88 protein-coding genes and 1 riboswitch (2 of these 89 only partly in view) are annotated in these 115,343 nt (G+C 56.3%); of the genes, 18 read left to right on the plus strand and 70 right to left on the minus strand.

Features of this window, described 5'->3' with window-relative positions; all coding sequences use genetic code 11:
* Window positions 1-220 carry the final stretch of an aldose epimerase family protein gene (locus tag J4772_RS30225; RefSeq protein WP_209072738.1) on the plus strand. The gene continues 656 nt to the left of window position 1, outside the view, so the window shows 220 of its 876 coding nt (coding positions 657-876); the start codon falls outside the window, past its left edge; it ends in the stop codon at window positions 218-220.
* A 237-nt stretch (window positions 221-457) separates the two neighbouring features.
* On the opposite strand, the gene J4772_RS30230 is transcribed toward J4772_RS30225, so the two are convergent.
* From J4772_RS30230 to J4772_RS30285, 12 genes are all read right to left on the minus strand, one after another.
* The gene (locus J4772_RS30230; protein ID WP_209072739.1) at window positions 458-1,360 is read right to left on the minus strand and encodes a TetR/AcrR family transcriptional regulator; all 903 of its coding nucleotides are present in this window, start codon (window positions 1,358-1,360) and stop codon (window positions 458-460) included.
* 35 nt (window positions 1,361-1,395) lie between these two features.
* On the minus strand, window positions 1,396-4,578 hold the full coding sequence (locus J4772_RS30235; protein ID WP_209072740.1) for an efflux RND transporter permease subunit: 3,183 nt from the start codon (window positions 4,576-4,578) through the stop codon (window positions 1,396-1,398).
* 278 nt (window positions 4,579-4,856) lie between these two features.
* The gene (locus tag J4772_RS30240; RefSeq protein ID WP_209072741.1) at window positions 4,857-6,395 is read right to left on the minus strand and encodes a response regulator; all 1,539 of its coding nucleotides are present in this window, start codon (window positions 6,393-6,395) and stop codon (window positions 4,857-4,859) included.
* Window positions 6,370-8,271, minus strand: coding sequence for a sensor histidine kinase (locus tag J4772_RS30245; RefSeq protein WP_209072742.1), 1,902 nt, complete (start codon window positions 8,269-8,271; stop codon window positions 6,370-6,372). The genes J4772_RS30240 and J4772_RS30245 overlap by 26 nt, the downstream gene beginning before the upstream one ends.
* Before the next feature lie 114 nt (window positions 8,272-8,385).
* A complete protein-coding gene (locus tag J4772_RS30250) occupies window positions 8,386-10,092 on the minus strand; it encodes a type 2 periplasmic-binding domain-containing protein (protein ID WP_371822779.1) in 1,707 nt (568 codons plus the stop codon).
* Window positions 10,093-10,160: 68 nt separating this feature from the next.
* Window positions 10,161-11,051, minus strand: coding sequence for a carbohydrate ABC transporter permease (locus J4772_RS30255; protein ID WP_116065118.1), 891 nt, complete (start codon window positions 11,049-11,051; stop codon window positions 10,161-10,163).
* Window positions 11,052-11,069: 18 nt separating this feature from the next.
* Complete coding sequence (locus J4772_RS30260) at window positions 11,070-12,002, minus strand: ABC transporter permease (RefSeq protein ID WP_247741245.1); 933 nt, start codon at window positions 12,000-12,002, stop codon at window positions 11,070-11,072.
* A gap of 459 nt (window positions 12,003-12,461) precedes the next feature.
* Window positions 12,462-14,222, minus strand: coding sequence for a cache domain-containing sensor histidine kinase (locus J4772_RS30265; protein WP_247740893.1), 1,761 nt, complete (start codon window positions 14,220-14,222; stop codon window positions 12,462-12,464).
* Between the two features lie 15 nt (window positions 14,223-14,237).
* Entirely contained in the window at window positions 14,238-15,815 is a 1,578-nt protein-coding gene (locus J4772_RS30270) for a response regulator (RefSeq protein ID WP_209072745.1), read from the minus strand.
* A gap of 68 nt (window positions 15,816-15,883) precedes the next feature.
* Window positions 15,884-17,554: an extracellular solute-binding protein gene (locus J4772_RS30275; protein WP_209072746.1), complete on the minus strand. Its 1,671-nt coding sequence runs from the start codon at window positions 17,552-17,554 to the stop codon at window positions 15,884-15,886.
* A gap of 149 nt (window positions 17,555-17,703) precedes the next feature.
* Complete coding sequence (locus J4772_RS30280; protein ID WP_209072747.1) at window positions 17,704-18,648, minus strand: DoxX family membrane protein; 945 nt, start codon at window positions 18,646-18,648, stop codon at window positions 17,704-17,706.
* Between the two features lie 457 nt (window positions 18,649-19,105).
* Window positions 19,106-20,608, minus strand: coding sequence for an MDR family MFS transporter (locus J4772_RS30285; protein WP_209072748.1), 1,503 nt, complete (start codon window positions 20,606-20,608; stop codon window positions 19,106-19,108).
* A 225-nt stretch (window positions 20,609-20,833) separates the two neighbouring features.
* Here J4772_RS30285 and J4772_RS30290 point away from each other — a divergent pair, with 225 nt between their 5' ends.
* Window positions 20,834-21,460 carry a TetR/AcrR family transcriptional regulator gene (locus J4772_RS30290; RefSeq protein ID WP_209072749.1) on the plus strand — a complete coding sequence of 209 codons (627 nt, stop codon included), beginning with the start codon at window positions 20,834-20,836 and terminating at the stop codon, window positions 21,458-21,460.
* A gap of 77 nt (window positions 21,461-21,537) precedes the next feature.
* Here J4772_RS30290 and J4772_RS30295 read toward each other — a convergent pair whose 3' ends face one another.
* Together J4772_RS30295 and J4772_RS30300 are read right to left on the minus strand one after the other, a co-directional pair.
* Window positions 21,538-22,197, minus strand: coding sequence for a phosphatase PAP2 family protein (locus tag J4772_RS30295; RefSeq protein WP_116065125.1), 660 nt, complete (start codon window positions 22,195-22,197; stop codon window positions 21,538-21,540).
* A gap of 38 nt (window positions 22,198-22,235) precedes the next feature.
* Window positions 22,236-24,086, minus strand: coding sequence for an LTA synthase family protein (locus J4772_RS30300; protein ID WP_209072750.1), 1,851 nt, complete (start codon window positions 24,084-24,086; stop codon window positions 22,236-22,238).
* A 145-nt stretch (window positions 24,087-24,231) separates the two neighbouring features.
* Between J4772_RS30300 and J4772_RS30305 the strand changes: the two genes are divergently transcribed.
* Window positions 24,232-24,528 (plus strand): hypothetical protein, encoded by a 297-nt coding sequence (locus J4772_RS30305; protein ID WP_116065127.1) that lies wholly within the window; start codon window positions 24,232-24,234, stop codon window positions 24,526-24,528.
* Here the strand turns inward: J4772_RS30305 and lplT are convergent.
* Window positions 24,509-25,720 carry a lysophospholipid transporter LplT gene (gene lplT / locus J4772_RS30310; protein ID WP_209072751.1) on the minus strand — a complete coding sequence of 404 codons (1,212 nt, stop codon included), beginning with the start codon at window positions 25,718-25,720 and terminating at the stop codon, window positions 24,509-24,511. The two genes, J4772_RS30305 and lplT, sit on opposite strands and share 20 nt — an antisense overlap.
* A gap of 435 nt (window positions 25,721-26,155) precedes the next feature.
* Between lplT and J4772_RS30315 the strand changes: the two genes are divergently transcribed.
* On the plus strand, window positions 26,156-27,385 hold the full coding sequence (locus J4772_RS30315) for an S-layer homology domain-containing protein (RefSeq protein WP_209072752.1): 1,230 nt from the start codon (window positions 26,156-26,158) through the stop codon (window positions 27,383-27,385).
* Between the two features lie 648 nt (window positions 27,386-28,033).
* On the opposite strand, the gene J4772_RS30320 is transcribed toward J4772_RS30315, so the two are convergent.
* Window positions 28,034-28,234 carry a cold-shock protein gene (locus J4772_RS30320; RefSeq protein ID WP_094043234.1) on the minus strand — a complete coding sequence of 67 codons (201 nt, stop codon included), beginning with the start codon at window positions 28,232-28,234 and terminating at the stop codon, window positions 28,034-28,036.
* Between the two features lie 217 nt (window positions 28,235-28,451).
* Window positions 28,452-29,243, minus strand: coding sequence for an SDR family oxidoreductase (locus J4772_RS30325; RefSeq protein ID WP_371822780.1), 792 nt, complete (start codon window positions 29,241-29,243; stop codon window positions 28,452-28,454).
* 140 nt (window positions 29,244-29,383) lie between these two features.
* On the opposite strand from J4772_RS30325, the gene J4772_RS30330 reads away from it, so the two are divergent.
* A complete protein-coding gene (locus tag J4772_RS30330; protein WP_209072753.1) occupies window positions 29,384-31,429 on the plus strand; it encodes a molybdopterin-containing oxidoreductase family protein in 2,046 nt (681 codons plus the stop codon).
* On the opposite strand, the gene J4772_RS30335 is transcribed toward J4772_RS30330, so the two are convergent.
* Entirely contained in the window at window positions 31,424-32,413 is a 990-nt protein-coding gene (locus tag J4772_RS30335) for an oxidoreductase (RefSeq protein WP_116065132.1), read from the minus strand. The two genes, J4772_RS30330 and J4772_RS30335, sit on opposite strands and share 6 nt — an antisense overlap.
* A gap of 79 nt (window positions 32,414-32,492) precedes the next feature.
* Window positions 32,493-33,593 carry an acyl-CoA dehydrogenase family protein gene (locus tag J4772_RS30340; RefSeq protein WP_209072754.1) on the minus strand — a complete coding sequence of 367 codons (1,101 nt, stop codon included), beginning with the start codon at window positions 33,591-33,593 and terminating at the stop codon, window positions 32,493-32,495.
* Between the two features lie 125 nt (window positions 33,594-33,718).
* Between J4772_RS30340 and J4772_RS30345 the strand changes: the two genes are divergently transcribed.
* Together J4772_RS30345 and J4772_RS30350 are read left to right on the plus strand one after the other, a co-directional pair.
* A complete protein-coding gene (locus J4772_RS30345; RefSeq protein ID WP_209072755.1) occupies window positions 33,719-34,816 on the plus strand; it encodes a carbohydrate kinase in 1,098 nt (365 codons plus the stop codon).
* Window positions 34,817-34,824: 8 nt separating this feature from the next.
* A complete protein-coding gene (locus tag J4772_RS30350; RefSeq protein ID WP_209077533.1) occupies window positions 34,825-35,733 on the plus strand; it encodes a pseudouridine-5'-phosphate glycosidase in 909 nt (302 codons plus the stop codon).
* An 85-nt stretch (window positions 35,734-35,818) separates the two neighbouring features.
* Here J4772_RS30350 and infC read toward each other — a convergent pair whose 3' ends face one another.
* From infC to J4772_RS30410, 12 genes are all read right to left on the minus strand, one after another.
* Window positions 35,819-36,310, minus strand: coding sequence for a translation initiation factor IF-3 (gene infC, locus J4772_RS30355; RefSeq protein WP_116065134.1), 492 nt, complete (start codon window positions 36,308-36,310; stop codon window positions 35,819-35,821).
* 18 nt (window positions 36,311-36,328) lie between these two features.
* Window positions 36,329-37,120 (minus strand): energy-coupling factor transporter transmembrane component T family protein, encoded by a 792-nt coding sequence (locus J4772_RS30360; RefSeq protein ID WP_209072756.1) that lies wholly within the window; start codon window positions 37,118-37,120, stop codon window positions 36,329-36,331.
* Window positions 37,074-38,558, minus strand: a complete 1,485-nt coding sequence (locus J4772_RS30365; protein WP_209072757.1) for an ABC transporter ATP-binding protein — start codon at window positions 38,556-38,558, stop codon at window positions 37,074-37,076. Before J4772_RS30365 ends, J4772_RS30360 begins: the two co-directional genes overlap by 47 nt.
* Entirely contained in the window at window positions 38,555-39,205 is a 651-nt protein-coding gene (locus J4772_RS30370) for an ECF transporter S component (RefSeq protein ID WP_209072758.1), read from the minus strand. The genes J4772_RS30365 and J4772_RS30370 overlap by 4 nt, the downstream gene beginning before the upstream one ends.
* A gap of 166 nt (window positions 39,206-39,371) precedes the next feature.
* A riboswitch (TPP riboswitch) is annotated at window positions 39,372-39,482 on the minus strand.
* Window positions 39,461-39,853 (minus strand): type II toxin-antitoxin system RelE/ParE family toxin, encoded by a 393-nt coding sequence (locus J4772_RS30375; RefSeq protein ID WP_209072759.1) that lies wholly within the window; start codon window positions 39,851-39,853, stop codon window positions 39,461-39,463. Its footprint overlaps the riboswitch before it by 22 nt.
* The gene (locus J4772_RS30380) at window positions 39,831-40,109 is read right to left on the minus strand and encodes a type II toxin-antitoxin system Phd/YefM family antitoxin (protein ID WP_209072760.1); all 279 of its coding nucleotides are present in this window, start codon (window positions 40,107-40,109) and stop codon (window positions 39,831-39,833) included. The genes J4772_RS30375 and J4772_RS30380 overlap by 23 nt, the downstream gene beginning before the upstream one ends.
* 390 nt (window positions 40,110-40,499) lie before the next feature.
* Entirely contained in the window at window positions 40,500-41,183 is a 684-nt protein-coding gene (locus tag J4772_RS30385; protein ID WP_209072761.1) for a YdeI/OmpD-associated family protein, read from the minus strand.
* A 66-nt stretch (window positions 41,184-41,249) separates the two neighbouring features.
* Window positions 41,250-42,779 (minus strand): alpha-L-arabinofuranosidase C-terminal domain-containing protein, encoded by a 1,530-nt coding sequence (locus tag J4772_RS30390; protein ID WP_209072762.1) that lies wholly within the window; start codon window positions 42,777-42,779, stop codon window positions 41,250-41,252.
* 14 nt (window positions 42,780-42,793) lie between these two features.
* Window positions 42,794-44,290 carry an FAD-dependent oxidoreductase gene (locus J4772_RS30395; protein ID WP_209072763.1) on the minus strand — a complete coding sequence of 499 codons (1,497 nt, stop codon included), beginning with the start codon at window positions 44,288-44,290 and terminating at the stop codon, window positions 42,794-42,796.
* Window positions 44,291-44,323: 33 nt separating this feature from the next.
* Window positions 44,324-45,844, minus strand: coding sequence for an extracellular solute-binding protein (locus J4772_RS30400; RefSeq protein ID WP_116065141.1), 1,521 nt, complete (start codon window positions 45,842-45,844; stop codon window positions 44,324-44,326).
* Between the two features lie 61 nt (window positions 45,845-45,905).
* Window positions 45,906-46,781, minus strand: a complete 876-nt coding sequence (locus J4772_RS30405; RefSeq protein WP_209072764.1) for a carbohydrate ABC transporter permease — start codon at window positions 46,779-46,781, stop codon at window positions 45,906-45,908.
* Window positions 46,782-46,809: 28 nt separating this feature from the next.
* Window positions 46,810-47,799: an ABC transporter permease gene (locus J4772_RS30410; protein WP_246017024.1), complete on the minus strand. Its 990-nt coding sequence runs from the start codon at window positions 47,797-47,799 to the stop codon at window positions 46,810-46,812.
* 280 nt (window positions 47,800-48,079) lie between these two features.
* Here J4772_RS30410 and J4772_RS30415 point away from each other — a divergent pair, with 280 nt between their 5' ends.
* Window positions 48,080-49,699 (plus strand): response regulator transcription factor, encoded by a 1,620-nt coding sequence (locus tag J4772_RS30415; RefSeq protein WP_209072765.1) that lies wholly within the window; start codon window positions 48,080-48,082, stop codon window positions 49,697-49,699.
* A complete protein-coding gene (locus tag J4772_RS30420) occupies window positions 49,696-51,501 on the plus strand; it encodes a cache domain-containing sensor histidine kinase (RefSeq protein ID WP_209072766.1) in 1,806 nt (601 codons plus the stop codon). The genes J4772_RS30415 and J4772_RS30420 overlap by 4 nt, the downstream gene beginning before the upstream one ends.
* Window positions 51,502-51,640: 139 nt before the next feature.
* Here J4772_RS30420 and J4772_RS30425 read toward each other — a convergent pair whose 3' ends face one another.
* The 6 genes from J4772_RS30425 to J4772_RS30450 all read right to left on the minus strand — a co-directional run bounded on the left by J4772_RS30425 (window position 51,641) and on the right by J4772_RS30450 (window position 61,810).
* On the minus strand, window positions 51,641-52,063 hold the full coding sequence (locus J4772_RS30425; RefSeq protein WP_209072767.1) for a PaaI family thioesterase: 423 nt from the start codon (window positions 52,061-52,063) through the stop codon (window positions 51,641-51,643).
* Window positions 52,064-52,083: 20 nt separating this feature from the next.
* Window positions 52,084-53,763, minus strand: coding sequence for a long-chain-fatty-acid--CoA ligase (locus J4772_RS30430; RefSeq protein WP_209072768.1), 1,680 nt, complete (start codon window positions 53,761-53,763; stop codon window positions 52,084-52,086).
* Window positions 53,764-53,793: 30 nt separating this feature from the next.
* Window positions 53,794-55,578, minus strand: coding sequence for an acyl-CoA dehydrogenase family protein (locus tag J4772_RS30435; protein WP_209072769.1), 1,785 nt, complete (start codon window positions 55,576-55,578; stop codon window positions 53,794-53,796).
* A gap of 174 nt (window positions 55,579-55,752) precedes the next feature.
* Window positions 55,753-56,937, minus strand: a complete 1,185-nt coding sequence (locus J4772_RS30440) for an acetyl-CoA C-acetyltransferase (RefSeq protein WP_209072770.1) — start codon at window positions 56,935-56,937, stop codon at window positions 55,753-55,755.
* Window positions 56,938-57,218: 281 nt separating this feature from the next.
* A complete protein-coding gene (locus J4772_RS30445; RefSeq protein WP_209072771.1) occupies window positions 57,219-59,618 on the minus strand; it encodes a 3-hydroxyacyl-CoA dehydrogenase/enoyl-CoA hydratase family protein in 2,400 nt (799 codons plus the stop codon).
* Between the two features lie 5 nt (window positions 59,619-59,623).
* The gene (locus tag J4772_RS30450) at window positions 59,624-61,810 is read right to left on the minus strand and encodes a (Fe-S)-binding protein (RefSeq protein ID WP_209072772.1); all 2,187 of its coding nucleotides are present in this window, start codon (window positions 61,808-61,810) and stop codon (window positions 59,624-59,626) included.
* A gap of 110 nt (window positions 61,811-61,920) precedes the next feature.
* Between J4772_RS30450 and J4772_RS30455 the strand changes: the two genes are divergently transcribed.
* From J4772_RS30455 to J4772_RS30465, 3 genes are all read left to right on the plus strand, one after another.
* Window positions 61,921-62,505, plus strand: coding sequence for a fatty acid metabolism transcriptional regulator FadR (locus tag J4772_RS30455; RefSeq protein WP_209072773.1), 585 nt, complete (start codon window positions 61,921-61,923; stop codon window positions 62,503-62,505).
* Window positions 62,506-62,630: 125 nt separating this feature from the next.
* Window positions 62,631-63,407 carry an electron transfer flavoprotein subunit beta/FixA family protein gene (locus J4772_RS30460; RefSeq protein ID WP_209072774.1) on the plus strand — a complete coding sequence of 259 codons (777 nt, stop codon included), beginning with the start codon at window positions 62,631-62,633 and terminating at the stop codon, window positions 63,405-63,407.
* Between the two features lie 147 nt (window positions 63,408-63,554).
* Complete coding sequence (locus J4772_RS30465) at window positions 63,555-64,538, plus strand: electron transfer flavoprotein subunit alpha/FixB family protein (RefSeq protein ID WP_209072775.1); 984 nt, start codon at window positions 63,555-63,557, stop codon at window positions 64,536-64,538.
* A gap of 145 nt (window positions 64,539-64,683) precedes the next feature.
* Here the strand turns inward: J4772_RS30465 and J4772_RS30470 are convergent, their stop codons facing one another.
* The 4 genes from J4772_RS30470 to J4772_RS30485 all read right to left on the minus strand — a co-directional run bounded on the left by J4772_RS30470 (window position 64,684) and on the right by J4772_RS30485 (window position 67,513).
* Window positions 64,684-65,571: a helix-turn-helix transcriptional regulator gene (locus J4772_RS30470; protein WP_209072776.1), complete on the minus strand. Its 888-nt coding sequence runs from the start codon at window positions 65,569-65,571 to the stop codon at window positions 64,684-64,686.
* Between the two features lie 56 nt (window positions 65,572-65,627).
* The gene (locus J4772_RS30475) at window positions 65,628-66,374 is read right to left on the minus strand and encodes a phytanoyl-CoA dioxygenase family protein (protein ID WP_247740895.1); all 747 of its coding nucleotides are present in this window, start codon (window positions 66,372-66,374) and stop codon (window positions 65,628-65,630) included.
* Between the two features lie 216 nt (window positions 66,375-66,590).
* Complete coding sequence (locus J4772_RS30480; RefSeq protein ID WP_209072777.1) at window positions 66,591-67,154, minus strand: winged helix-turn-helix transcriptional regulator; 564 nt, start codon at window positions 67,152-67,154, stop codon at window positions 66,591-66,593.
* On the minus strand, window positions 67,151-67,513 hold the full coding sequence (locus tag J4772_RS30485; protein WP_209072778.1) for a VOC family protein: 363 nt from the start codon (window positions 67,511-67,513) through the stop codon (window positions 67,151-67,153). Before J4772_RS30485 ends, J4772_RS30480 begins: the two co-directional genes overlap by 4 nt.
* 197 nt (window positions 67,514-67,710) lie before the next feature.
* Between J4772_RS30485 and J4772_RS30490 the strand changes: the two genes are divergently transcribed.
* Complete coding sequence (locus J4772_RS30490) at window positions 67,711-68,337, plus strand: hypothetical protein (RefSeq protein ID WP_209072779.1); 627 nt, start codon at window positions 67,711-67,713, stop codon at window positions 68,335-68,337.
* Between the two features lie 79 nt (window positions 68,338-68,416).
* On the opposite strand, the gene J4772_RS30495 is transcribed toward J4772_RS30490, so the two are convergent.
* The 3 genes from J4772_RS30495 to J4772_RS30505 form a co-directional block, all read right to left on the minus strand.
* On the minus strand, window positions 68,417-70,072 hold the full coding sequence (locus J4772_RS30495) for a thiamine pyrophosphate-binding protein (RefSeq protein ID WP_209072780.1): 1,656 nt from the start codon (window positions 70,070-70,072) through the stop codon (window positions 68,417-68,419).
* Window positions 70,073-72,871 carry a bifunctional diguanylate cyclase/phosphodiesterase gene (locus tag J4772_RS30500; protein WP_209072781.1) on the minus strand — a complete coding sequence of 933 codons (2,799 nt, stop codon included), beginning with the start codon at window positions 72,869-72,871 and terminating at the stop codon, window positions 70,073-70,075.
* A gap of 183 nt (window positions 72,872-73,054) precedes the next feature.
* On the minus strand, window positions 73,055-75,349 hold the full coding sequence (locus J4772_RS30505) for a type IA DNA topoisomerase (RefSeq protein WP_209077538.1): 2,295 nt from the start codon (window positions 75,347-75,349) through the stop codon (window positions 73,055-73,057).
* Window positions 75,350-75,508: 159 nt separating this feature from the next.
* Between J4772_RS30505 and J4772_RS30510 the strand changes: the two genes are divergently transcribed.
* The gene (locus tag J4772_RS30510) at window positions 75,509-76,744 is read left to right on the plus strand and encodes a hypothetical protein (RefSeq protein ID WP_209072782.1); all 1,236 of its coding nucleotides are present in this window, start codon (window positions 75,509-75,511) and stop codon (window positions 76,742-76,744) included.
* A 157-nt stretch (window positions 76,745-76,901) separates the two neighbouring features.
* Here the strand turns inward: J4772_RS30510 and J4772_RS30515 are convergent, their stop codons facing one another.
* From J4772_RS30515 to J4772_RS30605, 19 genes are all read right to left on the minus strand, one after another.
* Window positions 76,902-78,998 carry an alpha-L-rhamnosidase-related protein gene (locus tag J4772_RS30515; RefSeq protein WP_209072783.1) on the minus strand — a complete coding sequence of 699 codons (2,097 nt, stop codon included), beginning with the start codon at window positions 78,996-78,998 and terminating at the stop codon, window positions 76,902-76,904.
* A gap of 34 nt (window positions 78,999-79,032) precedes the next feature.
* Entirely contained in the window at window positions 79,033-82,188 is a 3,156-nt protein-coding gene (locus tag J4772_RS30520; protein WP_209072784.1) for an alpha-L-rhamnosidase, read from the minus strand.
* Window positions 82,189-82,212: 24 nt separating this feature from the next.
* Complete coding sequence (locus J4772_RS30525) at window positions 82,213-83,199, minus strand: sugar phosphate isomerase/epimerase family protein (RefSeq protein WP_116065760.1); 987 nt, start codon at window positions 83,197-83,199, stop codon at window positions 82,213-82,215.
* 34 nt (window positions 83,200-83,233) lie between these two features.
* Complete coding sequence (locus J4772_RS30530) at window positions 83,234-84,121, minus strand: carbohydrate ABC transporter permease (protein WP_116065759.1); 888 nt, start codon at window positions 84,119-84,121, stop codon at window positions 83,234-83,236.
* 16 nt (window positions 84,122-84,137) lie between these two features.
* Complete coding sequence (locus tag J4772_RS30535; RefSeq protein ID WP_246017152.1) at window positions 84,138-85,034, minus strand: ABC transporter permease; 897 nt, start codon at window positions 85,032-85,034, stop codon at window positions 84,138-84,140.
* Window positions 85,035-85,107: 73 nt separating this feature from the next.
* Complete coding sequence (locus tag J4772_RS30540) at window positions 85,108-86,820, minus strand: extracellular solute-binding protein (RefSeq protein ID WP_209072785.1); 1,713 nt, start codon at window positions 86,818-86,820, stop codon at window positions 85,108-85,110.
* Between the two features lie 160 nt (window positions 86,821-86,980).
* The gene (locus tag J4772_RS30545; protein ID WP_209072786.1) at window positions 86,981-88,624 is read right to left on the minus strand and encodes a response regulator; all 1,644 of its coding nucleotides are present in this window, start codon (window positions 88,622-88,624) and stop codon (window positions 86,981-86,983) included.
* Between the two features lie 6 nt (window positions 88,625-88,630).
* Window positions 88,631-90,394: a sensor histidine kinase gene (locus J4772_RS30550; RefSeq protein ID WP_209072787.1), complete on the minus strand. Its 1,764-nt coding sequence runs from the start codon at window positions 90,392-90,394 to the stop codon at window positions 88,631-88,633.
* 748 nt (window positions 90,395-91,142) lie between these two features.
* Window positions 91,143-92,027, minus strand: coding sequence for a polyamine aminopropyltransferase (speE, locus tag J4772_RS30555; protein WP_209072788.1), 885 nt, complete (start codon window positions 92,025-92,027; stop codon window positions 91,143-91,145).
* Between the two features lie 71 nt (window positions 92,028-92,098).
* Window positions 92,099-92,917, minus strand: a complete 819-nt coding sequence (locus J4772_RS30560; protein ID WP_209072789.1) for a metallophosphoesterase — start codon at window positions 92,915-92,917, stop codon at window positions 92,099-92,101.
* Window positions 92,914-93,894: an ABC transporter ATP-binding protein gene (locus J4772_RS30565; protein ID WP_209072790.1), complete on the minus strand. Its 981-nt coding sequence runs from the start codon at window positions 93,892-93,894 to the stop codon at window positions 92,914-92,916. Before J4772_RS30565 ends, J4772_RS30560 begins: the two co-directional genes overlap by 4 nt.
* On the minus strand, window positions 93,891-94,874 hold the full coding sequence (locus J4772_RS30570; RefSeq protein ID WP_209072791.1) for an ABC transporter ATP-binding protein: 984 nt from the start codon (window positions 94,872-94,874) through the stop codon (window positions 93,891-93,893). Before J4772_RS30570 ends, J4772_RS30565 begins: the two co-directional genes overlap by 4 nt.
* Before the next feature lie 15 nt (window positions 94,875-94,889).
* On the minus strand, window positions 94,890-95,708 hold the full coding sequence (locus J4772_RS30575) for an ABC transporter permease (RefSeq protein ID WP_116065924.1): 819 nt from the start codon (window positions 95,706-95,708) through the stop codon (window positions 94,890-94,892).
* Between the two features lie 5 nt (window positions 95,709-95,713).
* Window positions 95,714-96,658, minus strand: coding sequence for an ABC transporter permease (locus J4772_RS30580; protein ID WP_209072792.1), 945 nt, complete (start codon window positions 96,656-96,658; stop codon window positions 95,714-95,716).
* A 14-nt stretch (window positions 96,659-96,672) separates the two neighbouring features.
* The gene (locus J4772_RS30585) at window positions 96,673-98,280 is read right to left on the minus strand and encodes an ABC transporter substrate-binding protein (RefSeq protein ID WP_209072793.1); all 1,608 of its coding nucleotides are present in this window, start codon (window positions 98,278-98,280) and stop codon (window positions 96,673-96,675) included.
* Between the two features lie 19 nt (window positions 98,281-98,299).
* Window positions 98,300-99,034 carry an MBL fold metallo-hydrolase gene (locus J4772_RS30590; RefSeq protein WP_209072794.1) on the minus strand — a complete coding sequence of 245 codons (735 nt, stop codon included), beginning with the start codon at window positions 99,032-99,034 and terminating at the stop codon, window positions 98,300-98,302.
* A 22-nt stretch (window positions 99,035-99,056) separates the two neighbouring features.
* Window positions 99,057-99,917: a MurR/RpiR family transcriptional regulator gene (locus tag J4772_RS30595; RefSeq protein WP_209072795.1), complete on the minus strand. Its 861-nt coding sequence runs from the start codon at window positions 99,915-99,917 to the stop codon at window positions 99,057-99,059.
* Window positions 99,918-99,929: 12 nt separating this feature from the next.
* Window positions 99,930-100,646 carry an HAD family hydrolase gene (locus J4772_RS30600; RefSeq protein WP_209072796.1) on the minus strand — a complete coding sequence of 239 codons (717 nt, stop codon included), beginning with the start codon at window positions 100,644-100,646 and terminating at the stop codon, window positions 99,930-99,932.
* A 401-nt stretch (window positions 100,647-101,047) separates the two neighbouring features.
* Window positions 101,048-102,544 (minus strand): M14 family metallopeptidase, encoded by a 1,497-nt coding sequence (locus J4772_RS30605; RefSeq protein WP_209072797.1) that lies wholly within the window; start codon window positions 102,542-102,544, stop codon window positions 101,048-101,050.
* Between the two features lie 145 nt (window positions 102,545-102,689).
* Here J4772_RS30605 and J4772_RS30610 point away from each other — a divergent pair, with 145 nt between their 5' ends.
* A complete protein-coding gene (locus J4772_RS30610) occupies window positions 102,690-103,370 on the plus strand; it encodes an SOS response-associated peptidase (RefSeq protein ID WP_209072798.1) in 681 nt (226 codons plus the stop codon).
* Between the two features lie 511 nt (window positions 103,371-103,881).
* On the opposite strand, the gene J4772_RS30615 is transcribed toward J4772_RS30610, so the two are convergent.
* On the minus strand, window positions 103,882-104,670 hold the full coding sequence (locus J4772_RS30615; protein ID WP_209072799.1) for an SDR family oxidoreductase: 789 nt from the start codon (window positions 104,668-104,670) through the stop codon (window positions 103,882-103,884).
* A 38-nt stretch (window positions 104,671-104,708) separates the two neighbouring features.
* Window positions 104,709-105,482: a dioxygenase family protein gene (locus tag J4772_RS30620; RefSeq protein WP_209072800.1), complete on the minus strand. Its 774-nt coding sequence runs from the start codon at window positions 105,480-105,482 to the stop codon at window positions 104,709-104,711.
* 379 nt (window positions 105,483-105,861) lie between these two features.
* Between J4772_RS30620 and J4772_RS30625 the strand changes: the two genes are divergently transcribed.
* Both J4772_RS30625 and J4772_RS30630 read left to right on the plus strand, forming a co-directional pair.
* A complete protein-coding gene (locus J4772_RS30625; RefSeq protein ID WP_209072801.1) occupies window positions 105,862-106,683 on the plus strand; it encodes a hypothetical protein in 822 nt (273 codons plus the stop codon).
* A gap of 88 nt (window positions 106,684-106,771) precedes the next feature.
* A complete protein-coding gene (locus J4772_RS30630) occupies window positions 106,772-106,987 on the plus strand; it encodes a hypothetical protein (RefSeq protein WP_116065384.1) in 216 nt (71 codons plus the stop codon).
* Window positions 106,988-107,038: 51 nt separating this feature from the next.
* Here J4772_RS30630 and J4772_RS30635 read toward each other — a convergent pair whose 3' ends face one another.
* Window positions 107,039-110,140 (minus strand): choice-of-anchor A family protein, encoded by a 3,102-nt coding sequence (locus tag J4772_RS30635; protein ID WP_209072802.1) that lies wholly within the window; start codon window positions 110,138-110,140, stop codon window positions 107,039-107,041.
* 137 nt (window positions 110,141-110,277) lie between these two features.
* Here J4772_RS30635 and J4772_RS30640 point away from each other — a divergent pair, with 137 nt between their 5' ends.
* The gene (locus J4772_RS30640; protein ID WP_209072803.1) at window positions 110,278-110,808 is read left to right on the plus strand and encodes a L,D-transpeptidase; all 531 of its coding nucleotides are present in this window, start codon (window positions 110,278-110,280) and stop codon (window positions 110,806-110,808) included.
* A 2-nt stretch (window positions 110,809-110,810) separates the two neighbouring features.
* On the opposite strand, the gene J4772_RS30645 is transcribed toward J4772_RS30640, so the two are convergent.
* From J4772_RS30645 to J4772_RS30660, 4 genes are all read right to left on the minus strand, one after another.
* A complete protein-coding gene (locus J4772_RS30645) occupies window positions 110,811-111,062 on the minus strand; it encodes a DUF6953 family protein (protein WP_116065381.1) in 252 nt (83 codons plus the stop codon).
* A gap of 15 nt (window positions 111,063-111,077) precedes the next feature.
* Window positions 111,078-112,196, minus strand: coding sequence for a hypothetical protein (locus J4772_RS30650; RefSeq protein WP_209072804.1), 1,119 nt, complete (start codon window positions 112,194-112,196; stop codon window positions 111,078-111,080).
* Between the two features lie 135 nt (window positions 112,197-112,331).
* Window positions 112,332-114,173 (minus strand): ABC transporter ATP-binding protein, encoded by a 1,842-nt coding sequence (locus J4772_RS30655; protein WP_209072805.1) that lies wholly within the window; start codon window positions 114,171-114,173, stop codon window positions 112,332-112,334.
* A protein-coding gene (locus tag J4772_RS30660) for an ABC transporter ATP-binding protein (RefSeq protein ID WP_209072806.1) crosses the window boundary here: on the minus strand, window positions 114,154-115,343 show its 3' portion. 562 nt of this gene lie beyond the right edge of the window; 1,190 of the gene's 1,752 nt are visible here — the last part of the coding sequence; its start codon lies beyond the right edge, outside the window; its stop codon occupies window positions 114,154-114,156. The genes J4772_RS30655 and J4772_RS30660 overlap by 20 nt, the downstream gene beginning before the upstream one ends.

The raw sequence follows: 115,343 nt of genomic DNA on the forward strand, positions 1-115,343 counted from the left end.
GCCGGAGATCGTTTTCCCGCTCGCTCAGGGACGCAGCGTTCGCTTAAGCTACAGCGAGCAGTTCCGTTACGTCGTGCTGTGGTCGGTGGAAGGCAAGCCGTTCGTCTGCGTAGAGCCTTGGACCGCGCTGAACGAAGCGCTCAACCATAAGAAGGAGCTGCTCATGGTCGCTCCGGGCGACACTTTGGAGCTCGCTTTGAATTTTGCGTTGGAAGCTTGAATGCCTCATGTGAAAGAGGCTGCCCCATAAGCAGAGTTGTTTGAGATGATCGATAGACAAAGAAAGGGGTATGTACCTCCTGTAGATGCCTCATACGCTCCTGAAATGACCTTATAACGGGTTTCCCCATTCCCATTTCAGGAGCGTATAGCATCGGAAGGAGGTACATACCCCTCGAACCTTTATCATCGATTATCTTTCACAGCAACTTGAAGAGCTTATGGGACAGCCTCTCACCTACGCATTCGTACCGCCGATCAAGCTGTCCAGCCGACCAAGCGTCTCCCCCGCATCGCTCGGCCCATACTCCTTAAGCAAAGCCAGCATTCCTCTCACCAGCAGACGATGGCCTGTAGACGGTTTCTCGACGATCTCCTTCAGCAGGGTCAGAGCTTCCATTAGATCGCGCTGCGTATCCTCGCCGCGCTCGGAGGCCGTCGCGACAATTCGGCCTTCTATCTGGGTCAGCAAAAACAACTCCTCGGTGACGACCTCCTCCGTTAATCCGGCCAAGCTCCGCAGCTTGGCAAGATCCATCGGAGGCAGCATCGGCACCTCCCCCGAACGGAACAGCCCGTTCATCATATCGTCGAGCCGCCGCAAAATATACCGGCTTAACTGCCGTCCGTCGAACACCTGCTCCTCGAAGAGCAGCTGCTCGAAATACTGAGCCCACATTCCCGATACCAGCGCGGACGCATCCGCCAGATAGGGGGTAACCTGCTCGCCGTAGATCGCCATCATGTGCGAAACGTGCCAGAGCTGCGATCTCGCGCGAAGTCGGAAGATCATTCCCTGAATTTGCGGATGAAGACCGGTAAACGGCTCCTTGATCAGCATTTTCATAAAATCCAGCTGCTCGAGGACGAAGCGGTATTGGCGTTCAAGCTGGGAGGCAAACTTCTCCCGGGGAGGGAGAAGCGTGTCCCCGGGCTTGTCTCTCATTTCCGCGAACAACATTTCTCCGTAATACTCGATAACCGAGATGAGAAGATCGTCCTTGGACTTGAAGTAGAAGTAGATGGAGCCTTTAGCCATGCCAAGCTCGTCGACAATTTCCTGGATCGAGGTTGCGTTAAATCCTTTGCGGGCAAAGCAATGGATCGCCGCCTCAAGAATCAACTTCTTTTTATCCTGCACGACTGTCTACCCTTTCTTTCGACGACGGCCAACCGTTAAGCATTTGCGTTTTTCGATTTCCGTCTCATTTTCATCAGCAGCTCGTAAATAATCGGAACGATCAGCAGTGTAAGCAGCGTAGAGCTGATCAGACCGCCGATAACCGTTACGCCGAGCCCTTTGGAAATGATGCCAGCGCTCTCGAAGCCAAACGCCAGAGGCAGCAGCGCACCGATCGTCGCCAGCGCGGTCATCAGAATCGGACGCAGACGAGTTCCGCCCGCTTCAAGCAGCGCTTCCCGAGTAGACATTCCCTCGCGCTCCTTGTGAATAACGCGGTCGATCAATACAATCGCGTTCGTGACGACGATACCGATCAACATTAGGGCACCCATCAGCGCCGATACGCTTAGCGTTTCGCCTGTCAGGTACAGCGCCACCAGACCGCCGATAATCGCAAACGGCAGCGAGAACATGATCGCGAACGGAGCAAGACCGCCTCCGAACGTAAGCACAAGCGCCAGATACACGATGGCGATAGCAGCAACCATAGCCAGGCCGAGCTGGGTAAACGTTTCATTGATTTGCTCGGTAACGCCGCCGAATTGCACCTCAATGCCGGAAGGAAGCTCCAGCTTGTCGACCTTGGCCTGCAAATCGCTTGAGACTTTGGCGACATCCGACTCCTTAATGTTGCCGGTCACGTTAACGACCATTTTGCCATTCTGTCTGGCTATCGAGTTCGGCGATGTGCCCTCTTCGACCGTAGCCACTTCCCCGATCGTCACTTCCATTCCGAGCGGCGAACGCAGCTTCTTGGCCAGAATGTCTTCTACGCTCTTGTATTCCGCTTGCTCAACGGCAACATAGACGTTGTAGCGTTTGCCGTCTTCTTCGATTTGCGTCAGCACTGGACGAACGCGTTGAGGGCTAAGCTCCATCGCGATCTGGCCAGGTACGAGCCCGTAGCGGCTCAGCTTCTCCTGATCGGCGACAAACGTATACTGCTCATAAGTCTTGGACAGGCTGGTTTTCACTTTCTCGAAGGAATTATCGGCTTTCATCAGATCGGCGATCTGATTCGCCACCGGAGCGATCTGGTCAAGAGAATCGCCGAATACGCTCAGGCTGAACTGGCTGCCTCCGAATCCTCCGGTTTGATCCATCTCGGCCCATTCTCCTGTCGGAACCGCTTTGCGCAGCTCCTCGATAAGCGCCGACTTCTTGTCTGCGAAATCCTTCGTGTCGCTTTTGTATTGCAGGAAGAACAATCCGGACTTGGACGGTCCCGGCTGCAGCGGATTTTCTCCGCCTACCGAGTACTGCACGCTGGTCACTTCCGACTGGTCCATAATGACTTTCTCGGCGACCAACGCCTTCTGCTCTACATCCTCGATCCGATCTCCCGGATCCGGACTGTACGTGACCATAGCATACTTGTCTTCCTGATCCGGCAGGAAGCTCGCGCCGATCAGAGGGACAAGGAACAGACTTCCGACCAGCAGCGCAAAAGAAATGACGAGCGTAATGATTTTATGGTTCAAGGCGGAGGACAGCAAGCGGCGATAGCCTTGAGCCAGTTTACCGTTATTTTCTTCGTGGTCGTGGCCTTTGCCTTCCTTAACGCCTTTCTTGAACATCTGATGCGCAAGCATCGGCACGACCGTGATCGCCACGAGCAGCGAAGCCAGCAGCGCGAACACAATCGTTAATGCGAACGGAAGGAAAATTTGGCCGACCATGCCGCTAACCAGTCCGAGCGGCAAGAATACGGCGATCGTGACGATCGTCGAGGACATGATCGGAAGGAACATCTCCATCGTCGCCGCCTTGACCAGCTCGCTGCCCTTCAGCTTCTCGCCCTTGAGCGACATCCGACGGTAAATATTCTCGATAACGACAATCGAGTCGTCGACGACCCGGCCAATCGCGACGGTCATCGCTCCGAGCGTCATAATGTTCAACGTAATATCGAACTGCTTCAGGAACAATACCGCGATAATAAGCGACAGCGGAATCGACACGATCGAAATCAGCGTCGTGCGAATGTTCCTCAAGAAGAGTAGGATTACGATTACCGCGAACAACGCCCCGAATAAGGCTTTGCTGAGCATCGTCTCGACGGATTCCTCGATCGGTTTGCCTTGATCCAGCATGATGTCGATTTTAAGATCCGTAAATTTCTCTTTCAGCTTATCCGCTTCCGCTTTAACTCCGTTTACCACTTCGACCGTATTGGCGTCATTCGCCTTTACGACCTGAATACCGATGGACTCAGCGCCGTTCGTGCGCGAGATGGATTCGGCCTTGCCCATAACCTCGATATCGGCAATGTCTCCGAGCAGTACGGTCGGCAATCCCGCGTTCGGCATCGATGCCGCTCCGCCCGCATTGTCCGCGCCCGAAGCTGTGCCGCCTGCGCCTTCCGCGCCCGGAGCCGATGCGCCGCTTCCCCCCGGTACGGCTTGTCCAGCGCCTCCCGGCGCTCCTGCCGCGGAAGGAATAACCGGGATCGCAACCTTCTTCAGATCGTCGATCGTCGTAATTCGGCCGTCCACGACAACCGTTTTCTGCGTTTGGTCAAATTGGAACAGCCCTAGCGGAGCCTTCAAAGCCGAGCCCTGAACGATCCCTTTGACCGTATCTTCCGTCAAGCCCAGCTCGGCGAGCTTCGCCTGATTGAATTTTAGCGAGACTTCCTTCACAAACTGACCGGCGATTTGCACGGAGGCTACGCCCGGAACGCCTTCCAGCGCCGGCTCCACTTCCTCCGATACGATTCTCGTCAGCTCTTCGAGATCGCCTTGACCCGATGCGCTCAAGGAAATGACCGGGAACGAGTTGAACGAGAATTTGGAGATGTTCGGCGCCTGCACGCCTTCCGGCAGTTTAACGTCCGATGCCGCTTCCCTCAACTGGGCGACCGCTTGATCCATATCTTGACCGAAATCGTATTCGATGAAAATCGACGATACGTTCTCCATCGATGTCGAGGTTATGTTTTTGACGCCTTCCGTATTTTGAAACCTTTTCTCAAGCGGTTCCGTAACATCTTGTACGACCGTATCCGGAGCTGCCCCCGGAGCCACCGTCGTCACGCTAAGGAACGGAAGGCTTAAGTTAGGCAAGCTTTCCTGCTTCATCGTCATCCCGGAATACAAACCCGCTACAACGACGATGATCGTGATCATCCATAACGCAAATTTGTTCTTTAGAGAAAATCCGATAACACTCTTCATATGTCCTCTTCCTCCTCCAATCTCTCTGTTCAAAATTTTATCGAACGACTGGTCGAAAGTCAAATGGATATTGTGGCAATATTGCATATATATCAATGTTTTATTCACAAAACGATTGGTCAATCACCATTGAACACGCATTCAAAAACCGAGGATCGTTTGCGCTCGACCTCTAGTATTCCCCGCTTGCCACCATTTCGAGTAACAACACAATGCGTGCATAAAAAAGGATACATAAGCCCGCGAAAAGCGGGTTATGTATCCCTTCCAGCTGAAGATTAGACGCGTTGACGGTATTCTAGCGGGGTAACGCCGACGGTTTCCCGGAACACACGGTTAAAATGCTTCGTGTTGTCGAACCCGGCCCGCTCGCCAATGTCCATCACCTTTAACTCCGTAGTTGCCAGCAGCTCCTTCGCTTTCTCAATGCGTATATTTTTCAAATATTGAACAAAGCTGACGCCGACGAAATCTTTAAACGCCTGACTGAAGTATGTATAGTTCAGCGATACATAGTTGGACACCATCGTCATGTTAAGGTCTTTGGCATAATTGGCATGAATATATTCCAGTGCCCGATCCATATCCTTCCGGTCAACGTGGATCGATCTAAGATGACGGATAAAGTCGTTTAAGCCAAACAGCAGGTTTTGCACGCAGTGGATGTAATCCTGAATATGCGCAAAATTGTAAAGGCTGCCGGCCATCTTATACATCTTGATAATTTCGATCGAAGCTTCCCCGTAAGTGCGGAACACCTGATCGAATATCGTTTCGTTCAATAGGCGGCCTACCTCTTCGAAGTAGCCGATGTCCGCGCGGGCTAGCGCATCCGCCGCAAACAGCTCCTGAAGCAGCGCCTTCATCTCTTTGTCGCGATCCGTCCCCATCATGTTGGCCAATCGTTGGATCGAGCCGGCCGGAACCGGGTAATCCCGCTCCCGAAGCGCCAATTGCTCGTATCGGATCAGCGCATCCCCGGATCGGCCCAGCAACAGCCGATATTTCAGGGCTTGCCGCGCTTCGTCGTATTTAATTCTTAGCTGGCCCAACCCGTCGCCTTTACAGCTGAGCCCCGCAAAGAAAGTTCCGGAGACGCTCGAAGCCGAGGAAAGCTCTTGAATCATCCCGGTCAGCAGTTCCTCTCGCACAGCCAGAACAACAAGCCTCTCCCCCTTGTCTTCCAAGTAAAGATACGGCTCGTCTTTGCCGAAAGCAGTCAAATACTCCATCCCTTTGATCACATTGCGCTGATGTCCCGACGTATCCAGAATGCCCACCAGGTAACCCGACTCAAAATCCTGAAGACCGGCTTCGCTTGCCAGCGCTGCCACTTCCTCCGAGCTTAGCTCGGGCGCCGACCAGATGTGCCTCAGCGAATTGATCTGCATCCCGCTGCGGTATTTGTCGGTCTCTCCTAATCGCCCGCGAAGTTCATCCCGCTCCAGCAGCTCGGAGTTGGCTTTGCCCAGCGCAGCGAACAGATCGTCGCGAACGATTGGCTTCAACAAATATTCTTTGACCTTATGCTTAATCGCTTCTTTGGCATATTGAAAATCGTCGTATCCGCTCAAGATCAGCAGCACCGGCGGGTTTCCCAGCTCCGCCATTCTTCGAATCAGCTCGATCCCATCCATATGCGGCATTCGAATATCGGTCAGCAAAATATCCGCCGGCTCCCGTTCATGCTCCTCCAAGGCTTGCCGACCGTCGGCCGCCAAACTAATCGAATAGGTGCCGGGATACTCCCGTTCTATCATCGCCTTAAGCCCAAGACGGATATTTTTTTCGTCATCCGCGATCAGCAGCTTCCGCATTGGCCGTCAATCCTCCGTTCAAAATCAAGCATGGAATGCGAAGCGTAACGCGTGTGCAGACACCAGGCTCTCCGTCAATCCGCAGCCCGTATTCCCTGCCGAAATGCATCTGAAGCCGACTATGCACGTTCGCCAGTCCGATCCCGTTACCCTTGCTTGCGTAATCCTTCGTCTCTCCCTCGGCAGTCCCCCGCTCGATGCGCGAATTCAGCTCCCGTACTCGCTCCGGGGCGATGCCGACACCGTCGTCGACAATCGAGATTAGCATCGCATCGGCCTCCTGCGCCGCATGGATTTGAATGGTCAATTTGGAGTCTCCCAGCCCGTGTTTAATCGCATTCTCGACTACGGGCTGAAGCGACATTTTGAGCAGCTCCAGGTTCAAGTACGACTCGGGAATATCCGTTACCAGAGTAATCCGATCGTCGAAGCGAATATTCGCGATACTTACGTAATTGCCGATATGAGTAAGTTCATCTCTGAGACGGACATATTCGCTGGTCCAGCGCATATTGTAGCGCATCATCCCGCCCAAAGAAGTGAGCGCATTGGAAATCTCTCTCTGATCGTTGATTTCCGCCATCATCTTGATGTTTTCCAGCGTATTGTACAGAAAATGCGAGTCGATCTGATTCTTCAGCGTAGCCAGCTCCGCTTCTTTGGCGGCGGCCTGCTTGTTGACCGCGTCGGCGATCAGCTCGTTGATTTTGCGCAGCATTTTGCGAAAATGGTGGGCCAGGTCGCCAACCTCGCCTCCGCCCCGGATATCCAGATCGATGCCGAAATCGCCTTGGCGCACCCTCTTCATAGAGTCGGTTAGCACATGCAGCTTTTTAAGAATAATGGAGTTTAAATAGTAAGTAGAAATAGCCAGAATGGCGAGCAACACGACATTGGCCCAAATAATCCGGTTGCGGGCGTCGTTAATGCCATCATATACGGGTTTAAGCGATGCCACCTTCAGCATATAGGCTTCTAGGGGCTGAATATAAGAATAGACGCCCAAATACGGCACTCCGCGCACAGTAAACTTAAAACTGCCTTTCTCCTTCCCGCTCGACTTTAGCAACTCGAACTGCTTTCTCAAGGCTTCATCCTCTAACCCGTTCCGTTCCAAAAACGGATTCGCCGGATTGCGAATAATGTCCCAATTCCGATCGACCATAATCATCTGGGATTGTTCGTCCTGAAGCGGGCTGAATGTATTCGGAAAAGCGTTCGTAAGCAGCATATCGATCTGCAGTATGCCGACATGCGTGCCTTGCGGATACTGAATCTCCCGATAGAGCGACAATTTCGGGTTAAAATCCTCCTCCAGACCAGGCCGACTGCGAATTAACTCCCGGGTGGAGCGGCTGAACATCCACACATTCTGCTCGTTAGCTTCCATCACCATCTTGTACCATGCATCTTCGCGAATTCGACTTTCGTGATACAGAACGGGCAGCATTTCGTTTGTCGCCGGGTTGCTTGCATAAATGCGAATTCGTTCGATGCTTGGGTTGTTATACTGAATCCATACAATATTTTGCAGACTCGTCCAGTTCAGCTCGATCATCAGGTCCCACACGCTAAACAAATTAGGGTCCATCAAGTACTCTTTGACCTTCCGATCGACCAAAGCCCGCTCCGCTGCTCGCTTCATCGTCTCCATATTATTTTTTAGGTTGATCTGCTCGATCTCCAGCGAATATTCGTGATTTTTCTTAAGCTCCTCTACCGCATTTCCCGTCTGCCCTTTGAAAATGTACATCGATATCAGCAAGCTCGGCAGCAGCATAATCAAAATGTATGCAACAAGAAGCCTCTTCTGCAAAGTAAGCTGTTCCAGACGGAACGTAATTCTTTCCCATTTTCGCTTCCAGTAGCGCAGCATCCTCGTCACATCACTTTCACGGCATCGTGCACTTATTCTATCACGAGCGGCCGTTTTTGCATCCGGAAATGTCCGAAAAACCCAGCATGACTGGGTTTTTCGGAGCCGCTATTGCTATTTCAGAAATTCTGCAAGCTTCTTCACGTTTTCCTCGTACTTCGTCTGACGATAAGCCATCAGGTCGGCGAAACCGGATTTGTCGCGCTTGGCGATAAAGTCGTTAAACGTCTGGTCGAAGTCCGCTTCCGATTTGGCCAGCAGCAGCTTCGGCAGCGCCTTGCCCCATTCCGTGGCAATTTTCTTGGCGTTGATGCCTTCCTTGGATGTGGCAGGAGGGTTGATCAAGTCGTACTGGGAATAGCTTTCCGTCTTGCCCTTCGTCCAATCTTCCAGTTGCTTAAACGGCTCGACCGCAGGCGGCTGCCATTGCAGTTGCATATTCGTGTCCATCAGCATCCAGAACGTGTGCGAAGCGCCGTATTGCTTATCGAATGCGGAACGGTCCGTGTTCATCAGGTTCAGCGCTTCCGGCTTGAACTGGTCTTTGCCGTCGATCGTGTCGTAGGATACGCCTTTCTCGCCGAGATACATATCCTTCTGGCCTTCCTCGCTGATCAGATAGCTCAGGAACTTGATGGCGCGCTCCTTGTCCTTAACGTTCTTGGAAATCAGCGTTACCGTCCAGCCGGAGATTGCAGGTCCGGCAAGCGTCGGCGCATCCAGATTCGTATTCGCCGGGCCGTCAACCGCGATGTAGACGGAGTTCGGGTCGTTGGCGTACAGTACGTTCTGCTGCGCGGCAAAGTCAGTGCGTTGGTACAACATTGCGAAGTAGCGTCCTTGTGCGATTTTCTCTTCCATCTGTGCGCGCTTGTCGACGAATACGTCTTTGGAGATCAGACCCTCTTGGTTTGCTTGACGGAACGTCTTCAACCAGCGAACGAATTCCGGATCGGTCAGACGGTCGTACAGCTTGCCTTCTTTTTCCCTTGGCAGCGCCAGGTAGTGAGACAAGTAGGACGAATCTTGACCAACGTCGAAGAACGAGTAGTTGCCGTCCTCGCCGAACTCGTGGAAGCCGATCGGAATAAGCGGTTGGCCGTTCACTTCCGGGAATTTCTCCTTGGCCAGCTTCAAAGCGTTAATGAAGCCTTCCGGCGTCCGCATGTCCGGGCTGCCAATTGCTTCGTACATATCTTTGCGAACGACGAACGTTTGGTTCGACGTAAACTGCGTGCCGAAATTTTTGAAATCCGCCGGAGACGAAGACGCATTCGGATACACATACGTTTTGCCGTCCGGCTGTGCGTACCAGCTCAGCTTCGCGCCGTCGGCGACTTTGAAGAAGTACGGATCGTATTGATCGGCGAGATCGGTGAGCGATTCGACAAGGCCGCCCTCGACCATCTTCTTAACGCCTTCCTCCCACCAGCCGAGCGTAATGAAATCAGGCAGTTGGTTTGCCGCGATCATGGCATTCAGTTTCTCGTTCTCATTGCCGGCCGGGACGACCAGATTCAGACTGACGCCCGTTTTCTTCGTAATGTACTGCGACGTTGGATCAACGCCCCATTTGTTCGGAAACCAGGCGAAGTTCAAATACCAGTCGAAAGTAATCGGCGACGTGTCGGACTTCCAGCCTGCCTCGTCCGCAGCCGGCTGCTCCGCACTGGCGCTCGGGCTTTCCGCGCTTGAAGCGGAGGGTTGGCTGGCAGACGCGCTCGGACTGCTGCTCGCCTCCGGCTTGTTGTTGCCGCCCGAACAAGCGACGAGCGTACTCATAAGCGCTGCGACCATCGTTAAACTTAGCCACTTTTTCATCGTCATACCCCTTTGTTCGATAATGTATGAGATTCCCTCACGGGAAAGTAAAACCTTTAATAGGAAGTTCACCCCTTCAAAGAACCGATCATCAATCCCTTGACGAAGTAGCGCTGAAGGAACGGGTACGCGACGATGATCGGAACGGTCGTAATAACCATGGTTGCCAGCTTGATCGACTGCGAGGTGACGGTTCGGTTGATTGCGCCTCCGGTCGCTCCGACAATCTGGTTGGAACTGGACTGCGCGATAACCCGGTACAGGAAAGTCTGAATCGGCTGCAAATATTCGCTGTTTGTATAGAGAACCCCGACAAAGTAGTCATTCCATTGCCAGACGCCGTGAAACAAGGCGATCGTAGCGACGACGGGCAGCGACACCGGAAGCACGATGCGCACGAAGATCGAGAAATCGTTGGCCCCGTCGATCTTGGCCGCCTCCTCCAGCCCGTCCGGAATTTCCCGGAAGAATGTCAGGAAAATAATCAGATCGAAGAAACTGAACATCGCCGGGTAGATGTACATCCCGAACGTATCGAGAAGCCCGAGATCCCGCATCCACAAGTAGTTGGGAATGAGCGGAGCGCTGAAGAACAGCGTGACCGTTCCCATTACCATATAAAGCTTGCGGAACATTAGCTCCTTACGGGAAAGAGCGTAGGCGACCATCGCGGTAAAGAAAACGTGTATTACCGTTCCGATCAGCGTCTTGGATACTGTAATGCCCATGGCGGTCATAATGCCCGCGTTGGAGAAGACGATCTCGTAATTTTCCAGACTGAACTGGCGCGGAATCCAGTAGATCAGACCGCCTGTCATCGCATCCGTGCCGTCGTTAAACGAATTGACGAGCACGTACCAGATCGGATACATCGTCACGAAACAGATGATCAGCATCCCAACAACGTTCAGGCGGTCGAACCACAATTCTCCGCGTGTTCTACGGTCGCTCGTAAACATGATGTCTCACCGCCTTGACTAGAATAGGGAAGATTGATTCATTCTCCTCGAGAAGGAATTTGCAAGAAGCAGCAGGAAGAGAGCAATGAGGCCTTTGACCAACCCTACCGCGGCAGAATACGAGAACCGCCCTTGCTTGATGCCGATTTCATAGACATAGATGTCGATAACGCTGCTCATGCTTTCGTTCACCTGGTTTTTTAGCACGAGAATTTGATCGAAGTTGGAATTCAGAATGCTGCCGACGGACAAAATGAACAGAATCGAAATCGTGCCCTTAATGCTCGGTAGCGTGACGTACCACATTCTTTGGAACCTGCTGGCTCCGTCGATCGTGGCCGCTTCGTACAGCTCCGGCGAGATGCTCGCGATGGCGGCGATATAGATGATAGCCGACCACCCAAACTCCTTCCATATATCCGACGCAATGACGATTCCCCAGAAATATTTAGGCTCGCTCAGATAGAAAACTGGCTCCTTAATCAATCCCAACCCCATCAGCAAGTCGTTGACGACGCCAACATCGGCGAGCCACGAGATCAGGATGCCTCCGAGAATAACCCAAGACAGGAAGTGCGGCAAGTACGTAATCGTCTGCACGATCCGGTTAAATCTCAGGGAGCGAAGCTCGTTCAAAAATAGGGCGAACACGATCGGAATCGGAAAACCGATAATCAGCTTCAGCAAGCTGATTCCGAGCGTATTACGGATCACCTGAAGCATCATGTCGTCCTCGAAGATCGACTTGAAATGCTCCCAGCCGACCCATGGCGCGTTCTTGATGTCTCCGATGCCGATATACTGCTTAAATGCGATCACAATGCCGTACATCGGCGCGTAATGGAACAGGAGCATCCAAGCAACGCCGAGCAGCGCCATGACCTGCAAATACCGCTGGCCGTAAAATTTCCGCAGCAGACTCGTCCTTCTTCTGTTGTCAGGCTTCCGCATGGGGACTTGAACTTCCGCGTTAGCTTCCATAACGGCCACATCTCCTTGTAAGGTCGTTCAAAAAGTCCGGTTTTGATCACGAAGCACCCTTATACTCTCGCTTGTAAACACTTTCTTCCACGAGTATAAACAGTTCCCAGCGAAAGCATAAGGCTTCAAATTTCGTTAAAGGTTGCATTTTTTCAGGTAGGGCGTGTATGCATACTCCGAGGATAGTAGATTTTGCCGAATTTTCTTTCCATGCAAGGAACTTTTGTGAAGGCGTACCGGGGGTACGTCAAGCAAAAGTGACGATGCAGGGGGCGAAAAGGCGGTGAAAGATACCTCTGAGTGGGTTTGCATACACGCCCTAGGGAGAATAAACGCATCGGTGCCGCTAAACGCCAAAAGAGCATGTCCCTTCCGGTATAAGAAGGAGCATGCCCTTTCGTTTGCCGATGGCTATTCGGTTGCCTGGCTCTAGGAAGCGTTCAATCCGCTCGTTCCCTTCGCCTGGATTTTGCGTTTCTTGGCCGGAATGCGCATCAGAACCGTCGTGCCGACGCCTCGCCGACTAAAGATGGAGACGCCGTACTCCGGACCGTATTGCAGCTTAATGCGCTGATCGATATTGCGGATGCCGTAGCCGGTCTCGCTCTCGCTCTCGTTTACGGGATTGAGAATCTCCTCGATCTTCCGCATCGGCATCCCCATTCCGTCGTCGATGATCCGGTAATGGATTTCATCCTCTTCCTTGCGCGCGACGATCCGAATATGGATGCGATCTCCCGACCAGGCGTGCTTAAGCACATTCTCTATGAACGGTTGTAAAATAATCTTGATCGTCTCATAAGACCACACAGCCGCATCGACGTCGAACAGCACCTCCAGACGACCGCCATATTTGACCTTCTGAATGTCCAAATAGGCGTTGGCCTGCTCGATCTCGGAAGAGATCGGAATAAGCGTCCGTCCGGAATTAAGCGTCAGGCGATAAAACTTCCCGAGCTGGACGACCATCTTCTGCAGCTTCTCGTTCTCACCGAATTTGGCCAGGCGATTGATGGAGGATAGCGTATTGTACAGAAAATGCGGATTGATCTGCATTTGCAGCATTTCCAGCTCCGCTTCCTTCTTCTGCAGTTGAGCCAAATACACCTTGTTGATTAGCGCCCCGACATCCTCGCCCATTCCGTTCAAGGCTGTGGCTATCTGCGAAAACTCATCCTTGCCCCGGTACGCGATCCGCTTGTGCAAATCTCCTTCCCGGAACGCGTTAAGCACCGATACGAACTTGGTGATCCGCTTGGAGAAGTACCGGGAAATAAACACGCCGGCGAAGGTGAACAGGAAGAAGCAGAGCACGCAGATCCCAATGATGAACGTGGTGACCTTCTTCGCTTCCTGCGCGATAATCGTCACCGGGACGCGTGCGACAATCGTCCAGCCCTGACGCATTTTCTCCTTAATCTCAATGTAGCGATTGTCCTCCACCTCGACTCCGGCCCCCGCCTCGGACTCGCCAGAGGCGTACATCACCTTGCCCGAAGAGTCTATGACGGTCAGCACGCTGCCTTCCCCGAGCTTCTCGAAGTCGACGCTCTCGAACAGCTCCTTTAAGGGTACGCTAAACCGCATCATCCCGAGTTCTTCCACCTTCAACGGATTCAACGTATCGACGAGCCGTCGAATCAGGGAGATGCCCTCTTCCTCCGCATCCTCCTCCACTTGCATCCACACCATCGTCAAACCGTACTTCTCATCCGGAAAATCGGTATACCAAGCCTTGTCCTTAATACGTTTCATATGATAAATGTTATACGTCTGTTTCGGGTAAACCTCGTGTACCGTTTCATTATGCAGATAAATGTTCAAACGTTGGTTAAAACCGATCGATTTGGCTGCGTTCTCCAGCTTCGGGATAATGATTTGCCGCATCCGGTAATCGTTTTCCTTGCCGCGCTCCTTGCGACGCAAATATTCCACGAGATTGTAATCATCGTACAGGAGGGAGGAGATACGGGTCAGATCGTCGGTCTTATACGCGACATTATCCCTGATCTGCAGAACAGTCCCTTGAATGTTCATCCGGGTCTGCTTGCGCATCGACGAATCGTACATGGAATTGGAGACGTATCCGTTCACCGAGACGAGAATCACGATAAAGATCATATACGAGATCATCAGCTTGTATCCGATCGGAATATAGCCGAGTCTCTTTCTTGGCTTCGAACTGAGCATCGGCGGCGACCTCCATCATTGCTCCCGTTTGCGGTATTCGAGCGGCGTCATACCGAATCTGTCCTTGAACTGCCTGCTGAAATACGGCAGATAACGATAGCCCACCTGGTCGGCCACCTCGTAAATTTTGATGCCCGGCTCCTTGAGCAGCTCGCACGCACGCTCCATTCTTAACTGCACGAGCAGTTCGTTAAAGGTTTGCCCGGACTTCTCCTTGATCAGAAAACCGAAATAACTCGGCGAGAACGGGAAATGCTTCGCGAAATCCTTCAGCGTAATATTCTCGCTCATCCGTTCCTTGATCATCTGAACGACGCTGCGCATGAACCTGCTGTTCGCGGAGTTGTTCTTCTGGTGCAGCTTCTCCGATATTTCGTAAACGCGGTGGATAAGCCAAGTGCGAATGTCGTTCACGGTTTCGAAATGCATCAACACGTCCAAATTATGCAGCTCGATATCGAGCAGCTCGAACAGATTCTCGTTCGCCTGGCTGAGCCGCTGTTCCAGGTTCCAGACGATATAGTTGGACAGATTGAGCACCGTGAACCTGGAGCCCAGGCTCGACAGCGAATGGAACAGATTCTCGAATTCGTCGTAGATGCGAACGAGATTGTACTCCTGCATCGCCTTGAACAGCGCTTCCATACGAGAATCCAGCGTTCGGGCATCCAACATCTCGGGCTCGCGACGAACTTCTTCGTACTTGATAACCGTCCCTTTGCCCAGAAACATCTTGCCCTCCACCGCTTCAACCGCCTGCCGGTACGACGCTTGAAGCTCGGCCAGCGCGTTCACCGGCTCGCCGGCGCCGGTCGTTACGGAAATCGGCAGCCGCCTTCCAATCGATTCATATACCGACCGAATCCTCTTATCGAAACCGTCCTCCTCCAGCACCAGCGCGATTCTGGTCGTGCTCAGCTTGCAGTAGGGGGCGCTCCCCGCTCCCTTGAGCTCGGCATTGACCTGCTCCAGAAAGATTCGCGAAGTTTCCAACAGAGCGTTCGAAGACTCCGCATACTCCCACGCCAGCTTATCCATTTCCATGACGGCCACGCGCGCAGGCCAGACCAGCTTGTCGAGTCCGTATGCGGCCAATTGCTTCGTCCAATCCCCGCCGGCCTCCCCGACATCCCCTTCGAACAGACTTACGAGCAGGTTGCTCTTGGCGATCGGAATCATTCTTTGATAAGACTCCTCGACCTCCCGCTGTTTGCCGGCCTCCTCCAGATCATGCTTTACTTTCTTCAAGGTTGCGACCAACTCGGCGTCCTCCATCGGCTTCAGCACGTAATTGTACGCCTTCAGCGACAAAGCTTGCTGCACGTAGCTGAACTCCTGGTACCCGCTGACAAAAATAACGCGAAGATCCGGCGACGACTCCAGCGCCGATCTGGCTAGTTCCAGCCCCGACATATAGGGCATATTGACATCGCTTACGAGAATATCGATTGGGCGGCTCTCGATGATTTCTTTGGCGGACAAGGCATTGTTGGCGGCTCCGGCCACCTCCATCCCGAGCTCCTCCCAAGGGATAAATCTCTGCATTCCTTCGAGGTCCAGTTCCTCATCATCCACCAGCAGAACTTGATACATAAGCGCGCTCCCTTCATCGTTCGTCATCCCTTACATTCCGATAGGGATGACCTTGCCGGCTTCATCGCTTACTCTCCTTCAAGCTTGCGCAAATTCTCATGCCATTTGTCCGTAATATATAGAAGATAAGTTTGAAATCCGTTCTCCATCGACTGTTCATGCGCATTATCGAGAATTTTTTCCACCTCTGAGTCCGATAAGGCAAACACGGAATCAGCCCGGGCCTTCAGCCAAATTTCCCTGACTTTCCGATGAATGTCCCCCTCTTTCGTATCGGGCATCGGATGGAGGTTGATAAACGGGGTGGCGTCTCCTTGGGAATTCCATGTAATCTTCTTCTGCCAATACGTGGCCCAATTCTGCTTTTCCTCCGGGAGCGCCTCTTCAAATTTGATCTTCGTCTGGTCAAGAAATTTCGTATTGCCGACCCAGATCATATCTCCGGATACGGATTGAATTTTGGCGAGCCCTTCCGGGTCTTCGCTGTATTTGGTCGTAAAGTTGGGCGTTTCGCCGTCCTCCTTAAATCCGTCCCAATATCCGTCCGGCCCCGGAGGTCCCCACAATTGCACGGATGACCCTTCCGGGCCCGTCATCCAGTCCAGCATCGCGAAGATAGCCTCGGGATTCGCCGCGCTTGTCGTAATCGCGGACACGTTCCAGCCGAGCACATTGTACGTTCCCGGATAAATCTTGCTTTTGTCCAGCCCGCTCCGGTAGATCGGTTCGATAAAAAAATAACCGTTATCGGGATCGTTGGCGGAAAGCTCCGTATGAGCCGGCATCGCCAGCTTCACCGGATCGGCGCCGGCATACACCGCCACGCGACCATTCATCAGCTTCTCGGCAACCTGATCCTCCGTCTGGGTGAACGCGTTCTGCGTCATCAGTCCCTCCCTCATCAGCCTGGCGGCATACTTGACGGACTCGCGAAAACCTTTGTCCTTGTAGATCGAAGTCATTTGGTCGCTGTCCACGTCTACAACCGCATAATAGCGGGTGAAGCTGAAATTATCCTCCTTAAAAGCTGAGAACAATTGGTCGATGCCGTGCCCCTCCTGGGCCAGCCCCGATTCGAACGGCACGACGTCCGGGTACCTCTCCTTCACCCGCTGCAAGTACAAATACAGATCGTCCGTCGTTTCCAACTGCGGCGAGCCTAGCTCCATATAAATTTTCTTATTGACCACATACCCCGCATTGCCATACGCTCGATCCGAATAGTAGTTGGGAAAATAGTAGATTTTGCCGTCTGGCGAGCGCAGCAGGTTCAACACTTTCGAGCCCGCCCACGTCCGCAGATTCGGATATTTCTCGATGTAATCGTCCAACGGCACGAGCAAGCCGGCCTGACGAAGCCGATCCAGATCGACGTCTCGCTGACCCCAGATCAAATCCGGAAGCTTCCTGCCTGCGATCATCTTCTGCAGCTTCGATGGGCTGTTCCCTTCCACGCTGATCGGCTGGATATGGATTTTCTTGTTCTCCATAATCCATTTCGAGGAAGGATCTCCCCCCCACTTCGGCATATTGTAGTAGCTGTAATGGGCGTAGAAGGATACGTTAAGCGGCTCCTTCCCGAGCTCGTACACGTCGTTTCGGTTCCACTCGACCGACGGCGGTTCCACTAGCTCCGAGGGCTCGGATGAATTCGGCGGCTCGGATACGAGCTGCGTATCGCAAGCCGCCAACGAAAGAGTAAGCAGCAACACCCCGGTCTTCCGAACAAACTTCCACATACCGTTTCCCCCTTAAATAGCGGCATATGTATGGGGAAGGATTTTCCCCCTGAGATTACCTGCTATTCTATAGCATAACAGAAATAGAGGTGCTCTCGAGGGGGTAAATTCCATCCTCGAGGGCACCTCTTCTCTACTTTAAAGCCGATTTAAGCGAATCTGTAATATAGCAGCACGAACGTTGCCAGCACGAGCAAAAAATTGAGCGCCACGAACACGATTCTTTCGAGCTTGGTCTTATGCATTTCTACAGGAGGCTTATAGAAGCTGACCCCCTCGATAATAAACAGCAACAGTACGATGTGAATCATAAAATGGCCGACGATTTCAACGTAGCCGAACAGCATCGTCGTCATAATGAAGATCAGCGTCAGCACGATCGACAGCAGCCGGTTCAAAATACCGACGACAAGCAAGTAGCCGACGACAAATTCGATGAATGCGGCCAATACGACGAACACCGCCGGGTCGAAACCAAAAGTCGGCACATGGTGGTTCTCGATAATGTCTAGACTCATCGTCGGATAAATCCATTTCTCGACCGCCACCCAGCACAAGGACAGCCCCGTACCCAAATAAAGCAGCGGAAAAGACCACTTCTGCAGCGGCGTGCGGTAGAACCCAATCGCGGCCGCGATCGCCAAGTAAAAACCGTAATCGAGCATATGGAACAAGCCGTACTCGGCCACGTAGTAGATGTACAATCCGATCAGGATAGCGGAAGCAAGCTTACTTGGCAGATGATGCGGAATCAGCAGAAGCGCAATTGTCGCCCAGGCCGCCACCTTCACCGCCCCTTCCGGAGAAGCGAATTCGGGAGCGAACAAGCCTCCCTCCAGAAGCGTCCACAGCAGAGCTGCCGCCGTGCCGTACTGTAATATAGAAAAGGACCACGGCCTCAGCTTCTCGGCCCCTTGATCCAGCTTGCCAAGTGCGGAAACTTTCATAATCGAAGGCAGCAGCTGCGTCAGCGCGGCCAGCAGCAGAGCCACCGCCAGCGCCGTCCCCGCAAATACGGGAGACAGGACATTGTCCAACGTTTCCTTAACCGGAGCGATGTCTGTAAACCATTTCACGTGCGCATAATTAATCATCGATCGCATTCTCCTAACGGGATCGCCCCAAAGCTGCTCGCCAACAAATTTGACATTTGTTAACCATTATAATATAATACATATTTGTAGAAGTTGTAACCCTCTGATTTTCTGCGTAATGGGAATTTTCCTCCGTTTACCCACACACACACATTCCTTTATTTCATCTTTAAGTTAAGACGGCTGCTGGAAGGAAGCACGGATTCTCACTGGCGCGGTCAAGGAACCGCAAGAACGGTAGAGAGGTAGGGCTATCGTTGTTTTCGTGAATGTGAATCAGAATGTCGCGCGGTTGCGCTTCAATATTAAAGACGGCGAATTCGCCGTCTTTGTCCATTTTCAGGGTGGAAAACCTGAGCATAATAAAGAGGCTGCCCTCCAAGCGCTGCGAGTTGTCGCAGGAGCGAACGCTCCTATGGCAATCGGCATGGGGGCAGCCTTGTTCAGTTGTAGCGTATTAGTGTCCGACGATAATCGGAACTTCCACGTTGTCCGCGGAATGGCCTTCCTGCTTTTTCGGCTTACGAAGCAGCAAACCTAGAGCAGCGCCCGACACGGCTACAAAAATAAGAATAAAGAATGTGTGCCCGAAGGCGTCGGCGAAGATCGGCAGATCCGGAGCCGGCTTCTGCTGCGCCACCATCAAGTCTTGCATTCTCGTCGTCGAGATTGTCGTGAGCACGGCAACCGCGAACGACATCATCACCTGCTGCGCCGCATTCGTCAAGGACGTTACGCGGCCGACAAGATTCAGCGGAGCGGATTGAATCAGATGCGTATTAAGCGGCATCATGAACATCCCCATCCCCGCGCCGAGCAAGCCCAGCGGCAGCATGATGGCCAGCTTGCCGTCATCGGCCGAGATGTTGGACAGCAGGAAAGCTGCGAACGTCGTGAGCGTCATGCCGATAATAACGAGCGGGCGAGCGCCGAAACGGTCGAACAGCTTACCGCCGATCGGCATGAACAATCCGGAAGCGAGCGCCTGCGGCAGCATCATCAGACCGGATTCCATCGGCGAGTATCCTTTGGCCTGCTGCAGGAACAGCGGCACGAGGAACAGCGTTCCGAACAACGCAATCTGCGACACCCATTGCACGATAATGCCTTTCGTAAAGCTGCCGGAGCGGAAAACGCGAAGCTCCAGCAACGGATTCTGCTTGCGCAGCTCGGCGATGACGAACAGGATAAGCGCGACCACGCCGACGCCGATTCCGATCATGGTCGGCAGCTCTGTCCATGTAGACTGCCCTGTCGCCGGATCGATGCCTCCCTCGGATACGCCGTAGACGAGCGCAGCGAAAGCGAGCGGCCCGAGAATCATGCCGAGCCTGTCAAGCGAAGCCACCGACTGACCCGCGATATTCGGCAGCGTGCGGATGCCGAGAATTATTCCGATCACGCCGATCGGCAAGTTGATCAAGAAAATCCAATCCCAGCTATAGTATTCCACGAACCAGCCGGCCAGTACGGGGCCGAGAGCGGGAGCGAGCAGAATCGGAACGCCCATCATGCCCATTACCGCTCCGACCTTGCTTGGAGGAGCGAGACGGTACACGAACGCCATCGAGATCGGCACGACTACGCCGCCGCCGATTCCCTGAACAATCCGAAACGCAATCAACAGCTCCACGCTTGTCGCCAACGCGCACAGCAACGAGCCGATCGTGAACAGCCCGATCGAGATGAGGAACACCCGCTTCGCACCGAAGCGGTCAGACAACCAGCCTGCCAACGGAATGACCGCCGCCTGCGCAAGCGCGTAACCGATGACCGTCCACTGCACTAGCGTAAGGTTGGGCAAGTTAAACTCCGCTTGAAGCTTAGGCAGCGCGACGTTAACGGCCGTTCCGTCCAAAATAACCATGAAAATTCCGATGATGATCGCAACCAACGGTCCAAGAATACTGCGCATCGATATCGCGTTATCCTCTGATACCTGCGCTTTTGGGGCTGACATATATAACCTCCTATCCGAATGGAGAGGCTTCCCTTGCGCGATCTCTCTCTTCCATTGACCGCCGCAAAACACAACGGTACAATAGAATCATCTGGACGCTGCAATGAGAACCCGCGTTTTAAGCGGACAATTGTCCGCTTCAATTCGATGTTACCGGACAATTGTCCGGATGTCAACATGTGGCAAGCGAACTTTATTTGATGGATAATTGCGAGGTGACGCATCGTGTCCGTTCGGCAGGAACGCAGAGAACGCAGAGACGCGGTCGAGAATCGTCAGCTTATTCTTCAGACCGCGCATGACCTGTTTAACGAATATGGCGTACAGCCAGTCAGCATGCATCAGATTGCCAAGACGGCGGGGATCGGGCAGGCGACCCTCTATCGGAAGTACGCCCATAAGGGCGATCTCTGTCTGGATATGCTGCATGAATACGGCAACAGGCTGATGGACGAGATCGAACGATATTTGGAAAATAACCGCGAAGCTCCAGCCTGGGAACGGCTGTGGGGCATTTTGAGCTACTGGATCGATGCGATCGAAAGCAAAGCGGAGCTGCTTATCGAGACCGAAACGAAAATGAATTGCAACGACGATCGAGGGAACTTCTTTCACTCGCCGATGTATCGATTCTCGCGGGAGAAGATTGCGAAGCTGCTGTCCGAGATCGCGACTGAAGAGTCGATATCGGATTTCGACGCCGATCTTGCGGCCCATGCGATCATTTGCTCGATGTCTCCCGTAGGCTACTTTCAGATCAAAAAAGAACGAGGCTATACTCGCGAACAGATTAAAGAGCACTATCGCAAGCTATGCCATCTTGCGGCGCAAACGTCCTTCATCCGGCAATAGGCTTAGCGCTCTCTCCATGCAAAAGGTCGAACTCGGGCAGAAACGAATTTCTGCCGAAGTTCGACCTTTTTCCTTGGTTAGGCCCCGAAGGTTCCCTTCTGACGCTCGCGCGCCAGCTTTGCTTTCCGTTCGACCAGAATAATGGCCGCCGTCACCACTTCAACAACGAAGATCGCTCCCAGCACGTCCATAATGACGTGTTGTTTCACGAATAAGGTGGACATAATGATAAGGCTGGACATCCCGGTAATGAGCGTTAAGTTCCATTTGTTGCGGAACGAGCTCGTCCAGATGGCCCTCATGACCATGTAGCTGGAGAAGCAATGGATGCTTGGAAAGCAGTTATAGGGCTGATCCCGATTGTAAATGTACCGCATCAGCCAGGAGAACGGATCGTCTCCGATAACGGGAGGACGAGCAACCGTCGTCTGGAATACCGAATAAATCAAGTAGCACAGCAGCGCGCAAATCGCGTAGGTCATCAGGTTGCGGTAGTATACGCTAATATCCTTTTTGAAGAAATAGAACAGACAGACATAGATGTAAAAAATCCAAACCGAGTAAGGCAGCGCAAACCATTTAAGGTAAGGAATGGCCTCGTCCGCCGCCATCGCCAAGCTGTACACTTCCTGATTTTCGATGTTGTTCGTTAACGCGTACATCCAGCCCAGAACGGGAAACATCAGCATCAGCAGCAACGGCGAGTACTTTCTCCAATTCATGCTTTTAAGGTTCACGCACTAACCCCCCATTTTATATCTATAGCGCCAACCGTTTATTCATGCTTCGGCAAATGACTGACATAGCTGTTCGAAAGCCGCAAAAGCTCCAACGCACGATCATATTCATCTTGCGTAGAATCTGTTCCGGTCGGCTCGGCGCCGTCAAACGGATAGCTGACTCCGTCCTCGTAGCCGATTCCCGGCACAAAAATGCCCTTGCCGTTTACGAACGATCCCGAAGGCAAATAATATCTTTGCGGCAGTACGTTATCCGTATTGTTCAGCAGATCCTGACCGAAATGAATATGGCCTTTAAGCGAAACGCCGAGAAGATTGGCAAGCGTCGGGAAGATGTCCGCTTGTCCGCCCGTCTGCGGGAACGTTTGCGGGTCGGTCACATTAGGGGACGCGACGATCAGCGGAATATTAAGCATCTCGGTAAATTGATATTCGCGTCCGTAAATTTCCGTCATTAGTTTTTTCTCATGATCGGTAAGCGAGTAGATCGGCAGTCCGAGATGGTCTCCGTATATGACCAGCACCGTATTATCCCAGAGCCCTTGCTGCTTCAGTCTCTCGATGAACTGCCCCAGAGCGTAATCCGTATAATTCTGAGCTTGAATGTAATGGCCGACGAGCGTGTCGCGATAACGCTCCGGAAGCTCGAAGCGGACTTTGCGCTCCGGAATGTTGAACGGATGGTGAGAAGACATGGAAATGATCTGTGCGTAAAAAGGATTGCCCGTCTGGCTCATCTTCAGCAGCTCGTCAGTCGTCTTCTCGTACAGCACTTCATCCGAAGGGCCGAAAAACACGATATCGTCGTCTCCAAAAAACTCGGCATCGTAATAATGCTGGAATCCGAGCCCTTTGTACAGTTCCTTGCGGTTCCAGAATTGCACGTCGTTCGTATGGAACGTGGCCGTCTGATAGCCGTGCTCGGCAAGCTTCTTGGGCATGCTCGGCAAATCCAGGCTGCCGTACTCCTGCGCAGCCGCCCCGTATTGGGGAATATAGAAGGAGGTGTTGACGACGAATTCCGCATCCGACGTATTTCCTTGCCCGACCTGCTGGTAAAAGTGCGAGAAATAGAAATTCTCCCTCGCAAGCTTGTTGATGACAGGCGTAACTTCTTTTCCGTCGATTTTGCGGTCGATCAGGAAATTCTGGAACGCCTCAAGCTGAAGCACGATTACGTTTTTCCCTTTTGCCGCTCCCCAATAGAGCGGCGTAGCCGGTTCGTTGACGCCTTTAAGCGCGGCAATCGTCTCCTCCGTCACCTTGTCCGGAGCTTCGATCTCCTGCGTGGCGCTAGCGATAACCGCATAAGCTTCGTAATTCAAAATGCCCATATTCTCGGCTTGCTTCAGCTCGTTGATGCTGTCGCTGTGCGTCCATACCGTCGAGACGCTGCCGATCAACGAAACGGCGAACACCGCCGAGACCAGCGCGCTGCGTTCCCTGATCGCCAATGATTTGGCCCAGCCTCTGAACCTGCGGTTCATGTACAGCAGCAAGAACACGACAATATCGGTATAAATGAACAGGAAGTAAGGATGCATCAAGGAGAAGACGCTTCCCTTCACTTCCGTCACCTGATTGACTTGTTGAAGTGCGTGATAGGTCACGATAACGCCGAAGTACTTGTAGTACATAATTACGGCGAAGTAGATCGACGTGACGAAAATGTTCACCGTCAAGTAGACGCCCAGCTTCCGCTTCGGCGCAAACCATTCGATCAAGCAAAACAGCACCCACACCGACGGTATCCCCGTCGCCAGCTGCAGCCAGATCGAAGCCCCGTCGAATACGACAAGCCGAGCCAGAAGAATTTTGAGCACCATAATGAGAGAGAAGAACACGAATGGCTTGGACAGCCAGCCTCTCCATTTGGAAGCTTCCATTTCCGTTCACCCCCGAACCCTACTAATTATACAATAATGTTAACTGAGCGTTAAAGTCTTACATGCAGGAAGATTACCTAAAGGTTGGCTAAAGAAATTCGCTTCGCGTATAATGCAAGCATAAACTTCGAAAGGGGCGCTCCCTATGGCGATTTCCTATACAAGATCCTATGATCATATTCTGGACGATTTGTCCCGCGCGCTTACGACCGTTCCGCAATTTTACGAAGCGTTCGAAATGGAGGAAGCCGACTGGCGCGAGCTGACGGAGGGCGAGCGCGAAGTATGCGTGCGCACGCTCGCCGACGATCTATTCTACCTGCTCGGCTCCGAGCCTTCCGCTGAAGTCGGATTGGGCACGGCGGAATACGATTCTGGCCATGCGATCATCAAGATCACGGCCGACACTCAGCTCGTTCACGTCATTGCTTTGCGCGAATAAGCGCATAGCTCTCCCGAACACGGCCGAACTGGAATGCCAAGTAGATGAAGAACAGCGTCAATACTGCGCCGATGCCGACGACCGAATGATTGACGGGCACCTCGAGCTTTCTGAGCGTTAAGTACAGGAACAGGCCCACGACTGTCAGCGAGTTCTCCACGAAGTTCTGGACGGCGATCGTTCTGCCCGGGCCGACGAGGGCTTTGCCCTCCTCCTGCAGCATCGTGTTCAACGGAATAAGGAATATGCCGCCCATAATGCCTGTGATGAACAGGAGCGTCACCGTCAGCCAGAGCTCGTTCGTAAAGTTCGCGGCCATGACCGCGGCGACCATCGCAATTCCGTAGAAATATCCGCGATATAGTTTACCTTCGGGAACCAGCTTCGGCGTCAACCAGGCGCTGAGCACGACCCCGAGCGCCGTAACGCCGATAATCATCGATTGCTGATCGGTATCCACGATGCCCAGATTAAGCGGCAGCCAGGCAATCAGAGCGATTCTCAGCACAGACGCCGTCAGCCAGAACGCTCCCGTGCCGATCAACGAGAACCGGCTTCGACGACTGCGGAACAGCTTGATCGTATCGCGGAAAAACTGTCCGGAAGCCTCCCGGTATCGGATGTCGGGATTGCCGGACTTGGCCGGCACCAGGAAAGTCATGGCAAGCGACAGCAAGTATATGAATAAGCAGACGAGAATTGCCGGCAGGTCGGAGCGGGCGGCCAAGAAGCCTCCCGCTACCGTGCCGAGCAGAATGGCGAGAATCGTCGAGCCCTCCACCTGGGCGTTGGCCCTCAGCAGCTCTCTCTCCGACTTCGTCAGCTCCGACAATATTCCGTATTTGCCCGGAGAATAAACGACCGCTCCTACGCCCACGAAGAAATAACAAAGCGCCGGAGGCAGCCCGAACAGCAGCAGGGCGATGCCGGTCGCTTTCAAGATGTTGCCCAGCAGCAACACATGCGATTTCGCCTTCTTGTCTGCGAACGCCCCTACGATGGGCGCGAGAACGACGTATGCGATGAGAAAAGCCATTTGAATGTAGGTGACCATGCCGTCCGGATCAGCCGCGCCTTCGCGCTTCACCAGACCTACGATCAGGAAGAAATTCAAATTATCTGCGAATGCGCTAAGAAATTGAGTCCATACGACCGCGTTAAGCGGTTTTATTTTTCTAAAGAGAGCAAGCAAAACTTCCCACCCTTTCGTATCAGCCCCCTTATTATACTCTTTCCCCCTTGATTGACAACAATAAGATGCGGCGGAAGCTTTGAGCCCCCGAATCTGTCCGTAACGTCCGGAACTGCTGTATAGGTTATAGACGGAAAAATGGGACGAAAAGTTACATTCTGGGAAAGCGCCTTCAAATAATTGACCGGATTGACAGCCGGGCGCCCAACCGATCGCCGGCGTCTTCCCGCAAAATTAGTACCCGCATCCGCTCCATTCGTCACAGTTCGATCGAGACGGGACGGCGTCTGCACCTCTCAAGACCTATGTAAAAACGCAACTAAAGACCGCAACCCACTTGTCCACTTTAGGCTCCGCGGCTGTTTTCAAGCCGTTCCCGATTATGGTTAGCTTATTAGGATGCCTGACGGGCAAATGAGAAACAGGAGGATCTTCATGCGTCGTTTTACATTTTTCGCTATTCTAATCGCACTAATTAGCACGGGGAGTTCGGCCTATGCGCAAAGCGCTTCCAAAAGTCCCTTCACCGACATTCGGGGACATTGGGCCGAGAACACGATTGTCGAGATGGTGTCCAGAGGCATACTGGACGGTTACCCGGACGGAACGTTCCGCCCCGACGCCCCCGTAAAGGTTGACCAATTCATCAAGATGCTCATACTCTCCTATACCGACCTGCACCAGAACGGCGAGCGGAGCTGGAATTCGTCGTTTCTGCAAAGCCTCAGCGCGGAAAACCAGACGATCGTCAAGCAGGATTACCGGTATTTCGACTTCAAGCCGGCGACGACCGGATATTGGGCGAAGCCCTTTATCGATGTCGCCAGCGATCTGCATTTCCTGAACCGGAGCCGCTACAGCGACTTCCAGAACGACATGACGCGCGAGAACGTAGCGGAAGTCATCTATTACACGCTTCAGGAGACCGAATTTCTGGAGGATTCCCAATTCAGCAGACAGCTTGCCGAAGCTTACGGGGATTTGATGAGCGCATCGGAGCGCGAGCAGAAGTTCATAGCGGAGGCGCTGGTGAAGGGCATCATGCAGGGGTATCCGAACGGCTATTTCGGCGTCGGAGATAAAGTGACAAGAGCTCAGTCTCTCGTGCTGCTGAACCGGCTGACGGACAAAAAGACTCGCATCGCCGTAAAGTCTGCCGACAACAGCGATCTTCAGCTGTCCGTTCCGACCGTCGGCGGCGGCACTCGCGTCATCGTGTTCCCCGATCGCAGAATGCGCGACGCCTACGAGGTGCTTGAGCAAGCGGGCGCGCTGCGCGGCTCGAACCACGACTTGCTGGATACGCGGCTTAGACTGTTTAAAGATCAGAAGGAAAAGGACGCCGTCCTGGCCGCCTCCGTATCGGACAAGGTGCAGGAGGAGACGGCGCTGTGGCTCGATCCGCAGTACAACACGTACGGCATAACGATCCGGCTGCGCGAAGGCACCTTGGCGCGCAACCAGGAAGCGATCGAAGCATTCGCCAACTACCTGTTCGGCTACAATTCGGCGACGTTCCGCGAACGCTTCAACGACATCTGCGGCAAAGTCGCATCCGGCAGCAAAGTGGCCTCCCAGCAGCTCGAGATCGCAGACGACAAGGTGGACGTTCTCGTCGATCTGACGGGCAAAACGGTCATTTTCTCCATTACCAAGAAGAGCTAATATGGCGCCCCCGAGGTAACCTAACCGTGAGGTAACCCAAGCGCAAGGTCGGAAATCTGATCGCCGATTGACATTTCCCGTACTATTGAAATGAAAAGCATGTATTTTCTTGCAGGCGTTGGCCTTCGGAAGATACATGCTTTTTTCCTATGTGGGAAGCCCCGCGGTAGCGTCAAGATAAGCACGCCTCACGGTCTTATCTGCTCCCGATGACCCCGATTGCAAGAGATAAGCACTCCTCACGGTCTTATCCGCCCCGATGACACCGAATGTGAGAAATAAGCTCGCCTCACAGTCTTAACCAACCCCCGATGACCCCGATTGCGAGAGATAAGCACTCCTCGCGGTCTTATCTGCCCCCGACGCCCCCGATTGCGAGAGATAAGCTCGATTCACGGTCTTATCCGCACTCCACGCCCTTCCTCTTTAGCCGAAAATAGCGCGGAACCAAACAGGTGAGATTGTTGCTCCAACGGGCATTTCCCGCTGATCAACGAGAAAGTTCGTCTAACATTTAATGTCGCTACCCGCATCGCATCGAATCGCGGCTCAGTACAAAGCAGCCTGTTCCTCTGGCCCATGCCGCGCTTCCGACACATAAAAAAGAGACCCCCGACTTTCGTCAGGAGTCTCTTCGGCGAGTTAAGCTTACAGCTTAACAACGTTTTCTGCTTGCGGTCCGCGGTTGCCTTGAACAACGTTGAACTGAACGCGTTGGCCTTCGTCCAAAGTCTTGAAGCCTTCGCCCGTAATCGCGCTGAAGTGAACGAATACGTCGTTTCCGCCTTCAACTTCGATGAAACCGAAGCCTTTGTCAGCGTTAAACCATTTAACTGTACCCTCTTGCATGTATTTCACCTCCAAATCATACAATGCCTCATGAACTTTTCTTTTTATTCATACGAATAAAAAAATCCACAAATTAGCAGGGTTAACTTCAAAATGATAACCCTTCCATTCTGTGAATTCAGGTCACGATTTCGATAGTCCTTACTATAACATGTTCCCGTGCAAAAAGCAAATCTATTCTTCTGTCCTGCTCAAATTTAGCATGTCCAACTTTCATTCATCCTATAAGCAGCGATTCGGCCCCATCGATGTACACTTTTGTTCCAGTGATCAGCGAAGAACGGGGGGATGCAAGGAACAGCACCAGTTCGGCTACCTGCTCTGGAGTGCCTGGGCCGTGCGTCAACGGGATGGCCCCGTCGGGATACTCCACCGGAATTTGCGCCTCTTCCGCCTCGGGTGTCCGATTCGTATTTTCTCCTATATTCGTGCGAATGGCCCCCGGGCAGATCGCGTTCACGCGAATGCGGTGCTCCGCCAGTTCCAGCGCGGCCATCTGCATCAGGGCGGTCTGTCCCGCCTTGCTCGTGCTGTAGGCGCTAGCCCCTATGTTGGAGAAGATCCGGTTGCCGTTGACCGAGCTCGTAAAAATCACGCTGCCGCCCCCTTGCCGCTTCAAATGCGGAATGGCGTGCTTCAGCGTCAAGAAGGTCCCCTTCAGATTGATGTTAATCGTGCTGTCCCAGTCCTCTTCGGTCAGATGTTCAATCGGCGTCCATGTTCCGTTAATGCCCGCATTCGCGAAAACGACGTCCAATCGTCCCCAGCGCAAAACCGCCTGCTCGATCGCCGACCGCACGGACGCTTCTGAAGCGACGTCCGCTTCCAACGCCAACGCCTCTCCTCCCATCCGTTCGATTTCCTCTCTCGCCCGTTCCGCCCTCTGCGAATCCCGGTCGACAACGGCGATTTTGGCACCATGCTCCGCCAGCTTCAGCGCCGCTCCTTTTCCGATGCCCGAGCCGCCGCCCGTTACGATCGCGACCTTTCCCTCAAGTTCTTCCATCATCCTACCTCCTCGTATTGTTGCCAGCCCTAACCTGAATTACCCCATATTCGCAAGCGAAAAACGCAGCCAGTCTCCCGCCCCATTCCCGCAAAACACTCACTTGAGCTATACTGACATTTAGGAAACGGAGTTGAGATTAGATGTCCGCAACAGAGAGCACGAAGCGCAAAATCGTTCGTTCGGTTTGTCCTTTCGATTGCCCCGATACGTGCAGCCTGCACGTCACGATGGAAAACGACGTTATCGTATCTATAGACGGAAATCCCGACCACCCGGTCACGCAAGGCGCGATCTGCAACAAAGTCCGGCATCTGCATGAGCGCGTATACCACGCCGACCGCATCCTGTATCCGCTGCGCCGAACAGGCCCCAAGGGTACGCTCGAGTTCGAACGCATCAGTTGGGACGAAGCTTACGACGAGATCGTCTCCAGGCTGAAAACCGCCATCGCCCGCAAGGGTGCGGAAACGATTCTGCCCTACAGCTTTTACGGCAATATGGGCATTCTGAACGCCGAAGGAATGGATCGCCGTTTCTTCCATCGGCTTGGAGCCAGCCGACTGAAACGGACGATCTGCAACGCTGCAGGCTCCGCAGGTTACGGCTACACGATGGGCGCGTCGGCGGGCACCGATCCCGAGACGACGGTGCATACGAAGTATGCCTTGATCTGGGGCTGCAATCTTGTGTCTACCAACATGCATCAGGTGATGTATTTGACCGAAGCCCGCAAGCGCGGAGCGAAAATCGTCCATATCGACGTGCACCGCAACCGCACCTCGGCTTGGGCCGACGAATTCGTGGGCATTCTCCCGGGGACGGATACGGCGCTCGCTCTCGGCATGATGCATGTGATGATCAAAGAAAAGCTGACGGACGAGCGGTTTATCGCGGAGCATACGACAGGCTTCGAGGAACTGGCGGCACAGGCGGAAAAGTACCCTCCGGAGCGGGTCGCGGCAATTACCGGCGTCCCGGCGGATACGATCGTTAGACTGGCCCGCGAATACGCGGGGACGACGCCGTCGTTCATCCGCATCGGCAACGGTCTGCAGCATCACGACAACGGCGGCATGGCGATTCGCACGATCGCCTGTCTTCCCGCGCTTGTCGGCCAATGGGGCATTCCCGGGGGCGGCGCGATCAAAGGCAACAGCCACTATTCGGCGGTGAACGATCAAGCGCTGGAACGGCCGGATCTGCTGCCTGATCGCAGCGTTCGTTCGATTAATATGAACCGGTTGGGCGAAGCCTTAACGGAGGCCAAACCGTCCGTCGATGTCCTGTTCGTCTACAACAGCAATCCCGCGGTCGTTGCGCCAGACCAGAACCGGGTGCGTCAAGGGCTGCTGCGGGACGATCTGTTCACTGTGACGCACGACTTGTTCTTGACCGACACGTGCAAATACGCCGACATCGTGCTGCCCGCGACAAGCCATTTTGAAAACCTGGATCTGTACTCGTCCTATTGGCACCTATACCTGCAGCTTCATGAACCGATCATGGAGCCGATGGGCGAATGCAAATCCAATTTCACGCTGTTCAAAGAGCTGGGATTGCGGATGGGGTTCGAACCGGAAGTATTCAATATTACGGAGGAGCAGATGATTCGCGAAGCGTTGGCCTGCGACAATCCGTTCTTGCGACGTTTGACGTATGAGGAACTGCGAGAAGAAGGCTCTGTGAAAATGAAGCTGGATCGGCCGTCGCTCGCCCCGGGCAAGCTCCCTACCCCTTCCGGCAAAATCGAACTGTTCTCCGAGCGAATGCAGGGCGCCGGCTTGCCGCCCGCGCCGGAATACGCCCCGCTGCGAGAGCCGGAGGAATATCCGCTGCTGCTCGTCACAGGACCGAATCACAGCTTCATTAACTCCACTTTCGGCAACCAGAGCCGGCTCAAAAAGCTGGAGAAGGAGCCCGTCGTCGATTTGCACGCCGAAGACGCCGCTGCCCGCGGCATCGCGCACGGCGATGCTGTGCGGATGTGGAACGGACGCGGCGAGGTTCGGCTGAAGGCCAAGGTCGCAGGCAATGTGCTGCAAGGAGTGCTCGTTACGCAAGGGCTGTGGTGGGAGCACGGCAACGACGGCGTCCAAGCCGTCAACGCTCTGACCTCGCAGCGACTGGCCGACATGGGCGGCGGGGCGACCTTTTTCTCCACGCGGGTCGATATCGAGAAATTATAGCTTTACGACGATCCGGCCTTTGGAACGGCCGGCCAGCATGACCGCCATCGCAGCCGGAATATCATCAAGCGGAATTTCCGACGATAGCTCCCGCAGCTTGTCCGGCCGATATTTGGTCGCCAGCAGTTCCCACGTTTTCCTCCTGGCCGGCATAGGGACAAAGACGGAGTCGATGCCGATCAGCCGTACACCGCGCAGAATAAAAGGAAGTACCGTCGTCGGCAGATCGGTTCCTCCCGTCAGCCCGCTGGCGGCGACCGTCCCCCCGTATTTCACGCCGGCCAGTACGGTCGCGAGAGATTTGCCTCCGACGCAATCGACAACTCCGGCCCAGCGCTGCTTATCCAGGGAGCGGGCGGAAGCCGGCGTTAGCTCATTGCGATCGATTACGCTGTGGGCGCCGAGCTGGAGGAGCTCCTCCTTGGCCTCCGGCTTGCCCGTGCTGGCCGTCACCTCATAGCCAAGCTTGGCCAGAATCGCCACCGCAACGCTGCCTACGCCGCCGGTCGCTCCGGTCACCAGCACCGGTCCGCCTTCAGGATACACTCCGTTGTCCCGCAAGGCCTGCACCGACAGCGCCGCCGTAAAGCCTGCCGTCCCATAGATCATGGCCTCTTTGAGGGTTAGACCGCTCGGAAGCGGGACCGCCCAGTCGGCCGGGATGCGCGCATACTCGCCGTATCCTCCGAAATGGCTTACGCCCAGCTCGTAGCCTGTCGCAACAATCTCGTCCCCTTCCCGAAAACGGTCGTCTTCGCTGGAAACGACGGTTCCGGCCAGATCGATGCCGGGAACGAACGGATAGGCTTTTACGATGCCGCCGTTGGGGGCGGCCGCCAACGCATCCTTGTAGTTCAAGCTGGAATAAGCCACGCGAACGAGCAGTTCTCCTTGCGGAAGCCGCTCTTTATCCAGCAGGCCAACCTCGCATCTATGGCCCCCATCTTGCGTTCGATCCACGATTAGAGCTTTGAATGCCTCCATACTCTTTCCTCCCATGATAGTTGACGTTTCCTTTCGCCCTGCGCATCTCCTTAATTGCCGATCGTTTGCGCCTTTCCGGCTAGACCAACTCCGGTTTAGGCACCAGCACCGCATGCTGCGTTACCGTATGGAGATCGCGCCAAATCCGGTTGATCGGGTGATCCTCCATCAACACCGCCATGCCGAGCAGCGGGAAAATCGCATGCGCATACGCTAATACGCTTCCGGACAGCTGTCGGCACACTGTTCCGACTTCGGCTTGATCCTCCTCCGTCATTTCTCCCGCGGCAAGGAACGCATTCCAAGTCCGGTCCACCGTCTCGTAAAACTTGGCCGCTTCCGCCTCCAGCTTCGCCTCCTGCCGGGAGATCGCTCTCTTCGTCTCTTCGGCGCGTCCCGGTTTGGCCGGCTCCCATTCGGCGCGTTTGGCTGCGACGAACAATTCGGCTTCCGCGAGAAAATGACGGCAAATTCCCAAGCACACGGCGGCAAACGACGTCTGAGCGAACGGCAGAAACGGATAACGGAAAATGGGATCGTCGTAATTCGGCAGGCTCATAATACTGAAGGTACGCTCCTCGGGGACAAATACATCGTCCACCGCCATCGAATGGCTGTCGGTGCCCTTCAAGCCGAACGAATTCCAATCGCGAATAATGCGCACCTGATCGGGCAAAAACGCGAACGAGCGTATTTCCGGCTCCGCCTCTGCGCCTCTGTCGATGCGACAGTTCGCCGTATACAGGCTAGAAAACGTCGAGCCGCTGCAGTACTTCCACTGGCCGCTCACCCGGTAGCCTCCCTCGACCGGATGGGCTACACCGTTTGGGAGCCCGCTGCCGGCCACGACCGCGTTAGCCGGAGCGAACTGTTTTTGCGCCTCTTCGGGAGGCAGCGTCGCCGAGAAAAATCCGCCGCCCGAGCCGATCGTCACCAGCCAGCCGAAGGTTCCGTCAATCTCGGAAGCCTCGGCGAAGACGCGCAGCGCATCCGGCAGCGGCAGCATCAAGCCGTTCAAATCCTTCGGTACAAACAGTTTAAACAGCTTAGCCTCGTAAATGCCCGCCAGCATTTCGGAAGGAAGCGACGTTCCTTCGGGTAAGCTTGCATATTGCTTCGCCGCGTGTACAAGCGATATCGGAATTGTTCCTGTTGTGGTTCCTGTTGCTGATCTCGTCACAGTGAGCTCCTCATTTCTTTCCCTTATCTAACTCTAGACAAAAGTTTATTATATGGACAAATGTCTATAGCGGGTGTATGATGAATTTGCTTACGTTTTTATTATAAGTAAAGGAGGATCGGACTATGGACCGCGAGCGCCAAATTATGGACCTGATCCGCCACAATCCTTTTATATCGCAGAACGATATCGCCGCCAGCATCGGCATCTCCAGATCCGCAGTCGCCGGCTACATCGCCTCGCTGACCAAGCGGGGTGTCATTCGCGGCCGCGCCTACGTGACCGCCGAGGACAACTCCGTGCTGTGCATCGGTGGAGCCAACCTGGACAGCAAGGCGACCGCCAGGCAGCGTATTCGCGCAGGCTCGTCCAACCCGGCCAGCGTCGCGACGTCCTGCGGAGGCGTCGCCCGCAATATTGCGGAAAACCTGGCCCGCTTAAGCTGCTCCGTCTCCCTGCTGACCGTGGTCGGGGACGATCAGGCCGGGCAATGGGTGCTGAAGGAAACCGCCGCAGCAGGCGTGAACACTGCGCTCGCACAGACGCTGCCCGGGGAGAAAACCGGAACGTACACCGCCCTGCTCGACCCTGACGGAGAAATGTTCGTCGCCTACGCCGACATGGACATTTACGACCGCTTTTCCCCGCGGATCTTGCAGGAGAAACGGCCGCACATCTCCGCTTCGAAGCTCATCGTCGCCGACGCGAATTTGCCGGCAGAGACGCTCGCCGAGCTGATTCAGCTGTGCCGCGACGGCTCGCTGCCGCTGCTGATCGATCCGGTTTCCTCCGGGAAAGCGAAGAAGCTGCCCGCCGACTTGACCGGCGTGTCCGCCATCTTCCCCAATTTGGAGGAAGCGGTCGAACTGGCCGGAGCGGTTCCTTCGGACAAGCCGGATTACGCGGAGCTGGCGCGCGCCATCCACGGGCGCGGAGTCTCCCATGCGTTCATTACCGTCGGAGATCAGGGCGTTTTTCACTCTTCGGCGGACGGAGAGTCGGCGCTGATCGCCCCGATTCCGACGAACATCGTCGAGGTGACGGGGGCGGGAGACGCCTTCGTCGCCGGAGTCGCATACGGCATCCTGCACGACCGCTCCTATCGAGAAGCATGTCGCATCGGCCTAGCCGCCTCCCACCTGACCTTGCAGACCGCCGCATCGGTCTCAGCCCAGCTTAACGAGCAGACGCTCCAACAAACGATAGAGGAGAGATTCCAATGACCCACGCAATCAGCCAATATTTAACCTTTACGGACGAGGTTCGCGAAGCGCTCGATTCCGGCAAGCCGATCGTCGCCCTGGAGACGACGATCATTTCCCACGGTATGCCCTACCCGCAAAACATCGAAATGGCCCGCACCGTCGAGCGGATTATCCGCGAGCAGGGAGCCGTTCCCGCTACGATCGGCATCATGGACGGCCGCGTTAAAATCGGGTTGAACGAGCAGGAGCTGGAAGCCTTCGCCACCTCCAATCCCGTTGAAAAAGTTAGCCGCCGCGACTTTGCCTACTTGCTGTCTTCCGGCAAAATCGGCGCCACGACGGTAGCGGCCACGATGATCGGCGCGGCGCTGGCCGGCATAGATGTGTTCGCGACCGGCGGCATCGGCGGCGTGCACCGCGAAGGCGAGACGACGATGGACGTCTCCGCCGACTTGACCGAGCTGGCGCAAACAAACGTCGCCGTCGTCTGCGCTGGGGCCAAGTCGATTCTCGACATCGGCCGTACGCTTGAATATTTAGAGACGCACGGCGTACCCGTCATCGGCTACAATACCGACGAGTTCCCGTCGTTCTACGCGCGGGAGAGCGGCTACGGCGTCGACTTCCGTCTGGACGAGCCTGCCCAAGTCGCCGACGTGCTGAACAAGAAGTGGCAGCTCGGCCTGCAAGGCGGCGCCATTATCGCCAACCCGGTGCCGGCCGAATCCGCTCTGCAGCACGCCGAGATCGAAGGCGTTATTCAACAGGCGCTGAACGAAGCCAAAGAACAAAACATTACCGGCAAGAAGGTCACTCCGTTCTTGCTCGCCCGCATCAAGGAACTGACTGCCGGCCGCAGTCTGGAGACGAACATCGCGCTCGTCTACCATAACGCCAAAGTGGCCGCGCAAATCGCCGTCGCTCTGAAAGCCTGAGCAATCTAGCCACCCGAGACGGCTAGCGGCTCATTCGCCAGCCTTCCGTCGATTCGACTATCAAGCGGCCGTCAGTCACCTCCTGTTAGCGAACGGGGTTGACCTTGACGGCCGCTTGTTTGCCGCTGAGCTGAATGCCGCTCTCCTTGCGTCCAACCTCCGCGAGATCCTTCAGAAGCTGCTCCAACAAGCCTTTCGCCTGCGGTCCTTCCTTGCCTTGAATTTTCACGACGAACTGCACCGCGTCGCCGGAGGCGAGCAGCTTCTCCGCCTGACGTCGCTTGGTCTCGTAGTCGTGATCCTCGATATGGGGCGTTAGGCGAATTTCCTTCACCTTCGGCGGCTGCGCGGCCTTGCGCTCCTGCTGCTTCTCCTTGGCGGCCGCCTGCTTGGCCGTTCCGCGCGGTACAAGCTTGCACGGAGGCGGGCTGCTCAGCAGTGAAGTGCACACCAGATCCGCCTTCAGTTCGCGAGCCATAGCCAGAGCTTCCTCTCTGGATACAACGCCAAGCTCCTCTCCGTCCACCCCCGTCAGCCTCACCTCGGAAGCTTTTATTTTCTCGTTCATGATCAACATGGTCTTCATCCTCTTTTCTCATCGCACATCGGCAATGCCGACGTACGGCCACTGAGTTCCCAGCGCAAACGACAGGCCGAACAAGGCAGCCGTCACGGCTCCGAAGACGATGTCCCGGTAGCTGAACCCGATAACATAATAATAGGTTCTTCTCGCTTGCCCGGCAAACCGCTTCGCCTCCATCGCGACCGCGATCCGGTGCGCCCGCCGAATGCTCTGCGCCAGCAGCGGTATCGCATAGCGGCGCCACGTCCGATAGAGCGTCTTCAGCCTGCCTTGTTTTCTCATTCCTCTGATTTTCAGCGCGTGGCGCAGCGTCTGGAACTCCTCGGCGAGAATCGGGATCATCCGCATCGCGGCGAGAAAGCTGTAGGCGTATTTCGGCGGCAGCTTCGTCTTCTGCATTAGCGCATAGAACAGATCGACAGGGCGCGTCGTCAATCCGAACAGCAGGCCGACCGCCGCCATGCTCAGCGCCCTGAAGCCGAGATGAAGCCCGCGATAATAGCTTTCCTCGGTAATGTGGACGATGCCCCACGAAAACCACGGCGTCTCCCCGCTACCGAAAAACATCATCCCCGTGGCCGAGGAGACGAAGACGAGCAGGAAGGGGGAGGAGTACAGCAGCAGTCTGCGCCAGGGATGGCCCGACCAGAGCAGCAGGAGTACGGAGCCGGCCGCCACATTCGCCATAACGTTGAAGTTATGAATAAGAATAATCGCGAAAAACCAGAGGGAAAACAACGCCAGCTTCACGACGGGATTAACGCGATGCAGCCACGTCCGCCGATGCGGAAAGGTCAATTGCATCCGCCAGCCTCCCCTCCCGGACGCGCCAGACGGCCGTGCAATAGCGTTCTGCGATTCGGGGATCGTGCGTCGCCATGAGAATCGCCGCGCCTTCCGAACGGAGGCGCTCCAGCAATTCCAACAAAGCGAACGCATTGCGCGCGTCCAGTCCGAACGTCGGCTCGTCGAGCAGCAGTAACCGCTGGCCGCGGACGATGGCGGAAGCGACGCTGAGTCTCCTCTTCTGTCCCATCGACAACTGATACGGATGACGGCTCGCGCATTCGGCCAACTGCAATTCCTCCATCAGCCGCTCTCTTCTCTCCCGCCGCTCCCCCGCTTCCATCCCGTCGACCAGCAGCGAATATTCGATCTCGTCGCGAACCGTGTTCGTCACGAATTGAAACTCGGGGTTCTGGAAAACAAACGCCACATGCTCGGCCAACCGCTCCGTCTTGCGCAGCTCCTTTCCCGCCATTCTGCACAGCCCTTCCGTCTGGATCAGACGCATGATTGCGAGCAGGAGCGAGCTTTTGCCCGCTCCGTTGTCGCCCATAATCGCGATCCAATCCCCCGGCTTGACTTCCGCTTTCTCAATCTTGATGACCGTCTTCGCCCCTCTTAGACCGCAGTACTCCTGAAGCTCTAGCATTGACGACTTCAGATGTTCCGCGTTGGGCCTGACGCCCCCTTCAGTCCGTTCCGTAATGTCCCCCCGCGTGCCAAGCTTTCGGTCGCGCTCCTCCCAGATTCCCGGATACCAGATGCCGTAGCGAATAAGCTCAAGCTTATATTGCGCGAAAATATCGACTGGCGCGCCGTCCGCAACAATCTCGCCGCTTGGCCCGACCACGACGATCCGGTCGAACAGATCGGCGACTCCCTCGATTTTATGCTCGACGGCGATCAGCGTCATGTCATCCGCGACCGAGCGAATCGTTCGCCATACCTGGTCCGTTCCCTCTTCGTCGAGCAGCGCCGTCGGTTCGTCCAAGAACAGCACCTCCGGCTCCGTCGCGAGCGCGGTTGCGATTGCCAGCCGCTGCTTCATTCCTTGCGAGAGCGTCTGAATCGGCACATGCGGGTCAGGCAGGTCGAGCCCGACCTGCTGAAGATGAAGGACGATGCGAGCCGACATTTGCTCGCGCGGCACTTGCAGGTTTTCCAGCACGAAAGCCAGCTCTTCATCTACGTAGGGCATGCAAAACTGCGTATCCGGATCCTGAAAGACGTATCCCCACCGCTCAGGCACGACCGTCTCGTCCGCAATCATCGGCACCTCGATCGAACCGGGGATGAGGCCGCTCAGCACTTGCAGCAGCGTAGATTTGCCGCAGCCGCTTGGCCCGAGCATCAGCGTATGCTCCCCTTTGCGCAACGAAAGAGAAACGCCTCGGAACAGCAAAGCGTCCTCTCCGGCGAATTTCAGCTTCAGGTTCGATACGGCTGCTGCAATCATGACCTATGGAGCGCGTCGTAGTCCTGCTTGGAAGCGGGTCGAAGCGGCTTCGTAGCTCCCGTCAATTCCAGCGCTTTAGCCAAAGAACAGGCGAAAATGCCGGCGATCGCGATGCTTCCGATCAGACGCAGCCCGATGAATAACGTATAGTTCCATGCGGTCAATTGGTCGATATAGCCGTAGCCGAAATCCAGCACCAGCGAGCCCGCCGCCGCTCCGATTGCCGCCAGCGAAGCGACCCATACCGAGGAATTGCGATACAGGAAGGCGGCGAACACAAGCTCCGCTCCAAGTCCTTGCAGCAATCCGTACCACAGCGTTGCCACTCCCCACTCGCTGCCTAACAGCGCGCTTATGCTGGCCGCGGCGACCTCCGCCAGTACAGCAACACCCGGCTTGCGCAGGACGAGGAACGCGAACGTTCCTGCGAGAAACCACATTCCGTACGACAGCTGCTCCGCATGCAAGCCAAGCGGCTTGAAGACGTCGTACATCGGTCCCCATATTTTGTAGATGATGCCGAATACGACCGCGATGACAAGCGCGACCAGAATATCGGCCAGTTTTAATCCCCGGGCTCTCGTCCCTTGCCTGTCTCCTTGCCTGTCTCCTTGCCTGTCTCCTTGCCCTTGCCCAGCTTGCGCCATAGCTCCAACACTCCTTCTCCCGAATGGTATAAATTGCTTCTTGAACGCTCAGAAAGGCAATCAAGCAACAAAGTCTTCCGGGTCCCAGCGAACATCAAAGCACTCGGCACGCAACCAAAAAAGCCCGCCCTTAACGAGCAGGGTAGGCTAGCGCACGGCATCCGAAGATACGCGACCAAAGTTGTCTCTACGCTGGCATTACCCAGATCAGATCGACGGTCAGCGGCATACGGCCGCAATCTCAGCCTGACTTTATCAAGCACCCGTTTCTTTGCGATTCAATTGTCTATAACTTACCCCATCAGCAAGGACTTGGCAATACTCTCTATACTGGCGGTCCGAATAGTTCTCGCAAATAGTCTCTACGTGAAGAATGCGGTAGATGATCACTGTATTTTCGACAAGCCTGTAAAAGACTAAATACGGGGATACGACTATAAATCGATAGCCGCGCTGTATGATCGCATACTCTTCGTCTGACAACATTGATCCCCTATTAGAGAAGTCTGCCAACGAGGAAATTTGACGATTGATTCTTTCCAAAAGCTCTTCTGCAGCCGCTACATTGTCCTGAGAAATGTAGGAGAAAATTTCATCCATATCGTCAACTGCGGCAGGGGTGTACTTAATTCTGCTCTTTGACCGCATTCAACTTCCTCCGCATACGAGCCATCACTTCGTCGTGAGCAACTAGCTCCGCTCCCTCGGCGACCTGCTTCTCTGCCACCAACAGCTTCGCTTGCAATTTAATGCGAGCTTCCATTCGCCGATACGTTTCGTGACTCATCACGACAAGATCAGCTTCACCGTTACGAGTCAAGATTACAGGCTCATCCAGCTCATGACAATATTTCGAAAATCCATTATAGTCCTGCCGGATCGTCGTAGAAGGCTTGATATTCATTCGCCCACCCCTACCCCTATGACATTATTCTGACGATATTATATCATCAAAATAACGGATCAATCCACTTTGAGCTTTGAAGACGCTTTAGTGACATACAACCCTTGATATTGGTTGCTTTGTACGGTTTATCCTACAAACGCTCGTCGTTTGAGCCTGGTTCGAGCTGCTTTGTACGGTTTATCCTACAAACGCTCGTCGTTTGAGCCTGGTTCGAGCTGGTTTGTACGGTTTATCCTACAAACGCTCGTCGTTTGAGCCTGGTTCGAGCTGGTTTGTACGAATTTCCGACTAACTTTCCTGCGTAAGCTCATGTGTGCAAATAGATATGCCGTAAAAGTTCAAATTGTTTCCAATCAATTTGAACCGTTGTGGGTTATGATTACGCCTTTATTTTTCAGCCTGCCGATACAGTTCGCGACTCTTGTAGCCGGCCTTCATAATCACTTTCATCTCTTCCCGCCGTTTCTCCTGCGTCTCCTCCTGCTTCGCGCTGTATACGTAACGGGCCCAATCCTTGCGGTAGCCCGGCGTAAGCGACTGATAGAAGGCCAACAGATCGGGAGAATCATCCAAATCCCGTTCCACGCTCGGAATCAAGGCGACGTAGTCGTCCACACGCTGGCTCGGCTGTGACGTTCTCGAAGCCGCCTTCCCCTTGCCCGCCGCTGCATCCTTCTTAAACCCGACAACGGTAAACACCTCATCCAGCCCGACCATTCTCGCGAATTTGACGCTGCTCCCTCCGATGTAACCTTCCTCGTCGGCGCCGAGTCCCGGGAACAGATCGTCGCGGTGAATAGACGTTGCGTACTTTTTATTGCCGAGCTTCGGGTAAGCGGTGAATAAATAGCCGTTCGGGCGGAGCGCCCCCTCGGCGATTACCCGTTCGACAAGACTCTTTAACTCGGCCATATCCAGCACGAAGGCGAACACAAGATCATACCCGCCGTCCTTGAGCGACGTATCGTACCCCGTCAATTCCGCGAGGTAATCCGTCCCCTCCGGCTGGTTTAAAATCGCGACCCGCTCGTATTTGCGCAAGCCCAGCTTATCTACGATTGTTTTCGACATGGCTTTATCCTCCAGGCGATTATCGGTCTGTACATCATTATAGCCGATAATCGCCGGGACAAGCTTCTATGCCTTCTCGAACCGAAGCAAAACGATGCTGTGCGCCGGAACGGTCAGAGTGTTGTCGATCGATACTCCCATACGCAGGACGGGAACGACCCGCTCGGGGGCTTCCGACGTATTGGAAGCGTAAATATCGTCGTGATGCAGCGACCAGACGGCCGCCGAGCTTCCGTATCCTTCCGGAATGCCGAGGGAAAGCTCGAAGCCCGACTCCAGGTGCCGGTTCACGATTGCCACCCGCAGACTGCCGTCCTCCCCTATCGCTCCGACGGCATCGATGTAAGGCGAGGATACCGGCTGATACTTGCGCGCCAGCTCTTCGCCGTATTCCGGATTGCTCACCAGCGGCACCGGCGTCAGACGAGAAGGAGACTGTACCTCGACGCTCACGCTCTCCCCCGTCATCCACTGCCCATACTGCTTGAACAGATGGTATAACGGCGTTTTGACGACGGCATCCTCCGTCACGTTCATTACGCCGTTCCCGTTGACGAGGAACACATAGTTCGCCATGCCCACATGCGGGCTTAGCCGAATCATCGCATGGAACACTCCCGCTGCGAAGATTGCGTCCTGAAGATTGCGGGGACTGTTGCGGTTAAGGAGGTACCCCCCATTGCCGGACGGATCAACTTCATAGTGGCGAATGTTCCATTCGTCCAGGGAAAGGCGAATTGGGTGCCCGGGCTTCTTGTTCATCCTGCTCAGCGTCGTTTCCAGCGTGCCGATCATTTTGCGCAGTTGATTCTCGAAGTAGACCGGCGTGAATGCGATCGGATAGTATTCGTCCGAGCTTTCCCGGTCGACGGAGCAGCCGTAAATGTGAATCGTCAAGTAGCTGAGATATTTGCCCGCAGCCTCGATGACTTTGCGGTCCCACTCCTCGTCGTTTCCTTCGTAGGATCCGACGCCAAGCAGCTGCAGCTGCGAGTCGTACTTCTTGGCGAACTGCGCCCAGTTCGCCAGCTTGGCCGCGTATTCGTCCGCGCCGAGCTGGCCGGCCTCCCAGTCCCCCCAAGTCTCGTTGCCGATGCCCCAGAGCCGAACGCCGTAAGGCTCTTCGCGTCCGTTATCCTTGCGCCACTTGGCATCCGCCGTTTCTGCGCCGTTGCAGTAATCGATCCAGCGCAAGGCATCGACCAGCGTCCCCGTGCCCAAATTCACATTCACGTAGGGCTCCGCGCCGACCTGCTCGCACCAGCTCAGGAATTCGTCCGTTCCGAACCGATTCGACTCCTGTCCTCCCCAGTGCCAGTTCGGACGAACCGGCCGCTGCTCGCTAGGTCCTACTCCGTCCTTCCAGTCATACAGATCGACGTAACAGCCTCCCGGCCAGCGAATAACCGGAACGCCCAATTCCCGGGCGGCCTCGATGACATCCTTCCGTAAGCCCTGGTCATCGGACCGAGCCGAGTCGCCGTCCCACACTCCCGGATACATGCAATTGCCGAGATGCTCGAAATATTGACCGTAAATATAAGGACTGATCTCGCCTGTCCGTTCTTCTTCCCTAATTGTGATGATGGCTTTCATCCGATCATCCTCCTCTAGCTGCCGCTTTTTCGGGCGAACGGATTATGATGGCTCGCCGTATTGCCGGATCCGTCGATTTTCGTCAGGCGCAAGCCGGCATCCCGCCGCTCCTCCACGCCTTCCGCGTCCAGCAGGTACTGACCCTGCTCAATCAGTAGCCGCCGGACTTCGGCAACCGGCACTTCCCGCGTCTTTAATCCCTGCCGCACGGCCAGAGCCGCCGCCGTTCCGGCTCCCTGCCCGATCCCCATCGCCGTTGCCATGACGCGCACCGAACCGAACGCATTGTGCGTCGCCGAAATGCAGCGTCCGGCCACGAGCAAATTATCCACTCCTTGCGGAAGCAAGCTCCGGTACGGAATTTCGTAGACGGCCTTGCCGGAGCCGGTGAATACCTGCTGCTCTCCTTCCGGCGGGTGAATGTCGATGGCGAACGTGCCGCAGGCGATGCCGTCTTCGAACGCCCGGCTGTTCAGCACATCCTCCTCGGTCATCGTGTAATCGCCGACGATATGCCGCGTTTCCCGGATGCCGACCTGCACGCCCGTATCCAGTACGTAAGCGTCCTCGAAGCCTCCGATATGCCGCTTCATGAACTCGGTTACCGCCCAGGCCTGATGACGCGTTTCGATCTCGGCTCTCGTCAGGTCCTGGACGTTCGTTCCGTCGATGCCTTGGAGACGGGTGCAGTTCACCGCGAATTGCCCTTCGCGGGGCAGCTCGTACATGAGAATCCGCGGCGCGGCATCCTTCGGGTACTCGCCCCTCTCGACCGCCGCTTGGATGATTTCCTTCATTCCGAGAAAAGCGAGCGCGCTTTGCGAATCGATCTCTTCGTCGGTCGGAGAATCCTTGAGCAGATGCCGGTTCGCCTTCATCCACGCCTTTAATCGTCCCATGTCGACGCCGGACACCCGGTAAAAGAGCGTCACCGGCTGCATCGCGCCGTCGGATTCCCGCCCCTTGACGAACGGAGCGCCGATTCTCGCGGCGACGTCTGCGTCGGCCGAGCAGTCGATCACCGTTTTCGCCCGGATCGCCTGTCGTCCGGATTTGCTTTCGACGATCACGCCGACGATCCGTCCCTCTTCCGCATACGCATCGGAGAACGTCGTATGAAGCATGAGCTCGACGCCCGCTTCCTTCAGCATTTCGAACAGCACGAGCTTCATGCCTTCCGGGTCGAACGGGGACATCGAAGCATTGTCGAACGTCAAGTCCGTGACGTGGCCCGGAGATACCGTCTTCTTCACCAGCCGGTCGACGACCTCTCCGGCTACGCCGCGGATGACCTGATTGCCGTTCACGTCGTGGAACGTAAACATCGGATTGACCATCGCAACCGTCAGATTGCCGCCGACGAATCCGTATCGTTCCAATAGCAGCACTTTGGCGCCGTTGCGTGCAGCTGCGACCGCAGCGCCGATTCCTGCGGGTCCTCCCCCTACGACGAGCACGTCCGGCTCCGCCATGACGGGGATACGCCGAGTCGATTCTTCAATATAGTTCACTTTCTCTCCGCTCCTTCCGGGAAAACGCAGTTTCTATTTTTTCGTGCTGTACCAGTCGTTGATCGCCTTGATCACGTCGCTGCCTCCGGACGAATCCCATTTCGCCAGAAACTTGTCGAAGTCTTCGATCTTCTGTCCGCTGAGCAGAACCTGCAGGAAGAAGTCGTTCTCCATTTGGGTCAGGCTCGGCGAGTTTTTGCCGACTGCTTCGATCGGCGGCATGAACGCGATCGGATTGACCTTCGCGTATTTGTCGAAATCCTTGTTAATGGCGTTAAAGGCTTCGAACAGAGTTGGCGTTCGACGAAGACGCGCCAGCCACATATCGGCATATTCGACTTCGCGGATGCCGTTCAGGAAGAAGTAGGCACTCCCCCGCTTCTCGGTGAAAATCGGCATAATCGGGCTGTACACTCCGTTCTCTTCGTTAAACGTTACCCCCTGCTCGCCCAACGTCAGGAATGTGAAGTTGTCCTTCTGCATTTTCAAATCCATAAACTTGATTGCATCCTCGGCCTTTTTCGAGGATTTCGGAATCGCGTGCACGTAGATCAGCTTATCCGCCATTTCCACACCGGACGACCCGTCGGACCCCAACAAAGGAGAGATGTAACCCATTTTGCCTTGCGGTACGTTTGTTTTGAAGGCGTCGTTCATGTTCGAAGCCAGGTTCCAGTCGCCCGAGATCATGGCCGCCTGGCCGCTGATGAACTTCTCTTGCGCCTGTGCCGATTTATTGACCGGCCAATCTTTGTCGACCAGGCCTTCGTCGAACAGCTTCTTCATGAATGCAAAGTAATCTTTCATCGCCGGTTGCTTGATTCTCGGTACTAACTGTCCGTCCACTTCGGACCATGCGGTATAGAGGCCGTAAGCGCTCCAGACCATAGGAACGCCCATTCCGTTCCCGGTAAGCGGAATCATATCCGGCTTCTTCGCTTTGATCGTTTTCAGCGTCTCGTAAAATTCGTCCAGCGTTTCCGGCGTTTTCAGCCCGAGCTCGTCCAGCACGTCCTGCCGCACGATCATCGTCTGCTCGATGTTGGCCCGTTCGTTTTTTTGCGGGATGCCGTACAGCTCGCCGTTATATCTGCCGAGCTCCCAGGAAGATTCCGAGATCCCTTCCTTCAGGTTCGCGCCATATTGATCCACCAGGTCTCCGATCGGCTGAAGCGCTCCTTGGGCGACCAGCGTATAGAACTGATTTGGGTTGAGCGTGAGGATATCGTAATTGGAGCCGGATGCAATCTCGATATTCAGCTTCTCCTCCGGGTTGTCCTTCGGCAGAAGCGTATAATTGACCTTATACCCCGTTGTCGTTTCGATATCTTTCGCGACGGGATCGTTGTTCGGATCGAAACCTACGTTAAACGCGAGCACCTTCAGTTCCGGCTTGGCGCCTCCGGCTTCCGACGAAGCCGGGGCCGATGCCGACGGGCTCGTTCCTCCCTGGCTCGCTTCCGGTTCCTTACCTCCGGAACATCCCGCTAGCACGGTGATTGCCGCAATACCGGCTATGCCGGCTTTTATCCACTTGCTGCGCTTGAACAACATCGATGAATGGCCTCCCTTTGTTATGACCCTATTGTTTTATTTTAAGGCTTTGCCTCAAAATCTAGCCTTTGACCGATCCGAGCGTCATCCCGGTCACGAAGTAACGCTGCAGAAACGGATACACGAGCAAGATCGGCACGATCGAGGAGATGACGGTCGCCGCGCGAAACCCTTCGGGCGCCATGCTCAGCCTGACCGAGTCGGGCTGCTCCTGCAGCAGCTCCTCCGTGTTGGCGATCGTTTCGAACAGGAACAGCTGAAGCGGCTTCAGGTCGATCGAGCTGATATAGATCAGCGGGTGAAAGTAATTGTTCCAATAGCCGACCGCGTAGAAAATGCCCAGAGTCGCGACGACCGGCAGCGAAATCGGCAGCACAATCGAGCGCAAAATGCGAAAATTCGTCGCCCCGTCGATTTTGGCGGATTCTTCGACGCTTTCCGGTATGCCTTCGAAAAACGTTTTGCAGACGAACAGGTTAAACGGCACGACGAGCAGCGGCACGATCATCGCCCAGACCGTATCCAGCAATCCCAGACCCTTCATCAGGATGTAGCCCGGAATGATGCCGCCGTAGAAAAGCATGCTGAACACGTACAGCAGCAGAATGGGCTTGCGTCCCTTGAAATCGGGTTTGGAGAGCGGATAAGCGGCCAATATCGTAAGGGTCAGACTGAGCGCCGTGCCGATGACCGTCACGAGCAAGGTCACCTGCAGCGCTTCGAAAAATCGGGTATGCGCGAACACGAAGCGAAACGCCTCGAGATGCATACCGATCGGGTAAAACGTCACCTTGTTGCCCATGACGGACGCCTGATTGCTGAGCGACTTCGCGAGCACATGCAGGAAGGGCAGCAGGCAGATCAAACCGATAACGACGATCAGCGCGTTGTTGACGACGTCGAACCATCGGTCCGACCGGTTGCGAATGTTGTTCATGGATGGACCTCCTTCCTCTGTCCCCGGCTTACCAGATGCTTTTCCCCAAATAACGTTTGCTCAGCTGATTGCTGGAATACACTAGGATAAACGCGACGACCGATTCGAATAAGCCGAGCGCCGTCGACAGGCTGAAATCCATTTTGCCGAGACCGATCCGATAGACGAACGTCTGAATGATGTCCGCGACGTCGTAAACCGCGGGATTGTACATGACGAGCACCTGCTCGAAGCCGGCGTTCAGAATTTGTCCCAGCCTGAGCACCAGGACGAGCATAATGACCGGAACGATGCCGGGAATCGTAATATGCCAAATTCTTTTGAACCGACCCGCCCCGTCCACGACTGCCGCTTCGTGCTGCTGCGGATCGATCGCCGTCATCGCGGCCAGGAACAGAATGGTGTTCCAGCCGGTCTCCTTCCAGCCTTCCGTGAACACGAGCAGCGAACGGAACCAGGAGGAATCCGAGAAGAAGCTGATGCTTTGACCGCCCAAGGCTTCGATCAGCTTGTTGATCATGCCGTAGGAGCCGAACAAGGAATAGAACAGGCCGAAAATGATGACCCACGACAGGAAATGCGGCAAATACACGATTGTCTGTACCCAGCGCTTCATCCACCGGATTCTCAGCTCATTCAGCGAGATCGCTACGAGAATCGGGATCGGGAACAGAAACACTAGCTTATACAGACTGATAATCAGCGTATTGCCGATCACCTTCAGGAACGCTTCGTCTTCGAAAATACGGTTAAAATGCTTCATGCCGACCCACGGGCTTTGGACAATCGAGTCGATAATGTTGTCGCCCGCGAATAAATTAAAATCCTTAAAGGCCAGGGACAAACCCAATAGCGGAGTGAATTTGTAAACGATCAGAAACGCCAATCCCGGAATGCACATGAGATAAAGATCGTAGTTCGCGCGAAAATAGCGCCAAAATCGTTTGTCGTTCCGCTTGCCGCGCCGCACCGCCTGCTCGGGCGGCATCCGTTCGATTACGGCTTCGGACTCTTTCATGGTCGTATCATCCTCCCCGGAATCGCGCGCCGCCGTCCGCGGTACGGCCGTGCGCCTTTCCTTTTCGGCGGCCGGAAAGAAGCGGGAGGAATTCGTCGTCCTTCCGCTCCAATCGGGCGAAAAAGGGTTTACACCTTTTTCGGATTCGCCTTACAATGGGGTTGCGTAGTTTCCCCTTGATCAAATTGTAACCGTTGCCCCGATTCGGATTATAGGGGAGCGGATTACGATTTTACGGCGTTACTGTATAGTTTTCGACATCGATTCGGGGGGACGTTTGATGTATAAGCTCTACATCGTGGATGATGAAAGCTCTGTGCGCGCCGGTCTGAGGGACTGCGTCGATTGGCCCTCCTTCGGACTCCAGGTCGCCGGGGAAGCGGAGGACGGGGAACTGGCTTTGCGGGAGATCCGGGAGGATCGGGACATCCGCATCGTATTGACGGACGTCAGGATGCCGCATATGGACGGAATTGAAATGGCCGAACGGCTTGCCGCAGAAGGCCACCCTGCCAAGCTCGTATTCGTAAGCGGATACGGGGATTTGGACTATTTAAAAAAGGCGATCCGACTGGAAGCCGTCGATTATCTATTAAAACCGGTGCGTCTGGGCGAGCTGACAGAACTCCTGCACCGTCTCGTCGACAAGCTGAACGAGGAAGAAGAGGCGCGGAAGCGACTGAACGGCCTGCAAATCAAGCTGAACCAGAGCATTCCGCTGCTGAGGGAACGGTATTTGGCCGCCCTTGTCCTGGACGGAGCCAGAGACTTGGAGGGACTAAGGAGCAAATTTGATTTTCTCGGCATTCGCCTTCCCGTCTCTCCGATTCGACTGGGCGTGTTCGCCGTCCGGATCGACGATTACGGCAAAGTGTTCGGAGCGCTGCCGGAGCAAGAGCGGCAATTGCAAGCGTTCGCCCTGCTAAACGTGATCGAGGAGGTATTGAACGAGCGCTATTCGGGACACGCCTTCGAAGTACGGACGGGGGAATACGCCGGAATCGTGCAGTTTGCCTCCGACGACGACGAGGACGGTTTTTTCGCCTTGATTCAACTGGTCAAGGAACAAATCAACCGACTGCTAAAGCTTGAGGTGACGATCGGGGTAGGGCCGGCGGCGGAACGATGGGAAGAGCTGCCGAAAGCTTACGGCCAGGCCGCCCATGCATCGGAGTATAAGTGGTATGTTGGCAAAAACCAGATTATTTCGATGGACGGGCTGATCGGCCCTCCCGCCATCCCCGCTTCCGAGGAAAGCGAGAAGTCCGAACCGAAGGAGATCGCCGCCTTGTTGAAGGGGCCGGATCAGGAAGCCGTTCGGTTGGCTGCGGAGAGAGCATTGGAAGGCGGCGAAGGAACGGACGCCATCTTGCGGACCCGAATTGCCGGCGCGCAGCTTCTGGCCGCATGCGTCGAGCTCCGGCAGGAAATGAACCTGCCCGCCGAGCGTCTCGAGGAGAGCGAGCTGCGGTTCTGGCAAGCGATCGCTTCGGCGGAGACAATCGTCGAGCTTCGCGAGGAAGCCGTTCGTCATTTGAGCCTGACTCATGCGGAGATCTCAGACAAGCGCGAGAAAAAAACGCACAACGTCGTCGAACAAATCCGTCGTTTCATCGAAGAGCATTACGCGGAAGACCTGACGAACGCCCGAATCGCCGCTTCCGTATATTTGACGACGACTTACGTCTGCCTGCTGTTCAAGCAAGAGACGGGAATGACGCTGAACGAATACGTCATCGAGACGCGAATCGCCGCGGCCAAGGCGCTGCTGACCGATCCGGCCAATAAGCTGTACGACGTCTGCTACGCGGTCGGGTACAAGGATCCGGGCTATTTCGGCAAGCTGTTCAAGAAGCAAACCGGGTATACGCCCGGGGAATTCCGGGAGCGGGGCTTATGAACGGTTGGAGATGGCTGAAGGGGTATCTGAGGGCGTACTCCGGGGCAAGCATTACGAAAAAAGCGATCGCAATCTACGTCGCCGCCGTCCTGATTCCCGGTTGCCTCCTGTTCTTTCTCTACTATCGACAGACATCCGGTATCATCGAACGGGAGATGAGCGATTCGATGCTGCAGACGCTGAATCAAGCCGAGTACAACATCTCGAACGGCTTAGCCAATGTCGCGAGCGTCTCTGATAACGTGATCGCCAATCAGGTCATCGTTGAGTATCTGAGCAGTTCCGCCAAACCCGCATACGAACAGTTCCAGCAGTTCCAGGAGCTCGAAAAGCTGGTTGCCAGCCTGGAACGGAGCCGCGGCATTCATCGGATTCGCCTGTTCGTCGATCCGAAGCTGACCTATTCGCGGGAGGGCATTCATTTTTTTCCGCTGCCTCTCCTGGATAGCGGCTCCTCCTGGTATCGGAGCATGGTTGATCGCAACGGGGCCAATTATTGGCGCGGGACCTATCGCCAGCCTTATCTGGGAGAGTCCGATGCCGACGTCCTATCCGCTGTGCGCATGCTTCACGATCCGCTTCATTACGAGACGGTCATGGGGGTGCTGTCGGTCGACGTCAAAGCGGACTTAATAGGGGATATCTTAAATCGGGTTTCCCTGTCTCCTTCTCAGGAGGTGTTCGTCGTGAACGACGATCGCCTGCTCGTCTCCCATCCCGATACCAGCCGGCTCGGTCAGCCCTCCGATCTGAGCGTGACCCAGATGGAATGGCTTTCGCAATCTGCCGAGGGCCGCTTTCGGGACGACCAGGGGGCTTCTTCCTTCCTGTTCCGCCGGATTCCGAACACGGATTGGACGATCGTCGCCAAGCTGCCGACTTCGGAGCTTTCCGGCAAGAGCGTCGTGTTGACGAAGATTTCCGCGGTGCTGCTGCTGGGGATCGGTTCCGTCGTCTTCATCTTCTTTCTGGTGCTGGCTTTCGCGGCGGCTGCCGAAAGCCTGAACAAGCGGATTAGAGATATGATCCGCAATCTCAAGGTCGCCGGATCCGCCCATTTCGACGGCAGCTTGCCAAAGCCTAAAGGGGATCTGCGCCAGCTCGAAGGCGCGATTTCGCGCATGGTCCAGACCGTACACGATCTGACCGCGGAATCCTACCGCTCCAAGCTGCACGAGCGGGACGCCCAATTAAAGGCGCTTCAGGCGCAGGTGGATCCGCATTTCCTGTACAATACGCTAGACAGCATGAACTGGATGGCCATACGCCGAGGGGCCGGAGAGATCAGCGACCTGATCGAGGCGCTCTCGACCTACTTCCGGCTGAGCCTGAGCAAAGGCCGCGACGTGGTCACGCTCGCCGAAGAGCTTCAATTAATTCGCTCCTATATGCACATTCACAACACCCGCGACGAGGGCGGCATCGAGATGATCTGCAATGTCGAGGAAGCGCTGCTAACCTGCCGTCTTCCGAAGCTGACGCTGCAGCCGATCGTCGAGAACGCGGTTCTGCACGGCATCCATCGGAAACGGCCGAAGCGGGGGACGATCGCGATCTCCGTCCGGAGGGAAGGAACTTGGCTGACGATCGATATCCGGGATGACGGGGTCGGCATGCCGCCGGAACGACTGGAGCAGCTTCTTGAGCCTCCCGGTTCGGACAAAGCAGGCGAAAGCTACGGCATTTATAACGTGCATGAGCGCCTCCGTTTATTTTCCCACGATAACGGAGCGGGAGTAACAATCGCCTCGGAGCCTGGAAGGGGAACTACCGTTACGCTAAAAATCAGGCTGGATGCCTGATGGTTCGCGCCCGGATCGGGGAGAGGTTAGGAGCTTTGCGGAGCTCCGATCTTCTCCCCCGTTCCGGGCAATCGAGTCGGGCTGCCGACTCGCCGCGTCTGGAGGCCGGTGCCCGATTCGTTGGCTCTCCTTGGCTCCGTTACTCCAGCACGCGAAAAGTTCCATTCCCGAACGCCAGCAGCTCTCCGTCCGCCGTTCGCACTCGCGCCTGGGTCGTGACCGTTATACGGGACATGTGCGCGATCTCCGCCTCGACGAAAATTCGACCCTCCCTGACGGGAGCGACGTAGTTCATGTTCAGATGAGTCGTCACCACGGCAGCTTCCGGGCGCGCAAGCATCGCCGCCAGACCCATTGCGGAATCGATCATCGTCGCGTGAACTCCGCCGTGCAGAATGCCGATCAGATTAAGATGCCTTGGCTCGATGTCGAGCGACACGACTGTCCGCCGTTCATCCACCCTTTCGAACGAGCAGCCCACCCAGCCCCAGAACGTCGATTCCGCCTTTGCCTTCCACTGCTCCAACTGCGGAGGAAGCTCGTTTTCCTCGCTTGATGCCATCCGTTCTTCCCTCCTTTACGCTACTGCCCGCCCGAGCTGTCGTCTTCCTCCTCAATCAGCTTGCGCCGCAGCACCTTGCCCGACATCGTTTTGGGAAGCGTATCGCGGAATTCGATCTGTTTGGGTACCTTGTACGCCGCCAGCTTCTCCCTGCACCATCGCTCCAACGCCTCTTTATCCCGAGCCGCTCCTGAACGCAGCACGATAAATGCCTTCACCGTTTCTCCGCGATAAGGATCGGGCACACCCGCGACGCTGGCCTCCTCGATGTCCGGATGCTCGTAGAGCACCTCTTCAACCTCTCTCGGGTAGACGTTATAGCCCCCCGCGATAATGACGTCCTTGCGCCGGTCGACGATATAGCAATAGCCCTCTTCATCGATTTTGCCCAGATCGCCGGTCAGCAGCCAGCCGTCGCGAAGCACCTTCGCGGTCTCGTCGGGCCGGTTCCAATACCCCTGCATGACTTGAGGTCCGCGAATCGCCAGCTCGCCGATCTGTCCGATCGGCACGTCCTCGAACGTGTCCGGATCGACGAAGCGAGCCTCGGTATCCGGGAAAGGGATGCCGATCGAGCCGTTTTTACGCCGCTCCCAAATGTTGTTGGCATGCGTTACCGGGGAAGCCTCGGTCAGTCCGTAGCCCTCGATCAGCTTGCCTCCGGTCAGTTCCTCGAAGCGCTCCTGCACGTACAGGGGCAGCGGCGCGGCGCCGCTGATGCAGAAATTGATCGAAGAGAAATCGTACTTCCGCACCTCGGGATGATTAATGATCGCAATGTACATCGTCGGCGCACCCGGAAATTGCGTCGGCTTTTTCTTATGAATCGTCTTCAACACCTGATCGACCTCGAAGCGCGGCAGCAGCACCAGCGTATTCGCCGCATAGACGCCCAGATTAAGCAGTACAGTCAGACCGAACACGTGGAAAAAAGGCAGCGCGGCCAGCATCCGTTCCTTGCCGTTGTCTGTCCGGTAGCACCACAGCCGAGTCTGAATCGTATTGGCAACGAGGTTGTAGTGTGTGAGCATAACTCCCTTGGCCAGCCCTGTCGTTCCTCCCGTATACTGCACAAGCGCCAGCTCCCGCTCGGCGTCGACCTCGGCCAGGACGGGAACGGCGGGATGACGCCCAAGCAGCTCGCCTAATGACAGCACCTGTTCGTCGTAGACAACTTTTACCGCTGTCCCGTCCTTTTTCTGCTTCAGACCGTACAGCACGTTTTTCGGGAACGGCAAGTAATCCCGGATCGAAGTGACGATGATCCGTTCCAGCGGCCTCTTAGCTGTCGCTTGCCGCACGCGGTTTAATAGCAGATCAAGCGTAACGATGATGCGAGAGCCGGAGTCTGCAAGCTGATGCTCCAACTCGCGGGGCACGTAGAGAGGATTGGTCATCACGACGACCCCGCCCGTCATCAGAATGCCGAAGTAGGCGATGACCGCCTGCGGACAGTTCGGCAGCATGACGGCTACTCGATCGCCCTTGCGAACGCCCAGATCGAGCAAGGCGTTCGCGAAGCAGCGAGATTGCGACAACAGCGCGTCGTACGTTATTTTTTTTCCCAGAAACTCCAGGGCGATCGTATTCGGGTACTCTGCGGCGGCTTCTTCCAGAAAACAGGCTAAATTATGCTTCGGATAATCGTACGAGTGCGGGACTTCGGCAGGATATTCCTTTAACCAGGGTTGTTGGGTCACAACCGGCACCTCGCTCTCACTTTAGTGAGTTCACACGACGTACTTTTCCGCTTCGATGACCTTGCCTGCGATCCGTCGCTTTAAGCCGATCGTATCGACCGCCGTCCTCCGGCCCAGCTTCTTCAGAATGGACAGCTGCGTCCGCAACATATCGCCCGACTCCATCGACGCCAGCGCCTCTTTGGCCCTCTCTTCGACTTTTCCGAACTCCTCGTGGACGAAGACGGTCGTCATATCGACGGCGCTGCCCGCTTTCGCTTCTCCGCTGCGGTCAAGGAGTTTGCGTGTGCGCAGCAGCGCACTCTCCATCGCGAATACCGAGATCAGCATGTCGGCCAGATGGCTGAGCACCTCCTGCTCCCGATCCAGCTTCGTTTGATACTTCTGGACTGCCTGCGCGCCGACCATCAAAAACACCTTTTTCGCCATCGCTAGCAAATGCGTCTCCTGTTCCAGCACTTCTGCAAACTCCCGACTCGGCATCGGTTCCATCAGCTCGGCCTGCAGCGCCATCGCCTTCTGCATCAGTGGCAGCTCGCCTTTTAACGCGCGTTTGATCAAGGCTCCGGGAATAAGCAATCGATTAATCTCGTTCGTCCCTTCGAAAATACGGTTGATGCGCGAATCCCGATAAATCCGTTCGATGCGATACTCCTGAATGTAGCCGTAGCCCCCGTGGATTTGCACGCCCTCGTCGGCCACGAAATCGAGCGCCTCCGAACCGAACACCTTATTGATCGAGCATTCGAGCTGGTATTCCGCAATCGCCTTGGCCGCCTGCAGGCCGACGTTGTCCGCGCCGTGATCGACCTCGGCCAGCCCTTCGTCGAACAAACCGGCGGTGCGGTACACCATGCTTTCCAACGCATAGGCGCGGATGTTCATCTCCGCCAGCTTCTTGCCGATAAGCGGAAACGAGGAGATTGAGCGGCCGAATTGCACGCGCTCGTTGGCGTACTTGGCGGACAGCCCGATCGCTTCCTTAACGGTGCCGAGCGCGCCCGCAGCCAGCTTAAACCGTCCGATGTTCAAAATGTTGAAGGCGATCAGGTGGCCTTTGCCGGCTTCCCACAACAGATTTTCGGCCGGCACTTTGACATCTTCAAGAATAAGCGGACAGGTGGACGAGCCCTTGATGCCCATTTTCTTCTCCTCCGGCCCAATGCTGACGCCCGGCATCGTCCTCTCGACGATAAACGTACTGAAGTCGGTTCCATTCACCTTCGCATACACGATGAAAATATCCGCGAAGCCCGCGTTCGTAATAAACTGCTTCGTCCCGTTCAGCACGTAAAACTGGCCGTCCTCCGTCGGGGTCGCCGTCGTCTTCGCGCCTTGCGCGTCCGAGCCTGAAGACGGCTCCGTTAAGCAGTATGCGGCCAGCTTATCGCCCGAGGCCAGCTCCGGCAAATACCTGCGCTTCTGCTCCTCGGTGCCAAAGTAGACGATCGGCAGCGTACCGATGCCGACATGCGCACCGGCGGACAGCGCGAAGGAGCCGGCCTTGGCGAACCGCTCGCCGATTAGCGTCGTGCTGACCTTATCCAGCCCGAGCCCGCCATAGGCTTCAGGTACATCCGCGCCGAGCAGGCCGGTCTCGCCCGCTTGTCGCAGCTTCGCCACGGTCAGCTCGTAGTTCAGCTTCTCGATCGCCTCGTCATGGGGCGCGATCTCGGCCGCGACGAAATCCTCCGTCGTCTGCGCGATCATCCGATGCTCCTCGGTAAAATCCTCCGGCGTCACAATGCGGTCCGCACCGATGTCCTCGATGATGAAGCTACCTCCGAGGACTTTGCCGCTTACCGTTTCTCCCATCGTTTTCCTCTCCTTTGAGATGCTCAGAAAATGCGAGTCCGCCCGGCTTTCCAGGGTAGGTTGCCGAGGCCCGAGGCACTTTTTTGGCCTTCGTGGGGGCCGGACCGCGGCTCCGAGGCACTTTTTTGGCCTCCAGAAATTCGAGGCGAATCAAGCTTCTCAGCCTTTCACCGCTTATTCCGCATGAACCTCGAACACGCCCGCCGCCCCCATGCCGCCGCCAATGCACATCGACACGACGCCGTAGCCGCCTCCTCTGCGACGAAGCTCATGGAGCAGCGTCGCAGTCAGCTTTGTGCCCGTGCAACCGAGCGGATGCCCAAGCGCAATCGCACCGCCGTTGACGTTCACCTTCTCCTCGTCGATGCCCAGCTTGCGGATAATGTGCAGACATTGGGAGGCGAACGCTTCGTTGATTTCAAACAGCTTGACGTCGTCCAGCGTGATGCCCGCCATCTCCAGCGCTTTCGGAATCGCCTTGACCGGGCCGACGCCCATAATGTCGGGGTCAACTCCCGCCAGCGCGAACGAGCGGAAGGTGGCAAGCGGCTTAAGCCCCAGCGTGTTTGCCCGCTCCCGGCTCATCACGACAGCCGCCGCCGCTCCATCGCTCATCTGCGAAGCGTTGCCCGCCGTCACTGTACCGCCGAGCTTAAACGACGGCTTCAGCTTCCCAAGCGTCTCCACATTCGTATCGGCGCGAACCCCTTCGTCCGTATCGAATGTCAGTCTCTCCGTCCGCAGCCTCCCCTTGTCGTCCACGCTTTTTCGCTCAACCGTCACCGGCACGACCTCTTCCTTGAACCTGCCTTCCGCGACTGCCTTCGCCGCCTTCGCATGCGATCTCGCCGAGAACGCGTCCTGATCCTCCCTCGATACGCCGAACCGCGCGGCGACATTCTCCGCCGTATGTCCCATGCCTATATAAACCTGTGGCATCTCCTCGACGATGCGCGGATTCGGAGATACTTTGAACCCGGTCATCGGCACATGGCTCATGCTCTCTACCCCTCCGGCGATAATTGTGTCGGCATGACCAAGCATTATCCGTTCCGCGGCGAACGCGATCGATTGCAGCCCGGAGGAGCAGAAACGGTTGATCGTCAGCGCGGGAACCTCGCTCGGAAAACCCGCGTACAGCGACATGATCCGCGCAAAGTTCAGCCCCTGCTCGCCCTCCGGCATCGCGCAACCGATAATGATGTCCTCCACGTCTTCCTTACGCAAGCCGGGCGTCCGTTCGACGACCGCCTCCAGCACCGTTTTGCCAAGATCGTCCGCACGCGTCTGCGCCAGACTCCCCTTCTTCGCCTTGCCCACCGCAGTACGCGCAACGGTTACGATAACGGCCTCTCTCATCCCCTTATTCACTCCCCTGCAAAAAAGTCAGTTGTATTGCGGATTACCGCACATGGTCACGAATGCAGACTCTTTCACCGCCCGCTTCCCCAACGTTGTCAAGTTAAGGAGCCCCTGCACGGCGGACTTATCTACTGTTTCGCGGGGCGCACTTGCCCCCATAAGTCCCTCTGGCGGACTTATCCACTATTTCGCGGGGCGCACTTGCCCCCATAAGTCCCTGTGGTCGTTCTTAGTTTGCTTAACCTGACAACATTGCCTGCGGCCCCTCCCTCGCCATGTCAATTGCGCAGCGCCTTACCCTTGGTCAGCATGTGCTGCATCCGCTGCTGCGTTTTTGGCTCGCCGCACAAACTGAGGAACGCTTCCCGCTCCAGGTCGAGCAAATACTGCTCGGTCACGAGCGTCCCCGCCGGAACGTCGCCTCCGGCCAGCACATGCGCCAGCTTCCTGGCAATCTTTAAATCGTGAATGCTGATATAGCCGCTCTCCCTCATCCCAAGCGCGCCGAGCTGCAGCACCGCCTTGCCCTCCGCTCCGGCGACGCGAATCCGCTCCTCGCGGATGGGCTCGTAGCCCGCCTCAACCATCCTTAACACGGCTCGTTTGGCCTCGTAGATGAGATGATCCTGATTCGCCAGCACGCGATCCGTCTCCCGCAAGTAGCCGAGACGCTTCGCATCGTGTCCGCTCGAAGACACTTTGGCCATACCAATCGTCTCGAATGCGCGATTCAGATAAGGCTGCAAATCCGCCTCGGGAAGCCCGGCACGCTGGCTGGCGCGCAGCGCAAACTCCTTGCAGCCGCCGCCTCCCGGAATTAGGCCGACGCCAACCTCTACAAGTCCGTAATACGTCTCGGCGGAGGCGATGACCTGATCCGCGGGCAAGCAAGCCTCCACGCCGCCTCCCAGCGTCATTCGGTGCGGGGCGGCCACGACCGGCTTTTCCAGCCTTTTGACGGTGTACATTGCGTTCTGAAATAGACGGATGATGCCGTCCACTTCATCCCATTCCTCATCCTGCGCCTCCATGAGCAGCAGCATCAGATTGGCTCCGACGCAGAAATTGCGGCCCTGGTTGGCGATGACCAGCCCCTCGTAATTGCGCCGCACCTCTTCAACGCTCTGTGTAATCATGCTTAGAATGTCGCCGCCGATCGCGTTGTTCGGGGAATGGAACTCCAGGCACGCCACACCGTCTCCCAAATCGATCAGACTGGCTCCGCCGTTGCCTCGAATCGTGCGGCCTCGCTCCTTCAGGCTGCGCAGCGACACGACCTCCGGCCGCTCCTCCGCCTGCTTGTATTTCCCGGCATGGACGTAGAACAGCGAACCGTTCTCCTTGCGGTAAAACGTTTCGTTCCCCTGCGAAATCCACTCCTTGACCCACTGCGGAACCGCCGCCCCTTCCCGTTCCATCCGCTCCGCCGAACGGGCGAGGCCAATCGCGTCCCAGGTCTCGAACGGGCCAAGCTCCCAATTAAAGCCCCACTTCATCGCATTGTCGATCTCTTCGATCGTGTCCGCGATTTCGCCGACCTTCTCCGCGGAATAGACGAGCACTTGCTTGAGCAGGCTCCACGCCAGCTCGGAATAGCGGTCGCCTCCGGCCAGCAGCGCTTTAACCTTCTCTCTTGCGCCCTTGGCCAGCTTGGCGGCTTCCAGCGAACCGGAAGTTACTTTCCTCTGCGGAGAATAGGTCATCTCGGTCAGATCAAGCGAGGCGATTTCGCTTTTGCCGGACGGTCCTTTCGACTTGCGGTAGAAGCCTTGACCGGATTTCTCGCCGAGCCAGCCTTTCTCGACCAGGCTCTTTAATGCCAGCGAAGCGCTGAACGCCGCTCTTTCCGCTTCATCCGCAACGTTGTCGTACACGTTATCCGCCACATGCACGAACGTGTCGATGCCGACGAGATCCAGCGTGCGAAACGTCGCGCTTTTTGGACGGCCTATGGCGGGACCTGTCACCGCGTCGATCTCCTCTACCGTAAACCCGCCCGCCTCCATTTCCCGAAGCGTCGCCAGCAGCCCGTAGGTTCCGATACGGTTAGCCACGAAGTTCGGCGTATCCTTGGTAAGTACGACGCCTTTACCCAGCGTTTGCTCGCAGAAAGCCTTCATTCGAGAGACTAGCTCCGGGCTCGTATCCCGACCCGGTACGATTTCCAACAGCTTCATATAGCGAGGCGGGTTAAAAAAGTGCGTGCCCATAAAATGCTGACGGAACGCCTCCCCGCAATGCGCCGACATCGCGTCGATCGAGATTCCGGACGTATTTGACGAAACGATCGTGCCGGACTTCCAATAGCGCTCGACTCGGGACAGCAGTTCCCTTTTCACCTGCAAATTTTCCACGACGACTTCGATCACCCAATCGACCTCGCCGATCAACGCCAGATGATCGTCCAGATTGCCCGGCGTAATGCGATCCGCGAGTGCTTCGTCGTAGAGAGGGGCCGGATTCGTCTTCTTCAGCTTGGCGATAGCGGCCGCAGCCAGCCGGTTTCGCACAGTGGGATGGTCCAGGGTCAGCCCTTTGGCGGCCTCCTCCGCAGTGAGCTGCGCAGGCGTTACGTCCAACAGCAGGCACGGGATGCCGACGTTGGCCAGGTGGGCGGCGATGCCGGAGCCCATAATGCCTGAGCCGATGACGACGGCTTTGCGAATCGTTTTGTTCATCTCGTCTAACCTCCTATCGAGTGATTCTGGCGAAGCGGAGAATCGCCGAAAACGGCCTGCTCCAAAATTTCCGCGATATCCTTGGCCCGTACGTCGTCTGCGACTTCCTTCATTTTCGTCCCGTCCTCCATCATCGTGAGACAGTACGGACAGGCGCTGCCGATGACAGTCGGCTTCACCGCAAGCGCTTGCTCGGTGCGGGCCAGATTCACGCGTTTGCCCGCCGTTTCCTCCATCCACATCATGCCGCCGCCCGCTCCGCAGCACATGCCGTTCTCGCGGCTTCTGACCATTTCGACCAGTTCGACGCCCGAAATCGCTCTCAGTATATTGCGCGGCTCATCGTAAACGTTGTTATAACGCCCGAGATAGCAAGAGTCGTGGTACGCGATGCGCTCCTTGACCTCATAGCGGGGACGGAGCTTGCCTTCCCGAATCAGCCGGTCGAGCAGTTGCGTATGATGGAGCACTTCGACATCTTCCAGTCCGAAGTCGGGATATTCGTTTTTGAACGTGTTAAACGTATGCGGGCAGGTGGTGACGATCTTCCTCACGCCGTATTTGCGGAACGTCTCGATGTTGTCCGCCGCGAGCTGCTGGAACAGCATCTCATTGCCCATCCGGCGCGGCGTATCGCCCGAGTTGCGCTCCTCGTTGCCGAGAATGGCGAAGCTGACTCCGGCCTCGTTCAGCAGCCGGGCTAACGCTCGCGAAATTTTGCGCGCCCGCAGGTCGTACGCCCCCATCGAACCGACGAAAAACAAGTACTCGAAGTCCGGATTTTCCCTCACCGTCGGCACGCGCACGCCTTCGATCTCTCCGGTCCACTTGTCGCGGTCACTGCGGCTCAGCCCCCATGGGTTGCCCTGGCGTTCAATGTTTTGCAGCGCGCGCTGACCTTCATGCGGGATGCTTCCCTGCATCAACACGAGATGGCGACGGAGATCGACGATCTTGTCGACGTGGCCGTTGCCGACTGGGCATTGATCCTCGCAGTTGCGGCAAGTCGTACAGGCCCAAATTTCGTCCTCAGTCATGACACCGCCAATCAACTCGACCTGCTCGGGGCTTGTGTCGGGCGTAGCCGTCCAAGAAGCCTGCTGCCAGGCGAGCGTCGGGCGAATGTCGGTAATCGGGTCCCCCTCAGCATTCCACTCGACTGCTCGACCGGCTATCTCAATGAGTGTATGAGTTTTAGCCGCCCCTCCTCCTCCGAACGCAAATTCCGGCACCCACGGCGATTGGCCGGTCACCGCTGCTCCTTTTTCCGTCAGGTGGTCTCGCAGCTTCGTGATGAGGTGCATCGGCGACAAGGCTTTGCCGGTATTCGAGGCCGGGCATACGTTGGTGCAACGCCCGCATTCCACGCACGCATAGAAATCGAGCATCTGTTTCTGCGTGAACTCTTCGATTTTTCCGACGCCGAACGATTCGGCTTCCTCGTCCTCCAGATCGAGCTTCTTCAGCTTGCCGGGCGTCTCGGCACGGCCCAGCCAGATGTTGATCGGGGCGGTTATCAGATGAAAATGCTTCGATTGCGGAACGTAGACGAGGAAAGCGAGCAGAATGAGCAGGTGCAGCCACCAGAAAAGGTAGAACAGCGCTTGCGCCGCCGCGACGGGCAGGTGTGGGAACAATCGTGCGATTGCGGAGGATACCGGAGCATAGCCCGAGTAGTCGAGGTCAAGCCAGAGACGCTCGAAGCCTAGCGACAGCAGCACGGACAGCATGAGGGAGAAAATAAAATAGAGGACGAGGCTCGGCTTCCACCCGCGTTTTAGTCGGCTTAGCTTCTCGCCGTAGCGTCGGTAAGCGGCGTAGCCCATTGCGACGAGAGTGAGCAGCACCGTAATTTCCTGGATCAGACCGAATAGCTCGTAGGCCGGAAGCGGCAGATGGCCGCCTGCGGTCAGCCCTTTTACGATCAAATCGATCGCCCCGAACTGCAGCACGATAAATCCGTAAAACACAACGAAGTGCATCAGACCGCTGCGAAGGTCCTTGAACAGTTTTTTCTGCCCGAACACCTGCGAGAGGAACGTCCCCGTTCCATCTCTGCCTCGCATCTTAAATTCCGTCGCCTGCCCCAGCTTCACATACAAAACTCTGCGGTACACCGCTTTTCCGAACAAATAGCAGCCGTACCCGACCGCGGCAACAAACAACAGCCAATTCGCCGTCTGCCATCCCATCGGCATTCGCCCCCCTTTCCGCCGCTTTTTCTCATGATATGGCCGGTAGGCGAATAAAATGAATGAGGCTTCATTCAGCCAAACGATTTTTGGCCATCGGGGTGCGTGCAATGACGGGACCTAAACGGAAAAAATACAGCCTCATCCTCGACGCCGCCGAAAAGGTGATCGCAGGCAGCGGATACCACGGCGCGCAGGTGTCGCGAATCGCCAGGGAAGCGGGGGTGGCCGACGGTACGGTCTACTTGTATTTCAAAAACAAGGAGGATATTCTCATCTCCTTGTTCCGGGAGCGGCTCGGCGATCTCGTCCGGCTGTTCCACGCCAGCATTCGCGAGACGCATACGGCTGCCGAAGCTTTGCGCATCGTATGCGAAATTCATTTTGCCATGCTGGAGCGGCAAGCCGATTTCGCCCACGTCACCCAAATCGAGCTGCGCCAGAGCTCACCCGAGCTTCGCAACGCCATCGGACTTACAGTGAAGCCCTACATCGCGTTGATCGAGAGCATCGTGAGAAAAGGAATCGAGGAGCAAACGTTCCGCGCCGACCTGGACACGAAGCTGACCCGCCTGCTCCTCTTCGGGGCGATGGACCAGGTCGTCACCTCTTGGGTGATCTCGGGACGGAAGTACTCTTTGTCAGGCCAGGTGGATAAAACGGTGGATTTCTTTTTGCGGGGCTTGCAGGGGTAGTTAGAAAGTGGTGGCGGGAGCGCGATTAGGTCCGTAGGGCGGTCTTATTTGTCTCAGTCTGGTGGCGAGAGCGCGATTAGGTCCGTGGGGCGGTCTTATTGGTCTACAACGAAAGGAGCATAAGCATGAACATTTACGTGATTTTGAAGCAAACCTTCGATACCGAGGAAAAAATCGTGCTATATGACGGACAAATCTCGGAGGATGGAGTTAAGTTTGTGATCAACCCGTACGACGAGTATGCGGTGGAAGAGGCCATTCGGCTAAAAGAGCGCCACGGCGGCGTCATCGTTGTCGTCTCCGTCGGCCCGAGCCGTGCGGCCGAAGCGCTGCGGACGGCACTGGCGATGGGAGCCGATGAAGCGGCGCTAATCTCCGATGAACGCATCGGCGGGGACGAATATTCCGTCTCCAAGGCGCTCTCCGCATACTTGAAGGCCCAATCTGAGCAGCCGTTCGACCTCATCCTCGGGGGCAGCTTCTCGATCGACAACGGAAGCGGACAGATCGCCGTTCGACTCGCGACGCTGCTGGACATCCCGCATGTCTCGTCCGTTACGCAACTGACTGTCGACGGCGGCCTGGCCACGGCGCTGCGAGACGCGGAAGGCGACACCGAGACGATCGAGTTGGCGTTGCCCGCGCTGATCACGGCGCAGCAAGGGCTGAATGAGCCGCGCTATCCTTCGCTTCCCGGCATCATGAAGGCGAAGAAGAAGCCGTTGCGGACGCTGCGACTGGAAGACATCGGCTTGTCCGAAACGGACATCTCACCCAAAACGGAGCGGCAGTCGCTGACGCTGCCTCGCCCTCGTCAAGCCGGAAAGCTGCTAAAGGGCGAGTCGAGACAGCAAGCCGCCGAGCTGGTCAAGCTGCTGCGCACAGAAGCGAAAGTTCTGTAAAGGCGAAGCCGCTTGATAGTTTTCATTTGAAAGGTACTTCAAATAAGTTGCGTTCGCAAGTTTCTTTTAATCAGGTTTCTTTAATCAAGTTTCTCTAATCTAGTTTCTTTAATATAGTTCATGTTCGATAGTGAGGGAGGAATAAAAATGAGCCAAACCTATGCGGTTATCGCGGAGACGCGCGGAGGGAAGCTGCGACAGGTGACATTGGAGGCGATTGAAGCGGCAAGACGGGCCACACAGGAGGAAAACGCCTCGATCGCCGCAATATTGATCGGACATCAAGTGTCGGAGCTGGCAGAGGAACTGGCGCAGTACGTCGACGGCCCGGTGCATGTCGTTGATCGTCCCGAACTGGAAGTTTATCATCCCGAGGCGACATTCGCCGCAGCGACCGACGCACTAGCCGAATTGAACCCAAGCGCCGTGTTTCTCGGCCATACGGCGATCGGCCGCGACCTGGCGCCGATGATCGCCGCCCGTCTGGGAGCGGGGCAAATTTCCGATGTGACCGCGATCGAGCACTCAGGCAGCGACACATTTTACATCAGACCGCTCTACGCCGGCAAAGCATTCGAGCGCAAAAAGTTCGTTGCGGACGGCAGCGCGCAGATCGTCACCGTGCGACCCAACAACTTCGTCGTCGCGGAGCCTCTCCCTTCTCCCGGTCCGATCGCCCACTCAAACCTTGCGACGCTATCGAATCTACGCTCAACCGTAAAAGAAGTCGTTCGCAAGACGTCCGGCAAAGTCGACTTAACGGAAGCGAAGATCGTCGTCTCCGGCGGCCGAGGCGTCAAAAGCGCCGAAGGCTTCCGGCCGCTGGAACGGCTCGCCGAGGTGCTGAACGCCGCCGTCGGCGCTTCCCGGGCAGCTTGCGACGCCGGCTATTGCGACTACGGAATGCAGATCGGGCAGACCGGCAAAGTCGTCACGCCCGAAATCTACATCGCTTGCGGCATCAGCGGCGCGATCCAGCATCTGGCCGGCATGAGCCAGTCCCGCGTCATCATCGCCATCAACAAAGATCCCGAAGCCCCGATCTTCAAAGTCGCCGACTACGGCATCGTCGGCGACCTGTTCGAGGTCGTTCCGTTGCTGACGGAGGAATTCGAGAAGGCGCTCGCCTAGCTATATTTGCTATTCATCGGACCGCTCTTCACTGTATCTTCGGACCACTTATTAAGCTTGAATCTTCTCCTTGAATACTCACGACAGAGAGCGCAAGTTCAGGCAGCCTCCGCCTCAACTTGCGCTCTCTGTCCCCCCTATCCGATCAGCCGTTCGCTTCCTCTCTCTCGCCCCCGCCCGCCCCGGTCGCCATCGAGCCGCGCAGCTGGCGAGGAGACATCCGATACCTCGCCTTGAACGCCCTCAGAAAATACGCCAGAGTGTTAAAACCCGCCGCATAACAGATTTCCGTAATCGGAAGATCCGTCGCCTCGATCAGCGATTTGGCAAACCCGAGCCTCATGTCGCGCACATGCGTCTGAAAGGTATGCCCGGTCTGCTTGCTGAAGCTTTCGCTGAAATAATTAACCGAGAGCCCAGAAAAACGGGCAACGTCCTCAAGCAGCAACTGCTCGCGAAAATGATGCTGCAAGTAGACGAGCGCCTTGCGAATAGAGGGATGAATCGATAAATCCGGTTCCTTGTACGATTTCGCATCCGAAGGCGGGCAACTGCGGCACAGATCGACGAGCAAGCGCTCGATGCACCCTTTTACGACAATGCCGCTGAGCTCCCTCCAATTGTCGGACTCGCGGATAATCCGCTCGAATTCATGCTCCGCATCCGCATATTCCTCCTGTCCGTACTCGCAGGAATACGCATTGCCTCGTTCGAAGAGCCTCCCTGCCAGGTCGTCCGAGATTATTCGCTCCGTAAAAATCAGATTGTATAACCGAAGCGTCTGTCCGGCGTCTGGAACGATTCGGTGAAAATCGGCGGGAGTCAGTAAAAACGCATGGCCCCGCTCCACGCGAAAAGGAACGCCGTTGACATGATGAGTACCCATTCCGGAGACGACGAGCCCCAACTCGTAAAATTGATGCCAATGCGTGCCGATTTCCTGGTCTAGCGTATGCCGGTACATTCGAAAGGAAGATAACGAATCCATATACTGATCGTTCAGCAGCCTCTCGGGCAAGTGTTGGATTTTCATGTTCTCTCCCCCTCCATCTTCCGGATAGCCGTCCGTAGGCTCGGCAGCATTTGGGCCTAAGCGTTCACGAACGTATTGCCCCCCAGATCCCGGCCGCGCGCCAGCCAAACCTTAAATCCCGGATTAGCCTCCGGGAAGACCGTGGCCTCCGTGGAGAAGTACCGCATCGTGTAGCCGCACCTGCGATTCGGGCTCGCGTTCGGCGGAGCGCCGTGGATAATCCGCGAGTCGTGCAGGGAACATTGCCCCGGCTCAAGCTCGAAGTAAACCGCTTTCGATTCGTCGATTTCGCTTCTCTTGATCTCCGTCGGAAAAATATTTTGTCCCTCGTCGACGCTCTCGTACTCCGAGAAGCCGTTCCGATGAGTACCCGGAATGACCCTCATGCATCCGTTCTCCTTGTTGCTTCTATCGATCGCTAACCAGACCGTGATAATCTTGTCGAAGCGGGATAGCCGCCCCTTCCAATAAGCCGAATCCTCGTGCCATGGCGTCTGCTTTCCGGTCAGCGGCTCCTTGCAGATGAAATGGCTGGACCACAGCCCGATATTCGGACCGATGATCGGCTCTATCAGATCGAGCACCTCGTCGGCTAGCAGAAATTCCAGCAGCCTCTCGTCGCGAAAATGCGGCGTATCCAGCTCGCTATTCAGCTTCCGACCGACCGCCGCCCACTGCTCTTCGAAAATATCGGTGAGCTTTTGCATTTTTTCCGGTCCGAACAACGGTTTTCGATATATCGCATACCCCTCGTCTTTGTACCCTTGCAGCTGTTCCTCCGTCAACATCCCGTTTGCCGCCATATTCGTTCCCCTCTCCTTATCGTACACGATTTCGGTTACGCTTCCATCATAAAAAATCGCGGCTTCTAATGCTTATCTTCATTACGGATAAAATTGACTTCACTTCGGATTTTGTTAAAAAACTGCTCTGCTTGACCTTCTTGGCCTTGCTTTACAAATAAAAAGCACATGCCCCCCCTTGTTCAGGAGATACATGTGCCTTTGTACTTCGTCCGCCTATACCAGGGAGGACAAATCAGCCGTCAGAACCGCGATCGGTTTCTCGCTAAGCGATGACAGCTCGTAGACGAACGAGGGGCGGGGTTGATCGACGATATGCTTAACGATCAGCTCCTCGCCGCGCAATTCGTCCAGCCGCGTCGATAGAATGCGAGGCGTGGCGGTCTGCAAGACGCGTCGAATTTCTTGGAAATGGCCGTGCTGATAGTTAAGCGCGACCAGCACGGGCATATTCCAGGCCTTGGCGGACAGCGCTCCGTGACCGATTTGCGCTTCGGAGCTGCGAATCGCTTCGGCCGCCTCGCGGTAGAGTTTGCCTTTCTCAGTCAGCTTGTACTCCGGCAGCAGAGGATGGCGACGCTCCTGAGGAGTCAGATGATGGATGAGTTCCGCGTCGCTTAGCTGCTTCAGATTGTCGCTGAGCCGGGCCGGCGCAACGTCCAGCTGTCTTTGCAACGGGGTGAATCTCCCGCCGCTGTTCTCAAGCGCAAGCAGAATCGGGATCGTCCAGCGCCCCGACAGCTGCTGCGCTAGCTGCAATACGAATTGCTCTTTGCTCAAAGCTCGGTCAGCTGCTGCGACAGCATGAGCGAATGCCCGTCCGGATCGGTGAAGGTCGCCAGCTTGACGAAATCGTCGATCGTCTCGATCTCGCCGACAAAGCTGACGCCAACCCCCTGCAGCTTACGTACGGCATCCTCGATGTCCGCCACATCGAATACGGTCGAAGACGTCGAAGGCTCAACCGTCTCCGCCTCAGAGAAGCCGATCACGCAATTGTCGGTATTTGTCTTCACCATCGCCATGCCCCACTCGGGATTGTGAAACAGCTCTTCAAAGCCCAGCTTTTCGGTATAGAACGCCAAAGAACTCTCAATGCTGCGGACGTTATACCACACTGTTAATCCCGGAACAAACATCTCGTCACCCTCCTTTAATACCGAAATTATACCAAGTATATTTTCGATAGTAAAGTCCGGGATGTCCGATCTCTCAAAGTCAGGAAAGCAGGAAAACGGCTACTAACGTCGAAATTGGTGTCGAAATGCGGCTATAACGTAAACGTCAAAGCCAACAACCGCAGGTTCCCAACTCTACACCGACAGGAGGCACACTCATGCCCGATACGACAAAAAAAGCCTATCGTCCCGATACAGCGGACGAAAGACTTCCCAAAATCGCGCAGCTCGACTCGCGGATCAACGGCCAAGACCGCCCGAGCGCCGAGGAGATTATTCGATTCGTAGACGAAGTTTTCAAAGTTGACCTGAATAAAATGCCGCTGTTGCCTAGCCATGCCGATCCCAGCCTCACGCCCGCTGCCGCGATCGAGGTGTCCCTTCAGCGTGCCCAGGACCGGCCATCCGCCGCGGATATTCGCGGCGCGATCAACCAAATATTCGGCATCAACCTCGATGCTCTGTCCGCGTTGGGAGGAAAACGGATTTCGCTATTTTCCAAACGGCAATGGATGGTTAGAGACGACAGCGACCTGTTCGCGGTACGAACGGGGGACGGCGATGCGGACGTAACCGTCAGTCCAACCGCGTATTTGCTCGAACGTCTCGGACCCGGCGAGTTCCCCCTGCTCGAGCCTTTAACGGAGCTAGGCTTCAACCGCAACGAATCCGATGGCAGCTACTATTTCGCCTCCCCTGACGGGAATGCCGTCGCCGATGCCTTCAAGGGAAGGACGATGGCGGCGATCATGAGCGCGATTCGGGACAATTACGCCCATTTGTAGAGCTTGTTCTAACTCCGATCTTCTTGACGCAGTATATCAGAGCTTTTGAACACGCACTTACTACGCCGCACGCTCGTATTTATTTCCCGAACGAGGACAGAAACTTAACGCGGTCGCCCATAGGGGGAACGTTGTTGTCCTGCAAAACGACTTCAAGAAGGGCAGGACCTTTCGCCTGCATAAGACCGGAAATGAAATCGCGGCTAATGTCGTCCATGCCGCAAGCTCTGAAGCTGGGAATGCCCATAGCCTCGGCCATCGCCGTAATGTTGACAGCTTCCTGTCCGAACGACGGATGGGTTCTGTTGAATTGCAGCGAGTGCCCGTGATAGACCATCCCCAGACGGGCATTGTTCATTACGACGAACAGAATCGGCAGGCCGAGCTCTCTCGCCGTCAAGATTTCCATTCCGTGCATGAAGAAGCAGCCATCGCCCGTTATACATACGACCGGACGGTCCGGCTCGGCCAGCTTCGATCCGATCGCCGAGCCGATGCCGCTGCCCATGGCGCCGAAATGAACGTTAATACTGTAACAGTCCGGAGCCGGCACCCGCATATGATGGATCACATAGGACATAAACTCGCCTATGTCTACCGTATATCGAGTATCGTCCGGCAAGCAGCGCTGAAGGCTGAGCAGCGCATTCCTTGTGTTGTATTCTTTTCCCGCCTCCGTGAACTCCGTTTCGGCCGCCCTCGTGCGGCTTGAGCCGGATTCGCCATGCTTCGCGCCGGACGCCAGCGTCTTAAGCTCGTCCAACAACATGAGCAAGCTAAGATGGATGTCTCCCAGCACGGGAATATCGATTTCGTATTTCCGATTAAATACGGTAACGTCGAAATCGAGCTGAATGGTTCGCCGGCCTCTCGTCAATCCGGGATTGTAGTTGTTCGTGGCCGTCTCTCCCAAGCTCGATCCGACAATCAGCAAAGTCCGATACGAGCCGTCGGAGACGACCTCCGATGCGCTCTCGTGGCCGGCAAAGCCGAAAATGCCTGCATACAGCGGGTGGTCGTCCGGAATATACCCTTTGGCCTGCGGCGTCGTCATGATCGGCCATTCCAGCAGTTCGGCAAGTTCGACGAGCAAATCGACCGAGCCTCTGACGCCTTGCCCGACAAGAATGCAGCCCCTTCCATTGTCCAGCATCGTCCGAGCGGCCCGCTCGACTGCAGCCAGCTCCGGAACCATCGGCTTTCTTGACGCTCCTGCCGGAATGTCCGGCTTGCCGACATCGGCATGCTGAATGTCGATCGGCACGGCGATATGAACCGGACCCGGAACGCCGGATACGGCAATTCGATGGGCTTTCGCCAGCTCCTCAAGCAGATGCTTGGCATCCTTGACGATAACGCTGTACTTCGTCACAGGTTGAAAAATCGGAGAAACCTCCAGCTCCTGCGACGCGTTTAACCCCATCGTGTTTACGGGAACTGCGCCGGTCAGGAACAATACGGGAAGATGCTCGCGCATCGCGTTGGCCGCTCCCGTGACCAGATTCGTCGCTCCGGGCCCGCTGCAGCCGATACAGACGGCCAGTCCTCCGCCGTACTTCGCGTAAGCCGCCGCCATATAGGAAGCGGCTCCTTCATGTTTGGCGACGACCGGCTCAAGTTCGGGCAACTCGCACAGCTCGTCGAAGAATGCATTGACCGAGCCTGCCGGGATGCCGAAAATATGCCGGACGCCGCTTCCTTTCAAATATTCCAATACCGCCCGCGCCGCTCTCATCTAATGCACCTCCGTAATACTTCTGTCCATCAAAAGCGCAAATTCTTCAGCCGTCATCGGCGTGCTAAAATAATACCCTTGCATCAGACGACAACCCCGCTCCGACAGAAATTGCACATGCTCCTTCGTCTCTACGCCTTCGGCGACGACACTTAAATTCAAATTCCGCGCCAGTAAAATAATCGTGTGGGTAATCGCGGCATTGTCCTTCTCGCTCTTGATTTCCTGGAGGAAGGACTTGTCGATCTTCAGCGTATCAATCGGCAAGCTCTTCAAATAGCCTAACGATGAATAGCCTGTGCCGAAGTCGTCTATCGCGATTTTTACGCCTAGATCTTTCAATTCTCTCATTGTCTTTAGCGTCAGTTCCTGGTTTTTGATAATCAGGTTTTCGGTCAGCTCCAGTTGCAAGCGGTCTGGAAGCAGCCCGGCTTCGGACAATGCGTTTTGGACCAGCGCATACAAGTTGTTCTGCTCGAATTGACGCGCCGACAAGTTCACTGACATGCTGCTTAACGCGTAGCCTTGTTCCAGCCAGCTTTTCAGTTGGAGGCAAGCTTCCTTCAGCACCCATTCGCCGATCGGGATGATGAGAGCCGTCTCTTCGGCAATCGGAATAAACTGATCCGGAGCGATCATGCCTCTAGTCGGATGATTCCATCGCAGCAGCGCTTCCACGCCTACGATCCGTTTCTCCGAATAATCGATCTGCGGCTGGTAGTAAATCACAAGCTCCTCTTGCTCAAGCGCCTTGTACAGATCGTTTTCCAATTTAATGCTTTCAATCGTTCGCACGTCCATGCCGGCCCGGAAGAAATGATAGCTGTTCCCGGAGATTTCCTTCGACTTGTACATCGCCGCGTCCGCGTTCTTGATCAACGTCTCCGTCGTATCGCCGTGATCGGGATATAGACTAATTCCGATGCTCGCCTTCATGTAGATTTCGTTGTCCATCAGTTCGAACGGCTCCGAGAAGGCGTCCACGACTCTCAGAACCACTTCCAGCACTTCGTCTTCGGTATGGATATGAGGGAGGAAAATAGTGAATTCGTCCCCGCCCTGCCGGGATACGGTCGCGCCGAGCGGCACGCAGGACGACAACCGCCTGGCCACGTCTCGCAGCAAATGATCGCCGTAGCTATGTCCCAGAGAGTCGTTGATGAACTTGAAGCGATCTAAATCCAGATAGAGCACGGCCAATCTCTCGCCTGTGCTCTGCGCGTGGGACAGCCCTTGTTGGAGCCGATCCTTCAACAACAGCCGGTTCGGCAGATCGGTCAAGCCGTCGAAGTAAGCACGGTACTTGATCTCCTCTTCCATCTGCTTGCGCTGTGTGATGTCTTTGAAGGTGACGACTTCCCCTACGACCTCGTCGCCTTCGCGGATGGCGGAGATGACGTACTCTACCGGAAAGACGGAACCGTCTTTGCGGTAGAAGCTGTCGCTCTCGTAAAAGTTGTCTTTAAGTCCCTCGAATACGACGGCCGTCTCCTGATCCTGCCTTTCCTGAAAAACGATGCAGGAGGGCTGCCCGATCAATTCGTCCTTCTTGTCGTATCCAAGCATAGTTACTCCCGCTTCATTGCAGAACGTAATCTTCCGATCAAGATCCAGACCGAATATTCCTTCCCCCGCGGAGTTAAGAATCAGTTCCTTCTCGCGGCTGAGCTGCCGCAGCTCGGCGATCGCCCGCTCTAACGCCTCGTTCTTAACCGTGATTTCCGATGTTCGCTCCTGAATGATATTCTCCTGCTTCTCCATATACAGCAGGTTGGATAAGGTGGAGGCCGTAGCATCGACGATCGATTGCGCAAACTGCAGCGTCGCCTCCGAGTAGAGGAAGCTCCCCTCGTCGAGCTTCACTACGGCGATAGCGCCAAGCACCTCTTTCATCGCTACCAGCGGGAGCATGAGCAGTCCCTTTATCCCGAACTGACGGCAAAGCTCGTGATTCGGCCTGCCGTCGTTGAACACATCCGGGATGAGCACCGCCTGTTTGGTCCGGATCACCTCTTGAAACACCAGGTCGTTGCTCTCGTCCATCCCGATCCGACTATGCGTCCGCATCCAGTCCTCTTCCGTCCAGTCGCTGTCCTTGCTGAGTTTGGCCGGCGCGAGTTGACTTTCCGTGATAGGATCAAGCAGATGCACGCCAATATTGCAGTTATCCAACACCTTGCTCAAGTAAAAAAAACAGCTGTCCAGGCATTCTTGAAGCGTCGAGCTCATCGATAGATCGCGCGTCACATCCAGCAACAGCTGCTTTTCGGCGAGAAGATTTTCTTTATGAGTCAAATTTCTGGCATTTCGTATTGCTACGGCCGCCATATTCACGTAGGCCTCGACCGTCTGGATCTCCGATTCCATCAGGTTCATCGGCACGCCGTAGTCAAACAGAAAAACAAGGCCGAAAAGTTCCTGCTCGAAGGAGATCGGCAGCACCAGCAGCGACTTGATCTGGAAGCCTTGCACCGCGCGGGGATCCGGCCGGTTGTCCTTGGACGTATCGGGAATATAGATGGTCTTCTTCGTATCGATTACTTCTTTGGCCAGCAAATCCATTTCCGTATCGATCACGTGCATGTCCAGCGTCCAACCGTTGATAACCTCCGGCTTGCCGACATAGCCGCGAAACGTTCCATCGGCCTGCGGCAAATAAATCCCTACGGAATCGCATTGGACGATTTCCTCGGAAATCGCCGTCGTTACATGCTCCAACACCTCGCGCAGCTCAAGCTTCGTATTGATCAGCTTCGTCAGGTTGGCGAGCCGGGAATATCTCATTTGCTCCTTCAGCATTCTTCTAACCCTCACTCCCGTATAGGTCATCCCGTAAACCGCATCGCTATCGAATCCTAGTCCGATGATTGTTGTACACAATTCTACATCCGAGCTTAATTTCCTGTCGAGCGCCGCCGGTATTTGGTATTTTTACAAAAAACGACAGAAATCGAGTTCCCCCGACTCTGTCGATTCTTTACGCTACACCCGTTCCAAAGCCAACTCGCCCGTCCTGTCGTCCTTCAGCACGATTTTGGCTTCGAACGCCTCCCCGTCGTTCCCGGCAAACTTAAGCTTGCCGGTTTGGCCCTTGCCGATCAGCGACTTGACCATCGCGTCGGTCAGCGTGCGTCCCAGACTTTCCTTCCAGATGACGAACTTGCAGCCCGTTTTGTAATGACTGCATCCGTAGCCTTTGCGCCCCATGAAAATGCTGCCGCCGCATCCAGGACTTGGGCAAACGCCAATCACGGCCGGCTCCCCGCTCTGCTCTGCGGAAGACGCTTTGACCGGAGCTTTCCGCTTAGCCGGCGCTTTCTTCGCGGCGACGGCAACCGAACCGCCCGACTCTCCGCCGTCGGAGGCCTTCTTGCCGCCACGCGCCCCCTTCGCTGGAGGTTCGGGCCTGGCGAACGCATTTCTCGCGGCCGGACGCTGAACGTTAACCTTGTCGATAATTAACCTCGTAAACTTTTTCACGTTGCCCATGAATACATCGGCCGAAGCCTGTCCGCGCGCGATCTCCGTTAATCTTCGCTCCCAGTGGCCGGTCATTTCCGGCGAAGTCAGCAGCTCGACGCCCGCTCCGCGAATCAGCTCGATCGCTGTTCTTCCTTTGGGCGTAATGACGATGCGCTTGCCCTGCATATCGACATAGCCGACCTGTTTCAGCCGCTCAATCGTCGCCGCTCTCGTCGCGGGAGTGCCGAGTCCCGAATCCTTCATCGCGTCGCGCAGCTCCTCGTCCTCGATCTGCTTGCCCGCGCTTTCCATCGCCTTCAGCAGCGTTCCTTCGGTATAGGGCTTCGGAGGCTGCGTCTCCTTCTCCTTGACCTCGGCGTCCGCGCAAACGACGGGCTTCTGCGGATCGACCTCGAACGGCGCGTCCGTCTCCTGCTCCTCTTCCTCCGCAGCCCCGTCGTCCTTGTCCTTGCTTTTCTCCTTGGCGCTGCCTTTGGAGGCCGGAGCGTCTCCCGCGTAAATGATTTTCCAGCCAAGAGACAGCAGCTGCTTCACCGTCGTCTTGAACGTCTCCTTCTCGACCTCCGTCAGTACCGTATGCACCTTGTACTCCGCCGCCGGGTAGAAGTGAGACAGAAATCTTTTGACGATCAGGTCGTACAGCTTGCGCTCGTCCGGACTGAGCCCTTGCGGCTTTCTCATCGTCGGCATAATCGCGTGGTGGTCCTCGACCTTGGCCGGATTGCACACGTTCTTGTTGTTCGCATGAACAAACCGTTTGTTCGCGCCGTTCACGAATTCCCCGTAATCCGGAGAATTCCGCATCGCATCCAAAATCTTGTGCATCTCCGGAATGTTCTCTGCATTCACATAGTTCGAGTTTGTACGCGGGTAAGAGATGACTTTGTGCTTCTCGTAAAGCGCCTGCGCGACGTCGAGCGTCTTTTTCGCGGAGAAACTGAACTTGCCGTTCGCCTCCCGCTGCAGCAGCGTCAGGTCATACAGCTTGAAGGGATACTCCTTCGTATCCTTGACCTCGTAGCTCGCAATCGCTCCCGTTTTGCCCCGCACTTTGTCGGCAATGGCCTTCGCCTTCTCGGGATCGGTCAGCCTGTCGCCCTGCCAATTGCCTTTATAAGCGATACCTCCGTCCTGCTCAAACATGCCCGTAATCTCGTAAAACTTCAGGGAATCAAAAGACTCGATCTGCTTCTGCCGGTCGTAGATCAGCGCCAGCACCGGCGTCTGCACCCGCCCGACGGACAGCAGCTCGTTGTGCTTCGTCGTGAACGCGCGCGAGCCGTTCATTCCGATCAACCAGTCCGCCTCGCTCCGCGCGCGGGCCGCTTGGGTCAAGTTGGCGTACTCTGTGTTGTCCTTCAACTGGTCGAAGCCCTTGCGAATCGTCTCCGCCGTCAGGTCGGAAATCCACAGCCGCTTTACCGGATGCCGCAAACCAAGATGCCTGACGATCAAGGAGAAAATGTGCTGCCCTTCCCGCCCGGCATCGCATGCGTTGACCAGATCGCCGCTGCGCGCCGCCAAATCCGCGATCACCTGCAGTTGATCCTTTGTCCGAGGGTTCGGCAGCAGCTTAAAATCGTCCGGGATAATTGGCAGATCGCCAAATCTCCATTTCTTGTATTTCTCGTCGTAGAGATCAGGCTCGGCCAATCCGATCAGATGACCGATCGCCCAGGTAATAATATAGTTTTCGCCCTCCAGATAGGAGCGCTTGTTTTGCGCTTTCGGCTCGATTACGGCCGCAATATTGCGGCCCATATCGGGTTTCTCCGCGATGACCAACGTCTTCAACACGGCTTCGTCCTCTCCGTTAGCAATTCGCGCAACCGCTGCGCGGATTGATCAATATAGACCGATTATATCACAGGTTTTGAGCCGCTTCGCGAAAATGAACCTGCCGACCTCCTCGAACGTTTGTTACATAACAAAGTAAAAAGGATTGATTTTCCTATGATCGACTTGAAGTGGAAACGGCTCGGAGCGGCTGCCCTGCTTGGCGCTCTGTTAATTGCAGGAGCATGCGACTCGCGCGAAGAAAACGGGACGTTAACGGCGGATACGGAAACCGGGTTAGCCTCAGCCGAGGCGGAAACTGCGGTGGCGGTTGGGGCGTCTACGTCTACTTCCGAACCGGTATCGCCCGATGTATCGGTTGAAACGAACAAGCCAGGAGAAGCGAAGCTCCCTCTACCCGAGCGGCTGCGGGCCGAGTTGGACAATGAGCCCCTCCCGGAAGAGCAATTCGCCGATTGGCTTCGGTCGCGGGCCGAGCAATACAATCCGGGCGATTATCCGGTTAACGTAATCCGGGCCGATCTCGACGGGGACGGCTTCAAACGCGAATGGGCGACCGTCGTCTACGAGAGTCGACTAGTCGAGAACGTCGAGTCCCGCTACGCCTACGGAATTGTCGCGGCTTTACAGGACGGTAAATACGAATGGCATAGCTTCGTTTTCCCCGAGGAGGACTACGGACGGGCTTCGATTCTGGATACAGGCGATTTGAACGGAGACGGCAAGCCGGAGATCGTCTGGGCTTCGCTGGGAATCGGGGCGCATACGTCTACCTTTACCTATACGGTATCCGGCTGGGACGAAGGGAAGCTCGTTACCCGTCCGGGAGCCGTGATCGTTCCAAGCGTGTCCGAAGCCGGCATCCGCGACGGCAAGCTGAGCATCTCCGGAGGACTGATCGATTCCGTGGGAGCCGGACCTTGGCAAAGAGAGTACGCCGATACGTATACGATTGCGGACGGCGCCCTCAAGCGTGAAAGCCGGGTTTTCTCCGAAGCTCCGACCCCCTATCATCGGCTGTTGGACGGCTTGTGGGCGGAAGCGGACGGCGATATGGAGAGAGCTCTCAGTCATTATGAAGCGGCGGCTTCCATGAAGGCGAAGAGCTATCGGGACTTTGCTTTTATTTTCAACCGAGAGTGGGTCGAAGGCGGGAAGATGGAGGACGAGGAAAAGAAGTTCGAAGATGTCGTTCATCAATTTTCCAAGTTCCGGGAGGAACGACTTAAAGTGGAGTCGAAGGAAACGAATGAAGAGAACGCGTGCGCAGCCGCCAAAAAGAAAAGCGGTTACGACGCGTCCTGGATCGCCTATCTCAATGCGCCAGCCGGCTACGCCAATCCGGTATGGAGCGACGAAACAGTGTGCTCGACGATTGAGGAGCGGTTCTAGTAGAGCCCAAGGCGAAGCGGCGTTTATACGAAACCTTGTAACCTTCGGCAAATTTGTTTACTAGGTTGACGAGGAGGGCTGCCGCAAAACAAAATCTTCCTGACAATGCCGCGAGGGTCTTGTCGGGAAGATCTGCGAAGCCGGGAAGTCCCATCAGTCAGGCGAGCAGCACTTCGTAAATCGTATCCGGTTGCGCCAGCTCCAGCTCATAACGTCCCTCGGAGACCGGAACGAGCGGACCGTCCTTCGTTCGGGGCGTTCCGTCGCACGAGAAGACCAGCGTTCCGACTCCGGCCCCGCATGTCGTGACCCGGATACAGCTCGCGTCCCGGTAGACGGCGATATCGCCGTTTGGCGTCGGAACCGAGCCCTCGATTCGATCAAGTCCCGCCGTGTGCGGCTCCACCCGGTAGCGCGCGTAACCCGGCTCGGTCGGACGAACGCCGAGCACGTACTTGCCGAGCAAATAGATCGGCGCGGCTCCCCAAGCGTGGCACAAGCTCTTGCGGAACTTGTCGTGGTACATGTCGTACTGAAGCTCGGGCGGCAGCGCCGGATCGTACTCCTCCCAGAAGGACGTTGCTCCAAGATCCATCATGCCGCCCCAGTAATCGCGAATCTCGCTCAGTACCCGCTGTGTCTCTCCCAGCTCGCACATCGCCTCCAGCTCGAAGAAACGCATGAACGGCGTGACGATTTTCTGGATGTCGTCGTTCAGAATGACGTTGCGCTTCACCGCTTCGCACCGATCGTCGTCTAGATAGCCGAAGCGAAGAGCGAGCATGCTCGGATACTTGAGCACTTCGCGCACCATTTCACCGTTCAGCTTACCATGGAGGAACACACCGCGCTCTTCGTCCCAGAACGTGGCGAAAATCCTCTCCCGCAGCTCGGCGGCCGCGTCCGCGTAGCGCGGCGCGCGATCCCCGTCCCCGAGCGCTTGGGCAAATTCAGCCACCGTCTCGAGGCTTCGGCATAACATGAGCTGCTCGGCAGCCAATGCGCCGCGACGCTCCATCGGCGCCCAGTCGATGAATATCCAATCCTCCGGATAACCTTCCATCATGCCTTCTTCGTTGCGCCTTCCAAGACAAAATTCCATTAAGCTCAGCATATCGGCATAACGGGCCCGAACGAACTCCAGATCGCCCGTATACAAGTAATAATCCCGACAGCTCAGAAACCAATAGAACGTATAGTCCATAATGGTGTTGATATGGATTTCTACCGGGTTTTTGCCGCGCAGCCCGATCAGCGTCCGCTTCGCAACGTCCTGCTCGAAAAACGAGTAGTTGTTGAGCAGAAAGCCGAGATTGGCGTCGCCGCTCCATACCCAGCGGTCGCGCTTCATGCCGTCGTACAAAAACTCGCGCATGTTCATCTGCAGTGTATGCTCCGACAGCTCCCAGATGTCGTTCAGACGGGCATCCGAGCTGCGGAATTCGCCGCGGCGCTTCATCGGCAAATATTCGTAATGATGAACGACGCTCTCCCAGCTCACTCCCTCGTCCGCCTTCAATTGGATGTAGCGGAAAGCCCGGGTGACGGGAGTTCGCCAATCGCGGGACGTTCCACCGGCCAAGTCTCCGTTCACCGACAACGTATCGAACGTCTCCGCAAGCTCGCCCGCCATCGCTTCTTCACGGGACTCTCCGTAATATAGATAGATCCGGCCCTGCCCGGTCACTCCGCGAAACTCGACGTGACCGAACGTTTCCCGGCCGAAGTCGGCGAGCGTCCCGCCTTCGACCGCCTCCAGAGCTGCGGGCTCCCTCTCCTCGTAAGCGAACGGGAACGCGGCCGGAGGAAGCGAAACGTCGTGGAACGTCCACGAGGCGACCGGCACCCACTTGCCGTTCAGAGCCGTGACTTCCCAGCCTTCCCCGGAGTCGCAGCCCGCGCCGGAAGCGTACAGCGCCGGAATCTCGCGGTCGCTGTAGACGTTGACCGACAGCGTATGCCTACCTGCCGGGAGAATAACCGAAGAGATCGGCTGGTTGGCGCGGCGCAGCGGCGTCATATCGTCATCAAGCAGAAGCACGAATTCTCCTTGCGCCGCTATCGTCAGCTCCGCCGGCTCCGCCAGCTCGTAAGTCCGGCGGAACTTGACGCTTGTATACGCCGCGTCCAGCCGCCACGACGGCGGACAGATGTACCCTCTGAACTGCCGGAGCACGGACGCCTTCTGGTGAAGCCATATTTCATAATCGCCGGGATACCAGATCCAGGTCGGGCGATTCTTAATCGCGGTCATGCGGTACTCCCCCCGTTTCTATCCTATTGTTTGCTCACCACGCCGAAGAGCCGAACTCGTAACGGCCGGAGCCGACGCGGAAATAAGCGGCCCAGACGTCGCGCCGGACGAACGTCCATCCGTCTCCCGCAGCGCCCGGAATCGTCTCGATCGTCTCGCCGTCGACTCGGACGGCCGCATCCGCCCTCGCGGGCAGCCGCACCTCGGCCGACGTGTTCGCGGGCACTTCCGCCCGCAGCGTAAGGCCGTCCTCCGAGACGTGCCAATCGCTCTCGATTCGTCCGTACGGGCCGTCGTATTTGCACCCGGCGAACGTCAGCTCTCCGCCCGGCAGCGGGCGAATGCGGAACGACCGGAAGCCGGCCTCCTCCTCGTCCAGATCGATGCCGAACAGAAAGCGATACACCCATTCTCCGACCGAACCGAGCGCATAGTGGTTGAAGGAGTTCATCTCCGGGTCCTGGAACCCTCGCTCCCCGTTCCAACCGTCCCAGCGCTCCCAGATCGTCGTCGCTCCGTTCATCACCGGGTACAGCCAGGAGGGGAACGTCTTCTGAAGCAGCAGACGGTAAGCCGTTTCCGTCTCGCCGAACTCGGACAGCAGCGGCAAAATATAGGATACGCCCATAAAACCGGTCGTCATATGCCAATCTCTCTGCCGGATGTCCTCGACGAGCCGCCGCAGCGCGGCGCGTTCCGATTCCTTGGGCAGCAGGCCGATCATGAGCGCGAGCACATACGCGGTCTGCGTGCCGCTCTCGATCTCTCCGTCCTCGCGGACGAATCGCCCGGCGAAAGCCTGCTTCAGACGCTCGAACAATTCGCCGTACCGGACAGCGTCCTTCTCCCGGCCGACGATTCCCGCCATGCGCGCCATCAGCTTCACGCTGTAAGCGAAGAAAGCGGCGTTGATAAGCGCCCGCGGCGTCTCCGCTCCGAAGGACAGATGGTCGCCGAAGCTCTCCGTTCGCCGCACCAGATTGTCGTCGCTGTCGCGCTCCATCCAGACGATCCATCGGGCCATCGCCTCATAGTTGTCCTCGATGACCCTTTTGTCCCCGTAAACCCGATACATCGTCCAGGGCAGAATTACGCCTCCGTCCGCGAAGAAAACGTGCCCTTTGCCGAAATGCTCGACGAATGGAGCCACGTCCGGCATCGCGCCGTCGTCTCCCTGGGCGTCGCGAATATCCTGCATCCACTTGTCGTAAAAACCGGCGCAGTCCATATTGTAGGTCGCCGTTCTCGCAAAAGCGTGAGCGTCCCCCGTCCAACCGAGCCTTTCGTCCCGCTGCGGGCAATCGAGCGGCACGCCGAAGAAATTGCCTCGTTGGCTCCACTTGACGTTGTCCATCAGCCGGTTCAGATGAGGGTGGGACGTGCGGATGTCGGACGTCTCCTCGCAATCGGAGCGGACGACGATGCCGACGAGGCGTTCCGGCGTCAGTTCTCCTGGGTAACCGTCAATCTCGACGTACTGGAAGCCGTGATACGTAAATCGCGGCTCGTACGTCTCCTCGCCCGAGCCTCCGGCGATATAGACGTCCGTCTGCTTCGCCGTGCGCAGGTTGGCCCGGTATAGTCGGTCCTCTCCTTCCAGTCGCTCTGCGTAACGCAGCGTGACGCGCTGTCCGGAAGTTGCCCCCGTCATCGTTAACCGTATCCAGCCGACCATATTTTGACCCATATCGACGATGTAACGACCTTCTCCGACCCGTCGAACCGACAGCGGAGCCCGCTCCTCGATCGGACGGATCGGCGGACCCTGCCGAGCGCGCATTCGCCCGCCCGGCAATTCGGTTTCCGGAACAGCGGTCTTCCGCTCGGTCTCCCTTCGCTTGCCGTCCGCCGAAAGCCGCGCGTCGTACGTCTCGCCCATGTACAGATCCGCCGAGACGACCGGACTCCTCCAAGCCTCCCAGCTTTCATCGCTGGCGATCGTCTCGCTCGTTCCGTCGCTATAATCGATCCTCAGCTGCGCGCGGCAGGCGAGCTTTTTACCGTAGTGATACGGACCGCAGATGCCCAGATGTCCCGCGTACCAGCCCGGGCCGATGTCGGCCTGCAGCCGGTTATCCCCTTCGTTCAGCCACTCGGTCACGTCGTACGTTTGATAAGGAATGCGAATGCGATAGTCGGTCCAGCCTGGGGAGAAAACGTCGTCCGCAACCGGTCGGCCGTTTAATCGACTCTGATAAATGCCGAGAGCGGAAATATATAGCCGGGCGCTTGCGACCGGCTTGTCGATCCGAAACGCGCGGCCGAACGTCGGACACGGGCCTAAGCCGGTATTGACCGGATACAGAATGCGCTTGTATACGCTCCAATCCCCTTCCCCGAACTCGGCGATCCGGACCGCGGACCGCCATAGGCCCGACAACTCCGCGTCCGGAGAAATCCAGCCTTCCTCCGGTTCGTCCGTCGCCAGCCAATGCCCCTCGCCGCCGAAGTCCCGAACGCTTCCGTTCGCGAACGTCAGACGCAGCTTGGCGACCAAGCCCGCTCTCTCGCCGTCCGCCGCGCAGGCGATAACGTTGCGACCGATTCGCAGCAGTTCCTTGATGTCCAACACGACCGCCTGCAAATAAGGATAATAGAGTCCCTCGTCATGCCCGTTCACATGGATATACAGCGAATCGGCGGCGAAGACGTGCAGCTTCGCTTCAGTCGGCAGCTCTTCAAGCTCGAACGCCATCCTGAAGTGACGCCGCTTGCCGTCCCCGGCTGCCTCGCCAGCGCTCTCTTCATTCCGGTCCCAGAGCACCGGGACGCCCTTCAGCAAGTCGGGCTCCGGCTGCCGGTCCGGCAGGAACGGGGCGGTGATCCATCGCCCGTTCCATTCCTCCTGCGCCAGCAGCCCCGTCTCCCAGTAGCCGGTCTCGCTCCACTCGCTCTCGTTTCCGTCTTTGTCCCATGCTTTAAGCTTCCAATAATAGCGGGTTTGCGAACGCAGATCGGGTCCGCCGTATTCGATATGACGGCATTCCCCGGACTCGATCCTGCCACTGTCCCAGACGCCGCCCCTATCCTTCTCCAATTCGTCCCGGCTGTCGGAGACCAACACCCGGTAGGCGGTTTGGCGTTCTCCCCTTCGGTCGGATTTCAATTGCCAGCTCAGAGCCGGACGCGCACGGTCGATACCGAGCGGATTACGCTCCGCATCGACCTTAAGGTTGACTACGCTTATCATGATGTCCTCTCCCTCTTCGTTCCGTCAGCGAACCGGCGACAGCAGAAGCTTGCGCAGGTAGGCGGCAATCTCGGGAGATTTCCCGCTTTTCAGAAGCGCTTCGATCTCTCCGGAGGGAATCGAATCGACGAGCCGTACGAATGCCTCCATCGCGTCCACGCCTTCGCGTACCGCCTCCAGACCATCCTCGCGATACGGATACTGATCGATCGACAGCCAACCGTCGTAGCCGGTCCGCTTGAGCCAATAGAAAAATTCAAGCGTCTCGATCGTATGAACGCTGCCGACGATCATATCGTCGTCCCAGTGCCGGAAATTGTCGTTCATATGCACGTGGAACAGCCGGTTCCCGTACTTCTTGAGCAGAGCGACCGATTCCGCCGGAGTTTCGTAAGCGTTCAGCGCATGGCCGAAATCGATCGTCACGCCGACGTTGTCCGCACCGGTCTCCTGGGCCATCAGAATCGACATCGCCGCCGTGCTCAGATAGCTATGGGTGCGCGGCTCCTTCGGCTTGTATTCCAGTGCGACTCTAACGTCCGGACGATATCCGCTTACCTCCTTCAGCCCTTCCCCGAACCAGTCGCGTTCTTCGATGTAGTCCGCCTGGAACAGGTAATCGTAGCCGTCCTGACCGGGCCAGAGCGAGACGAGATTTCCGCCCAGCTCCACCGCGGCGTCGATCATCTCCTTCGTATGCGCGACCGCATCGCGGCGAACCGCAGGGTCCTTGGCGGCGAAGCTCCCGTTTTTCCACTTCATCTGCCCGAAATGGTCCGGAATGATCGACGCCAGCTTCAGCCCGTAGCGCTCAAGATGACCTTTCAGCTCCTTGACGTTCTTGTCCGTCACATGCCAGGTGCCCACCAGCTCTACGCCGGTCACTTGAGGGATGTGCGAGACCCGTTCGAACAGCTCCGAGATCGTAAACGGCTCCGCGTAGCCTCCGGTCACGTACCGATCCGAGCAGCTCCCTACGTTCGATAAAATAACGGAATATTTGGCTGTCATTGTTCGTTTCCTCCTCTTGTCGAAAATAAACAGATTATTCCTTCACGCTGCCGAGCACGATGCCATGGATGAAGTAACGTTGAAGGAACGGGTAGACGAGCAGAATCGGCAGCATGCCGACGAATACTTGCGCCGCGCGTGCCGTGCGGTCCGAAATGCGGTTGAACAGCCGCGCGGTCTCGGGATCGGTGAATTTGGACAAGTCCGGCATCGTGATGACGGTCTGCAGGTAGCTGGACAGCGGATACTTATCCGGGCTGTTCATGAGCAACAAACCATCGAACCACGAATTCCAATGCCCGACGACGGTGAACAGCGTAATCGTCGCGAGGGCTGGCGTGGACAGGGGAATGTAGATACTCAGCAGAATTCGCCAGTCCCCGGCTCCGTCCATACGCGCCGATTCGTTCATCTCGCGCGGCAGCCGCCGGAAGAAATTCAGCAGCAGGATGATATTGAATACCGGCACCGCTCCGGGCAGCACAAGCGCCCAGATTGAGTTGAGCAGATCCAGATTTTTGATCGTCAAATACCAGGGGATCAATCCGCCGCCGAATAGGATCGTTACAACGAAATACCAGACGTATACCGATCTCAGCCGGAAATCCCGGCGTTCCTTGGACAGCGGGTAAGCGCACAGCAGCGTCAGCGCCAGGTTAATCGCCGTGCCTAAGGCGACCCGCTGCAGGGTAATGCCCATCGAACGGAAAAATTGTCCTTGCGAGGCGACATATTCATAAGAAGCCCAGGTAAAATCGCGCGGCCAGAACAGCACGCTGCCCGCGGCCACCTGTACCTTCGAGCTCAGAGACAGCGCCAATACGTGCAGAATAGGCAGGAAGCACAGCGCTGCCAGCATCGACAGCACCGCATAATTGGCCAACCGGAAGCTTCTCTCGCTCCACGACGTTGTCTTGACCATCCGTCAGCCACTCCAATCAGAAAATTCGATAGTTGGCGTACCGGTACGCCAGTCCGTAGGATACGGACACCAACACGAAGGAGACGAGCGACTTGAACAGGCCGAGCGCCGCCGACACGCTGAATTGATAGTCCTGCAAGCCGATCCGGTAGATCATCGTGTCCAGAATGTCCCCGCTCTCGTACACCGGCGGACTGTACAGGTTAAACACCTGGTCGAACCCGGCGTTCAGTACGTTGCCGAGACTGAGCGTCATCATCAGCACGATGATCGGCGCCATGCCCGGCAGCGTAATGTGCAGCGTCTGCTTCCAGCGGCTCGCGCCGTCGATGACGGCCGCTTCGTACAGCGTCGGATTGATGCCCGTGAGCGCCGCCAGATAAATAATCGTATCGAACCCGAATTGCTTCCAGGTGTCCGACACAATCAGCGTCCAAGGGAACCATTTGTTGTCTCCGAGGAAAAATACCGATTCCAATCCAAGCCCCTGAAGCAGTTGGTTAACGATGCCCTTTAACGAAAGCACGTCCATCAAAATGCCGGCAAGGATGACCCAGGAGAGAAAATAAGGCAAGTAGATTAACGTCTGCACCGAACGTTTGAACAAGGCGCTGCGGATTTCGTTAAGCAGCAGAGCGGTCACGATCGGAACGATCAGGTGCAGAACGATTTTGGCCGTCGCGATAAATATCGTGTTCCAGAGCACCCGGTTGAAGTCGGGCAGCTCGAAAATGTACTGAAAGTTCTCCAGCCCGACCCATTGGGATTTGAGAAATCCTTTGGTCGGATAATACTTCTGGAAGGAGATGACGATTCCGAACATCGGAATGTAGCAGAACAGGAACAGAAACAGAACTCCCGGAAGCAGCATAATGTGATTGGCGCTTTCCTGTCTCCACTTGCGGTTGAACACGTTTGCTCTCACCTCCCGCCGCCGCGGCAGACGGACGCCTGGCGTCCGCCTCCCTCAAGCGGGTCGTCTGTCTTTACTTGTTGCTCGCGTACCACTCGTTGACTTCCTGCGTAATTTGGTCTCCGCCAAGCTTTTTCCAGTTGGTTACGAAGCTGTCGAAATCGTCGATCGGCGCCGCGTTCATGACGATTTTCACGAAGGTTTCGTTCTGCATTTTCCCTAGCGTCGACATCTTCTCGTCCGCCGTCTTCGTGGAACCTCCGAAATACTTATCGATGACGACGCCGTCCGGCTGCAGCTGATATCGGTCGCGCACCTCGAACGGGCTGACGGCCGACTGATGAATCCACCATTGCTGCCATTTCTCGGGATCGGAGCCGTCCGTTCCTTTGACGAGGTCATACGTATCTTTTAAGCTCTCGTTCAGTGCGGACGGATCGCCGGATGCCAACGCGTCCCGGACAAGCCGATAGTTATAGTCTTTGATATAGCCCTGGATCGGCGACAAGACATGCATCGCATACTTGGCGTTGTCTACCCAGGCATATTGCTTGTTATCGCCGTTCGTGCCGAGCTCGTCGTCTCCGTACACTTTGCGAACGAACAAATTCATCATTTTCACGGCCGCCTCCGGATTGGAGAAGCCCTTCTTGACGACATGAAAGCCGCCGACGGAGACGCCGACGCTCGGCTTGGCCGGCGTGCCGTCGATCGAAGGCAAAGGAAGCGCGATCCATGACGCGTTCGGATCGTTCTTGATCAGGTCAGCCGCGATAAGCGCGGACTCCGAGATCGTGCCGTAGAAAATGCCGAGCTTGCCGGATACGACATCCTCCTTCAGCCGATTGTAATCCTTCGTGCCAAATTCGCGGTCGATCAGCCCGTCCTTGTACATTTGCTGCAGCTTGGCAAGAGCGTCTTTCATCTGCGGAGCGATGCTGCCGTAGGCGAGCCGGCCGCTGCCGTCCTCGATCCAGATGTCCGGATAAGCATGGAAGCCGTTAAGGAAGCCTCCCATGGAGCCGCCGCCCATCGTGGCGCTTAGAATGCCGAGGCCAAGCGTGTCCGGTTTGCCGTTGCCGTCCGGATCCTGCTTCACGAACGCGTCGGCGACCTGTACCAGCTCGTCGATCGTCTTCGGTTCTGGCAGATTCAGCTTCTGCAGCCAATCGGAGCGGACGTACAGCGTCAGCAGCGAGTCCCGCGGATCGCCGCCGTATTGCGGGATCGCCATCAGCCTGCCGTCGTAGGTAGCCATTTTTTGGGCCGGGGCCAGCGCTTCCGCGACCTGCTCTTTTAAATAAGGCATCGCGTAGCGGTCGAACACGTCCGTCAAATCCTCGACCATGTCCGCTTCGACGAGCTGGTTAAGTTGCTTCTTGGAGACGAGCATCAGATCGGGAATGTCCCCCGAAGCGATTGTCACGTTCATCTTGTTGTCGTACTGCGTGGAGTCCACCATCCAGTTCCATTTCAGGTTGACCCCGAGCGTCTCCCGGTACAGCTTCGTCCAGCGGTTGTCGTTGTCCCAAGTCTCCCCGTCCGGGAACGTTGCCCAGCCCGCCGTAGCCAGAACGGACGTCATCGTCACCGGCGGATCGATCTTGCCGAACGGGTCGGCGTCTCCTGCCGGAGAAGCTTCGCCGGAGTCCGTCGTCGTCGCCGAAGGCGTAGGCGTGTTGGCGGGAGTCCCGCCGTTGTCTTTGCCGTTGTCGCTGCAAGCGCCCAGCACGGTTGCCGTAAGCATGACGGCCAGCAGCGCGCTCCATCCCTTTTTTCCTAGCATTCTTTGTGCCCCTTTCCGTGTATCGAATGTGGATTTCATGTGGCAACCCGATTATAGCAACGCCGGTTCCGACCGCTCTATTCCAAAGATTTGACTTCCCGTTGCAACTTTTTGCTTGTACGGAAGCGGGACGAACGCACATCCGTTGCACATTTTCGACTTATCTTCGGCCTCGGACGGCAGCCTCTCTCCACTCCTGAGGCGTGACGCCGGCCGCTTTCTTGAACACTCGGTAAAAATATTGCACAGACGCGAAGCCGGCCGCGGCCGAAACGTCCTGAATGCGATTGCGAGGATCGGCGAGCAGTTCCTTGGCCAAGCGAATCCGGCAATCGGTGATGTATTCGGCAAGTCCTACGCCGTTCTTCTGCTTGAACAGGCGGGATAAATAAGAGGAGTTATGGCCGGCATTCTCGGCGATGGCGGTCAGGGAAATGTCGTCCGCCAGATGATCTTCGACATAAGCCTTCACCTTGGACATCAGCTCGTCTTCGCTCTGGCCCCGCAGCCGCTCGCGGAAATCGAAGATCGATTGCCCGCAGCTCCTCAAGTAGGCGACGGCCTCGTCCGGCGCTTCCCGCAAGTCGGGCCGGATCAACCGGCCCGCGTCCCAGCGCTCGTCCGTGCCGGCCAACCTTTGCTCCCTCGTATGAAACGACAGCAGCACGGAAGCGGCCATGTAATAATGCTTCTCCAGAAGCGCCGCATCGCGAGGCTCCAACAGCTCGTCCAGCAGCTCCAGGAACGGTGCGCGCCGATTGTTCTCGATCATCGAAGCGAGGCTTCCGATTAAATTCGCCGCGTCCCAGGGATAGATTTCTTCACGATCATCGGCAGACCGTTGATCGACCATCAGCGTTTCCCGGCCCGAACCGAGCCCCCACAGCATGCTTCCCTTGAGCGCCGCGAACTTGCGTCCCAATCCTTCCCATGTCGTCGGAGCATCGGCCAGGGCGACGGACAGCTCCAGCTTTAGCAGGTCTTTGCACGCCCCCTGAATGAGCTCGAACGTACCCTGGAGGAAACGGACGATCATGCTCCACGTATCCTCTCTCACGCGCGGCGGGCTGTCCGGATGCAACCCCTTAGGCTGAATCAACCAAAGCACGTTGTAGGGATCGAGCGGTACGGACAACGAGACGACCGTGGCGTCCAAATATTCGCCGGCGATATTACGAATCGAATACAGCAGCAGGTAACGATCGTAATGAGACAGCTCCTCCTTCCATTCGTCGATGCGGCATACGACCGGCAGCACGGACATCGCGGATTGCAGCGGAAGCCGCAGATCGTCGAATTGGCGCGCAAGCTCGCGCTCGGCCAGACGTTCCCCGTGAAGCAGCTGCCGGACGAAGTCCTGCTGCAGCGCTTCGGAAGCCGCCTTCATCTGCTGCTTCGATTTGTCGATTAACTGCTGAATCTCGATCTCGTCCTTCAGCTTCTCCAGCGCCTTCTCCACCGCTTCGATCAACCGTTCGTCTCCGTCGGTCTTGAGTACGTAATCGATCGCTCCGCCCCGGATCGCCTGCTGAACATAGTCGAAATCGTTAAAGCCCGACAGGAACACGAGCTTACAGCGCGGCCAGTAACGGGCAATCTCGCGCTGCAGTGTAAGGCCGTCCATGCCGGGCATGCGGATGTCGGAGACGACGATGTCGATTTTCGTCCGTTTTAACCAGTCCAACGCTTCTTTGGCCGAATAAGCCCCGACCGGCTCCAGGTCGAGATGCGGAAGCTGGCGGAACACCTCCAGCAAGCCCTCTACTACATAATCCTCGTTATCGACGATAAGCAATCGGTTCATGGAACGTTAACCCCTTTCCTCCGCGGGAAGCCTGATGTCTACGCGCATGCCGCCGAGCTCGCTGCGGGAGATGCGCAGACCGAACTCCGGACCGAATTTCAACGCCAGCCTCCGATGCACGTTCAGCACTCCGGTCGTCTCGATATCCTCCGCCGACGATTGCAGCCGTTCCGCAAGCGCTGCCAGCTTGTCGTCCGACAACAAATTGCCGTTATCCTCCACGATCAGCGAGAGCGTTCCCGATGCGGCATCTCGCGCGACCGAGAAGCGAAGAACGCCTCGCCCGTCCAGCTCCTCCAAGCCGTGAACGAAGGCATTCTCGACGATCGGCTGCACGATCAGCTTGGGAACGAGCCGATTCTCTTCGTCCTCCGGAAGCTCCTCCCACTCGATGCTTAGCTTGTCGCGAAATCTCATTTTCAGAATGTCGGCGTACGTTCGGGCGTGGTCGGCTTCCATTTTCAACGTGGCCTCTTCCCTGCCGTTGCGGGTAATGTACTTCAAATAATCTCCCAATAAACGCGTATACCGTTTGACGCTGTCGGTATCTTCGTCCTGGGCCATCCGGTGAAGCCGATAATAGGCGTTATAGAGAAAATGGGGATTGATTTGCGCCTGGAGGTGCTTCAGTTCGGCTCGCTGCGAGCGCAGTCCCTGTTCGTAGACGTCCCGGATAAGGGATTGGATCGTCCCGACCATTCTGTTAAACTGCTCGTAGAAGTAGTCGATCTCGTCGCGGCTGCGCGACTTGAGCTGTACGTCGAACGAGCCCTCGCTCACCTTGCGGAAGGCCCGGACGAGGCGCTGAAGCGGGCGCTGCAGGAACAGATAGATCCAGTAGGCGAACAGCAGCACGATCACGACCGCCGTCGCCATCAGAATCCGGAACCACCACTGATAGCCGGAGAGCGGCTTGAGCACGAGCTCCTCGGGCATATATAGCGTCAGAGCGAACCCGAGCTCGGCCGAGCGCTCGTAAGCGGCAATGTAATCGCGCCTGTCGACCGTCGTCACATTCCGTCCGGACGCTTCCGGATGGGATTGCGGCATCTCCGTCATCAGCCGCTGGAAACGATCGTTGCTGTCGTCTCCGGAGAGCAGCCAATCGCTCTCCAGCCCTGACAAAATCGCGTTTCCTCCGTTCTCGGTCAGCATGCGCGACAGGATGGACTTGATTTTGCGCTCGTTAAGCGTAATGACCAGCCAATAAGCCGGCAGTTCGTCCTCGTAGGTCCCCGTCGGAAACCGCTCGGCTTGAACCAGCTTCCCGTGCCATACGAGGATGGGAGCGGCCTTCCGATTCATCAGCTCGTGGATCGCGGCATCCTCTGGCGTAATGGTATAAGCGATCCGATTCGGACGAATAATTTTCTGCTCCGAGGCCAGAAACAACGCTGCATCTTCGATATAAGCGCTGGACGACTTTAACGTCTGTATTTTCTTCTGAATAGCGCGCACCTCAACGCTGCGCTCGTAGTCCGTCATCACCGGCGACATCGTCGTGAAGCGCTGAATATCCTCGTCGAAAATGTACTCCCGTTTCAAATCGACGATATGCTCCAGAGCGGTGCTCAGCTCGGCGGTATAGAAATGAACCCGCGACGACAGCGAGTTCTCGATTTCCCTGCGAAGCGTCTTCTCGCCGTTTACAATAAGCAGCGAGCCGACGATCAGAATCGGCACGATGGCCGCCATGAAGACGAGCACGATTTTCGGATACAGACCGATGGACAGCAGGTTTTTACCCGCAAACGGTTTCATAAATCTCATGATGCCGAGCCTCCCTGGAAAACGAAAAGCTTTTGGACACCGGGAAGCGGTATTCCAAAAGCTTTTTTTCTATTATAACAAACCCGTTCGGGGGCCATCCGTTATAAATATTTTACTTTTTCGTTGTACGTTTTTGCGGTTGTCCTTGAAGCTTTCTCAAGACGTTTCGAAAATGGAGAAAACGAAGACTCAGTGTTTGTGTAAAATTAGACGCGCTGCACTCCCGAAAAGGCTATCTCGAAAGTATGGTCGTACAAGATGATCGATCACGAAAGTGCATGTATGTCCTGAAGACCTGATCACGCCCCATAACACATCGACGACGCTTAGGCGATATACAACCCTTGATTTTGGTCGACTTGTACGGTTTTTCTTACAAACTTCCATCGTTTGAGCTCGATTCGAGTTGCTTTGTACGGTTTTTCGAACAAATATTCTCATTTTGAACCTGATTCGAGCTGCTTTGTACGATATTCCGACTAACTTCCCTGCGTAAACTTTTGTGTGCAAATAGATAGATATTTCAGCGAATAAGGAACCCATCGTTTTCTCCACACTTCCGTCATGCCCCCTTATCGCTATCCGTACCCTCCCCGGTAAAACTAATTAATACAATAAAACACTTGCCGATTTTTTTAAACGAGGAAAATGCGAAGGCTTCCCCTCTCTTCTCGGAGGATTGTCCATAAGAAAGGGGCCGCCCCCGGTTCGGGACAGCCCCTATTGTCGCTTGAATGCCGCCTTAAGGCTATTTCGTCAGTTGGGCGCCTGCCGACGGGCCCAGCCTTTCTTTCAAGAAAGCCGGCAGAGAAAAGCAGCGGCGCATCAGCTCTTGGTTCGCATACAATGTGGTTTTATCGAAACGGATTCGTTCCGGTTCGGGAAGCTCTCGCTTGGAGCCCAGCGTAAAGCTCCACAAGCCTCCCGGATAAGTCGGAACGACGGCCGTATATAGGCGGGTGTAAGGGAAAATGCGCCCGATTCGGCGATACGTCTGCTCCATAATGTCGCCGTGAAAAATCGGGGACTGGCTTTGACATACCATAAGTCCGTCATCGCGCAGCGCCCGGCGCAGGCTTTCGTAGAAGGCCGGCTCGAACAGCGCTTGCGCCGGTCCGACCGGGTCCGACGAATCGACGATAATAACGTCGTATGCGGCTGTATACCGCTTGGCGAACTCAACGCCGTCGGCGTAATGATAATGAACTCGCGGATCGGACAGATTGCCGGACACCTCCGGCATATAGCGTTTGCTGGCTCTGACGACGGCCTCGTCGATCTCGACCAGATCGATCCGTTCCACGCTTTCGTATTTGGCCGCTTCCTTGGCGGCTCCGCAATCTCCGCCGCCGATAATCAGCACGTCTGTAGGACTAGGATGTATCGATAGCGGAACGTGCGTGATCATCTCATTGTAGATATGTCCGTCCTGCGAAGTCGTCTGTACGACGCCGTCGAGCACAAGCATGGGACCGAAATCGAACGAATCCAACACCATGACGTGTTGGAACGGGCTTTCTTCCTCGAATACGACTTCCTTGATGCGATAGCTAATCTTTAAATTGTCCCTCTCGTCCTCGGTCAACCACAGTGTACCCTGTGAGTTATGAATATACTTGGGTAACCGTATCAATTTTCAACCTCCCCCAGCAATGTCTTCCTTTCTATTGTATCAAAAAATCGCCGGAGGGTAGATTGTACGGCCTAATCTTCCAACACAATCGTCTGCAAGCAATCCCGAATCTCCGCGACCGCCGATGACTGCCGCCATTCCTTACGGTAGCCCAGACAGGCGCAGATCAGCTTCGTGCCTTGATCCTCGTAATCTTTTCGATAATGAACATGTCCCATAATTCCGTAGCGGACGCCGTGTCGCCGATACAGCTCGGCGTATTCCGTACTCCCGAGAAAAGCGTTAAAGTACGACCACTGCGGATGAGGCATCGGAACCTTGAAATACGGATGCCCCAGCATATGCGTGACCATCACGATGGATTTGCCCCGATGCTCCGCCAGCTCCCGCTCCAAGCTATCGTAAAAGTACTTATGGATGTCGCGGTTGCTCATTCCCCATGTCACATATAGGCTGTCCTGCCACGTCCGGTCCATCGCATGCATGCGTTCAAAATCGTCAAACGTATAGCCCGGCTCGCCCATCGTGTAGTCGTACCAGCCGGAATTGCCGAGCATAACCCAGCCGTTGTCGAGAACCGCGGGCCTTTCGCTCAGGCAGCCTTCGAACGTCTGAAATTGCCGGTAAATGCTCCACGTGTCGCGGTTGCCGTTGATCTTGCTCCAATAATCGTGATTGCCCGGAACGAACCAGACGGGAATGCCGCACCGCCGCTTCAGCTCATGGAGAACGGCAAGACTGCGGTTCGCGTCGTTGGAGATGTCCCCGGCGACGATCAGCCCGTCCAGTCTGCGCTCGCCGGCGACCTCGATCAGAGCCTCCTCGATCGAAGGCTCCCCTGCCAGCTCGTTCAAGTCGACGTGCAAGTCGGAAATAACGCCTATTTTCATCGTGTAACGTTCGCCTCCTCATAGTTGTGGCAGCTTACCTCTTGTCCGGGACCGACGGCCTTTAATTCCGGAGCGACCGTGCGGCATCGCTCCGTCGCCACCGGACATCTCGGATGAAACGCGCACCCGCTCGGAGGATGGATTGGACTGGGCACCTCTCCCTGAAGAGCCACGCGTTCCTTCCTCGCGGCCACGTCCGGAACCGACGAGAACAGCGCCCTAGTATAAGGATGAAGCGGTTGACCGCCGGCCTCTCCTACTGTGAAAATCTCTACCATTTTCCCCAGATACATGACGCCGACCCGGTCGCTGATATATTCCACGACGTTCAGATCGTGGGAGATGAACAAATAAGTCAGGCCCCGCTTCTGCTGAAGCTCCTTGAGCAGGTTCAAGATTTGCGATTGCACGGACACGTCGAGCGCGGACACCGCCTCGTCGATCACGATAAACTTGGGCGCAAGAATTAGGGCGGCGGCGATCCCGACGCGCTGCTTCTGTCCGCCGCTCAGCTCATGCGGATAGCGGCTCGCGAAGCCCGGGTCCAGCCCGACCTGCTCCAGCGTCTCCGCGACAAGTCTCCGCCTCTCCGGCTTATCGCCGATCCCGTGCACGACAAGCGGCTCCTCGAGCGTCCATCCGATCGTCTTCTTCGGATTCAAGGACGAGTACGGGTCCTGAAACACGATCTGTATGTCCTGACGAAGCCGCTTCAGCTCCTTCCCCGTTCGTCCGCCGACCGGAACTCCCCGATAGAGCAGTTCGCCGGCCGTCTGCTTCACAAGCTGCACAAGCATCTGGCCCGTCGTCGATTTGCCGCAGCCGCTTTCGCCTACCAGGCCGAAAATTTCTCCCTCGCCGATCCGGAACGATATGCCGTCCACCGCCCGCAGAACGCTGCGCTTCTCCAGCAGCCTTCGCTTCGGAACGGGATAATGCTTGGCGAGGGCGCGAACCTCGATCAGCGCCTCCATCATACCGCCCTCCCGCCGTCCGCATAGAGATGGCAGCGAACCCGGTGGTCCGGCGACGTCTCCGTCAGTTCGGGAGCGACTGCCTCGCACAAGTCCGTCGCGCTCGAACAGCGGCCCGCGAACGGACATCCCGTTCCCCGATCGGCCAGCGGCGGAACCCGGCCGGGAATCGTGTAAAGCGGACGCCCTCTCTTGCCGACACTCGGCAAGGATTGAAGGAGCCCCGCTGTATACGGATGCTTGGGACGCTCCAAAATGTCTCCGACCGGGGCGTCCTCCACGATATACCCGGCGTACATGACGATAACCCGGTCGCAAACCTCGCGAATGACGCCAAGATCGTGAGATATAAACAAAATCGCCGTGCCCAGCTCGCGATTCATATCGCGCAGCAGATCGAGAATTTGCGCCTGGATCGTAACGTCGAGCGCCGTCGTCGGCTCGTCGGCAATCAGCAGCTTCGGGCTGCAGACGAGCGCCATCGCGATCATGATCCGCTGCATCATTCCGCCGGAGAGCTGGTGCGGGTAATCGTCGTACAGACGGTCCACTCGGGACAGCCCGACGCGGCCCATCATGTCCAGTGCAAGCCGCTTCCCTTCTCGCTTCGACAAGCCCAGATGCGTTCGGGCCATCTCCGCGATCTGCTTGCCGACCGGCATAAGCGGATTGAGCGCCGACATCGGATTTTGGAAAATCATCGACACCAGCTTGCCTCGGACCCCGCTCCAATCTTGCGCGGAACCGGATGCCAACGGCTTGCCGTCCAGCGTCATCCCGCCATTGGTGATCGCCGCCGTCTCGGGCAGCAGCCCCATGACGGACAGCGAGGTCAAGCTTTTGCCGCAGCCGGACTCCCCGACGATGCCCACCGTCTCCTTCTCTCCAACCTTAAACGAAATCTGCTGCAATGCCGGATAAGCCTTGTTTCCGAGCGTAAACGCCACTTCCATATTCTCGATCTCAAGCAAGGCGCTTGCCATGACGGCCTCCTCCTCCTAACCTTTATTGTCGTAAGCGTCCCGGATCCCGTCTCCGAGCAGATTAAAGCCGAGCACCATCGTCGTGATCACGGCCCCCGTAATGAGGACGTACCACGGAGCGTTCGCGATGAACGGCTGCGCCTCGCTCAGCATCCGTCCCCAGCTCGGATCGGGCGGCTGCACGCCCAGCCCCAAATAGCTGAGCCCCGCTTCGGCGAGAATCGAGCCGGAAAAACGCAACGAGGCGGTCACGATAAGCGGCGAAGAAATATTGGGCAGGATGTGCAGAAACACGATGCGCAGCGGTCCCGCCCCCCGCGCCGTCGCGGCTTTGACGAATGTGAACTCCTTGTACTGGATAAACCCGCCGCGGGCGATTCTGGCAAACGCCGGAATGCTCATGACGCCGAGCGCCGCGATCGTGTTGCCCAGCCCGGGACCGAAGACGGTTACGAGCATAATCGCCAGCAAAATGCCGGGGAACGCCAGCTTCGCATCGATGACGCGCATCAGAACTTCATCCAGCCAGCCTCCGGCGTATCCGGCAAGCGCGCCGATCGCCAAACCGAACACCAAACCGATCGCCACCGAGGAGAAGCCGATCAGAAACGCCGTCTGGGCCCCCTCCATAATCCTGCTGAAAATATCCCGCCCGAAATTGTCCGTCCCCCACCAATAATCCGCCTGCGGCGGAGAGAGGCGCATTTCCGTGTTCATCTCGTTAGGAGCGTAAGGGGTATAGAACAGACTTGTCACCATAAAAGCAAGCAGCAGCGCGATCAAGCCGCCGCCGATCATCATCGGTTTGTTGCGGGTCAGCCGTTTCCATTTCATCTCGTTCACCTTTTCAGCCGAATGCGCGGATCTATGACTCTGTACAAAATGTCGACGATAAAGTTGATGCAGACGACGATCACCGCGATGTACAGCACCATTGTCTGCAGCAGCGGCAGGTCTCGCGTGCCGATCGAGGTGATCAGCAGATTGCCGAGCCCCGGCAAGGCGAACACGTTCTCCACGACGATGCTGCCGCCCAGCGTATCCGCAATCAGCAGGCCGATGATCGTCAGCACCGGGACGAGCGAATTCCGTAAAATATGCCGGTACAGGACGATCCTGTCGCGCAGCCCTTTGCTCCTGGCCGTGCGCACGTAATCCATGCGGAGCTGGTCGAGCAGCGTGTTGCGTAAATACCGGATGACGACGGCAATGCCGGGCACCGCGAGCGCGAGCGAAGGCAGAAACAGCGACCGGAACGCCTGCGCCGGGTTCTCGCTCCAAGGCACGTAGCCGTAAGTCGGAAACCACTTGAACGTGACGGAGAAGACCAGAATCAGAATAAACGCCAGCCAGAACGACGGCACCGCCAGCCCGAGCTGAGTGAACGCCGACAACAGCAGGGACGAGAGCTTGCCGTCCCTGCGCGCGATATAGACGCCCAGGGGAATGCCGATAAGCAGGGTAAGCCCCAAGGAAAGAATCGCGAGCGACACCGTTACCGGCAGGCGCTCGGCTACGATGTCCGCCACCGAACGATGGTAGCGGAGGGATTGACCGAAATCGCCGGCGGCCGTGTCCTTAACCCAGGTCCAGTAGCGCTCCGCTGCCGGACGGTCGAGGCCCATCGTCTGCCGAAGCTCGGCGAGCTGGTGCGGATCGGCGTCTACGCCGAGCACGATCTCCGCCGGATCGCCCGGCAGCACCTGGAAGACCAGAAACGTAATGACCGATACAAGCAGGACGGTAGAGCCCAATGAAGCCAGCTTCCGGATGTAAAATCTCACTGCGTTCTCCTTCGTTACTTCGTATAGTACATGGCGGCAAAGTCGTATTTCTGGATCGGATACATTTTAAAGCCTTCCAGACCGTCCTTCATCGCGACCGAGCGGCTCGGGTCCATAATGTACACCGCGACGGCCTGTTCGGTCAGCATCGTCTGCGCTTGCTTGTACAGCTCGGCCCGCTTGTCCAGGTCGATCTCCAGGCGCGCCTTGCCTACGAGCTCGTCGTATTCGGCGCTGCTGAATTTGAAGAAATTTTTGGCGTATTTCGAATCGTAACGTCCGAGCACCTCATGCGGATCCAGCTTGCCCGTCAAACCGACGATCGTCGCTTCGTATTTGGCATTGTTATACACGTCCTCCAGCCAGCTGCTCCATTCCACCTGCTTGATCGTCGCTTGAATGCCGGCGGCTTTCAACTGCTCGGCGATGACCTGCGCCGTATCGACGTGGAATTTGTAGTTGGACGGCACCGTAATCGTCAGCTTGATTCCTTGCTCGTAGCCCGCCTCCTTCAACAGCTGCTTCGCCTTCTCGGCATTCGGCTCGTAGCGCTTCTCCAGACCTTCCTGATAGTACATTTTCATCGCCGGGCTCATGTTGGAACCGAGCTTGACCCCGTTGCCTTCCGCCACCGTCTGAATGATGACGTCCTTATCGATCGCATAGTTGATCGCCTGGCGAACCTTAACGTCGTTAAGCGGCTCGACCGAATTGTTAAGCGCCATGAGCTGCACCATGTTCTGCGGTCCGGATACGATGCGGAAGCCTTCCCCGAGCTGCAGCGCTCCTTGCGAGGAGATGCCCGGCACCATGTCGATGTCGCCGGATTTCAGGGCAAGCACGGAGGCGTTAGCGTCCGGCATGAACTTGAATTCGACGCGATCGAGCGTCGGCGCATGCTCCCGGTCGTAGAAGCTTTCGTTTTTCTCCAGTACGAGCTGTTGGCCTGGCGTATACACCGAAAATTTGAACGGACCCGCTCCGATTGGTCTGGCGCTTTGCTCCTCGTAGTCCTTCGGAACGATGGCGACGATGTTGGCCGCCAGGAACGCGGCGTCCTTCTCCTTCAGCTTCGCGACGACGGTGTAGTCGTCCGGCGTCTCGAGGGTCTCGATCGCGGCGAACTTCGAGGACAGCGGATCCTTCCCGTTCAGTCCGGACAATTTGGCATAGGAGTAGTACACGTCCTCGGAGGTCAGATCGGAGCCGTCATGGAACTTGATGCCCTTCTTCAGCGTGAACGTGTAAGTCAATCCATCCTCGGATACGCTGTACGATTCGGCGATGGCCGGAACCAGCTCGCTGTTCTCGCCGCCCTCGAACAAGCCGTCGAATACGTTGTCCATCATCGAGCCGGTATCCGTCGCCGCCGACAAATAAGGATCCAGGTTGTCGGGCTCGGTAGCCATCGCCACCCGGACGGTGCCACCCTCGACTTTGCCCTCGCCGCTCGCCGCGGCGGAAGGAGACGGAGATGAGGTTACGACGCTTTCCGTCGGAACGGAGGAGGAGGAATTGCCGGAACCGTCTTTGCCCGTATTGCCTCCGCAGCCGGACAAAGCCACCGACGCCGCCATCAGGGCGGAGCAGCCTAGCATAAGCGATCTATTCAGCTTCAACAAGAGAAAAACCCCTTTCGATTCAAATGTTGATTTTCATATCGCAATAAGCGAGCCGGATCGGCCCCTTGTAATGCCTTGAAGCTTCTTCAACCAGTAGATTCCGCTCTCCGTAATGGGGCAGATGCGTCAGAATCGTCTGTCCCGCACCGGCCAGCGCCGCGATTTTGCCCGCTTCTCCAGCCGTCAGATGCCCTTTCATCCTGCCTGCCTGAATATCGTAAAAGCTGCTCTCGATAATCAGAACGTCGGCGGAGCGGGACAGCTCGATCAGCGCTTCGCAGTAGCCGGTATCGCCGGAATAGACGAGCGTTTTGCCTTCCGGCGACGTCAGCCTCACGGCCAGGCAAGGAATTTCGTGCACGTTCTCGGAAAACTCCAGCCTCGCGTCTCCGATCGTCGTTGCCTCTCCTGCGCGGACGGTATGCACGCGAACGCAATTCGGATACTCGAATGCGAGCTTGCCGATGTCCGCCTCGTTCGCGTACACGTCCAGCGGCTTGGAGCGCTCGCCGATCTGCATCAGAACAAGGATGGCGAACTCCAGGCTGTACGCGTCCGCAATATGATCCGCATGCGTATGCGTAAGCACGACCGCGTCCAGTTCTTCGAGCGCGCAGTGGTTTTGCAGACGGGAGAGCACGCCGCTGCCGCAATCCAGCAATATTTTCGCGCCCCCGCACTCGACCAAGTAGCCTGAGGTCGCTTCGTTTTTCTCGGGGTACGCTCCCCAACAGCCGATTACCGTAATATCCATCGAGTACCCTTTCCTGCCGCGATTATGGTTTCGAACGGTTCGTCCATTCGAAGTTGTCCTGGAACTGCTTGAACATCACTTCCATCTTTTCGATGTTCAGCTTGACTCTTTCTTTTTCCAAATGAGAGATTTCGTTGATCAGAGCGTTGACGACGGATAAAGCCGCCGTATAGGAGTCCAGAAAACCGGTCGACTTGCATGCCGCCAGCAGCGTCGTATCGGCCAGCTTCGCGAACGGCGACAGGCCGGAGTCGGTCAGCGCGATCACCTTCGTTCCCTGTTCCTTGGCCAGCGCCGCCACCTTGAGCGTTCGCGAGCAATATCTCGGAAAGCCGCACGCGAATACGAGATCGCCGGGTTTAATGTAGGATGCGTATTCCGCAACACCTCCTTGAGGAATCAGCTCGCAATTGCCGAGCATGTATTTCAGAACAAAGCTGAAGAAAGAAGTAACCGACAACCCCATCCGCCATCCCGCGATCCAGATTCGGTCCGCTTCCAGCAGCATCCTCGCCGCCTGACGAATGTGCGCCTTGTCCGTCCAAGCCATCGTCTCCCTCAGATTGTCGATCTCCCGGGCAAAATGCTTCTCGATCCACGACTCCTCCTGGCGGCTCGTCGTATGGACGAAATTGTGGACCGCCCGCTGATCCTTCAGGACGTGTCCCCGCAGTTCCTGAAGCATGCCCGTGAAGCTCTCGTACCCGAGCGCCTGGGCCAAACGGTGAACCGTCGCCTCGCTGACGCCGGACTTGTCCGCGATTTTCTGGGCGGACGACATGACCGCATCCTGCATGTTGGATTGAATGTAGTGCGCCGCTTTCTTCTGCGCGCCGCTTAATGAATCGAATTGCACCTGGATTTTCTCCGAAATCGTGGCCATCCGCCGAGCTCCTTATCCCGTAATCTCCAGCGACAGCCCGGGATGCCCGAGGTATGCCGCCACATCTCCAATGCCCTTGATGACCGGGCGGTAGGATAGTTCCTCGATGCCGAGGCTACCGTGGGCGTTGATAAGCAGGCAGTGCATACCGACTTTCTGGCTGCCTGCGACGTCGTCGTAATAGTTGTCGCCGATGTACAGCGATTCGCTCGCCGACACGCCGCCCCTGTCCAGAGCCATCCGGAAAATGTCCGGATGCGGCTTCTCGACGCCGACCTCCGAGGAGATGACGATTTCGTCCAGCTCCTCGTCCAGACCGTTGCGGGCCAGCACCTCCCGCGCCGACTCGTCCCAGTTGGAGATCAGTCCGAGACGGTAGCCCAGGCTTCGCAAATGCTGCAGCGTCCGTTTGGCTCCGTCGTAAGCCTGCCATTGCATCGGGCACTCCCGGGCGATATCCCGGTGGGCTTGCAGCACCTCCTCGATCGGCAGCGATAGCCGCAAATTGTAATTGAGCGTTCCCACGTACCAAGGCAGAAACGCGCGGCTGTCCTTGCCCAACACCCCCGGATATTCCCTCATGAACAGCTTGTCCGACCGGTGGTAGGCGATAGCGATCTCTTCTTTGCCGCGATATACGCCCATGCGCTCAAGCGCCTTCTGGTACGCTTCCTCCCGGTTCGTCTTCACCAGCGTATACCCGAGGTCAAACCATAAATAACGAATCATGTGTTCAGCAGCTCCCGCTTGTAGGATTTCCTTCACCTTTCCCGAAATGTCGCATTCCCTTCACAACTCCATCATAGAAAGCGAGTATTTGCAGAGCATTAATTCCAAGTCGGCGTTTCGTAAAAGTTGCGAACGTTTCGCTTGAACGGCGCGCGGCTATGATTCGGAGGGGCAGGCGGGGGTTAGAAGTCGCTTTTCTTGATTGAGGACCTTGCAAAAAGAGCGCAAAGGGGTATGTTCCTCCTGGAGACGCCTCATACGCTCCTGAAACCACCTTATCACGGGCTAACCCATTCAGGTTTCAGGTGCGTATAGCATCGAAAGGAGGTACATACCCCTTGCACTTTTATCATCGATATCTTGGACAGCAACTTGTTGTGCTTATGGGTCAGCCCCTTTTTTTACATGGATGCCGGCTCGATCGCCGCGGGCGGCTCGGACGGTTCAGACGGATTCTTAATCCAGAAAATACCTTCGACCGCTCGGATCAGCAGCCAATCCTGCCAGCGTTCGAGGCCTGCTGCGGTCTGCGCTTCCAGCTTCGCAGCCGCTGACTGCGCATCTGCCGGCGATCGGTAGGCTTCCGTATCCGGGCCGATCGCAACGGCCATACCGTCCAGCCTCTCGAACGGACCGACTAGCGTATGAAGCGAAGATACCCAAACCGCGCCTTTAGGCGATGAAATTTCCACCCAATCGCCTTTCTGTCTAAGCGCCTGATAGCGCCCCGGGTCCAGCTTGGTTACTAGCTTCGAGCCCAAATCCGGGTAGCGATAGCCCTGTTCGGTCTCGGTCAGCCGGATCTCCTCGTCCAACTCGGCGACGATCTGCCGGTTCAGCCATAAGGAGTACCCTTCCTTGGCCAGCATCCATACGGTATCTTTCTGCTGCTTCCAAATCCGATCCCATTCCGACAACGGGACATGCGTCGGCCCCGCGCCGCGACCAAGCTCCGGCGTTAGCGCCGGACGCCCGAACTCCTGAATGAACCAATCGGTAAATCCGCCCCCGGAGGGATTGGCGAGCGGCGCAAAAAGCCGATAGCCCGTCATCGCGGAATAGGCGCTGGCGATCGCCTTGTCGCGCTTCAAATTTGCCGGATCGGTTTTATAGTTCCAATACACAATTTCGCCGGAGGAATGATAGGCGACCGCGAGCTCCGGCACGGAAGCCAGCGTCAAATCGTAGACCGCCTGGGCTTCCTTGGCCTGCAGCGGCTTCTTTCCTTTGTAGTTCATATAAGCGGGGCCGCTTGCAGGATTCTGAATATCGTCCCAATCGGCGGGATAGGAGCGATTCAGATCGATGCCTTTGCCGTTGGCTTTCCAGCGCTTGAAGTTGCGACTGCCTCCGTTCATTTGAATGAGCGAGGCGTGCGTGTCGGGCGGCAAAGCCGCCAAACCGGACTGCTGCAGCGCAACCCCGTCGGGATTCACCATCGGCACGAACCGGATTGTGACGCGATCGAGCAAGTCCTTCGCCCGATAGCCCCCGTATACGACCGAGCCTTGCTCGTATTGGCGAGCCATCGTTTCAAGCTGCATCATGGCCGTGATCGTCGTGATCCATTCCCGCGCATGGTGAGACCCCATAATGAGAATAACGGCCGGGCCATGGCCGAGATCGGCCGTCCACAGCTCCCGTCCGTATTCGCTCGTTCCGGCGGACCCCAGCTTGATCAGCTCGGGATAACGGGACGCGAGCGCTTTCAAGTCGCGGCTCATGACGGAATAGGAATAGACCCGCTTGGGATTGACGATTGGAGAATTTATAGATTCAACAGTAACGGCAGTGGCGGTGGCGGCATTCGGAGCAGCCTCATCGCACCACGCAGATAAACACGAGAATAATAGAATAACCGTACATATCCGAATAAAAAAACGTTTAAACCCAACCATTCACCCGAATCTCCCAAAATCAAATTTTATCGATAATGGGATAAATTTCGACAATTTCCCGGGGAATTCCTTCTAAGTTGCGAGCAGTTTCGCTTGAACCGCGCATTCTGCTGTGATTCAATGAGTTTATAAGGGGGGACAAACGATGTGCGGAAGATTTACGATCGTAGTCACGATGGATGAGTTGATCAGACGCTATCTGACTGAGCAGCCGATGGCCCGAAACAACACCCCGCGATACAATATAGCCCCGATGCAAGAGGTGTGGGCGGTCATTCACGACGGCGCCAAAAATAGGCTCGGCGAGCTTCGCTGGGGGCTCGTGCCTTCCTGGGCCAAGGACGACAAAATCGGAAGCAAGATGATTAATGCGCGGGCGGAGACGCTGTTGGAGCGAGCTTCGTTCAAAACTCTCGTAGGGAGAAAAAGGGCGATCATTCCGGCGGACGGATTTTACGAGTGGAAGAAAAGCGGCAATTCGAAGCAGCCAATGCGCATTACGCTGAAAGAAGACGCTTTGTTCTCGATGGCGGGTTTGTACGATACATGGCAGACTCCGGACGGAAGCAAGCTCAGTACGTGTACGATCATTACGACGTCTCCCAACAGTCTGATGGCCGACATTCACGATCGCATGCCGGTCATTCTGCATCCGGAGGACGAAGCTTTCTGGCTGGACCGCAGCAACTCCGACACCAAGGCGCTTACAGCTTTGCTTAAGCCCTATCCGGCAGATAAAATGCGCGCCTACCCCGTCTCTCCGATCGTAGGCAACGTAAAAAACGATTCGGAGGAGTGCATCGCAGAGCAAGCAGCCTTGTTCTGAACGAAAGGGGGCGTCCTTAAGCGGACAACCTTCGCAGCCCGCAATCTGGTAGTGCCTCTTACGAATTTCAAATCCACTTTCCGTTGCTCCTTGCTCTCACAGCGCATTTTGGCCTCCACTCCTCGGCTCAAGGAACGTCAAGGAACTATTTTGTACTTTTTTGGCCTTCACTCCCCAGCTCGAGGTGCATCAAGGCACTTTTTTGGCCTTCACTCCCTAGATCGGGGCGCATCAAGGCACTTTTTTGGCCTCCACTCCACAGCTTGGGGTGCATCAAGGCACTTTTTTGGCCTCCACTCCCCTGCTTGGGGTGCATCAAGGCACTTTTTTGGCCTCTACTCCCCAGCTCGGGGTGCATCAAGGCACTTTTTTGGCCTTCACTCCCCAGCTCGGGGTGCATCAAGGCACTTTCTTGGCCTCCACTCCCCAGCTCGGGGTGCATCCTGAGTCGATAGAGATGAAGAAATGGCTGCTCATAAGTTGCTTATGAGACAGCCCCTATTGTTAGCTTCTACAAGCCTTTAACCATGCCTCCGTCAACAAGCAGAGCTTGCCCGGTCACATAGGTATTGGCGAAAGAGCCGTAAAATACGGCGTGCCTCGCAAACTCTTCCGGCGTACCTGTACGGCCGAGCGGTATGAGCTTGGCCGCTTCCGCCTGGATGTCTTCAACCGTACGACCTTGATCCGCTGCCTTCTTGGCGTCGAGCTCGGCAATCCGATCGGTGCCGATGCGGCCCGGCGCAACGGTATTCACCAGAATGCCGTCCTTCGCCAGTTCCGCGGCCAGGCTTTTCGTTAATGCGTATACGCCCGCACGGAACACGTTGGATAAAATCAGACCGTCAATCGGCTGCTTGATCGAGGTCGACGTCAGATTGACGATCCGTCCCCCTCCTGCGGCTTTCATGAACGGCAGAGCCTCGCGGATCATGCGAATCGTGCTTAGCAAATTCAGTTCGAATGCCTGCGCCCAATCGGCATCCTCCATATCCGAGAAGAACCCTCCGCGAGGACCGCCGGCGTTGGTGACGAGCACATCCAATCCGTCCGCCGTGGCGGCTGCCGTACGGATCGCATGGCTGATGTCCTCCCCCTTGGATGCGTCCATTTCGATCATGGACACTTCAACTCCGGTCCTTTCCCGAATATCGCTCCGCGCCTCAACCAATCTTTCCAAGCTTCGACTCGCAATCGTGACTTTGGCTCCTTCCTTCGCATACTGCAGCGCCACGGCTTTGCCTAAGCCTTTACTCGCAGCCGCCACGAACACCGATTTCCCCGACAGCATCAAATCCATGCTTCATTGCACCCTCTCTTCATCCATAATTGACCAACTTATTCGAACTTCCAGCAGCTCAAGCTAAGAGTGCCGTATTGATAGCTTCGATGCAGCAAGACAGCCTTGCGACCCTGGTCTCCTGCGCCCATAGCGAGCAGCAAGGGAATAAAGTGCTCGGACGTAGGTACCGCTTCTACCGCATAGGGAGCGACGGAACGATATTGAAACAGCGCCTCCGTATCCCAAGCAAGCAGCTTCTCCTCCAGCCAGCTATCGAATTGCGCAGCCCAGTCAGCCGGCTCCTCCGCCCGCCAATCGATTCTCCGCAAATTATGGACAGTGCCTCCGCTGCCGACGTTCATGACATCCTTTTCCCGCAGCTCGGCCAGCGCCTGTCCGATCCGATACTGCTCCTCATTCGACAGCATCCGGTTAACCGACATCGCCACGACCGGAATAGCCGCGTCCGGGTACATCAGCTTCAGCACCGCCCACGCGCCGTGATCCAGCCCCCTGTCCACATTTACAATGCTTTCGATGCCGCGCTCCTTGAGCAGCCTGCCGATCTCCTCGCTTAACGCGGCATCGCCTCGGGCGGGATAAGTCATTCGGTACAGCTCGTCCTGAAAACCGCCGAAATCGTAAATTGTCTCGTACGTATCCGGAACCGCGCTGACCGTCTGCGTCAAGCTTTCCCAATGAGCGGAAAACAGCACAATTGCCCTCGGTCTTGGACGGTCCTTGGAAAAGCTCTTTAAAAAATCGGTATAGCCGTGCTCCTCAAGCACAAGCGAGGGGGCTCCATGAGCGACAAAATAAGCGGGCATCATAGCCGGTCACACTCCTTTTGTATACCCTATTGTTATGTCCCGGCGAGTAGAAAGTCAATTCCGCCTGCGTCTCTATTTCACCCGGAACACTCGGCCTGTACAATTGGCATGGATGGGATGTCCCTTCATGTGCAATGAAGAGTACAAAAACCCACCTTTGGCAGGAAGAGAAACCTTGGGATGGGTTTTCACTTACGATCAAACGTTCCTATTTTTCGTCAAAACCGGCTTGACACCACTTTCAAAGTCCGGTATATTAGACGAACAATCCGATATTTTTTTTACCCTTACGATGGAAGCACCCGTAAGCAAGGCTGATTTCAGCCTTCTTTGCGGGTGCTTTTTGTCGTCTATAAACAATCCAAGGGAGGATTCTGTTATGTCGTTAACCGTACCGTTTCGCCTCGCGCCGCTCGCCCTGCTCCTGATTGTTCTGATTGCCGTTATGCCCGCAAACGCCGACGCCGCATCGATTCAACTGACCGCTTCGCTGAAGGCTTCGCTCGACAAAACCGCTGCTTCGGCGGATACGAAAACGGCCGCCAAACTGCAGACGCTATATGTCGATCTCGGCGCTCAGCTTAAGGCCGACAAAGATACCGCCGCCAGCATCAAAACGCTGCAGTATCGCAATGAGGAAGCCGTCATTCTGATTCGCAAGCAAATTCGCGAGATCGACGCCGCGAAGGTTAGCCGTCTGTCCAACGACGTCCAGCAGGTTAAAGCCCGCTACAAGCCTTTGTTTGATTCCTATGCTGCGCTTAACAAGCAGCTTGCGACGGCCCGCTCGTTAAAGAACAAAACTTTAACGGGCGTTCTGAGCTTTCAAGCCGACGCCATGAAAATAGCCGTCCAGCTTGCCCGCTCAGACATCAAGGCGAAAGAGACCGCCTACAAAACGGCCAAAACCGCCGCCTCCGCGAGAATCAAAGCGGCGCGAGATTCGTTGGCGGCGATCGACCCGCTCAAGGTGCAGATTAAAGCCCATCGCAGCAGCCTAAGTCAGATGCGCGCCTCGCAGTCTCCCGTGTGGTCGAACTTCAAGTACGCTCTCAAGAAATACGATGCCAACGGCGCACATAATACGCTCGCCTCTCTCGTCGCTTCCGCCAAACAAATTGCGGCGCAACAGCAGAAAATCTATACGCTGGAAGCGAAGATATCCGACGTCGTGGCAGCCACAAGATCTCGTTACCTGTAGCGGATGTCCGCTCCCGAGGTATAATAGACTTCATACTATCGCAACAAGGGACGTCCCCCTTCGCGATAAGGAAGAAGGAGGAGTCCCAGTGGCCTTAAATATTCGTTTGATTACCGATGAAGACTTTCAGGAAGCGTTGGATAAACAGGCTCTCATACGAGTGTTCAAGGACGATCATATTATCGATTCCGGCGGCATTATCGTCCGCTTCGACGATCGTACCGTCGTCATCCAAACCGGCGTCGGCGATCTTGCCTATCATGATCGTACGGTTTGCGAAATTTTCGAACTGCGGAACAGATAGCGCGAGCCTCGGACGTTCGACGAAGATCCTTAAGCCGAAGCCCGAATTCGTCTATTCCTCCCCCTCCTCTACGACGATTCTCACCGAATTGGATTGGGATAGACCGCGGAGCTGACGAACGGTAGCCGGGAAAAAGAAAGATGCCGACGCTTGAATGTCGAACGAGCCTCCGAGCGGCTCGGAGTTCACCACCAGCTTGTAGGTGATCGTGGACGATTGACTCGTCGCCAGGTTTCCCAATACGACGCCTGCGGCCGGATCGTCCGTGCGCGGAGCGCCGTTCACGCGCAAGCTGCCGGCAACGACAGAGGTAATGGCCGGAACCAGCTGTCCGACTCGTACTTCCGTCGCTTGAGACGGGGATGGGTTGGTCACGGTCAGAGAGACGGCGACCTCATCGCCGACCGCCACGACTAGCGGAACCGCCGTTAGATGGAGCAGCAACCCATACACTGTAATCGCAACCGTGTCCGTCACCGGGGAAGTCAGCTCGCGTGCGGTTAACGTGACTGTGTTATCCACTACGCTGCCCGGCGGACTGTTCACCGTAAGCCTGGCTCTACCGATCAGGATTGCGCCGACAAGAAAGCGTTGGATGGTTACGTCTCGCAGTCCGAGCGCATCGAATATTCGTACTCCGGTCAGAACAAGGTTTCCCGTGTTCGTCGTGACCACCTGAAAAGTGACGACTTCGTTCTGCAGCACATCCGGCTTGTCGACGGTCAGCTTAAGATCGGCGCGTGGCAAGTCGGCGACGATGACGGTTGCGACGGCTTCGGCCGGGGCGGTGCGCACGCTGGTCGCGCTTAGCGATGCGGTAATCGTCGTGCCCGGCGGCGTTTGCGGCGCAACCGGAAACAGAGCCTGAAGCTCGATCGTCTGGCCCGGGAGCAGCTGCTCCGCCAGGCCGATATACTGAAATAGAGGAGATTCCAGCACGATGTTCCTCACGGTGACTCCCGTCGGGTTCGTGACAAAGCCGGTAAACAGAATGGACTGGCCCGGGAACACGACCGGACGGTCGGCCGTGCCCGTTACTCGGAGCTCCGGCTGAACCGCTGGCGGCTCGGGCGGCATCGGCGGCAGCGGAATCCGATTGATGAGCAATACGGAGGCGGCTGTCTGCTGCCCGATCCCGCCGCCCTGCGCGACAACGGTATTCACGATCTGCGTCCCGCCCGGCGTACTCGCCGGCACCGTATAAGGGACCGTGATCTGCGTGCGCCCCCCGATCGCGATCGGGGGCACCGTCTCGTTCAAACCCGTTAAAGAATCGGTAACCAGTATACCCGTTAGAATCGTATTCCCCGTGTTGATCAGCGTTAAAATGTATTCAACGGTTTCGCCCGGATTAGCGAAATCGCGGTCTGAATCCTTGAGCAGGAGCAGCCCGGGGCGAGAAGCGACCAACACTTCCGCCGTCGCCTGCTGCGTCTCGTCGCCGGTGACCAGAACAGCCGTATTGACAATTTTCGTCCCCGCCGCGGCATTCGCCGGAATAACAAACTCGGGATTGTAGGATACAAACGAGCTTGATGGAAGCAGCGCAATCGTCTTATCCAAACCCAGATAATCGTCCCTAACTCGTAAGTTGATCCTGGACGCAATCGACGAATCGTTCATGACGCCGATCGTATAACGGACCGTCTCTCCTGGGAAGGCTTCGGTCGGTTCGACCGTCTTAGTCAGCGTTACTCCCGGGGCGGATTGAACGGAAACGGAAGCCGTTGCGGTAATGAAGCCCGGTTCCGGAATATTGGACGCCTCCAGCCGGGCGACGTTGGTGAATTCCGAACCGGGAGCGGCATTGCGCGGAATTTGGAATGCCGCCGTATACAGAAGACCGTCGAACACATTGCCAAGCGGCACCCGAATTCCCAAGACCGGGTCGGACAGAACGGCGTCCTGCAGATCGGTATTGCCGTTGTTGATGAGCCTGAACGTATAAACGACTTCTTCGCCCGGCAGCGCCGACATTTTGTCTACTGTCTTGACCAAGCTTACGTTTACCGGCAGCGCCCCGATGCCAATCGTGCTCGAAGCTTCCATTGCCGCAGTCTGATCGCTGGAGGCCGTGGAGATGTTGGAATAGCTCGTGCCCGCTTTGCCGTCCCGCACGATCGACTCGACGGTGAAGGAATATTGTTGGCCCGGTTCAATCGTCGGAACCGTCTGCATAATTCCCAGCTGACTATCGTTAATGACGACATTCGTCAATGGCGCTCCGCCGGAATTCGTTACCGTCACAATATAAGTAATCGCCATCCCGGGCACTCCGGTAAACGAGCTCGCGCCGTTCGCCGTCTTCGTAAGCGTCAAGCTGGCCGCATTGCAAACCTCGGGCAGACACCCTCCGTAAGGCACAAAAACTTCCTGAAAGCTGTTCGTATTTCCGTTGTAAGATTGAGCGATCAACTGGCCGTTGATTTGCCCCGACCCGTTAGCCGTTATCGTAGCGAACGGCGCTAGAACCGACCCGACGATATTCAGACTGCGATGGAAAAATGCGGTTGCCTGAGGCACATTCCATAAAATCCGGCGACCCGGAGCCGGTCCCGGGTCGCCGGTAAACGTAATGCTATAGCTGCCGAAGCCGACGTTGTTGCCCAGAATGTTGGCCAGAACGAACGAGCCGGCTGGAATCGAAAAGTTGATGCCGTTGGCGCTGGCCAGTGATACGCCGCTCCCGCTCACATTGCTTCCGTCGAAAGTGAATACGTTAAGCGTCGGATCGCTCCCCCGGAATTGCAGCGTACCGAAATCGTTCGTAACCGTACCGTTGGCAGGGAGCGCTCCCCATGCCTGGGACGAGCACTGCAGCGTCGTTCCGATCGCCGCAAAGTCCAGCGGGTTATCCCGCAGCGGCTGGCCTCTTACGCCGTTCAAATTGCTCATGGAATACGCGGTCACAGCCGAAGAGAATCCGATTACCGTGTTGCCCTTGTTCGTTCCCCTCACGATATTGATGTTGCCCGCTACAACAAGACCGGTCAACGTTGGCGATTCCGTCAGTCCCGCGCAGACCGAGTAATCTCTGTAATTGGCGTTCCCCCCGACGGCGACAAGACCTCCCGCCTGCGAATTGATCTGCGTATGATCACCAAGTAAAAATACATTATAAGCGTTCGCCGCTCCAAAATTCGTGCAAGCCATCCGGCAGTCTCCTCTCGACAGTCCATATGTATGCCCGCGCAAATTGTCCTATTCCCGCCCAAAAAACCGGGAATAAGCCATTTTCCCCGAGATCCCGCATATATAGAGATGACGTTATCTACGGGAGGCTGATTCATATGAAGTCCGCTTTGTGGCGGCGCGTCCTGCTGCTTCTGTCCGTCCTGCTGCTTGTTCCAGCCGTCGCTTCGGTACAGGCGCAAGCCGCGCAATCGCAATCGGTCCAGTTGGCGAAGAAATATACCAAATACGAGCAGTTCATCATGATCGACAAGTCGACGAACAAGCTGTACTTCTTCGAGCAAGGCAAGCTGATCAAGTCGTTTTCCGTCGCAACGGGAAAGAAGCCCTCCTATACGCCGGAAGGCTTGTTTACCATTCGTGAGAAAATCAAAAATCGTCCCTATTACAAGGAAAAAATCAAGGGAGGAGATCCGAAAAACCCTCTGGGCGATCGCTGGCTCGGCCTGAAGGTCACCATTAACGGCAAAACCTCATACGCCTACGGAATCCATGGCAACAACAATGAAAAGTCGATCGGCAAATATGTATCGGCCGGCTGCATTCGCATGCACAACAAGGAGGTCCGCTGGCTGTACGATCAGGTCAAAACCTCAACGCCGGTGTTGATCGTCAAGGAGCTGCCCTGACCTCAGAGCTTGATCGCCGATGTCCAGCCCCAGTAAAACGCATCTCTGTCCCACGCCGCTTTGCCGCCATGAAGCTTCTTGAACGCCTTCTTGACCTCCTTGTCGATCGAGGCGTTCCCGTTCTCGTTGACATAGACGAACCGTTCTCCGAAATGAGTCTTAATATGCTCGATCGCTGCGGCCTGGTACAGAATTCCGGCATTCCTCAACTCGCCGAACATCCAGGCCGCAACATCTTCTGCGGAATTGTTCATGCTGCTTCCCTCCTATTACTGACGCAATCTCACGGGGGCCTCGGGATCGCTCAGATCGTACTTGACCGGTCTAGCATAGACGAATTGCTTGGTTGTCGGATCGTAGGCGTACACCTTCAACGTCAGCTCCGTCTCAGGCAGTCCGTCGGGAACGAGGATGGATAGCTTGCCCGTTGTCATATCTGTGAAATCGAACACTTCCTCCTCTTCATTTTCCCAATAAACGCTATATTTCAATCTCGCAGCCACGTTGGAATTCGCAGAACCCGCGTCGAAGATCAGCTTGTGGTCGGTAATTCCGTCGTCTTCCACGTCCAACGCCTGGATTTTCGTCAGCTTAGGCTCCTTAAAAACAAGCGGAAGCGGATCTTTAAGCCCGCTAAGCTTTAGCCAATAGCTGCGAACCGCCGCCAGCGTCATGACCGACGGAATCTCCTCGTTCTCTACTTCTGCATAGAAGCCCATCCCCTCTTCAGTCCGGAGAGAGTTTACCATGCTCGTTTTCGCCGTCGGCGATCCGAACAACGCCATGTAGTCGTCGGCCATAATTTCAGTCGCATCCCAATAATGCGTGTAGTCGGCAGAGGATGTGTCCTCCGTAAACAAGACCGGATACCCTTTGATGCCGCGAATGGACGCCCATTTGGTCTTCGGACTGCTCGGCAGCTTGCGTTCCTTTTTGATAAGCCAATAGTGTGTAAAATGATGGCCGTATTCGTGGCTTAACGTCGTCGCCATGCTTTCAACCGTTGTGTGGTCGTCGGCGCCGTACAGTGTAATTTCGGTAGGCTCGTCCATCTCGATATCGGACAGATCGTCCTCGTACCAAGAGTAGCTCATATCCGCAACGCCCAGTTCTTCGTCACTCGGCTCAGCGGATAAAATCACTTTGCCCAAATCGTACAGTTCCTCGCCGTGCATATTCTTCAGCAGTTCCGCGTACAGCGCCTTCAATTTCTTCTGGTTCCATTGCTTGCTATAGCTGACGAACTCAATGTGCTCCGGAGACACGTACTTCGCTATCGGTTTACCGGAAGCCGCTTCGACTGAATGGCCCGGCAGCGCGCCGATCAGACCGAGCGCCAAGGCAACCGCCATCAACATACCGGACAACCGAACGAATCTCTTCTTCATGCCTTTCCCCCACCGCCTGTCCATAGAATCTCTCTTCTATATCGCCAAAACTGCCTCTACCTTACAGCAAACCGTCTACAATCTCCATACCTATTAAGAGATATTCGGATTGAAAAGAGAGGGAAGCCCCTTGGCTTAACCCTCTATTTGCACTTGTCCTCGAACCATATCGTTGTATAGTCCGGGCTTGGAGAGCAGTTCTTCGTGGGAGCCCCGCTCCAGCAGCCTGCCGTCTTTAAGCACCAGAATTTGGTCGGCGCGCCGGATCGTGTTTAATCTGTGGGCAATGACAAAGCTTGTCCGGCCTTCCATCAACCGCTGCAAACCTTCCTGAATTTTAATTTCCGTAACCGTATCGATGCTGCTCGTCGCCTCGTCCAGCACCAGAATGGCCGGATCGGCCAGAATCGCCCTGGCGATCGCAAGCAGTTGCTTCTGCCCTTGGCTGATGCCCCCGCCGTCTCCGTGCAAAAGCTTGTCGTAGCCGCCGGGCAGACGCTTGATGAAGGAATGGGCGTTCGCCAGCTTGGCGGCCCGCTCCACTTCCTCGTCGGTCGCTTCCGGTTTGCCGTAACGAATATTGTCGCGAATCGTTCCTTCGAACAAGAAAGAGTCCTGCAGCACGAAAGCCATATGGGAACGAAGGCTGGCTCGCTTAATCGTGCGAATATCGCGACCGTCCACCGTTATTTCCCCGGAATCGGCCTCATAGAACCGGGAGAGCAGTTGGATCAGCGACGTCTTCCCCGCGCCGGTCGGCCCGATAATCGCCACCGTCTCCCCCGGCTTCGCCTCGAAGCTGATCTCCTTCAACGTCTGTTCTCCGGAATCGTAGGAGAAGAAGACGTCGGAGAACGAGACTGCGCCCTGCACCGCATCGATCGGACCGGCGTCTCCCTCGTCCTTCGTCTCGTCGTCCTCGTCCAATATTTCGAATACCCTTTCCGCACCTGCAATGGCCGAGAGCAGCGTATTCCACTGGTTGGCCAGATCGTTAAGCGGACGCGTAAACTGTCTGGCATACTCGACGAACACGACGATAACGCCGATCGTTATCGTCCCGCGAATCGCCAGCAAGCCCCCGACTCCGACGATAACGGCGTAGCTCAAGTTGTTCAAGCCGTTCATCAGCTTCGGAATGAACCCGGAGATCGCCTGCGCCCAGAAGCCGGATTGCTTGATCCGAACATTGCGCTCCCCGAATTCCCCGATGACCGCCTCCTCCCTGGAGAAGGCTTTGACGATGCGTTGAGCGGACAGCGTCTCTTCGACGTATCCGTTCAAATCTCCGAGATTGCGCTGGCGCTCCTTGAACAGAACCCCCGTTCTGCGCGTAATCCATTTCATGCCTGCGGACATCAGCGGTACGACTAGAAACGTCAACAAGGTAAGCAACGGGCTTAGCAGCAGCATGACGACGACGGTCCCGACCAGAATAAGCGCACTGGAAAAGATCTGGATCGCCGAGCTGTTGAGCGTGGAGCTGACGTTATCCATATCGTTGGTCATCCGGCTCATCAGCTCTCCGCGCTGCCGCTTGGCGAAAAACGGAATCGGCAGCCGATGCAAGTGCTTAAACAGATCCATCCGCATGCGGTAGACCGTCTCCTGCGCAATCGAAATCATCCATACGTTCTGCAGCCATCCTGCAATGGACCCCAGCACGTATACCGCCGCAAGCGCTACAAGGAACAGCAGCCAAGGCGTTCCTCCGGCCCCTTCCAAATATCGGTCGATAGCGACGCCGATTAAATATGGGCCGAGCAGCGAAAGACCCGAGCTAATCATCACCATTAACAAAACGAGAGTGAGCATCGCTTTACGGCGAGCAAGGTAGCCCCATATTCGCTTTATGGTCGCCTGCCAGTTTTTCGCTTTGCCTTTTGTAGGCTTGGTTGCTTGCTTGACTGCATGTGTTCTTTCCGCCAACGCCTGCGATTTCGGGTAACGGAGGGGATCACTTAGCGCCTTCCGCATGAGACTCCTCCTCCCCGTATTGCGACTCGTAAATGCGACGATACAAGACGTCTTTGGCCAGCAGCTCGCGATGGCTGCCATGCGCGATAAGACGACCGTCGTCCAGCAGCAGAATCAGATCCGCATTGACGGCGGAGCTAATCTTCTGCGTGATCAGGAACGTCGTACAGGCCATGCCTGCCAACGCTTCAAGCAGTGCAGCCTCCGTGCGCACGTCCAGCGCGCTGGTGCTGTCGTCCAGCAGCAGAATCGCCGGCTTGCGCACGAGCGCGCGGGCAATCGAGAGGCGCTGCTTCTGGCCGCCGGACAGGTTGACGCCGCGCTGCCCCAGCATCGTATCGTAGCCCTGCGGCAGGCCGACGATCGTCTCGTGAATCTGCGCCTGCTTGGCCGCTTCGACGATCGCCTCTTCGTTGGCCTCCGGGGCGCCCCAGGCGATATTATCCCGTATCGTGCCCGTAAACAGCACAACCTCCTGCGGCACATAACCGATAGCGTCTCGAAGCTCCCGTACGTCCCATTCGCGCGCGTCTCTGCCGCCGATCCGGATCGTTCCCGACTCTTCCTCGTACAAGCGAAGAATCAGCTGGGCCAGGGAGGATTTTCCCGCCCCCGTCGCTCCGAGAATCGCCACCGAATCGCCCGCTTCGGCCCGGAAAGAAATTTCCTCCAGCGCGAGCGCCTCCGTATCCGGATAGCGGAAGGAAACCCGATCGAACGCAACGCTTGCGTCTTCGATCCCCGCTTGGCCGCCGACACTAGCCGAATCGCTTTCGCGGCCATCCTCCCCGCTTTCCGTAAGGAGCGTTTCTTCGATGCGTCCGGCCGAAGCACGCGCCCTGGAGAACGCCGCCACCAGCATCGACAGAGCGGACAATGCGCCCGCCGTCCGCAGCGAGTAGTTCACAACGGCTACCACTTCTCCGGTCGTTGCGCTGCCGGCTTGAATGTCCAAGTGCCCAAACCACAGCACCGCGATGATCCCCGCGTTCATGATCAGAACGATAAACGGCTGCGTCATCTCCGTCAGTCGCTGAGCCGACGTCAGGCTCTGCATCAGCTCGCCGCTGCGCTGAGCGAAGCGCTCGGTCTCCCTCTCTCCGCGCACGAACACCCGAATCAGCCGCATCCCCGTCAAATTTTCCTGCATAACCCCGTTAACCGCATCGA

It is taken from the genome of Cohnella sp. LGH, assembly GCF_017671885.1.
Taxonomy (GTDB): domain Bacteria; phylum Bacillota; class Bacilli; order Paenibacillales; family Paenibacillaceae; genus Cohnella; species Cohnella phaseoli.

Excerpts from the sequence above, each read along its gene's own strand:
- J4772_RS30620 (WP_209072800.1), bottom strand. The coding sequence starts at position 105,482 with ATGATGCCCGCTTATTTTGTCGCTCATGGAGCCCCCTCGCTTGTGCTT.
- J4772_RS30640 (WP_209072803.1), top strand. The coding sequence starts at position 110,278 with ATGAAGTCCGCTTTGTGGCGGCGCGTCCTGCTGCTTCTGTCCGTCCTG.
- J4772_RS30445 (WP_209072771.1), bottom strand. The coding sequence starts at position 59,618 with ATGAACAAAACGATTCGCAAAGCCGTCGTCATCGGCTCAGGCATTATG.
- J4772_RS30255 (WP_116065118.1), bottom strand. The coding sequence starts at position 11,051 with ATGTTTACGAGCGACCGTAGAACACGCGGAGAATTGTGGTTCGACCGC.
- J4772_RS30485 (WP_209072778.1), bottom strand. The coding sequence starts at position 67,513 with ATGTTTGTTCCGGGATTAACAGTGTGGTATAACGTCCGCAGCATTGAG.
- J4772_RS30565 (WP_209072790.1), bottom strand. The coding sequence starts at position 93,894 with ATGATGGAGGCGCTGATCGAGGTTCGCGCCCTCGCCAAGCATTATCCC.
- J4772_RS30440 (WP_209072770.1), bottom strand. The coding sequence starts at position 56,937 with ATGAGAGAGGCCGTTATCGTAACCGTTGCGCGTACTGCGGTGGGCAAG.
- infC (WP_116065134.1), bottom strand. The coding sequence starts at position 36,310 with ATGTTGATCATGAACGAGAAAATAAAAGCTTCCGAGGTGAGGCTGACG.
- J4772_RS30315 (WP_209072752.1), top strand. The coding sequence starts at position 26,156 with ATGCGTCGTTTTACATTTTTCGCTATTCTAATCGCACTAATTAGCACG.
- J4772_RS30545 (WP_209072786.1), bottom strand. The coding sequence starts at position 88,624 with ATGAACCGATTGCTTATCGTCGATAACGAGGATTATGTAGTAGAGGGC.
- J4772_RS30495 (WP_209072780.1), bottom strand. The coding sequence starts at position 70,072 with ATGAGAGCGGCGCGGGCGGTATTGGAATATTTGAAAGGAAGCGGCGTC.
- J4772_RS30525 (WP_116065760.1), bottom strand. The coding sequence starts at position 83,199 with ATGACAGCCAAATATTCCGTTATTTTATCGAACGTAGGGAGCTGCTCG.
- J4772_RS30570 (WP_209072791.1), bottom strand. The coding sequence starts at position 94,874 with ATGGCAAGCGCCTTGCTTGAGATCGAGAATATGGAAGTGGCGTTTACG.
- J4772_RS30390 (WP_209072762.1), bottom strand. The coding sequence starts at position 42,779 with ATGAAAGCCATCATCACAATTAGGGAAGAAGAACGGACAGGCGAGATC.
- J4772_RS30550 (WP_209072787.1), bottom strand. The coding sequence starts at position 90,394 with ATGAGATTTATGAAACCGTTTGCGGGTAAAAACCTGCTGTCCATCGGT.
- J4772_RS30500 (WP_209072781.1), bottom strand. The coding sequence starts at position 72,871 with ATGCTGAAGGAGCAAATGAGATATTCCCGGCTCGCCAACCTGACGAAG.
- J4772_RS30465 (WP_209072775.1), top strand. The coding sequence starts at position 63,555 with ATGAGCCAAACCTATGCGGTTATCGCGGAGACGCGCGGAGGGAAGCTG.
- J4772_RS30455 (WP_209072773.1), top strand. The coding sequence starts at position 61,921 with ATGACGGGACCTAAACGGAAAAAATACAGCCTCATCCTCGACGCCGCC.
- J4772_RS30625 (WP_209072801.1), top strand. The coding sequence starts at position 105,862 with ATGTCGTTAACCGTACCGTTTCGCCTCGCGCCGCTCGCCCTGCTCCTG.
- J4772_RS30265 (WP_247740893.1), bottom strand. The coding sequence starts at position 14,222 with ATGCTCAGTTCGAAGCCAAGAAAGAGACTCGGCTATATTCCGATCGGA.
- J4772_RS30405 (WP_209072764.1), bottom strand. The coding sequence starts at position 46,781 with ATGAACAACATTCGCAACCGGTCGGACCGATGGTTCGACGTCGTCAAC.
- J4772_RS30370 (WP_209072758.1), bottom strand. The coding sequence starts at position 39,205 with ATGGCGCAAGCTGGGCAAGGGCAAGGAGACAGGCAAGGAGACAGGCAA.
- J4772_RS30605 (WP_209072797.1), bottom strand. The coding sequence starts at position 102,544 with ATGGTTGGGTTTAAACGTTTTTTTATTCGGATATGTACGGTTATTCTA.
- J4772_RS30385 (WP_209072761.1), bottom strand. The coding sequence starts at position 41,183 with ATGTCGAAAACAATCGTAGATAAGCTGGGCTTGCGCAAATACGAGCGG.
- J4772_RS30375 (WP_209072759.1), bottom strand. The coding sequence starts at position 39,853 with ATGCGGTCAAAGAGCAGAATTAAGTACACCCCTGCCGCAGTTGACGAT.
- J4772_RS30240 (WP_209072741.1), bottom strand. The coding sequence starts at position 6,395 with ATGCGGAAGCTGCTGATCGCGGATGACGAAAAAAATATCCGTCTTGGG.
- J4772_RS30590 (WP_209072794.1), bottom strand. The coding sequence starts at position 99,034 with ATGGATATTACGGTAATCGGCTGTTGGGGAGCGTACCCCGAGAAAAAC.
- J4772_RS30335 (WP_116065132.1), bottom strand. The coding sequence starts at position 32,413 with ATGGAGGCATTCAAAGCTCTAATCGTGGATCGAACGCAAGATGGGGGC.
- J4772_RS30490 (WP_209072779.1), top strand. The coding sequence starts at position 67,711 with ATGCCCGATACGACAAAAAAAGCCTATCGTCCCGATACAGCGGACGAA.
- J4772_RS30615 (WP_209072799.1), bottom strand. The coding sequence starts at position 104,670 with ATGGATTTGATGCTGTCGGGGAAATCGGTGTTCGTGGCGGCTGCGAGT.
- J4772_RS30470 (WP_209072776.1), bottom strand. The coding sequence starts at position 65,571 with ATGAAAATCCAACACTTGCCCGAGAGGCTGCTGAACGATCAGTATATG.
- J4772_RS30245 (WP_209072742.1), bottom strand. The coding sequence starts at position 8,271 with ATGCTGCGCTACTGGAAGCGAAAATGGGAAAGAATTACGTTCCGTCTG.
- J4772_RS30575 (WP_116065924.1), bottom strand. The coding sequence starts at position 95,708 with ATGAAATGGAAACGGCTGACCCGCAACAAACCGATGATGATCGGCGGC.
- J4772_RS30280 (WP_209072747.1), bottom strand. The coding sequence starts at position 18,648 with ATGATTAATTATGCGCACGTGAAATGGTTTACAGACATCGCTCCGGTT.
- J4772_RS30650 (WP_209072804.1), bottom strand. The coding sequence starts at position 112,196 with ATGAAGAAGAGATTCGTTCGGTTGTCCGGTATGTTGATGGCGGTTGCC.
- J4772_RS30300 (WP_209072750.1), bottom strand. The coding sequence starts at position 24,086 with ATGGAAGCTTCCAAATGGAGAGGCTGGCTGTCCAAGCCATTCGTGTTC.
- J4772_RS30520 (WP_209072784.1), bottom strand. The coding sequence starts at position 82,188 with ATGATAAGCGTAGTCAACCTTAAGGTCGATGCGGAGCGTAATCCGCTC.
- J4772_RS30415 (WP_209072765.1), top strand. The coding sequence starts at position 48,080 with ATGTATAAGCTCTACATCGTGGATGATGAAAGCTCTGTGCGCGCCGGT.
- J4772_RS30365 (WP_209072757.1), bottom strand. The coding sequence starts at position 38,558 with ATGATTGCAGCAGCCGTATCGAACCTGAAGCTGAAATTCGCCGGAGAG.
- J4772_RS30275 (WP_209072746.1), bottom strand. The coding sequence starts at position 17,554 with ATGTGGAAGTTTGTTCGGAAGACCGGGGTGTTGCTGCTTACTCTTTCG.
- J4772_RS30320 (WP_094043234.1), bottom strand. The coding sequence starts at position 28,234 with ATGCAAGAGGGTACAGTTAAATGGTTTAACGCTGACAAAGGCTTCGGT.
- J4772_RS30250 (WP_371822779.1), bottom strand. The coding sequence starts at position 10,092 with ATGAAAAAGTGGCTAAGTTTAACGATGGTCGCAGCGCTTATGAGTACG.
- J4772_RS30515 (WP_209072783.1), bottom strand. The coding sequence starts at position 78,998 with ATGACCGCGATTAAGAATCGCCCGACCTGGATCTGGTATCCCGGCGAT.
- J4772_RS30330 (WP_209072753.1), top strand. The coding sequence starts at position 29,384 with ATGTCCGCAACAGAGAGCACGAAGCGCAAAATCGTTCGTTCGGTTTGT.
- J4772_RS30325 (WP_371822780.1), bottom strand. The coding sequence starts at position 29,243 with ATGATGGAAGAACTTGAGGGAAAGGTCGCGATCGTAACGGGCGGCGGC.
- J4772_RS30635 (WP_209072802.1), bottom strand. The coding sequence starts at position 110,140 with ATGGCTTGCACGAATTTTGGAGCGGCGAACGCTTATAATGTATTTTTA.
- J4772_RS30655 (WP_209072805.1), bottom strand. The coding sequence starts at position 114,173 with ATGCGGAAGGCGCTAAGTGATCCCCTCCGTTACCCGAAATCGCAGGCG.
- J4772_RS30285 (WP_209072748.1), bottom strand. The coding sequence starts at position 20,608 with ATGTCAGCCCCAAAAGCGCAGGTATCAGAGGATAACGCGATATCGATG.
- J4772_RS30435 (WP_209072769.1), bottom strand. The coding sequence starts at position 55,578 with ATGGGAGAAACGGTAAGCGGCAAAGTCCTCGGAGGTAGCTTCATCATC.
- J4772_RS30600 (WP_209072796.1), bottom strand. The coding sequence starts at position 100,646 with ATGATTCGTTATTTATGGTTTGACCTCGGGTATACGCTGGTGAAGACG.
- J4772_RS30645 (WP_116065381.1), bottom strand. The coding sequence starts at position 111,062 with ATGAACAATTCCGCAGAAGATGTTGCGGCCTGGATGTTCGGCGAGTTG.
- J4772_RS30560 (WP_209072789.1), bottom strand. The coding sequence starts at position 92,917 with ATGAAAATAGGCGTTATTTCCGACTTGCACGTCGACTTGAACGAGCTG.
- J4772_RS30270 (WP_209072745.1), bottom strand. The coding sequence starts at position 15,815 with ATGTATCAAGTTCTGCTGGTGGATGATGAGGAACTGGACCTCGAAGGA.
- J4772_RS30475 (WP_247740895.1), bottom strand. The coding sequence starts at position 66,374 with ATGGCGGCAAACGGGATGTTGACGGAGGAACAGCTGCAAGGGTACAAA.
- J4772_RS30460 (WP_209072774.1), top strand. The coding sequence starts at position 62,631 with ATGAACATTTACGTGATTTTGAAGCAAACCTTCGATACCGAGGAAAAA.
- J4772_RS30360 (WP_209072756.1), bottom strand. The coding sequence starts at position 37,120 with ATGCAATTGACCTTTCCGCATCGGCGGACGTGGCTGCATCGCGTTAAT.
- J4772_RS30305 (WP_116065127.1), top strand. The coding sequence starts at position 24,232 with ATGGCGATTTCCTATACAAGATCCTATGATCATATTCTGGACGATTTG.
- J4772_RS30235 (WP_209072740.1), bottom strand. The coding sequence starts at position 4,578 with ATGAAGAGTGTTATCGGATTTTCTCTAAAGAACAAATTTGCGTTATGG.
- J4772_RS30400 (WP_116065141.1), bottom strand. The coding sequence starts at position 45,844 with ATGTTGTTCAAGCGCAGCAAGTGGATAAAAGCCGGCATAGCCGGTATT.
- J4772_RS30530 (WP_116065759.1), bottom strand. The coding sequence starts at position 84,121 with ATGGTCAAGACAACGTCGTGGAGCGAGAGAAGCTTCCGGTTGGCCAAT.
- J4772_RS30345 (WP_209072755.1), top strand. The coding sequence starts at position 33,719 with ATGGACCGCGAGCGCCAAATTATGGACCTGATCCGCCACAATCCTTTT.
- J4772_RS30260 (WP_247741245.1), bottom strand. The coding sequence starts at position 12,002 with ATGCGGAAGCCTGACAACAGAAGAAGGACGAGTCTGCTGCGGAAATTT.
- J4772_RS30425 (WP_209072767.1), bottom strand. The coding sequence starts at position 52,063 with ATGGCATCAAGCGAGGAAAACGAGCTTCCTCCGCAGTTGGAGCAGTGG.
- J4772_RS30540 (WP_209072785.1), bottom strand. The coding sequence starts at position 86,820 with ATGCTAGGAAAAAAGGGATGGAGCGCGCTGCTGGCCGTCATGCTTACG.
- J4772_RS30450 (WP_209072772.1), bottom strand. The coding sequence starts at position 61,810 with ATGGGATGGCAGACGGCGAATTGGCTGTTGTTTGTTGCCGCGGTCGGG.
- J4772_RS30510 (WP_209072782.1), top strand. The coding sequence starts at position 75,509 with ATGATCGACTTGAAGTGGAAACGGCTCGGAGCGGCTGCCCTGCTTGGC.
- J4772_RS30610 (WP_209072798.1), top strand. The coding sequence starts at position 102,690 with ATGTGCGGAAGATTTACGATCGTAGTCACGATGGATGAGTTGATCAGA.
- J4772_RS30410 (WP_246017024.1), bottom strand. The coding sequence starts at position 47,799 with ATGAAAGAGTCCGAAGCCGTAATCGAACGGATGCCGCCCGAGCAGGCG.
- J4772_RS30595 (WP_209072795.1), bottom strand. The coding sequence starts at position 99,917 with ATGGCCACGATTTCGGAGAAAATCCAGGTGCAATTCGATTCATTAAGC.
- J4772_RS30380 (WP_209072760.1), bottom strand. The coding sequence starts at position 40,109 with ATGAATATCAAGCCTTCTACGACGATCCGGCAGGACTATAATGGATTT.
- J4772_RS30420 (WP_209072766.1), top strand. The coding sequence starts at position 49,696 with ATGAACGGTTGGAGATGGCTGAAGGGGTATCTGAGGGCGTACTCCGGG.